Below are 114196 nucleotides of genomic sequence, written 5' to 3'. Positions count from 1 at the left end.
TCATCCCGATCGTCGGAACGATAGGGATGCAACTTCACGTCAGCCCTACCGCTGCCGGGTGGGTGATCACTGCCAATCTCCTGGCCGCCGTCGTCGCGACCCCGGTGATCGGCAGGTTGGCAGACCTGCACGGCAAACGCCCCGTGCTCATCGGAGTTCTGCTGCTCGTGCTCGCTGGTTCCCTCATCGCCGCGAGTACTCACTCCCTTGCACTTCTGATCTTCGGGCGTGTTCTTCAGGGTGTGTCGTACGCGCTGTTTCCAATCGCGCTGGCAATCCTTCGCGACGAAATGCCGCACAGAAAACTGGTCGGCTCGATGGCCATTCTTTCCGGCACTCTCGGCGTCGGCGGCGGGTTCGGGCTCGTTCTGACGGGTTTGCTGACTGCGGACGGCGCCGACTATCACCGTGTCTTCTGGCTGACCTCAGTGTTCGTCCTCGGGGCTCTCGTGATCGCGTGGTTCGCCGTTCCAGCGCGAGCGCGCAGTGGCCGCGGCTCGGTGGACTGGTGGGGCGCAGTCCTTCTCTCCATAGCGCTGGTCCTGCTTTTCCTCGCGTTGACGCAGGGCAGGGAATGGGGCTGGGGCTCGGTCACCACTCTTGCCTGCTCGATCATCGGAGCCATCACGCTCGCACTGTGGTGGATATTCGAGAACAAGACGCCGGCTCCCCTCGTGGCACCGCGTCTGCTCACGCACGGACCGCTGCTGGCGACGAATATCGCAACGCTCTTCGTCGGTATCGGAATGTTCGTCAACTTCCTTGCCAGCTCGTACTTCGTGCAGACACCTCGTGAACTAGCCGGTTACGGCTTCAGCGCAACCGTGCTCGGGGCCAGCGTCGTATACCTGCTGCCCGGTGCTGTCGTCGGCGTCATTGCCGCAACCTGCAGCGGGGCATTCATCCGACGCTTCGGTGCACGACCGGTACTGATCACGAGCGGTGGAATCGGAGTCTTCGGGTTCGTGTTCTTCGTCTTCTTCCACACCGTCACCTGGCAGGTCATTCTCGCGACATCGATCGTCAGCGTCTTTGTCAGCCTCGCATTCGCTGCTATACCGAACCTGCTGATGGCCGAGGTCTCCGCCTCGGACACCGGAGTGGCGAACAGCGTCAACTCGATCGTTCGAACCGTCGGAACATCCATTGCGAGTGCACTTCTCACCACCATGCTGGCCACCTACACCATTGCAGGAACCTCGATTCCACGCGAAACGGTGTACACGTTTGCATTCGTCGCCGGAGCGATCGCGTGCACCATCGTGGCCTTGGCTGCGACCGCAATACGAGTGCAACCCTCTGTCTCCGTAACCGTGACCGAGGTTGCGCGCGACAGCGAAGTCGCGCAGGTGCGCGGAAACCCGTAGTCAGCCGTCGATTTCCGCATACCTGCGCGCCGAAGCCACTTACAGGGTCAGGTTTGCGCCAGACGAATGGTCGAACACGGACACCTTGGCAGGATCGAACCACAACTCGATCTGGCCACCCTCGGCTGCCTTGGATTCGGCTGCCAACCGTGCGACGACTTGCGCACCTCCGAGATTGCCGATGCCCGCATCGGCAGCCAATTCCTGTAGTTCGGCGGACTCGACCTGAGCACCCGCGAGCGTGAAGTACACGTACTTGTCACTGCCCATCGACTCGAGTACGTCGACTTTCGCAGTGAACACCGCGCCGCTGATCTTCTGGTACCCGTCGATGAGTGCAGCATCCTCGAAATGTTCGGGGCGAATGCCGACAACGACTTCACGCCCCGGATTCTTCGACTTGATCGAGTTCATTCGGTCCAGTGGAAGCTCGATGTCGCCGAGGTCGGTGGACACGCCGTTCGCGGTGAGCTGTCCCGGCACGAAGTTCATCGAAGGAGATCCGATGAAGCCGCCCACGAACAGGTTCTTGGGCTTGTCGTAGAGCTCCTGCGGTGAGCCGATCTGCTGCACGCGTCCACCACGCAACACCACGACCCGATCGCCGAGCGTCATGGCCTCGGTCTGATCGTGCGTCACGTACACCGTGGTGGTGCCCAGACGCTTCTGCAGCCTGGAGATCTCCGCACGCGTCTGCACCCGCAGCTTGGCGTCGAGGTTCGACAACGGCTCATCCATGAGAAATGCCTTGGGAGTGCGAACGATGGCGCGCCCCATGGCAACTCGCTGGCGCTGGCCACCGGAGAGATTCGCCGGCCGACGATCGAGGTGCTGGGTCAGATCGAGGATCTTCGCAGCCTCCTCCACCTTCTCGTTGATCTCGTTCTTGCTGAGCTTGGCGAGAGTCAACGGGAACGCGATGTTCTGTCGAACCGTCATATGCGGGTACAACGCGTAGGACTGGAACACCATCGCGATATCGCGATCCTTCGGAGCCTTCTCGTTGACGCGCTCCCCCGCGATGCGCAGCTCACCGGACGAGATGTCCTCGAGGCCCGCGATCATGTTGAGCGTCGTGGACTTTCCACACCCCGACGGCCCGACGAGAATGATGAACTCGCCGTCCGCGATGGTCATGGACACGTCGCTGACGGCAGCGGCACCGTCCGGGAAGAGCTTGGTGATGTTTTCGAGAACAATTTCGGACATGACGGTTATCCCTTCACTGCGCCGGACGTCAAGCCCGCCACGATGCGTCGTTGGAAAAAGAGCACGAAAACGATGATCGGAATGGTGATGACCACTGCTGCTGCTGCGATCGATCCGGTGGGCTCCTCGAACTGCGAGCTTCCGGTGAACTGCGCGATCGCGGCGGGCGCGGTGATGGACCGCTCGGTCGCGGTCAACGAGATGGCCAACAGCAGGTCGTTCCAAGCGAAGATGAACACCAAGATGGCGGCCGTCACGATGCCGGGAGCAGCCAGCGGGGCGATGACCTTACGGAAAGCTTGTGCTGGAGTGGCACCATCCATCTTCGCCGCTTTCTCCAGCTCCCAAGGAATCTCCCGGAAGAACGCGGAGAGAGTGTAGATCGCCAGCGGCAACGCGAACGTGGTGTACGGAATGATCAGACCAAGCCAGGTGTCGAACAGGCCGAGAGCACGCTCGATGTCGAACAGCGGAGTGACGAGCGAGATCTGCGGGAACATCGCGATGAGCAATGCGACACCGACGAGCAACTTCTTGCCGGGAAAGTCCAACCGGGCAACGGCGTATGCCGCCATCGTGCCGATCACGACGGCGATGACCGTGGTGATGAGGCCGATTCCGATCGAGTTGATCAGAGCCGAGGTGAACTGGCTGGTCGAGAAGATTCCCTTGTAGTTGTCGAACGTGAAGGACTTCGGAATGAACGCGCCATCGGTGATCGTGGCCGTCGACTTGAACGACAAGCTGATGATCCAGGCCAACGGAACGAGCGCGTACAGCAGGACGAGGACATTGATGACCGTCCAGCCGACCTTCTTGCGAGGCGTCACTGTCGTCATTATTTACGGCCTCCGTCGTCCGAGCCCGGTGCCGAAGCCCCGAACAGCTTGATGAACACGAACGCGATGATGGCGACGCAGAAAAAGATGAGAACGCTGATCGCCGAGCCGAGTCCGAGGTTGAATGCGCCGAACAGGTTGTCGTACCCGAGAATCGACACCGAACCCGTGCCGTTGCTGCCCTTGGTCAGCACGTAGATGTTGTCGAAGATGCGGAACGCGTCCAGTGTGCGGAAGAGAACTGCGACGAGGATTGCCGGCTTCATGAGCGGAATTGTGATGCGCAGCAATCTCGTCCAGGCTCCGGCGCCATCGACCTCGGCGGCCTTGAGCAGATCGTCCGGTACGAGTGCGAGCCCTGCCAGAAGCAGGAGAGCCATGAACGGCGTGGTCTTCCAGACCTCGGCGAGCACGATGATCGCCAACGACGGGAACTGTTCGGTGAGCGGTGCGCTGCCGTCGGGAAGGAGGTTGGCGAGGTACCCGGTGCCCGGCGTCCACGCGTAGTACCAGCTGTACGCCGCGGCGACTGTCACGATGCCGTAAGGAATCAGGACCACGGTACGCACGAGTCCGCGGCCGAAGATGGTGCGGTGCATGACGAGTGCCACAGCCAACCCGAGGACGAACTCGATGATCACCGACACGATCGTGATTCCCGCCGTGACACCGAACGCCTGCCACCAGTAACTGTCCGAGAGCACTGTGACGTAGTTCGAGAAGCCTACGAACTCCCGGTCGTCGGGGAAAGCCAAGTTGTACTTCTGCAGGCTGAGCCAGAATGCGTAGACGATCGGATACCCGGTGACGGCCACCATGATGATCGCGGCGGGCGCGACCAGCATGAGCCCGAGTCGACGCTCGGCCTTCTTGCCGTCGGATCTGTGCTTCAGCGCATCCTGCCTGGCCGGCGCGACGGGCCCGGATTCGGGCTCGGTTGTCGGTGCGCTCATGGGATCAGCCCTTCCGAGTTGACGGCCTTGGAAACGAGATCGGCGAGCTTGTCCACGTCGGCGACGGGGTCGATGTCCTGCGGTGGATTGAGCGCGTCGGTGAGCAGGATCGAAATGGACTGATATGCCGGGGAAACGGGCCGGACCGCAGAGTTCTCGATCGAGTTGAGGACGCCTTCCCACGCTGGGTAGACCGCCTGGAACTCAGGATCCTGGTACAGATTCCGCAAGACCGGCGGCACGCCGCCGTTGACTGCGTTGTTGCGCTGGTTCTCCTCGTTCGTCAAGCACGCGACGGCTTCCCAGGCAAGGTCCTCGTGCTGGGTCGTGTTCGCGACGCCAATGTTGAATCCGCCGATCGTGACCTTGGCGGGGGTGTTTTCCACGACAGCTGGATACGGAGCGCTTCGGAAGACCTCGGCGATTGCTGCATCTTGTTGATCGGCAGGAACATTCGACAGATCGAGAAATGGAACCGCACCAGCGACCGCGTTCTCTTTCAGACCGGGCAGGACGAATGGGTAGTTGACCTCGAAAGCGGAGCTACCTGCTTCGAGTCCGAGTCGGGCCGTCGCTTCGTCGGTCTGGGAAATGGACGGATCCGCACCGTCTGCGGTTGCCACACGTTTCATGATTTCGAGCGCTTTTTCGGTGGCCGCACGATGCTCAGGAGTGTCGTTGAGGGTGACAGTCGTACCGTCCTCACCGACTACCTGACCGCCCGCGCTGACGAGGAGGCTGTTGAACCACACCATCAGACCCTCGTACTGCTTGGCCTGAACCCCGATGTACGACGGCTTGCCCTCTGCAGCATTCGTTTCGGCGACGTCGATCAGCTGATCCCACGTTTGCGGGGGTACGCCGCCTGGAACCTGGTCCGGCCGGTACCAGAGCAGCTGCGTATTGGAGTTGAGCGGAACCGCGTACAGCTGGTCTTGCCATTCTGCCGTTGCCAGGGGACCTTCGAGGGTCGACCCGTCACGCAGCTTGGCGGACAACTCCTCGGGAACCGGCAGCGCCCAACCTGCTTCGGCGAACTCCGCCGTCCAGACGACGTCGAGCGTCATCAGGTCGAGTGAACTGTCGTTGCCCGCCAACCGTCGAGCCAGCTGAAGCCGCTGATCGTTGGCGCTCTTGGGCAGTGTTCTCTGCTCCACGGTGTAGCGGCCGCCCGACGCCGCCGAACAGGCCTGCGCGGCGGCCGCGTACTGCTCGGCGCCGTCCGCGGCTGTATAAAAACTCAGCACCGGGGTGCTGCTGTCCGACGATCCACATGCCGCCAACAGCGGAGTGACGACCAGAGCAGCTGCGGCCAACACCCCCATCTTGGTTGCGTTTCTCGGCCTCGGACCACGTTGTCTCGGCACTTTCCGCCTCCGTATTTTCGATTACTCGCGCAGCAGTTGCTCTGGTCTACCCTGCGCGTAAAGAAACGTAACCGAACTCACAGTCCTCGAGGCGAAATTGGGACTATTCCGTAATGTCCGACAGATAACTATCGGGTCAGATCGACAGCTTTGCGAGCATGTCCCGGGCCTTTTCGGCACTCTTGGGCTCGCACAAGACGTCGTAGCGACCAGCGACGAGCTGCATGCTCGACGCGAAGTCACGTTGACCGCGCGTTGCTGCGTACGGAATGGCGGTGGAGATGAGACCGAAGATGATGCCACCGACGATGCCAATCGCCAAAGCACCGAAAAGGTTGCCGTTGGTGAAGATTCCGAGTACGAGACCGAGGAATACGCCCAGCCATGCGCCCGAAACGATTCCTCCGCCAATCACTTTGGCCCATGTGAGTCTGCCGAGGACTCGCTCGACCTGCATGAGGTCGACGCCGACGATTGTGACGTCTTGAACGGAGAACTCCTGATCGGAGAGGTAGTCGACAGCCTTCTGGGCCTCGGCATAGGTTGGGTAGGAGCCGATCGGCCACCCTGACGGAGGCGTCGGAAGTCCTTGGCCACTGCGGCCGGACTGCGAGAGTGGATTCGTCATGTATCCATTGTGCCTGGGAACGGGCGCAACAGATACCCGTTGTGGTGTTTCACCATGCCCTGTGCGTTGCCGGGCGTAATTACGTTGCCGGCGGCGTGAACGAGGTCGTCCGTGTCATGCCCGCAGCTCTGCCCTTCGCCGACACGACAAGCGCCATCTTTCGGCTGGCCTCGTCGATCATCTCGTCCCCCAACATGACAGCACCACGGCCTCCGCCTGCGGCCGAGGTGTGGAACTCGTAGGCGTCGAGAATCATCTCGGCCTTGTCGAAGTCCGACGGACGGGGGCTGAATATCTCGTTGGCGGCGTCGATCTGCGTCGGGTGCAGTACCCATTTTCCGTCGAAACCGAGGCCCGCAGTGCGACCCGCGGCCCGCCGGAACGCGTCGAGGTCACGAATCTGGAGGTATGGCCCGTCGATCGCCTGTAGGCCGTGCGTGCGCGCAGCCAACAGGATGGTCATCAGAATGTGGTGGTAGGCGTCTCCGGTGTCGTAGCCCTCCGGTTGTTCGCCGACGACGAGTGTGCGCATGTTGACGCTAGCCATCAGATCTGCAGGCCCGAAGACCAGGGTTCGAACACGAGGACTCGCGGTAGCGATCGCGTCGATGTTGCGCAGGCTTCTCGCACTCTCGATCTGTGGCTCGATGTCGATCGCGCCCACCGGCAGACCCGCGAGCTTCTCGACCTGCGTCAGCAACAAATCGAGCGCCTGGACGTGCGAGGCGGTCTCGACCTTGGGGAGAAGGATCGCATCCAAGTTGGCACCTGCACCGGAGACGACCTCGATCACATCACCGTGCGTCCACGGGGTAGTCCAGTCGTTGACACGGACGACCTTGATCTGTTCGCCCCAGCCGTCGGAATTGAGCGCCTCCACTATCCGTCCACGTGCTTCGACCTTCGCGATCGCGGCGACCGCATCCTCGAGGTCGAGAAAGATCGCGTCCGCGGGAAGCGTCTTGGCTTTCTCGATCATCTTCGCGGAACTACCAGGAACGGCAAGAACCGATCGACGCGGACGGTCTCGCTCCACCGAAGTCACGTTCACGCCGCACCTGTCTGATTCTCTGAAATATCCGTTGACGCTCTAACCTTGACATCATGGCAGCTCTGAGCAAGGTATTTGCGGCCAGGCTGGCGGGCCTGGTGGTTCTCGGTCCCGATGGTGAGTCGATCGGCCGTGTGCGCGACCTGGTCATCACCATGCGCGTCGGACGCGCCCAACCGCGCGTGCTGGGCGTCGTCGTCGAACTTTCCACGCGCCGAAGAATTTTCGTGCCGATGCTTCGGGTCACGAGTATCGAGCCGAACTCCGTGCAACTCAACACCGGCAATGTGAGTCTGCGTCGATTCACTCAGCGCGCGAACGAGATCCTGGTCTTCGCGCAGATTCTCGATTCCAAGGTCCGCGTCGACGACCCAGAACTCGAAGAGATGCACGATGTCGACTCGATCGTGGTGGATCTCGGGATCGAACTGACTCGGACCCGTGATTGGCTCGTCGCTCGTGTCGCAGTGCGTCGCCAGCGTCAACGGCTTGCTCGACGCGGCGCGATCCATGTGGTCGATTGGCAGCACGTGCAGGGGTTGACGCAGAACGAGCTGTCGTTGCCCGGCCAGGGCGTCGCGCAACTTCTGATGCAGTTCGAGGACCTACGTGCCGCCGACGTGGCCCACGCGATGCGCGAACTCCCCGTCAAGAGACGCATGGAAGTGGCGATGGCGCTGAACGACGAGCGCTTGGCCGACATCGTGCAGGAGCTACCCGATGACGATCAGGTGGAGTTGATGCATTACTTGGGCGTCGACCGTGGGGTGGACGTGCTCGAAGCGATGGACCCCGACGACGCCGCCGATCTCCTGGGCGAGCTGCCGAAGACCGAGGCGGAATCACTACTTCGCCTGATGGACCCGGAGGACTCGGCACCGGTTCGCCGTTTGCTCGCACACTCTCCCGATACGGCCGGTGGAATGATGACGCCCCAGCCGGTCATCCTGACGGCGTCGACGACCGTCGCCGAAGCACTCGCACGGGCGCGCAATCCGGATCTGACTCCGGCATTGGCTTCGTTGGTTTTCGTCGTTCGACCGCCGACCGCGACGCCTACGGGGGCGTATCTCGGATGCGTTCACTTACAGCAATTGCTGCGTGAACCGCCCGCAAGCTTGATCGGTGGTGTGCTCGACAGTGCACTCCCGCGTCTCTCCACCGACGACAGTTTGACGACCGTCACGCGGTATTTCGCGACATACAACCTGGTCTGCGGCCCGGTAGTCGACGATGAGGACCATTTGGTAGGCGCGGTAACAGTGGACGACCTTCTCGATCACCTGTTACCGGAGGATTGGCGAGAGCAAGAGGTGGCCGGCCGATGAAGGAAACAGCCCGCCAACGGATGGACACCCCGCGAGGGACCAAGCTGTTCAATTTCCACCTCGACGTCGACGTGGGCAGATCCGGTGAAAAGGCTGCACGATTCCTCGGCACCGGTCGCTACCTCATCATTCAGACGGCCATCGTCATCGTCTGGATCTTCCTCAACGTCGTTGCGGTCAATCTGCGCTGGGATCCATACCCGTTCATCCTGCTCAACCTCGCGTTCTCCACTCAGGCTGCGTATGCGGCGCCGCTGATCCTGCTTGCGCAGAACCGCCAGGACGACCGCGACCGGGTGTCGCTGGAGGAAGATCGAGCACGAGCGCAGCAGACCAAAGCGGACACCGAGTTCCTCGCCCGCGAACTCGCGTCACTGCGCATCGCCGTCGGCGAGGTTGCCACCCGCGACTATCTGCGCCGCGAACTCGACGAGATCAGGGAACTTCTCGAACAGTTGAACGGCGTTTCACCGGCGCCGGTGAAGAAGTCCAGAAAGAAAGCTTCACGTCCGGCGCCGAAAGGTGACACTGAGGCTTGGGGAACAGGCGCGGATCACATCGAATAACGTTTCGGCGGCGGCTTGACCTCGCACGACACGCTCTATAACGGCGCGGTAACGAAATCATCTCGAATCGGGTACCCTCGACTCCGGAATTCAAACGGAAAGCCTCGAAACAACGGGGCGACGAGGAGGTACCAGGCGTGGGACGTCACAGAAGAGCATCGAACTCCACTATGCGGCGGAATTCGGTGATCGCTCTGACCGGCCTTGTCCCCGCAGGTCTCATCACTGCGGCTTCCAGCGCAGGAGCAGCGGAGTACCTCCCGTTCATGGCATCGGAGTCGACGACCGAGCAGTCGGAGCCCGTAATCGAGACTCCACGTCCCCTCGCATCGGAGACCGACGCTCAGCCCGCCGCCGCCGAGGCACCGGTCGCGCTGGCGATAGCCACCGCCCCCCAACCCGCGGTTGCGCCGACGCCCGAGCTACCCACGTCTCTGATGGCCAGCCCGATCGCCATCCCCACGGTCAACGTGTCGGCATACAAGAACGCCGAGCAGATCCTGACCGCCGAGCTCCCGGGCTGCGGTATCAGCTGGACCGTCATAGCCGGTATCGGCCGCGTCGAGTCGACGCATGCGAACAACGGCAAAGCAGATGACGCGGGCGAATTGTTCGAACCGATCCTCGGCCCCCGATTGGACGGCTCGCTCGCCGGAAACAACGTCATCGCCGACACCGACGGGGGCGCTCTCGACGGCGACCCACATTTCGATCGCGCCGTCGGACCTATGCAGTTCCTACCGGAGACCTGGAATCACTACCACGCCGACGGTAACGGCGACGGCATCTCCGACCCCCAGAACCTCTACGACGCAGCTCTCGCCACCGGTAAGTACCTCTGTGACGGCGGACTGGACCTGCGTGATCTCGGCCAGACGACCAAGGCAATTCTGCGGTACAACAATTCGATGGCATACGTCGCCAATGTGCTCGCCTGGTCCACCGGTTACGCAACGGGAATCGTCCCGACCTCGGACGAGCTCCCCCGCATCCACTAGCGGCGGGGCCCCGATAGCATGGGGTCATGGCAGTCCTTACGGAATCCGACGTTCGAACAGCACTTTCGAAGGTCATCGATCCGGAAATTCACAAACCGATCACCGATCTCGGCATGGTCAAGAGCGTCACGATCGGCGACGGCGGTGCAGTCGACGTGGGCATCTACCTCACCACCGCCGGATGCCCGATGAAGGGCGAGATCAGCGAGAGCGTCAAGAAAGCCGTCGCCGACGTCCCAGGAGTCGGCATCATCAACGTCGAACTCGATGTGATGAACGACGAGCAGCGCACCGAACTCCGCAGATCCCTCCGAGGCGATTCCGCAGAACCCCTCATCCCCTTCGCCCAGCCTGGGTCGCTTACTCGTGTGTACGCCGTCGCGTCGGGCAAGGGTGGGGTCGGAAAGTCTTCCGTCACGGTCAACCTCGCCGCATCGTTGGCAGCCCGCGGCCTCTCGGTGGGTGTGCTCGACGCCGACATCTATGGTCACTCGGTTCCTCGGATGTTCGGCAACGATGCCAAGCCGACCCAGGTCGAGAAGATGATCATGCCGCCGCAGGCTTACGGCGTGAAGTTCATTTCCATCGCCCAGTTCACCCAGGGCAACACCCCCGTCGTATGGCGCGGTCCCATGTTGCACCGAGCCTTGCAGCAGTTCCTCGCGGACGTGTTCTGGGGAGATCTCGACGTCCTTCTTCTAGACCTTCCACCCGGCACCGGCGACATCGCGATCTCGGTGGCGCAATTGGTTCCCAGCGCGGAGATCCTCGTCGTCACCACACCGCAGCAGGCAGCAGCGGAGGTAGCCGAGCGCGCAGGAGCCATCGCACTGCAGACCCGCCAACGTATTGCCGGAGTCGTGGAGAACATGTCCTGGCTCGAGCTGCCCGACGGCACTCGCATGGACATCTTCGGATCGGGCGGCGGACAGGACGTGTCCGAACGCTTGACCAAAGCTGTCGGCGCCACTGTTCCTCTGCTGGGCCAGATTCCGCTCGACACCGCGGTACGAGAAGGCGGTGACAACGGGATTCCCATCGTGCTCGGTCACCCCGAGACTCCGGCCGCGAAGGCACTCGAGGTCGTAGCGGCGAAGCTCGCCGTGCGTGAGCGGGGACTGGTCGGCATGTCGCTGAGCATCGATACAACCCGCCGGTAACCGCGAAACACTTGCCACTCGGACACAATCCGGTAGAGAGTGACAAGCATGAAAACGCCGCAATCGAACGGCCGTGGCGCAGTGGCGCTGGCGTTCGTGCTGTTCTCCGTCCTCCTGGGATCAGTCCTCGCACCCGCCGTCGCCGCCGCTCAGCCGGCTCCGCCGCCGGGTCAGAACTACTCCATCGCAACCGATATCACGTTCGCTCCGTTCGAATTCCAGGACGAAAGCGGCAAACTCGTCGGGATCGACATGGATCTGCTCGCGGCGATCGCGAAGGACCAGGGATTCGAGTACAACGTCAGCCCAGTCGGTTTCGACGCCGCACTGCAGGGCGTCACCGGCGGCCAGTTCAACGGCATGATCGCCGGAATGTCGATCACGGACGCCCGCAAGGCTACCTTCGACTTCTCCGAGCCGTACTTCGATTCCGGCGTACAGATGGGTGTCCTCGACTCCAACGAGTCGGTGACGTCGTACGAGGACCTCCGCGGTAAGACCGTCGCGGTCAAGAACGGAACCGAAGGCGCCACCTTCGCCGAATCCATCAAGGAGCAGTACGAATTCAGCACTCGATACTTCGCCGATTCCTCGTCGATGTTCGACGAGGTCCGAACCGGCAACTCCGCCGCGGTATTCGAGGACTATCCGGTGCTGGCATACGGCATCAAGCAGGGCAACGGCTTCAAGACGGTCACCGAAAAAGAGCCTGGCGCCAGCTATGGTTTCGCCGTCGCGAAGGGTCAGAACGCGCAACTGCTGGAAGAATTCAACGCCGGTCTGGCGAACCTGCGCGCCAGCGGCGAATACGACCAGATCCTCGACACATATCTCAATTCCGCTGCCAGCACCGATGACAACTCGATTCTCGGCCTGATCAAGAGCACCTGGAAACTCTTGCTCGAAGGCCTCTGGCTGACGATCCTGCTGACTGCAATATCGATCGCGATCGCCCTGGTACTCGGCGCGATCTTCGGACTCTTCCGCGTATCGACGAACATCGTCCTGCGCGGTATCGGCACGACCTATGTCGATGTCTTCCGCGGCACACCGCTTCTCGTACAGGCATTCTTCATCTACTTCGGTATCCCTGCTGCACTGGACTTCCAGATGTCGGCATTCACCGCAGGCGTCATCACACTCTCACTCAACGCCGGCGCCTACATGGCCGAAATCGTGCGCGGCGGCATCCTCGCTGTCGACAAGGGCCAGATGGAAGCGTCGCGCAGCCTCGGTATCAGCTACCTGAAGTCGATGCGCAAAGTGGTGATGCCGCAGGCAGTTCGAACGATGATCCCGTCGTACATCAATCAGTTCGTGATCACGCTCAAGGACACCTCGATCCTGTCGGTCATCGGCCTCGCCGAACTGACCCAGACCGGCCGCATCATCATTGCGCGCAACTTCCAGTCCTTCAACATGTGGCTGATCATCGGCGTCATGTACTTCATCATCATCATGGCTCTCACCAAGCTGTCGAACCGGATCGAGAAGAGGATCAACAAATGACCGCGGACCTGAGCAAAGCTGTGCCGGTCGAAGGCAAGCCCGGCGTCAAGATCGCCATCAAGGACCTACACAAAGCATTCGGTGACAACGAAGTGCTCAAAGGCATCGACGCCGATATCGCAAACGGTGAAGTGGTGTGCATCATCGGGCCGTCCGGATCCGGCAAGAGCACGCTGCTTCGATGCCTCAACAAGCTCGAGGACATCACCGGAGGCCACGTCGTCGTCGATGGCGTCGACCTCACGGACAAAAAGGTGAACCTCGACGAGGTCCGGCAAAACATCGGTATGGTGTTCCAGCATTTCAATCTCTTCCCGCACATGACCGCCCTCGAGAACGTCATGCTCGCCCCCGTGCAGACCAAGAAAGAAACCAAGGTCGAGGCCAAGAAGTCCGCGCTCGAATTGCTCGAGCAGGTCGGCCTCTCCGATCGAGCGCATTACAAGCCTGCCAGCCTGTCCGGTGGGCAGAAGCAGCGCGTCGCGATCGCCCGAGCCCTGGCGATGAGCCCGTCGATCATGCTGTTCGACGAAGCGACCTCGGCTCTCGATCCCGAAATGGTCGGCGAGGTCCTGCAGGTGCTGCGCGATCTGGCGAAGGGTGGCATGACGATGGTCGTCGTGACCCATGAGATGGGGTTTGCCCGCGAAGTGTCCGACCGCATCATCTTCATGGCAGAAGGAGTCATCGTCGAAGAAGGTACGCCCGACCAACTCTTCGGGAACCCCCAGAACCCGCGGACGCAGGACTTCTTGAACAAGGTGCTTTGACCGGACGTTCGGGCGAGAGCTTAGGTGGCGTCGAACCTAGGTGGCGTCCGAATCGATCGGCGGAGTCTTACCGGCCGGAAGCTTCTTCTCCAGTGACGGCTTGCCGTCCGGCGTGGGCAGAGAGCCATTCGTCGTCGAGCCGTTAATCGATGAGGCGGCGCTCGGCTTCTTGGAATCGAAGTTGCCCGTGAAGATCGAGTCGTCGCCGTCGAGCAAGTGCTTGGTGATGACGGCGCGCGGGGTCATGCCGCGAAGCTGATTGAGGTCGGCGAGCGGCTTGCGGAGATCTTCGAAGTCCGTGCCCAGTTCGTCTTTGAGCTGCTGACTCGCTCCGTTCGCATAATCCTTGACCTGACGGATCGACTTGGTGACCCAACTGATGGCACCGGGGAGCCTGTCAGGACCAAGGATGACGAGCGCTGCTACCAGGAGCACGACGAGCTCTCCCCAGCCAATGTTGCCGAACACGTCGTCAGCCTACTTCCTCAGTCCGAAATTGGGGTGACGGTGACATCGACCAGCCGACCCGACCGGATCAGCTGCACGGGCGTCGACTCACCGATCCGACTCGATTGCACGGCGACTACCAGTTCGTCGGCGCTCGTCACATTGCGATCTCCGACCTTGGTGATCACGTCACCCTCGACGATGCCTGCTTCTTGCGCGGGCCCACCGGCACGCACGTTGGCGACTTCGGCACCAGACGTGGCGTCGTTGATGACCGAGCGCGCGTTGATGCCGATGTCCGGGTGTTGCATCTCCCCGTTGGCGATGAGTGACTGGGCGACCTCGGTGACGTCATCGATGGGGATGGCGAATCCAAGACCCACCGAACCACCACTTTCGCTTCGGATGGCCGAATTGATCCCGATGACACGCCCTTCGGCGTCGATCAGGGGTCCCCCGGAGTTGCCAGGGTTGATCGCGGCATCGGTCTGCACGGCGTCGATGACGGCGTCGGTGTCGGTGCCTTCACCGGACAGGCGAACCGGACGATCGAGCGCGCTCACAATGCCCCGGGTGACTGTCTTGTTCAAGCCGAGAGGCGAGCCGACAGCTACGACGTCTTCGCCGACCTGAACGTCTGCAGAATTTCCCAACTGTGCCACCGTCAGATTTCCGACGTCAGTTTTCAGCACGGCCAGATCCGTTTTGGTGTCGCGGCCCACGATCTTCGCCGGCACCTTGGTGCCGTCGGAGAAGGTCACTTGCAGCGTCGCACGATCCGGGTTGGTGGCCGCCATCGAGATGACGTGGTTGTTGGTCACGATGTATCCGGCTCCGGCGATGACGACACCGGATCCGGTACCTGCGTTCTCGCCGAGGGTCACCTGAATCGAGACGACGGCAGGCAAGACTGCGTCGGCCACCTTGGCGACCTGCCCCTGTGGGAGGTCTTCGCCACTCGATTGAGTCAGGTTGACCTTCTGACTCGTCAATGCGCCTGTCACCTCGGCAGTCTCACGGCCCACCAGCCCGCCGACGAGACCGATTGCCAGGGCGATTGCCCCGAGCACCACGAGAGTCTTGGGTGCGACGCGTTCTCCGAAGAGCACCTCCCGTACACCGAGCTTGGGGCCGTCGGGCGCAACCGCGGGTTCAGGTGTCGGTTCGGCAGCGTTACCCAGGCGCACCGAGGAGTGCGGGTCACGCCACGGATCCTCGGGTACGGGCTCGGATACCGCGTCGGTAGATGTTCGGTCCGGGTCGCGTTGCAAGGACTCGTCCGCGTCCGCCGGACGACCGAACGCCTCTGCGAGAACCGGGTCGGGTGTGCGCACCGCAATTCGGGGAGAAAGCTCTGCCCGTCGACTCTCAGGTGTGAACGACCCCTCGTGGCCCTTGGGGCGTCCGAACGCCGCAGCCGACGCCGGATCCACCTCGGGCCGGTAGAGCGGCCTTGGAGGCAATCTGGGTGCCTCGGGATCTGTATGGGTGCTCACGCGCACAGGCTACCGACGACGCCTGCGGATACCCACAACGGAGGTGACGATCGCGCGTTTGCTGCGGCTGATCGCGTCCTTGGCCTCGGTTGGCTCGCACATCGGAATCTGGCTGAGCAGACCGCGAAGCGAGTGGGGCATGGACAACTCGCCCGAGCCTTGCAACGCACTGCGCGCCTGCTGTTGAGCATCCACCTCGGCCGCGCACTCGTGGCACTCGGCGATGTGGTGAGCGGCTCGTAAGTAGGCAGTCATTCGTAGTTCGCCGTCGACGAAAGCGGCAACTGCTTCACTGGCCAGATGCTCTGTCGAGCTGAACTGCCGTGGCTTGCGGGCCTGCGTCATCCAACCCTCCTGGTAGCTACTGGACACTTGCGTGATCCGAGTCGACCTTCCCGTGTACTCGAAGATACTCGCGAAGCGCCGCGCGTCCACGGTGGATTCGACTTCGGACGGTTCCGAGCTTCACCCCGAGTGTTGCACCGATCTCTTCGTACGACAGCCCTTCGATGTCGCACAGCACGATTGCGGCGCGAAACTCCGGCGCCAACGAGTCCAGCGCGGACTGCAGATCGGGGTCGAGGCGTGCGTCGTGGTAGATCTGTTCCGGGTTCGGGAGCTCGGAAGGGACCCGGTCGTAGTCCTCGGGCAATGCTTCCATTCGAATTCGATTGCGTCGACGGACCATGTCGAGAAACAGATTCGTGGTGATGCGGTGCAGCCAGCCTTCGAACGTGCCGGGCTGGTAGTTCGACAGCGAACGGAACACACGAATGAAAGTGTCCTGTGTGAGATCTTCGGCATCCTGCGCGTTGCCGGACAGCCGATAGGCCAAGCGGTAGACGCGGTCGCCATGCTCGCGAACGAGCTCGTCCCAGGACGGCATCGTGTTCGTTTCGCCGGTAGCGTCGAATGCGGCGGTGCCGCTCAGATCCGCTACCGCAGCAGAATCGGCGGACTCGGGCAATCGAGCTGTGTCTCGATCTCCGTTGATCTTGTAGATAGTTGGATCCTCCTGCTCAGGACCACGTTGGTGTAGCTCCCGTGCCGTGTACAACCTGCGGCTCCGCCGAGATGTTCCCGCGTGTGTCTTCTCGATCAAGCGATCTCCAGTAGCTTGTCGCATCCGCGTGTGTCCACCGTGTGAAAAAGCTGAGGTGCCGCTGAGAAAGTGGCAGGCAGATCGACCGAGTCGCTCCGCAGGCTTCGCTGCAGATCGACCGAGTCGCTCCGCAGGCTTCGCTGCAGATCGACCGAGTCGCTCCGCAGGCTTCGCTCCTGCCAAGATAGCCTCGGCATGTGCTGACAAATGCCGAGAAGTTGCTCACCTACGCCGAGGAGTCCGTGCAGGAAGACGAGATCCTCGTCAATGCACGCGAACGCGCGGACGATCTCGGCGCCGCACCCGTGCCGCCGTCCGTCGGGGCGGTGCTGAGCATCTTCGCCCAGATGCTCGGCGCCAAGACCGTAGTCGAGGTCGGAACGGGCGCCGGAGTGTCCGGCCTGTGGCTGCTCGACGGCATGCGCGAGGACGGCGTGCTCACCACCATCGACACCGAACCCGAGCATCAGCGCGCCGCCAAGGAAGCATTCCGTGCCGGGGGTATCGCGCCGTCTCGAACGCGCCTCATCAACGGTTGGGCGCTCGATGTCCTCCCCCGCCTCGCCGACGACACCTACGACTTGGTGTTCATCGACACCAGTCCAGTGGACCATCTGCATTTCGTACAGGAGAGCGTGCGACTACTTCGACCCGGCGGAGTTCTGATGCTGCACAACGCCCTGCTGGGCGGACGGGTTCCAGACTCCACCCAGCGTGACGCCACTACCGTCGCCGTCCGTGCCGCCGCCCGCGCCATCGCCGAGGACGACCGCCTCACGACAGTCCTTCTCCCCCTCGGCGACGGGCTGATCTGCGCCTCACGGAGCTGAACAAGGGCGGCTAGCTGTAAGGGGCTGCCAGCTGTAAGGGCTGCTAGATCCAGATGCCTTTGCCGACGGTGACGACGCCACCGGCGGAGACGTTGAACCGCTCTTTGTCACGCTCGATGTCGACGCCGACTATTTCGCCGTCACCGACGACGACGTTCTTGTCCAGGATCGCCCGACGAACGACCGCACCCTTGCCGATTTTCACCCCGGGCATCAGGACGCTGCCCTCCACGGTCGCACCACTGTCGATCATGACGTTCGAACTCAGAACCGAGTTGCGTACCGTTGCCGCCGACAGGATGCAGCCTGCGCCTACAACGGATTCCTGTGCGAGACCGCCCTGTACGAATTTTGCGGGCGGAAGGTTTTCGGCGGCACCGCGAATCGGCCAGCGACGGTTGTAGAGATTGAAGATCGGATGCACGGACACCAGATCCATGTGCGCGTCGTAGAACGCGTCGATGGTCCCGACGTCACGCCAGTAGCCCCGATCGCGTTCGGTAGCACCGGGAACGACGTTGTCGTTGAAGTCGTATACAGACGCGACGCCCGCTTCGACGAGAGCCGGGATGATGTCGCCGCCCATGTCGTGGTCGGAGTCGGAGTTCTCGGCGTCGGCTTTGATGGCGTCGATGAGCACCTTGGTGGTGAACACGTAGTTGCCCATCGAGGCGTAGGTGACGTTCGGGTCGTCGGGCGTCCCCGGTGGGTGCGCCGGCTTCTCGAGAAACTGGGTGATGTTGCCGTTCTCGTCGGAGTCGATGCAGCCGAATGCATACGCTTCGCTGCGCGGAACCCTGATGCCCGCCACTGTGACGCCTGCACCCGAATCGATGTGTTGCTGGACCATCTGTTCCGGGTCCATGCGGTACACGTGATCGGCGCCGAAAACGACGATGTACTCGGGGTCCTCGTCGTAGACGAGGTTGAGCGACTGGAAGATCGCGTCGGCGCTGCCGGTGTACCAGCGTGGGCCCAGACGTTGCTGCGCCGGTACCGGCGTGATGTATTCCCCCGCGAAGCCCGACAGTCGCCAGGTCTGCGAGATATGACGGTCCAGCGAATGGGACTTGTACTGAGTCAGCACGCATAACCGGAGGTAACCGGCATTGACGAGATTACTGAGCACGAAGTCGATCAGTCGATATGCGCCACCGAAAGGGACGGCGGGTTTGGCTCGGTCGGCGGTCATCGGGTATAGACGCTTACCCTCACCGCCTGCCAGCACAATGCCTAGTACGTGCGGTTGTGTCCTCACATGCCCAACCTATCCGCACCGGATGAACCTTGCCAGCAGTACACGCGGTTCACATAAGGAATGTAGGTTGACAGATGTGCGCGTGGCGATGATGACAAAGGAATTTCCGCCAGAGGTCTACGGCGGCGCAGGTGTACATGTGACCGAGCTATCGGCACAGTTGAGATCCCTGTGCGAGGTCGACATTCACTGTATGGGGGCGCCGCGCGATACCGCGCAGGTTCACGATCCCGATCCTGCATTGGCAGGGGCCAACGCGGCCCTGACGACGCTGTCCGCCGAACTACGGATGGCCAACGCTGCGGCCGGCGCCGATGTCGTGCACTCGCACACCTGGTACACCGGGCTTGCCGGGCATCTCGCGGCCGAACTGTACGGCGTGCCGCACATTCTCACCGCCCATTCACTCGAGCCCCGCAGGCCGTGGAAGGCCGAGCAACTGGGCGGCGGTTATCGCATCTCCTCCTGGTCCGAACGCAACGCTGTCGAATACGCAGATGCAGTCATCGCGGTCAGCGAGGGCATGGCCAAGGATGTTCTCGACGCCTATCCACGCCTGGATCCCAGCCGAGTCCACGTGGTACGCAACGGCATCGACACCAAGAATTGGCATCCAGGTCCAGCGGCGGACTCCGCGAATTCCGCGCTGGCAGAAATCGGCGTCGACCCGAACAGGCCGATGGCGGCGTTCGTCGGACGCATCACCCGCCAGAAGGGTGTCGGCCACCTCATTGCGGCAGCGCATCATTTCGACCCGTCCATTCAACTGGTCCTGTGCGCGGGCGCGCCGGACACCCCGGAGATTGCCGCAGACACCGAGCGAGCAGTCGCCGAACTCGCCGAGACCCGATCGAATGTGTTCTGGGTTCGCGAGATGCTACCCACCGAAAAGGTCCGCGAAATACTTTCGGCGGCAGACGTATTCGTGTGCCCGTCGGTGTACGAGCCTCTCGGGATCGTCAATCTCGAAGCCATGGCCACCGAAACTGCCGTCGTCGCATCCGACGTCGGGGGCATTCCCGAGGTGATCGACGACGGTGTCACCGGACGCCTCGTTCACTACAACTCCTATGAGCCACAGGTATTCGAACGCTCCTTGGCCGACACCGTCAACGCTGTCGCGCTCGACCCGAAGACTGCGACGGCGATGGGCAAAGCTGGTAGAGCGCGGGCCGTCGCCGAATTCTCGTGGGCTGCCATCGCGCAGCAGACGATCGACGTCTACAACGCAGCGCTGGCCAGGGCGCGGTAAGTTCCGACTGTCACCGAGGCCGTTACCTCGACTGTGTCAGGTAATGCTGCAATTGCAGTGCGGCGCGAGGCATCTGTGGAGTGCCGCGCCGACGGGCCCATCCCCACAAGGCTTGCGATGCTCACGTGACCGAGCGCCATCGTGAACTCGATGCGGGTAGCGTTCAGCTGCTCGAAGCGGCCGGCGAGCGATTCTCCGAGGCGCCGGGCCTTGTCCTCGTCGACACGGAGGAGGCCGAGGGTTTCGATCAGTTCCTGCTGATGATGTTCGGTCGGCGTGACGACGACCAGAACTCCGTTCGGAGCGAGAATGCGTCGTAGCTCAGCGGCGTTCCGCGGCGAAAACACGCAACTGACCGCGTCGATCGATCCAGTACGCACCGGCAGTGGTTGCCATACGTCGGCCACGACGGATCCCAGTCGTGGATGCGCACGAGCCACTTTTCTGGCGGCCGGCTTGGAGACGTCGATTCCGACGCCCCTCATGCGCTCGAACGTCTCGAGTACTGCCGCCAGATAGTGTCCGGTACCCGCGCCCACCTCGAGCACGGTGGCAGGATCGTGTGCCGACATAGCCGCAGCTACGGCCGCGATGATCCGATCGAAGTGTCCACTATCGAGAAACTCCGACCGCGCGTCGATCATCTCGGCGGAATCACCGACGATCTTGCCCGCGTTTCCCGCCAGCAAACTGACGTAGCCCTGACGTGCGACGTCGAAGGTATGCCCACGCCCGCACCGCACGACACGACCATCGCCGATGGCTTCGAGATCCGAGGTGCAGTGCGGACACACCAGTAGATCCATGACTTCGCTCAGCATTTATGTTCTCTCCGTATGGACTGGCATCACCACAAAGCCCCGTTCGCCGACTTCGCGCACGGGGCTATGGGCAGAAAAGAACAACAGCTATCCGGTGACGCCCCTCAATTCCTCACCGAGTGCTGCTGCCTCGTCTGGGGTGAGTTCGACGACCAGGCGCCCACCGCCTTCCAGCGGCACCCTCATCACGATTCCTCGTCCCTCTTTGGTTGCTTCGAGGGGACCGTCTCCGGTCCGGGGCTTCATAGCCGCCATCCTCTGCTCCCTCCAGATCTGCGCCACACTGCACTGCGCCTCGGCCAAAAAAGATTTCTCGCCGCAGGGCGAGAAAGGTTCTTGATCACTATTCTTCCCTATCGAGCCCGATATCGGGAACTGGAGTCGGTATTGAGGGCCGGCACCAGACAGCCAGACAGGTGATCGTCCACCATTCCGGTGGCCTGCATCAGTGCGTAGGCCGTTGTCGGTCCGAAGAACCGCAGGCCACGGCGCTTGAGGTCGGCGGCCATCGCCGTCGACTCCGCGGTGACCGCCGGCACCTCCGAGGCGTCGACGAGCCGGCTCGGTCGCGGCGGGGTCACGAACGACCACAGCAAAGTATCGAGATCGGTTCCAACCAGGTCGAGGACGACCCGCGCGTTGGCTATCGTTGCGGCGATCTTGGCCTTGTTGCGGACGATGGAGGCATCGGCCATCAGTCGGGAAACGTCGTCCTCGCCGAACCGAGCGACTCTCTCCGGGTCGAAACCCGCGAACGCGCGCCGAAAGCTCTCGCGTTTACGCAGGATGGTGATCCAGGACAGTCCGGATTGAAACGATTCGAGGCACAGTCGCTCGTACAGGGCATCCCGGCCGTGCACTTCCCGGCCCCATTCGGTGTCGTGATACTCCCGATAGAGGTCGTCTGCCGTGGCACCCCATGGACAGCGCAGTAGCCCGTCGGGTCCGGGTACCGCCGTCATTCCTCGGACTTCGCTGCCAGAGCAGACCTCAACAGGTCGATCTCGGCACCCAGCCGGTCGAGAGCCCAGTCGACTTCGCTCTGCTTGTAGCCACGCACCGTTTGCTGGAATTTCAGCGTTCGTACATCGTCACCGGTCACACCTTCCGCGGGCAGCACCGTAGCGGTGGTGCCTTCGGGCAGCGGTTCGAATTCTTCACCGCGTCCGAACACCACGCTTGCCACGAAGAAGAGCAGGGCTGCGATCACGGCGATGATGACGACGTAGAGAAGTAGCGTCAGCATGGATCGATAGTCTCACGCAGCCCTGCCCGTCACACGTGCAAGGTGTTGATAGCCGGTCGATCCTCCAACGAGACCTCCGTCGAGAACGGGACGAACGAGTCACCGTCGACGCGGAACTGTGTCAGCCCGGCTCCCGAGTCCGGGATTCCGCATCGACCGAGCATGGTGCCGACAATCTGACGACTCATGGCACCGAGTTCGACGAGCGGACGGTTCCGATGCTTGCGCACACCGAGGTTGACCTGGCCGATGGCGTCTAGGCCGAGCCGATCGTAGGTATCGAGCAGCAGTCCGATCTCGACGCCGTAGCCGGGCGCGAACGGGACGGCAGACAACAACTCGCGGGTTCCCGCGTACTCACCCCCGAGCGGTTGGATCACGCTGGTCAATTCTGGACGCATAGCTGCCAGCAGGGGGCGGGCGACGAGCTCGGTGACCCGTCCTCCACCGTTGGCGTCCTCGCCGCCGCTCACCCGTAACGGACGCCGGTAATACCCCTTCACCAGGTGGATTCCCTCGACCGTCAACAACGGCCCCAGCAGCTTCGGAACGAAGGCCGGGTCGGGGTTGATGAGGTCGGAGTCCACGAAGGCGATGAGATCGCCGGTCGACGCTGCGACTGCGCGCCACAACACTTCACCTTTGCCTGGCACGGGTTCGAGTCCTGGAATTGCTTCCTCTCGACTGATCACCCGTGCACCGGCTGCCCTTGCACGTTCTGCGGTGGCGTCGGTGGATCCGGAGTCCAAGACGATCAGTTCGTCGACCAAGCCTCCCAGCAATGGGTGGATCGTGTCGATGACCGCGGCCACGGTCTGTTCTTCGTCGAGGGCTGGTAGAACCACCGACACGGTCCGGCCCTTCTTCGCTGCTTCCAGCTCCGCCAGAGACCACGACGGTTCATCCCAACTGTGCGTGGCTGCCCACGACTCCCTCACAGCCGTTCGGTCGGCCAACGTCATGCGAGCCCCCTGATGGTTCGTTCGGGAATCCTCGTCCCCAGAATTGCGGCAACCATGTCCACGACTCTTCTGGTCGATGCGACCTCGTGCACTCGGAACATGCGAGCTCCGCCTGCTGCGGCCAATGCTGTCGCTGCCAATGTTCCCTCCAACCGGTCGGCGAGTTCTACACCTAGAGTCTCGCCTATGAAATCCTTGTTGCTGAGCGCCATCAGCACTGGCCATCCGGTGTTTACAAGAACGTCCACTCGCCGCAACAACTCGAGCCCGTGATAGGTGTTTTTTCCGAAATCGTGGGTCGGATCGATCAGAATCGAGTCGCGGCGAACTCCGGCGGCAAGCGCCGCTTCTGCTGCTTTCGTCACTTCGGCGACGACATCGGCGACGACATCGGTATATCGGACGCGGTGCGGACGCGTGCGTGGCGTCGCCCCTCCGGTGTGTGAACACACGATCCCGACGCCCTCTTCCGCCGCGACCGCAACGAGATCGGGATCGGCCCCTGCCCAGGTGTCGTTGATCAGATCTGCACCGACTCCGCACGCGAGCCTTGCTACCGCGCTACGCCAGGTATCGACACTGATCAGCAGATCGGGGTACTCGCCTCGAATGGCTTCGACGAACGGAATCACGCGGCGAATTTCCTCGGCCGCATCGACCACATCACCGGGTCCGGCTTTGACGCCGCCGATATCGACCATGTCCGCGCCCTCTGCGACAGCACGGTGTACCGACGCCATAGCCGCATCGTCGGTGAAATTCGCACCTTTGTCGTAGAACGAATCCGGGGTGCGGTTCACAATCGCCATGACGAGTGCACGGTCGGTGGCGACCGGTTTGCCGCAAAGGGTGCTCATGAATCAATAGTGGCATCCCTTCGCACACCGAATGCTGTGCGGCCGCTGGGCTGGGCGAGAAGACCTATTCGGCCAGTGGCCGGACGTCACACTGGCCGCATCGCTTCTTCCCTACCCTTTGGGGGCCTTGCCTGCCGCTACCTCGTCGACATATCCGTCGTACGCTTTGTCGTACCCACCGGACTTGCCGCGGAGAACGTACAGCTCCGCCTCGGGGTCATCGCCGTAACCGAGTTTCCGAAGCTCGACCTTCTGGCTCTTGAACGTCGAGGTCTGCTCGAGACTGTCCACGACGCGGACGAAAAGCGGCACCGCGTACGAGGGCAGCTTGTCGTAGAGATGGTTCGCGACCGATTTTCCATCGAAGCTCTCACCGTCACGCAACGTCACCGCAGCCATACCGGCCTTGCCGTCGGTTCCTTCGATGTCGACGCCGTAGACGACCACACCGTCCACCGACGGGTGGCCGCCGAGCGCGCCCTCGACCTGCGTCGTCGCGACGTTCTCGCCCTTCCACCGAAAAGTGTCACCGAGTCGGTCGACGAACGCGACGTGCATCCAACCCTGATTCCGGACCAGGTCTCCGGTGTCGAACCAGCAGTCTCCATCTTTGAACCCGTCTCGGACGAGTTTCTTCTCCGTCGCCTGCTCGTCCGAGTATCCGTCGAACGGCGCGCGGTCGGTGACCTTGGACAGCAAAAGACCTACCTCGCCGCTACCGACCTTGCGAAGCCGGCCGTTACTTCCGCGCTTTGCCTCGCCCGACTCCTCGTCGTACTCGACGACGGCATACGGCAGAGGGCAAATGCCGGCGGTCTTCTTCATGTTCAAAGCGTTGATGAACGCGATATTGCATTCGCTCGCGCCGTAGAACTCCGCCACGCGCGAGATTCCGAAACGCTCGGTGAACTCTTCCCAGATCTCGGGGCGTAAGCCGTTGCCTACGACGAGCTCGATCGTGTTGTCTCGGTCGTCCGGCCGCTTCTCCTGAGTCAGCAGGTAGCGGCACAATTCACCGATGTAAGTGAAGGCGGTTGCCTTGTTGACCTTGACGTCTTCCCAGAAATTGCTGACCGAGAACTGTTTACCGATAGCCATCGCCGCACCGCCGGCGAGCACCGATGACAGCGTCACCGTCAGTGCATTGTTGTGATAAAGCGGCAGGCAGCAGTAGATGACGTCGTCTTCGCGCAGCCGCACACCCATGTTGCCCAGCCCGGACATCGACTTGAGCCAGCGGAAATGGCTCATCAAACTTGCCTTCGGGAGGCCGGTGGTGCCAGAGGTGAAGATGTAGAAGGCGTTTTCCTTGGCCTGGATCTCCGCAGTCACCGAAGGATTGTCCGCACCGGCCCCGGCCGCGAGTTCGGCAAGCTCGCCCATCGGCAGCACCACGCCCGCCTCGGGAGCGTCGTCCAACGATTCGAGCGCTTCCTGAGCGTTCTCGTCGAGGACCAGAACGGTCGCCGACAGGATACCGAGACTGTGCTCGAGGACGTCGCCCCGCTGGTTGTAGTTGAGCATTCCTGCGGTAGCGCCGAGCTTGACGGCAGCGAGCGCCGCGAAAAGCGCCTCCGGCCTGTTCTTGCTGAGTACACCGACCACGTCGCCGCGCTTGACGCCCAGGTCGGTGAACACGTGGGCATACCGATTGACCATCGAATTGGCGTCGGCGTACGACACCGATTCACCTTCGAATCGCACGAAGGGGCGGTCTCCGCGCTTGGCAGCAGCATCCTGAAACACCAGGCCGATCGAGGCCTTGTGATGAGGTTTGCGAGTGAATCCCAGGACACCGCGCAGCAGGCTCGGCACCTCCGTCACCATTTTCGGCAACGCGACCGCGAGGTCGGTCAGTCCAATCTTCTGACGGGCGTCGACAGCCATGTACTCCCCTTCGAGCGATGTGATCCCCATTACCTTACTCCAGAGTAACCTTTGGTTTCATCGAGGAGAACAGGCGGCTAGCGCATCGGCCACGGTCGCTGTCCTGATCAGCTTGTCCAGTGCCCGTTGTTGGACGAAGCCCGTCGAGGACAGCCCGTCGAGCCACTGCAACAGACCCGCGTAGTGGTCCGTTGGATCCAGTAGCACGACTGGCTTGTCGTGCATGCCCAAATACCCGGCCGTCCAGGTTTCGAACAGTTCCTCCAGCGTTCCGATGCCACCGGGTAGCGTGATGAACGCGTCGGCCCGGTCTTCCATGATTTTCTTACGCTCACGCATGGTGTCGGTGACGATCAATTCATCGGCGTCGACGTCGGCGACCTCTCGATGAACGAGAGCTTTCGGGATCACACCGACCGTGAAAGCGCCTGCAGCGCGGGCCGATTCGGCTACCGCCCCCATCATCGAGACGTTTCCGCCACCAGAGACCAACTGCCATCCCCGTTGGCCGATCGCGGTACCGAGTTCCCGCGCCAGCTCGAGAAACGACGAATCCACCGGCCCCGACGCACAGTAGACGCACACCCTGTTGATTGCGACAGCTTCGCTCACTCCGGCTCTCCGCAAACACTGTTCACGATCTGCACTGCTTCCTCGACGCTGTCGGTGCAACGAATCAAGTCCAGGTCGGCCGGGGAAACCTTGCCTTGCGCGACCAATGTGTCCTTGATCCAGCTGATAAGACCGGACCAGAATTCTGTGCCGATCAGGACGATCGGAAATCGAGTCACCTTGCCCGTCTGCACCAGCGTGAGAGCCTCGAACAACTCATCGAGAGTGCCGAAACCGCCTGGGAGACAGATGAATGCCTGGGAGTATTTCACGAACATCGTCTTCCGGACGAAAAAGTACCGAAAGTCGATACCCAGATCGACCCAATCGTTGAGGCCCTGCTCGAAAGGCAGCTCGATGCCGAGCCCGATCGAGTAGCCGTCGGCGGTACTCGCGCCGCGGTTTGCAGCTTCCATGATTCCAGGGCCACCGCCGGTGATGACCGCAAATCCCGCTACCGCCAACGCACTTCCGAGCTCGCGGGCAGACTTGTATTCCTCGTGATCACGCGGAGTTCGGGCCGAACCGAACACCGTGACCGCCCTCGGCACCTCGGCGAGAGCACCGAAACCCTCCACGAACTCACTCTGAATTCGCAGCACCCGCCACGGGTCGGTGTGAGTCCAGTTTCCTGTTCCACGCTGATCGAGCAATCGTTGATCGGAGGTCGATGATTCGGTGTTGCGTCCGCGACGCAACGTCACCGACCCCATGTGTTTCGCTGGCGTCTCCATGTTTTACAGGCTATCCGGCCCATCTACCATCGGGACCACAGGTTATCCAGTGGTCAGGTATCCCCGTAGAACAGCCGTGACATTCGTGATCTGATCGGTAGGCACCCGCTCGTCGCGCTTGTGCGCCAAGTTCGGGTCTCCAGGACCGTAGTTGACCGCCGGGATACCGAGCGCTGAGAACCGCGACACGTCAGTCCAGCCGTACTTGGCGCGAAACCCGCCACCCGCCGCCTCGATCAGCGCAGCAGCAGCAGGCGCGGCGAGTCCAGGTAACGCACCAGGTGAAGAATCGGTGACCTCGAACCCGAGATCGAGACCGTCGACGACGTCACGAACATGCTCGATAGCCTGCTCGACACTCCGATCGGGGGCGAAGCGGAAGTTCACATCCAGCTCGGCTGCGTCGGGGACGACATTGCCTGCGACGCCACCGGAAATACGGACAGCCTGCAGACCTTCGCGGTACAAGCAGCCATCGATATCCACCTCTCGCGCACTGTATGCAGCCAACCTGTCGAGAACAGCACCGAACTTGTGAATTGCGTTGTCCCCCAGCCATGATCGCGCACTGTGCGCTCTCGTACCACCCACCGAAAGCCGCACTCGCAGCGTGCCCTGGCAACCCGCCTCGATGAATCCACCGGACGGCTCACCCAGAATCGCCACGTCGGCCGCGAGCCACTCCGGCAACTCACGTTCGATCCGCCCCAATCCATTGAGCGCAGCGTCGATCTCTTCACAGTCGTAGAACACCAGCGTGATGTCGTGCGCAGGCTCTTCGATCGTGGCGGCGAGATGAAGAAACACCGCATCACCCGACTTCATGTCGACCGTGCCACAACCATGCAAGACATCGCCCTCGACACTGTCGCGTTCCCGTCTACTCGGCACATTGTCGGCAATCGGGACGGTATCGAGGTGACCGGCGAGCATCACGCGACTGGGAAGCCCACGATCGGTGCGCGCAAGAACCGCATTACCGCTCCGGATGATCTCGAATCCGACCGTCTGCTCACGCAGCGCGGCCTCCACCGCATCGGCGATCACCGACTCCTCCCGCGAAACACTGGGTATGTCCACCAGCGCCGCTGTCAGATCGATGGGGTCGGAATGCAGATTCAAAGCCGGGTGCGAACTCACCGTACGAGACTACTTCCAGCCATTCCGCAGGCTCCACTCGCGCTACTTCGGCTCATTCCGCAGGCTCCACTCGCGCCACTTCGGCTCATTCCGCAGGCTCCACTCGCGCCTGTCCCGCCTCTAGACTGCGCCACCGGGAATCTCGTACACCGCGCCATCGAATCCTGCCCGGAACAACTTTCCAGCGGAAAACCCCTGTTCACCACGGCCATAGATCAGAACACTCGACAACGGAATGCCACTGCCGAGGACGCAGTACTGCCCGGGTGCATCGATGCGAACTACTTGCCCACGGGCGTTGAGCGGAACGACGGGGCGGCCTGCGGAATCGAGTGTCAGACCGTCTGGTGCGCTCAACGCGTCGAGACCGGACAAGTCGAGAATGCTCTCCGGCCTCGATGGATCGGCGACCGGGATTCGGCTCACCCCCGGGTTCACGAACGTCCGAGACACGTACAGGTATTCGCCTGCAAGATCGAGCACGGCGCCGTTGGCGCTGGGGAACCTGGCCCACTCGGAATTCACCGATCCGTCGGGGCGAACTTGCCCGATGAGACCACCGAAATCGTTCGTCGCGTACACGGTCCCATCCCCGGCGACAGCGAGCCCGTTTGCGGCACTCAAACCCGTCGCGAACGGGCTGAGCTCGAGCGTATCGACGTTCAGCCGAACGATGCCTGCAGCCTTGATGAGATCACCGACGAAGACGCGGGGATCGGCGCCGTACCCGACGAGCAAGGTGCCGTCCGGCATCCAGGTAAGGGCGCCTCCGCCGCCACTGGGTACCGTCGCGATGGGATATGCGGCTTGGCCCGGCGCATCGATCCGGTAGACCCGGCCAGTGACGATGTCGGTCGTGTAGAGCCTGCCCTGCCCGTCGACCGCCAGGCCTTCGAGCGCCGAGCCGTCGATCTGGGCGACCTTCACCGGCGGTGCACTCACCGCCGCACACTCAGGTGCCGCGGACGCCGTCGGCGCCTGCAAGACCGTTGTTCCTCCTGCGATCAATACGGCCGTTACAGCACCCGTGCCCCACCGTCGGAATTGCGCCCCCAAAGTCATGAATCATGTTTAGCACGCACGCCCGTAGCAGTCGCGCTTCTGCCTTCGACGACGCACGCCGTATCCTCGGTACCTGTGAGCGCACAGGGAGCATCAGCAATAGGCATTGCCAACATCACCACCAGTGGAGTCGTCCTCGACACCTGGTACCCCAGCCCCGAGCTGGGCGGAAACGGGCCAGTCGGCACCACGCGACTCGAGGGGTCGGACATCCCCGCCGAGTTCGCCGCCCTCGTCGGACCGGACGAAGCTCGCGGAGTCGACGTCGTCGCCGTCCGAACGACCATAGCCTCGCTGGACGACGCACCGATCGACGCGCATGACGTCTACCTGCGTCTGCATCTGCTCTCGCATCGCCTCGTTCAGCCGCACGGGCTCAGCCTGGACGGCCAGTTCGGCTTTCTTGCCAACGTCGTATGGACCAACTTCGGACCGGCAGCGGTCGACGGTTTCGAGACAGTCCGCACTCGCCTTCGTGCACGCGGCCACGTCACCGTCCTCAGCATCGACAAGTTTCCCCGTCTCGTCGACTACGTCGCGCCGTCGGGCGTCCGGATCGCCGACGCCGATCGCGTCCGTCTGGGCGCGTATCTGGCGAGCGGAACGACGGTCATGCACGAGGGATTCGTCAACTTCAACGCGGGCACGCTCGGTAACTCGATGGTCGAGGGCCGTATCTCGGCCGGAGTCGTCGTCGGTGACGGCTCCGACGTCGGCGGTGGCGCATCGATCATGGGCACACTGTCCGGCGGCGGCAAGAACGTCATCTCCGTCGGCGAGCGTTGCCTGCTCGGCGCCAACTCCGGACTCGGTATTTCCCTCGGCGACGACTGTGTCGTCGAGGCGGGCCTCTACATCACCGCGGGAACCAAAGTCACTGGCCCGGACGGCACCGTCGTGAAGGCTGCGACGCTCAACGGAAACAGCAATCTGTTGTTCCGTCGAAATTCGGTATCCGGTGCCGTTGAGGTCGTGCCGTGGAAGGGCACCGGCGTCGAACTGAACGCCGCACTACACGCCAACGATTAGATGGTGCGAAGGGAGTCGAGAGTCGTGACCACTGCGCGTGCCGCCTCGACTCCCTTGCGCTCCAGATGCGCGGTGAAGAATGCCGAGTGATCGGCGTGCTCGTGGAAGTGATGGGGCGTCAGCACCACGGAGAACACTGGTACGTCGGTGTCCAGCTGGACTCGCATCAGGCCGTCGATGACCGCTGATTCGACGAATTCGTGCCGATAGATTCCGCCGTCCACGACGAGTGCCGCGGCCACGATTGCCGAATATTTACCCGTGCGTGCCAGACGCTGGGCGTGCAGGGGAATCTCGAAGGCGCCTGGTACCGCGAATTGAACGACCGAAGCTTCGGTATAGCCCTGTGCCACCAACTCGGAAACGAATCCCTGGCGCGCACGGTCGACTATCTCGCTGTGCCACGTCGCTTGAATGAAGGCGATGGATCCCAGTTGCTCGTTCGTCATGAAAGATGATGTTAGTCGTCGAGCAGATCGATAGTTCGCTCGTCCGGCTTACCGTCGTAGTACTTCCGTAAAACCTCGCCGAAAATCGGAATACCCGGGTCGACTTCGGCGAACAAGGTCATCGACGACTGCAGCTTCAGATCGTCCGGATAGCCGAAAACGTCTGCGGCGGTCCCGTCGGGGATCTTTGCCACCATCGCGGCGGCCTTCCGCAATCTAGGCCCCAGCACTTCGTGGGAGAGGTACATCTGCGCTTCCACGCGGTCTGCGATACCGAAGTGTTGAGCCGTCGCGCTCCGTCCGAGTCCAGCGAGTTGTGGGAAAACGAACCACATCCAGTGGGTGCTTTTGCGGCCGGCTTTCAGCTCGGCGCGGACGGTGTCCCACACCGGATCCTGCGCGTCGACGAATCGCTGTAGGTCGTAGTCCATCTGGAGCCTTCCGAAGAATTTTTGGTCGAAACAGCTTCGTCGCGGGGCCGACAATAGCAGCTCGGCCTGCGCACTCATCCGGCTCGGAGGCCGATACACTCCGCAGATGGGTAACGACGGGGTCGACACCGCATCTGTGCGCGCGCAATCGGGGAGTACCTCACCGGCCCCGCGCACGCACCGTCGAAAGTTGGCGTGGGTAGCCGGAGTTCTTGCTGCCACCGTGTTGTTGGCAGCGGGCGTGTTGTGGTTGGCGCCGAGTAGATACTTGCCGTGGGATACAACTGCTTTTCCCGATGTCGACGCTTCGGGTCTGTCTTCGGAGCAGGCCGAGGTCGTCGAACTTCTCCGCACCGAACACAGCCGACAGAACCCGGGAACGTTCTACTCCGATGGTGTCGAAGAAGCGTGGTGCGCAAACTTCGTCAGCTGGATCATGCGTGAGGCAGGACAGCCACTGAGCAACCCGAATTCCGGGAGCTGGCGGATCCCCGGTGTGTACACGCTGACCGAGTACTACCAAGGCGAGGACAGATTCGAACCGAAGGGATACATCCCGGCGGTCGGGGACGTCGTGCTCTACGACAACAGCAGTTGGATCGGTCAGCACACCAACATCGTCGTAGCGATCGACGGAAACACAGCCACCACGGTAGGTGGCAACGAACTCGGAAAAATCCGCGTACATACCGTCGACGTATCCAATGATTCGGCCGTCGTAGGCTTCGGTCGCCTCGTCGAATAACCGCTCAGCCGAGATGCTTCTTCTGAACCTTGCCCATCGCGTTGCGTGGCAATGAATCCACGATGCGAATTTCCCTCGGCCGCTTGTGAATCGACAGTTCCCTCGCGACGAGATCGATGAGAGCCGACGGTTCGACGCCGGTGCCGACGACGAATGCGACGATGCGCTGACCGAGGTCATCGTCCGGAAGGCCCACGACGGCGACCTCGTCGACGCTCGGGTCCCCCAGCAGAACGGTCTCGATCTCACCGGCACCGACGCGATAGCCACCGGTCTTGATCAGGTCGGTGGATGCGCGTCCGACGATGCGATGGAATCCGTCCGGGCCGATGACCGCCACGTCGCCGGTGTCGAACCAACCGTCCTCGGTGAAGACCTTCGCCGTCGCCTCCGGGTTGTTCAGGTAGCCGGCGAACATCATCGGACCGCGTACCTGCAGCGCTCCGATCGACTCCCCGTCGTGTGGGAGCGTCTCACCCGCCTCGCTCACGATTCGTGTCTCGACGCCATCGACCGGCACTCCCACGGAGCCGGGCCTACGTTCTCCGTCGGCGCGGGTGCTGATGGTGATCAGTGTTTCGCTCATGCCGTAGCGCTCGATGGGCGCCTGGCCGGTCAGTTCCTTCAGTTTCTCGAACACCGGCACCGGTAGAGGCGCACTGCCGGAGACGAGTAGCCGGGCATGCGCGAGGGCTGTCGCGGACGTCTCGTCGGCGGCGATGCGGGACCATACCGTCGGGACACCGAAATACAGTGTCCCTTTGGCGGCGGCATACAGCTCGGGAGTCGGTTTACCGGTGTGCACGAGCGGACTGCCGACGCGCAGCGGACCCAGTACTCCGAGGAGCAGGCCGTGGACATGGAACAGCGGAAGGCCGTGCACCACAGTGTCCCGGGATGTCCAGTTCCACGCCTGCGCTACCGCGTCGATGCCGGCCGCGATCGCTTCGCGCGACAACAGGACGCCCTTCGGCGGGCCGGTCGTGCCGGAGGTGTAGAGAATGAAAGCGATGGACGACGGGTGTGGATCCGGGTAGCTGTGCCAGGACCTGGCGTGCTGACGAACCGGCAGGACCTCGAGGCCCGCCGTGTCCTCGGGCGCCTCGCCGAGCCAGGCCTGCGCACCGGAGTCTCGCAGCATGTGTTCGCGTTCGGCATGCCCAGCATCGGGCGGAATCGGCACCACCGTCACACCTGCAATCAGCGCACCGACAACGGCAAGCACAGTCTTGACGCTGGGAGTCGCGAGAACTGCCAGGCGTTCTGCCCGCGAGATCCGCTCGGCGACCGACGTCGCGGCGCCGAGAATGTCACCGCGGGACAAGGAGACACCGCCGATCGTCACAGCGTCGGCAATATCGTCTCCGCGAGCGACGGCGAGTGGATTCAATGATCGAAGCAGCACATGGTTACCGTACATACATGGATGCCGACGGAATCGACACCGGCGACTACGCCGAGTACATGACGGTGCCCGCCGGAGACCTGCAGCCCGGGGTCTATTTGATCGGAACCGATGCCGACCAGGAAATCGCTGACGAGGAAGATCTGGGCGACGACCTGGACAACGAAGACGATATCGAGGTCGCGCACATCAGCGACGGTGCTCCTCGGCTGGTCTATTCGGTGCAGTCCGACGATTTCTGGACACGCGTGGAACTCGCAGACTTGCGGGCCGCCCAGATCTACGAGGAAGCGAATGCACGCAATCCGGCGGTCAATGCTGCACCCAAGCGGTTCACCACGGTCGAGGCTTTCGGCAGCAATGAACTGGTCTACATCCTCCGCATCAGGCGGGGTGGTTGGGACATCGCCTGACCCTCGAATCGGGTTCGATCACGGCACCTGTGCCCTACACCGAGGACGCGACTGTGCCGATCCCGAGGGCCGCGAGGATTCCCGCACTGATGCGATCGAGCCAGTCGGTCACCTTCGGTCGCCGCAGCAGGACGACGGCACGCGAGGCGACGACCGAGAAGACGCCCATGACCAGTGCGGCGACCACCACTTCCACGACACCGAGTGTCATGGCTCCGGCGAACGTGACCACGGTCAGGAACTGAGGAACGACAGCGAGATAGAACAGCCCGACTTTGGGATTGAGTGCGCACGAAAGGACACCGGCACCGAAGGCGGACCGAGCCGAGGCCACGACCGGCACCATCGGCTCACCGTCGACGTTAGTCTTCCTGCGCGCCAAAAACGCACGTACCCCGAGGTACAGCAGGTACAGCCCACCGAGGATCTTGATAATTCGGTACACGGTCGCAGACTGCTCGACGATGGCCGCGAGTCCGACGGCAACCAGCACTGCCCAGAACAAACCGCCGAGTGCGACTCCCATGGCCGCTGCAATTCCGGGTCGCTGCCCTCCGATGCTGTATCGAAGCACGAGGAACGAATCCGGCCCAGGAAGAATCGCCAGCAGGAAGCACACACCTGCAAAGCTGAGCAGCACACTGACGGTCATGGACTGAATGGAAACACCCAGGCCAGACAACGCGCAACTGGATACTCGCGAGCCTAGGCCGTCAACCGCTCCGCCGCAGTCTGGATACGCTCGTCGGTGGCAGTCAGCGCGATACGGACGTGCTGGGATCCGCGCGGACCATAGAACTCACCCGGTGCGGCAAGGATGCCGCGTTCGGCGAGCCAGTCGATGGTGTCACGGCAGGGTTCGCCGCGGGTGGCCCAGAGATACAGCCCGGCTTCGGAGTGATCTACTTCGAACCCGGCTGCTCTGACGGCGGAGAGCAGTGTGGTGCGACGGGCACGGTAGCGCTCACGCTGGATGTTCTCGTGCTCGTCGTCGGTCAGTGCCGCGGTCATCGCAGCTTGAATCGGCAACGGCATCATCATTCCTGCGTGTTTGCGGACTTCGAGCAGTTCGGTTACCAATTTCTGGTCGCCGACGACGAAGCCTGCACGATAGCTGGCGAGATTGGACGTCTTGGAAAGTGAGTGCACGGCAAGAAGATTCGTATGGTCGCCATCGCTGACACGGGGGTCGAGGATCGACAGCGCCTCACCTTCCCAGGTCAGGCCGAGGTAGCACTCGTCGGACACGACCACGGCGTCGCGCTCACGGGCCCACCCGACCACTTTGCGGAGGTGCTCCAGGCCCAGTACCTTGCCGCTCGGGTTCGCAGGAGAGTTCACGAATACGAGCGATGCGCGCTCGGGCCCGAGTCGATTCAAGCCGTCGGCACGAATGATGCGCGTACCTGCAAGGAGGGCTCCGACTTCGTAAGTCGGGTAAGCCAGTTCGGGGATGACCACCAGGTCGCCGCTACCGAGACCGAGAAGGCTCGGTAACCAGGCGATCATTTCCTTGGTGCCGATGGCAGGCAGAACGGCATCGACGCCGATCCCCGTTATGCCGTACCGCCGCCCCAGAGCAGCAACTGCTGCTTCACGCAACTCGAGCGTGCCGACGGTCGTCGGGTAACCGGGGATGTCGGATACCGATGCCAGCGCAGCACGAATGATCGGTGCAACCGGGTCGACAGGAGTGCCTACCGACAGATCCACTATTCCGTCCGGGTGCGACTGTGCCTTGTCTTTCGCGGCAGTCAGTGAGTCCCAGGGAAAGTCGGGAAGGCCGGACGCGACGGAAATACGCGCCAATGTCAGCTCTCACCCATGGGAGGCAACGCCTTGATGAACGGTGGGTCGAAATCGGTCTTGCCGAGCTTCGCGGCCCCACCGGGTGAACCCAGATCGTCGAAGAAATCGACGTTCGCGCTCACGTAGCCACTCCACTGCTCCGGTACGTCGTCCTCGTAGAAGATGGCCTCGACGGGGCAAACCGGTTCGCATGCACCACAGTCGACGCATTCGTCGGGGTGGATGTACAGCATGCGGCCACCTTCGTAAATGCAGTCCACCGGGCATTCTTCGATGCATGCCTTGTCGAGTACATCCACGCACGGTTCCGCAATCGTGTACGTCACTGCTGGTCTCCCTCCCTTTCCAGTAATCGGCACCGAAAGCGTTGTTCACTGCTTGCAGTGCCCTGAGAATCCTAGTATCGCGTCGTAGATTTACGACAATCCGCGCAGGGTGTCCTCACTGTGACACTCGGATCATCCGAGAAGCCCCTTCCGAGCCTACGTGGCTCGGACTTTCGGCGTTCGCGTGAACCCAACCGATCCCCTGTTTGGCAGCCCGGGAGAGCGCACCACGTTCCCCGATGTAGCTTGCCACGCCGCCGACCAGAGGAATCGCGGAAAGAACACGGTAGATGCCACGGCTGTGCGGACGCTTGGCCAGCTCGCTCGATACGTCCCTCAGCACGGCCGCGACGTCCCACATCGCATGCAGTAGCGCGAAGGGTCCGCACTCGCGCTTCGGTGTCGGTGTCGATGAGGTATCGGGCTCGGCGCCTTCGCGAACGACCTCACGGCCGCACAGTACGGACGCGAGCATGCTCACGTGAGCCGAACGGTCCGTCACTCCGTTCTCTCTGGCGACGGCAACGAGAACCATCGCCTGGTTCGCGAAGCCGAGCAGATCCTGCAACGGCAGCCGGTTGACCAGTACACCGAAGACGCTGGGGAATGCAACGGCCACGGTGTTGACGGCACCGATCCGCGCGACCCACCACCACGAGCGGGCCTGCGCATCGAGCTCGAGCCATGCTGCGGTCCCTGGGAAGTCGGTGGCGTTCAGGGTCTTCGCCAACGTGTCGAGCACGGTGTCGATGGCGGTGTCTTCGACGGTCGGTCTTCGAAACGTTCTCGCCTTCAGCCCTACCGGATCACGTTCGGCGAGAACGTCGAGAACAGGGTCGATGATGGCCACGGCCCGGTCGAGGGCTGTGACTACTGTGCGATTGTCCATGCTCAGACGAGTCCAACCGCGGGGAACCTGTCGACGAGACCGTAGGTCGTCGTGCGTTCACGAGCAGGACGACCGATCCCGTTCGCAATCTCGTGGAGCTCGGCGACGGTCTTCTCCGATCCGTTCTGGCTTCCCGCCATCCGCGAAATGGTCTCTTCCATCAACGTGCCACCGAGATCGTTCGCGCCCCCGTTGAGCATCGCCTGAGTGCCGGTGATGCCGAGCTTGACCCACGAAGTCTGAATGCTGTCGATACGTCCGTGCAGCATGATCCGCGCCAATGCATGCACTGCGCGGTTGTCACGGTTGGTCGGGCCGGGACGCGACGCTCCGGCTAGATACAGCGGCGAGGACTGGTGCACGAACGGAAGCGGTACGAACTCGGTGAATCCGCCTGTCTTGTCCTGAATTCCCTTGAGCACGTTCATATGACCAACCCAGTGCGACGGATTGTCGACATGGCCGTACATCATCGTCGAGCTCGATCGCAGGCCTACTTCGTGTGCGGTGGTGACAACTTCGATCCACTCTGCAGCAGGCAACTTGCCCTTCGTCAACACCCAGCGGACCTCGTCGTCGAGGATCTCCGCTGCAGTACCGGGAATGGTGTCCAGCCCCGCGGCACGAAGTTCGACAAGCCAATCACGAATCGACTGTCCACCTCGTGAAGCCCCGTTGACGATCTCCATCGGCGAGAACGCATGGACGTGCATCGACGGCACCCGTGCTTTCACTGCGCGAACAAGGTCCGCATAACCGGTGACCGGCAGTTCCGGGTCGATACCGCCCTGCATGCAGACCTCGGTTGCACCGAGAGCGTGCGCCTCCCAGGCGCGGTCCGCCACCTCGGCCGTGGACAGCGTGAACGCATCCGCGTCGCCCTTGCGCTGCGCGAAAGCACAGAACCGGCAGCCGGTGTAGCAGATGTTGGTGAAGTTGATGTTCCGGTTGACGACGTAGGTGACGGTCTCGCCGTTGACCTGCCTGCGTAGGTCGTCCGCGAGGGCCGCGACGGCGTCCATGCCGGTCCCCTCGGCCGTCGCGAGCGCCAGGTACTGCTCGTCGGACAGACCGGCGGGATCCTTTTCGGCCGCTCGGAGCGCGGCCACCAGGTCCCTGTCGACGCGTTCGAGGCCGGCCAGATCGCGTACCTGCTCCCGGATGGACTCCCAATCCCCGAATGCGTTGTCGAGGTCGCTACGTGTTTCGGTGTTACGCCCCTCGGTGTCGATCTCGGTGTTGAGATCCACTCGGCCCGAGGACACCCACTCCTCGTCCGGTTCTTGCCACGGAAGCCCCGTCGGGAGGACGCCGTCACGCGCCATTCCGGTCTTAGGATCTGCCAGTGCATTCACGTGCGCGGAGATACGCGGATCGATCCACGGCGCGCCCGCGAGAACGTATTGCGGTTGCGCTGCTGTGCGCTCGGTCAGCGTGTATCCGGCGGCTTCGGACAGCTCGGCCAAGGTGTCGAGATTCGGCCACGGCCGTTCCGGGTTCACGTGATCGGGAGTCAGCGGAGAGACGCCACCCCAGTCGTCGACGCCGGCGCCGAGCAACGCAGCGGTCTCTTCGACGGCAACGAGGTTCGGTGGTGCTTGAATACGCATCGACGGCCCGAGCACCACCCGCGTGACCGCGATGGTTGCGAGGAATTCCTCCATGCCCGCATCGGGCGTATCTCGCATCACGGTGTCGTTCTTGGCGAGAAAGTTTTGCACGATGATCTCTTGCACATGACCGAAGGCCTTGTGCACCTTACGAATAGCCATAATCGACTCGGCTCGATCGCGGATGGTCTCCCCAATTCCGACGAGGATACCGGTGGTGAACGGGATGTTGAGGCGTCCGGCGTCGGTCAGAGTTCGTAGCCGAACCTCGGGATCCTTGTCCGGGCTGCCGTAGTGAGCCTGACCTTTTTCCTCGAACAGTCGGCGGGAGGTCGTCTCGAGCATCATTCCCATCGACGGCGCGACGGGCTTGAGGCGAGAGAGTTCTTGCCAGCTCATGACGCCAGGATTGAGATGGGGAAGCAATCCGGTTTCTTCGAGAACTCGGATCGACATGGCCCGGACGTAGTCCAGCGTGGAGTCGTAACCCCTGGAATCGAGCCATTCCTTGGCCTCGGGCCAGCGATCTTCCGGCCGGTCCCCGAGGGTGAACAGTGCTTCTTTGCATCCTAGTTCCGCGCCTTTGCGCGCAACCTCGATGATTTCGTCGGGATCCATGAACAGTCCGTGGCCTTCGGCGCGCAGTTTTCCTGGCACCGTCACGAACGTGCAGTAATGGCATTTGTCCCGGCACAGGCGAGTGATCGGAATGAACACCTTGCGCGAGTACGAGACCGTTTTGGGGCGGCCCGCCGACTCGAGACCCGCATCCCGCACCCGCGACGCCGAAGTGCAGAGGTCCACCAGGTCGTCACCGCGTGCGTGCAGCAGCACCGTTGCTTCGTCGACGTTGAGCGATACCCCGTCGCGGGCGCGTCGTAGAACACGACGCATTGCGGAGGGGGCGGGGACCTTTTCTGGTTCGGGAGCAGCGGCGGTTACAGGATCAGGCAGCATGGTCACCCGTCGATCATGCGCCACCGACGGGTCGGCGTGCCACCGGAGGTGGTCGGAGTGGGCAGGAGTGGAGCGTGCGGAACGACCAAGACAGGCAGGAGTGGAGCCTGCGGAACGACCAAGACAGGCAGGAGTGGAGCCCGCGGAACGACCAAGACAGGCAGGAGTGGAGCCTGCGGAACGACCAAGACAGCCAGGAGTGGAGCCTGCGGAACGACCAAGAGAGGCAGGAGTGGAGCTCGCGGAACGACCAGATTAGATTGGGGCATGATCACAATGACCGATCCAGCGTGGCGTCCGAGTCCGCGTGCACGGCAGTTGTGGGCCATCAATGCCTCGCTGATGTGGGTTCCGCTGTTCATCGCCCAGGTCGTGTGGGCCGTGATCGACGGCAAGTGGACGACGTGGCCCCATACGACGGTGTTCGCTGCGTCGATCTTGTTCGCAGCCGTTCATATCGTCGTCGTCCCTGTGTGGCGGTATCGCGTGCATCGTTGGGAGATCAGTGACACGGCGGTGTACACGCTGACCGGCTGGTTCGACCAGGAGCGACGTATCGCACCGATTTCGCGGGTGCAGACGGTCGATACCGAGCGTGGGCCGATCGACCGGATGCTGGGTTTGTCCACGGTCACCGTCACCACTGCGTCCTCGGCGGGCGCGGTCAAGATCACGGCTTTGGACAAAGAAGTGGCCGATCGCACTGTCGCTCAGCTCACCGAGATCGCCGGTAAGACGTTGGGCGATGCGACGTGAGTACCGATACCGAACTGCTGGTCGCCGAGGAGCAGCAACCGTGGCTGCGTCTGGACAAGCGGATGCTGTTGGTTCATCCGGTCAACGAGGCGGTGAAGGTCCTACCGGTGCTGTTCGTGTCTTTCGTGATCGGCAGTCGGAGCGGTAATCATCTATGGGGTTTGGTCATTGTGACCCTGGTGGTGCTGTTCGCATTGCTGCGCTGGTTCACCACCAGCTATCGCATCGGTCCGGTACACGTTCAACTGCGCACCGGGGTCTTCCAAAAGAAGCTGCTGTCGGTGCCGCGCAGCCGAATCCGGTCGGTAGATGTCGAAGCGGGCGTCATGCATCGGCTTCTGGGTCTGTCGATTTTGCGGATCGGCACCGGACAGCAGGCGGGCAAGGGTGAAAAGTTCGAATTGAACGCGCTCGACTCGAAGGTGGTCCCCGCGTTGCGCGAGCAGCTGCTGCAGCGAGCCGAGCGAGGGGCGGCTGCACTCAGGAAAGCGCCGCCCGCGGCAACCGAGATTGCGCATTGGAGGACCGAGTGGGTCCGATATGCACCGTTCTCGTTCACCGGCGTCGTGGCCATCGCGGCGGCGGTCGGGGTGCTCTTTCAATACGGGTTCGGTGAGCGCGTGGCAAATTCTTCCCTCGTCTCCAGCAGTATCGACTCCGCGGAGCGTTTCGGTATCGCCCTGGTGATCGTCGTCGGACTGCTGATTCTGCTGATCGTCGCCAGCCTCTTCGCATGCGCGCGTTACCTGATCGCGTACGGCAATCTGACCGTCACCGACGACGGCGCCCGCCTCCACGTCAACCATGGACTCCTCAAGACTCGCTCGACGACGCTCGACCGGAAACGCCTTCGTGGCACCTCGCTGTCCGAACCTCTGCTGCTGCGAATCGCCAAGGGCGCCAAGCTCGATGCGATCATGACGGGTGTCAGCGCGGAGAAGAAGGAATCGTCACTGCTGTTACCGCAAGCACCCGCACGCGAAGCGCTCCGCATGATGACGGTCGTGCTCGGTGACGCAGGGCTGCACGAGAACGCGCAGAAACCGCTGACGCCGCACGGACCGGCCGCCAAACGTCGCAGATACACCCGTGCAGTGGTCCCCGTACTCGTTGTGGCCGCCGCGCTCGGTATCGCCGAAGCATTCGGCGCTCCGATCCCGACAACCGTGTGGATTGCCGTGGTGATGGTGCTGCTCGGAGCTCTATTCGTCGCAAGGGATCGATACCGGGGCCTCGGCCACGCAGTATTGCCAGGCTGGTTGATCACCCGCCACGGATCCCTCGACCGCACCCGGCACTCACTGGAGGCCGCGGGGATCATCGGATGGACGGTCAGACAGACATTCTTCCAACGGCGAGCCGGTGTGGCGACAATCGTCGCTGCCACACCGGCCGGCGTCGGACACTACGAAGTTCTCGACATTCCCGCAGACCAAGCATGGGCCCTCATCGACGCCGTTACCCCAGGAGCCGGTGACACATGGGCTCACTGAACACACCTGACCCCGAACCTGGTCATTCCGCAGGCTCCACTCCTGACCCCCATAGTCATTCCGCAGGCTCCACTCCTGACCCCCATAGTCATTCCGCAGGCTCCACTCCTGACCCCCATAGTCATTCCGCGGGCTCCACTCCTGCCACCATCGCCGAACTCGACCTGGCTGTCAGTGCCTGCCGAGCTTGCCCCAGGCTTGTCGCCTGGAGGGAAAAGGTCGCGACCGAGAAACGAGCCGCATTTCGGGACGAAACCTACTGGGGCAGAGCGGTTCCGGGGTTCGGCCCCGCGGATGCGTCAGTTCTGATCGTCGGCCTCGCACCCGCCGCACACGGGGGAAACCGCACCGGACGCATGTTCACCGGGGACCGCAGCGGTGACTTTCTCTATGCGGCGCTGCATGCGGTCGGGCTTGCCAATCAACCGACAGCCACTCACATCGGCGACGGTTTGACGCTGCGCGGGGTCAGAATCACTGCGCCGGTTCATTGCGCTCCACCGGACAACAAGCCGACCGTCACCGAGCGTGATCGTTGCCGCACGTGGCTCGACATCGAATTGAGCTTGCTGAAGCCGACACTGAAATCCGTGGTCGTACTCGGCGGATTCGGTTGGCAGGCCCTGCTACCGGTGCTGGCAGCCAACGGCTGGGAGATTCCGCGTCCACGCCCCAAGTTCGGCCATGGCGCCGAGGTCGATCTGGGGTCGATCCGATTGTTCGGTAGCTATCACGTCAGTCAGCAGAACACGTTCACCGGGCGGTTGACTCCGGCGATGATCGAGGATGCGCTGCGGGCGGCCGGCTTCCATGCGGGGCTGATGTGAGCGCTGTCAGCCTCCAGGTGAACAACAGAACTCCAGCCGGGGCGATACCTGCTATCAGCAACAATGCCGTCCGCCAATCGGAAAGCAACAGCACATCGCCGCCGGGGCCACCGAACATGCAGACCAGCACTGCGACACCCCAAGCAATCAGCGGCGACGCGATGGCGAGGGGTCGTTCTGCTACTTTGCGCGCGGCGTAGAGAAGCATCACGTTGGCGATTCCCGCCAGCAGTGCGCTGACTGGAAAGGGCACCGGCCCGAGGTAGGCCGGGAGGAAGAATACGGACAGCACGCCGCAGAGAAAGCCGTCGAAAATAAGTACTGCGAGCGTTGCCCTCGACACGAGGACGACAGCATTGGATGCGGCCTTCGAGATCATGTAGCCAATACTGGCGTACTCCCCGCGGTCAGGAGACCGGCGGGTATCCCAAAGCGGTCAGCAGGTTGCTCAGCGCGGACGCGAGATCGGTGAGGCCGGACTGATACAGCATCTCCTGACGGGGGAAATCCGGTATCAACGAATTGACGAACGCAACGATGGCGTCTTGCACGACCCAGTTGTACATCTTGTGTGTTCCCCTGCTCGGCCGACCGCACTGAAGAAGATCTAGTGATAAAGATCATATTCTACGACGCCGGAAAACAGGTCACTTTCCCTACCCGACGCATCGACTTCTCCGCGATCGCCTCGAACGAGAACGAACTGTTCTTCAGCCAGGATCGGCTGCGCGATGTTGTTCGACAAGGCGTACTCGGTGCCCGAAGGCGCGACAGTCACCTGGGTGGCGTGCGCTTCGAGAGCAGCGCGTTTGCTGTCGAGAACGCTGCTCACGTCGAGCGAGGTGGTGATGGTCGCCTCGGGCACACTGGGCAGTTCACTGGGCTCGGGCATTCGCCAGCCGTCGGGAATGTCCGTGATCGAATCCAATCCACGCACAAGCTGTTTTTCGCCGGTGACGGTCCAGTAGAGCTTCTGCGGTGCCCACGGTGCGCCGACATCCTGGTAGCGGTCACTGTCTGCGATATCGACGGCCTCCGTCACCAGCGAATGCACTTGCTGATGGTCGGGATGTCCGTACCCACCCTCCGGGTCGTAGGCGATGACGACGTGGGGCCGGACCGTGCGGACGACCGAAAGCATTGCCGACAGAGCCTCGTCACGGTCGGCGTTGACGAACGCACGCGGATTCAGCGCCGCCGGGGTACCCGCCATCCCGGAGTCGCGCCACCGTCCGGCGCCACCCAAGAATGTCGGTCTTTGGGCACCGAGAACCGTAAGCGCCGTGTGCAATTCGAGAATTCGGTATCCACCGAGCTGATCGGCCCGGTCTGCGACAAGGCCTGCCCATCGGTCACCGATGACTTCGCCTTCCTCGCCGAGCGAGCACGTGAGGACCGTAACCTCGACTCCGGCTCGCGCGTAGTGCGCGATAGTTCCACCGGTGGTGATGGTTTCGTCGTCCGGATGCGCATGAACGAGCAACAGTCTCACTTGGTCTTGGTCCTCATCCACTGCGCAGCATCACCGAAGATGCCTACCTCGATCGGTCCTGCCAACGACACACCTTCGACACCGCTGCTCACGGCAACGACGGACGAATCCTGCATGATCGGAAGAACTGCGGACAACGCCCACAACTTCGGCTCCGCTTCGGCAACCAGCCGGTCCGCCGGAAGTTCGCCGCGTAGAGCCAGATTCACCGAATTCTGCAACTCCGGCACACATAAACCGGAGAGATTGCTCGGCGGACGCGCCTTGGCATCGTCGGTGACACCCGACTGAGTCGGGGCCGGCGCCGGTGGGCATCCGAATCTCGACGCCATCACGGTCGCCGGATCGTGTCCTACACTTGTCCATCCGACCACTGCGTCGACCCCGCCGTCTACGAGTGCCGTGCTGTACAACTCTTCGGGTGGCAACGGGGTCACCGATGCATTGATGCCCACGCCTGCAAGTTGGTCGGCAACTGTGTTCGCGACGGCGAGCGAGGTGGAATCGTCCTCTACTGCTCCGATGACGAATTCGACTGGCAATCCGTCTTTTTCGAGCGCCCCGTCTGGACCTGGCACGAATCCGGCTCCGGCGAGTAGTGCCAGCGCGCTCTGGCGATCGATCGGAGCAGGAGCAGTTGGGGCATAACCAGGGTCCGACGGACTCGACAGTTGAGCGCGCGCTGGGTGATCGGCCGACCCTGTCCCGGCTGCAACCGTCGACAACAGTGCCGGATCGAGAAGGCCGAGGATCCCCGCTCGCACATTTGGATCCGAAAGCATCGCGGTTCGGCCGTTGAGGGTCAGATCGAGAACGCGTGGCTGAAATCTGACGTCGGTACGAACCCCTGGTATTGCCGCGAGCTGCGCCCTCGTAGCGGTACTTGCCCGAACCTGGGCTACTTGAGCGTCTTTCGACCGAAGCGAGTCCGCAAGCTGGGCAGAGGTCCCACCTCGACGAAGCAGAATTCGGTCAGGCTTCGCCGGTTCGTCCCAGAACCGATCGTTGCGTTCGAGAAGGATTTCGTCTCGTCCTTCGTCGATCGACTTGATACTGAACTGACCGCCGGAGACCGGCACGTTGTCCACGAGACCGGTTTCGAAGCCACCGGGGGAATCTTTGAGGAGATGACTCGGGAGCAAATCGGAGAAGAGCCGTTGCCAATTCTGATATGGCTCAGCGAATGTCACGGCAACGCTCTTGCCCCCACCGGACGAGGCAACGTTGTCGATGAGGCCGTATCCTGCCGGGTCGACGACTCCGGGTTGCGAGATCATCTGTTGCCAGAGATACCGAAAATCCTCGGCGGCTATCGGCGAACTGTCGGACCACTGAGCTTCGTTGCGGAGCTGATAGGTGACCGTGAACGGATTCTGCGACGTCACCTCCGCCGACAACAACAGCGAAGGGTCCTGGACCCACACGGTGACCGCGGGGTTGGACGGATCGGTGGCCGGCCGAAACGGACTCGGTAGGACGAGCGCGCTCACCGCGGAGTTGGCAGGCGACTGGTCCGACAAGAGGTGCGGATTGAATCCGATGCCGACATCGTCGATTGCGACGACGACGGGATCTCCGGTTTCGACGGGAACTTCCGTCGTCGTGATGACGGGTGTCGGTTCGCTCTCGACCGGAGGCGGCGGGTTGGCGGTGCATGCTGCGAGAACCAGAGTGGGCAGAACCAAGGCGATGGTGCCGATGCCCAGGGGGCGCGCTCGCCGCAAATGCATCTCCTTCGTCGTAGCGCGTGTATGCGCAGTCTTCTGTCGAGACCGACTGCGCATACACGCGCGTCCAGCGCAATATACGAAAGCTACCGCTCTTTAGAGAGCAGCCTTGTCACGCGACTTGCTGCGCGAACGCTCACGAGCGCGCTCGTTGGAATCGAGGTGCACCTTACGGACGCGAACGACCTCGGGGGTCACTTCGACGCACTCGTCGACTGCACAGAATTCCATGGCCATTTCCAGGTCCATCTTCTTCGGCTTGGCGAGAGTCTCCATCACGTCTGCCGAAGACTGACGCATGTTCGTCAGCTTCTTCTCGCGTGTGACGTTGATGTCGAGGTCTTCCTGACGCGGGTTGATGCCCACGACCATGCCCTCGTACGTGTCGACGCCCGGCTCGACGAAGAATGTGCCGCGGTCCGCCAGCTGGATCATCGCGAACGGGGTGACGCTGCCTGCGCGGTCGGAGACGAGCGAACCGGTGTGGCGTGCGCGAATCTCCCCTGCCCACGGTCCGTAACCATGGAAGACAGCGTTGGCGATACCGGTGCCACGCGTGTCGGTGAGGAAGTCGGTGCGGAAACCGATGAGGCCACGCGAGGGAACGATGAACTCCATACGAACCCAACCTGCGCCGTGGTTCGTCATCTGCACCATCTTGCCCTTGCGTGCGGCGAGCAACTGAGTGACACCGCCGAGGTATTCCTCCGGGGAGTCGACGGTCAGTTCTTCGAACGGCTCATGCAGCTTGCCGTCGACCTGACGGGTGACCACCTGAGGCTTGCCGACGGTCAGCTCGAAGCCTTCACGACGCATCTGCTCGACGAGGATGGCGAGGGCCAACTCACCACGACCCTGGACCTCCCAGGCATCGGGACGGCCGATGTCGAGAACCTTCAGCGAGACGTTGCCGACGAGTTCCTGATCGAGACGGCTCTTGACCATGCGCGAGGTCAGCTTGTGACCACTGACGCGGCCGACGAGCGGGCTCGTGTTGGTGCCGATGGTGACCGAGATCGCCGGCTGGTCGACGGTGATCCGCGGCAATGCGACAGGGTTCTCGAGGTCGGCGAGGGTGTCACCGATCATGATGTCAGGGAAGCCTGCAACGGCGACGATGTCACCTGCAACACCCTTCTCACCCGGTACGCGCTCGACACCGATGGTGTTGAGCAGCTCGGTGATCTTCGTCTTCTGGACGACGGGCTCGCCGTCGATCTCACGCATCCAGCTCACGGTCTGGCCCTTGCTGAGCTGGCCGTTGTGGATGCGAACCAGAGCGAGGCGACCCAAGAATGCGGAAGCATCGAGGTTGGTGACGTGTGCCTGCAGAGGTGCGTCGACGCTTCCCTTGGGAGCAGGAACGTAGCTCAGCAGGACCTCGAACAGTTCGTCGAGGTTCTCCGCATCGGGAGCGTTGCCATTCTCGGGCTGAACCTTCGATGCCTTGCCCTCACGGCCGGAGGCGTAGAGAACAGGAAGGTCGAGGGCGAGCTCGGCAGCCTCGGAGGCTTCGTCGTCGAGGTCGGAAGCGAGATCGAGAAGCAGGTCGTGACTCTCGGAGACGACCTCTTCGATTCGTGCGTCGGGTCGATCGGTCTTGTTCACGACCAAGATGACGGGCAGCGACGCAGCGAGCGCCTTGCGCAGCACGAAGCGGGTCTGCGGTAGCGGACCCTCTGATGCATCGACGAGAAGGACGACGCCGTCGACCATGGACAGGCCGCGTTCGACCTCGCCACCGAAGTCGGCGTGCCCGGGGGTGTCGATGACGTTGATGACGGTCATGGTGCCGTCGGGGTTACGTCGGTGAACGGCCGTGTTCTTGGCCAGAATCGTGATGCCCTTTTCCCTCTCGAGGTCACCCGAGTCCATCACGCGATCGATCGCTTCGGCGCGTTCCTCGAACGCTCCCGACTGCCGGAGCATGGCGTCGACCAGCGTGGTCTTGCCATGGTCGACGTGTGCAACGATGGCTACGTTGCGAAAGGTGGTGGTGCTGTCGATGTTATCTGCACTGCTTGGGGCGCTCACGCGAAAGGTTCTCCTGGGTTGAATGCGGGCTCTTGTTCGCTAGCGGGCTTATGACGCTAGAGAAGCGCGCTGCACCGCGAGAATCTCGCGACTGAACAAGTTTACCCGCTACCCCAGGGTGACCTGTGACACGCAGTACCCTTTTCCACAAGTTCACCTTGAAATGCGAGATTTTCGGAGACGTTCACATGGGCAAGATCAAGGCCAAGAAGGTGTCGGGCCTCAAGCCCAAGAAAAAATGTTGCCGGAAGAAGACACGCTGCATCAAGTGTCCCGTGGTGATCATGAGGATGAAGAAGCTCGAAGATCAGGGCGTCTCCGGCAAGGACCTGAAGAAGGGTCTGAAGAAGGCCCGCTCTACCTGAGCATCAGCGCAAGTTCGGTTACCCATTCGCGGTCCGCATCGACCAGATCCATCTCTCGCAGGCCTGCGGCGTCGACCCACCGTAGATCTGAATGATCCAGCGGGGCAGGCGATCCCGCGACCAGTTCCACGCGATAGGCCCGCAGAATTCGCCCGGCTCCGAGGGGGACATCGCCGGCCAACTGCACTCCTACAGAAGTGTCGACGCCGAGCTCCTCGTGTAGCTCACGCATCAACGCCCGAGCGTCGCTTTCGCCGGGTTCGACCTTTCCTCCTGGAAGCTCCCACAGACCCGCGAGCTCCGGTGGACGGGCTCGCTGAGCGAGTAGGAGTAGCCCGTCGGCGACGATGGCACCGGCCACCACGACGGCGGGAGCGGTGATGTCGGGAGCGGAACCAGCTGATTTTTCGGCTTCGGTCATGTCAGGATCGTTCCCATGAGTGAACTACTGTCCAACGCCGAGATCGACGACGCACTGAGCAGTCTGCCGGAGTGGAGTCTCGATGACTCCTCGATCACCCGAACGGTCGAGTTGCCGACGTTTCCGGCGGCGATCCAGTTCGTGTCGAGGGTGGCGACCGCTGCCGAGGCTGCGGGGCACCATCCCGACATCGATATCCGATGGCGAAAGTTGACCTTCACGCTGTCCACGCACTCCGAGGGCGGGCTCACGTCGAAGGACGTGGATCTGGCTCGCGAGATCGAGAAGCTGCTGATTCGAGATTGACCCGTCGCCTTCCCAGGTAGATCGCCAGGATGTAGACGAGGAGTGCACCGAGTACGTCGACGGTTCCGAGCCAGGCGAGTATTCCTGGACGGGATACGAGCCAGATCGACTCCTGGAAGAAGCTGAGGATCCAGGGGATGCCGATGACGCTGGTCACCAGCCAATACCCGGCCACGATCCGCGTGAGAAGAGCATCGCGATCCGGCCCGTGTACGAGCCACACGAGCAGCGGCATCACCCATACCCAGTGGTGTGACCACGAGATCGGTGAGATGAGCAGCCCCAACAGTTGAACGACAAGGAGGATGCCGAGTCGATCGTCGCGTCGTAGCGAGCGCCATGCGGCGATTGCGAGAGCGGAGACGATGACGACGCCGCCGATCCACAGCGGCCCGGATCCGATGTCGTGTCCGGCGATCCGGCTCATTGCTCCGCGCAGCGACTGGTTCCACACCGAGCCGACCGGCCCGATTCGATCGGCGTCACCGAGGAGGGTGGTGAAGTAGGTCCCTGCTTGATGGCCGAGAACCAGGTAACTGAGCGCGACCGTGGCAGCGAAGGCGACGGCAGAAAAGATCGCCGCCTTCCAGCGCTTCGTGGCCAGGAAATAGAGCCCGGTTATCGCCGGCGTGAGCTTGATTCCGGCGACGAAACCGATGAGTCCACCTGCCACCCACCAACGCGTACTTCTGATCGCCACGATGGCACCCAGTGCAAGGAAGACGTTGACCTGCCCGTAGTCGAGAGTAGTGCGCACGGGTTCGGTCCACAGGGCCAGCGCTGTCCATGCCATGGCGATGCGGGTCCACCGAAAGGTGCCTGCCACGTCGTCCCCGAGCATCAGTCCGAGGCTGAGCTTGATGAGAAGGAACATCGCTGCCATCGTCGCCAACTGCCAGGCGATCCCGACGACGGTGAACGGCAGATAGTGCAATGGCAAGAAGACCAACGCTGCGAACGGCGGATAGGTGAACGGAAGCGGAAAGTCGGGAGTCTTCACCGAGTAGGTGAAGTTGTAGAGATCGTCTTTCAGCAATGCTGCCGAACCGTCCACGTAGACGTGCAGGTCGACGAGGTTCATCCCGTTGGGCGTTGCGAAGGCCCAGGCGAGTCGGGCCAGGACTGACAGCGCAAGCAGTAAGGGGGCGTATCGAACCAGTCGGTTCACCTGTTGTCTCTCGCTCCCGCTCGGTGCTGTTCGGTCGTCTCGGTTCGAGATCGACAGCCGAGCTTATAAGAAGCCCGATCAAGGTTTTTATAGGGAACCCGATCGGGCTTCGCCCACGCGGTTCACAGAAAATGTGGACGATCGTCATGGATGTTCACAAATAACATTTGCATCACCAATCACACTATTCACTTCTGTAACACGCTAATGTCCGTGGACGGTCAATGCCGAGTCGCGCCCGCACAGAGTCGGACAACGCCCGAAAGTACCGGCTGTACAAGCAAGGGTCGGATACATAGAGTGACCCCTCGAGCCAACAACCGCTTCATGGCCCGTTTTACGATCAGGATGGGGAAAATCAAGTGCTTCGTACCGGGGTAACACGCAAAGTCGTCACTGTTGCGGCGGTGGCATGCGCCGCTGTGCTCGCGCTGCCGACCTTTGCTTCTGCAGAGCCAGCACCGCCTGCAGCCGAGCTGCCTCCCATGTTCCTCCCCGCTCCGGACCAGCCTCTGCCGGACTACGCGCAGATCGAAGCACTTGCATCGTTCGCCCCCGCCATCATGGGTGCCGCCGCAGGTCCGACCGACGTCGCAGCGGGCCCGCAGGGCGATCTCCTCGCCCAGGCACGTCAGCTGCTGGACAATCCCGCCATTCCCGAGACGGTGAAAGCCACTCTTACAAGGGTCATCACGTTCCTCGACGGATCCGGTGGCGGCGGACCAGAACTGCCTCCTTCCGACGGGCCGGTCATCGCGCAGTTCCTCTACCCGACCATCGGTAAAGGCTGCATCTCGGACACGGCAGATTCCATCGGCACCGCGCTGGCCGTACCCGGCCCCGCAACGCTTCCGCCTCCCGGACCTGCAGCAGGCCACGCCGGCTTCGTTTTCACCGCCCTCGGCACAGCACCCCTTGCTGCTCAGCAGGAGTCACCGTTCACCGTGACGTGGCTCAATCTCGACAATCGTCGTACCGGCACCCAGGAGTTGACCGGAGCATCGGCCATCAACCCGGGCGGGCCTGCCACGGTCTCCGGTATTGCTGATACCGGACCGGGACGCGTCCTTGCCGTCGCGTCCGGTTCCATTACCACTCAGTCGGTCGAAGATGCCGCTGCACCGGCGCGGAGCTGCGGATTCCTTCCTACGATCGGGACCTTCTACGTAGCCTGATCATCATGTGAGTAGGGTCTGCTCGTGAGCAGACCCCTCGCATTCGTTGCGATTACCTATGCATTTGCGGTAGCAATGATCGGCACCACGATGCCGACACCGGTCTACTCGCTGTACCAGGTCGAGTTCGGATTCTCCGTTTTCGTCGTCACGATAATCTTTGCCGCCTACGCGCTGGGAGTGCTTACTGCACTCCTGGCGTTCGGTCGTTGGTCGGACTCCCTGGGTCGTCGCCCGATGCTGCTTGCCGGGATCGCATTCGGCATCGTCAGCGCGTTGGTGTTCATTTTCGCCGGATCGCTCACCGCTCTGCTGATCGGACGGGTGCTCTCGGGCTTGTCGGCGGGCATATTCGTCGGAACCGCCACCGTGACATTGGTGGAATTGGTGCCGGACAAGTGGCGCGCACACGCACCGGCGATTGCGACGGCAGCGAATATCGGTGGACTCGGTCTCGGGCCACTTCTTGCCGGTGTGCTGGTTCAGTATCTACCGCACCCGATGCAGCTGACATACATCGTCGATATCGGTTTGCTGGTGCTGGCGGCGGTCGCGGTGTACCTCTCCCCCGAGACGGTGAAAGTTGCACGCGGAGCCAGACCGCACCTGCAGAGACTGTCGATTCCGGCGCCGCTCCGCGGCACGTTTTTGCGTGCTTCCATTGCCGGCTTCGCCGGATTCGCCGTTCTGGGTCTGTTCACCGGCGTCTCTCCGGGCTTCATGACCAGCGTCCTCGGCATCGAGGACCACGCTGTGACAGGCACTGTCGTCTTCGTGTTGTTTGCCTCGTCCGCGGCCGCTCAGATCGGGCTCAGCGCCCTGGATACGTCGTTCGCGCTGCGGGCAGGGTGCGTCGTACTGTTCGCCGGAGTCGTAGCCCTCGCAATTTCCTTGCTGACAGCGTCGTTGCCCCTGCTGATTTTGAGCGCCGTGGTGAGTGGAGTCGGGCAGGGAGTGACGTTCAGCAAGGGAATGTCGACGGTGACCGCAGAACTACCGGCGGATCGACGCGCCGAAGTGACGTCGACATTCTTCGTAGTCCTGTACATCGCCATCTCGGTGCCCGTGATCGGAGCAGGCGCAGCCGCGAATACCTGGGGCCTCGTCACAGCTGGGGTGGTGTTCTCCTGCGCAGTCGCCGCGCTCGCAGCCATCGCTTTTCTGCTATTGGTACTCGAATCCAGTGGACGAGACTCGAATCACGAAGCGAAGGAATCCGACAAGTACTGATAGATATAACCGGCGATCGTATAAATTACATCGATGAGATTCATATCGTCTTTCTTTCGGAATTCAGGCTAGGGACCATTGGCCGTAGTCCGGTTTGAGAATTACATTGATGTCCACGGCGATGCCATCGACCTTTCCTTTGTCGATCTGCACTTGATGTAGATGCGCGGCGGGGTGCCGGAAACCTTTCGGAGTACCCCAATTGTGCTGCCAATACCATTGGCAGAGCCCAGCTATCGACGCCAATTCGATAGTCGGCGAATTGGCGTAGATCCCGGTGTTCTCGCCTCCGACGACAGATTGCCAACCGAGGATGTACGGCGCAATCATCGTGGCGAACTCGACCGCGGTGGGATTGTCGTCGATAGAGGCGTAGATAGGACGGTTCTGGGGTCCACCGGCGGCTCGATGCAGTTCCACGCCCCGGTTCGCATGCTTTACCCCCGCCGCGTATCCGCCTCTCCAGTCGGACGTTGCACCCTTGCCGAACTGATAGTTGGACACAACTTCCAACCCTGCTTCGGTCAGCGCATCGGCCTCGTCACGCTTCATCGGCTTGCCGAGCATCCATTCGGCACCTGGTCTGCGATCGGAAACATAGCGAACGGCGCCGAGGTGGCCTGCCGCTTTGATCGCCTCCGGCGAGGGGACCCCGCCCGAATAGTCGACAAGCGTGCCCAAGCCGTCGGCGTGCGCTGCTGTACGGGCGCCCAATGTCGCCAATCCGACGGCAGTGGCCGAGCCCACCGCCGCGTATTTGAACAACTCGCGTCGTGAAACGTGCACTTCAAGCCCCCACTTCGTTAGACCGATTCGGCGTGTCGCACCGCTGATACATGTCGGCGCTGCTACCTTTTTCGGTTTGCGTATTGCACCACACTCACTTCAGTACCGCTAGTCACTCCATGCTCCACAGCATCATTTGTCTCTCTCTGCACAGACGCGCGAGCACTTACCTTCGCCGTCCCACGCGGGCACGACCTACTGTGGAGTTATCGGTTCAGGACGATCGAAGGAGAGATTTTCATGGGCGTAACGCTTTCCAAGGGCGGAAATGTGTCGCTGACCAAGGAGGCCCCCAACCTCACGGCAGTATCGGTCGGTCTGGGGTGGGACGTCCGCGACACCACGGGCGGCGACTTCGACCTGGACGCAAGCGCAATCGGTCTGGACTCGAACAAGAAGTCTGTCGACGATCTGTTCTTCGTGTTCTACAACAATCTCCGTTCGCCGGACGGTGCCATCGAGCACACCGGCGACAACCGGACGGGCGAGGGCGAGGGTGATGACGAGAGCATCGACATCGATCTCGTGGCACTCTCACCGAAAGTCGAATCGATCGTGTTCCCGGTCTCGATTCACGACGCCGATTCTCTGGGCCAGAATTTCGGCCAGGTCGTCAACGCATTCATCCGGGTGGTCGATCGCGCCGACAATCGCGAGTTGGCTCGCTTCGATCTCAGCGAGGATGCGTCGACCGAAACCGCCATGGTGTTCGGAGAGTTGTACCGACGAGGTCAGGAATGGAAATTCCGGGCAATCGGACAGGGTTATGCGTCCGGTTTGACGGGCATTGTTCGCGACTACGGAATCAATGTCGGTTAGCTGATTCTTGGAAATCATCTGTCTGCTGCGGGTATCGATTGAATAACCGAGGACCTCTGGGCTTGAGAATTCATGCGCGAGTGTGGTCGGATCACCACATTCGTAACATTGGTTTCACCAGTCACAGGAGCAACACATGTCGTCTCGGTTCGGTCGAATAGCTGGAACAGTCGCACTCTCCTGCGCAGCTCTGCTTGCGCTGCCCGCCACTGCGACGGCGGACCCCGCACCAATGGATCCACTGTCGCAGGCAGTGACTGCGCTTGCGCAGCAGGGCACCTCGGCTACCGATCCTGCGCTTGCCGCAGCGACCGCTATCTCGGGAGCACGCACTGCGGTCGCCGACGACGTCGACGCCAACCCTCTCGCGGCTCTCGACACCGCCAACAGGATCCTTACCGACCTCGGTATCACGCCGTTCTTCTATCCGACAGCGGCCATCAATTGTGCTGAGGTTCCCGGCGTACCCTTCGGCATCTCTCCGGCCGTAGCGGGAGCAGCGGGAGGGCCTTGGCCGAACGCGAAGGCACCATTGCTTCCCCCACTCAACGCTGTCGAGAAGGGCGAGACGATGTTTGCCTTCCTCCCGGCGGGCATCGTCGATGACTCGGCGAACAAGGCCGGCATGCAGGTGGCGTGGTTCAACGTCAACACCTTGAAGGGTGGATTCGCCGACATGGGCGGAGCCACTACGACATTCGTCGATTCGATACTCGACAACGCCAAGCTCGACCCCATTACTACCGAGTTGGTACGGGGCGCGTTGACCACGGCGATCGCCAAGTTGCCTGCCGCCGGGGCGCGCCTCGCGCCGGTGGAAACCGGCTCGGGAACCGTTCTCGCAGCTGTGTTCGGCAACGTCGAACACAAGACTGCCGACGGCGTCAACAACTGCTTCTACTTCCCGACCGTGGGCTTGGTAAACGTCGGCTGACGCTTTTTCCACCGATCGGATCGTGAACCGACCAAATGCGGCGCCGCTCTTGCGGCGCCGCATTTGGTCTCGATAAGAGCTTCTACGAATACCCTTGGGGTTGAGCCGAAGTCACGTGGCGATCGGTTACAACCGTCCGACGCTGCGCAGGCCTGCAACCGTGGCATCGAGCGTGTCGAGAGAACCTCTGTAGTGCACGCCCAGATCCTTTTCGCTCGGTGAATCGTCTGAAGGCGGCATCTGTGTGTAGTACTGCATGGCCGCCTCGGAAATCGGTGAACGAGAAACGGGAGTCTCGATCGGCGACACCGAGTCGACGATGTCCGATGCTCGTCCCAGCAGTCGCAACGCGACGTCGGGAACGGGAACCGGGAGCACTGTCGTACCCGTGATCTTGCGGAGCATCTCGGCAATCGATGCGATCGGTATCCGCTTCCCACCCACCATGTAGCGACGCGGCCCACGCCCGGGTTCGAGCAAAGCCGCATGCACCGCCGCCAGATCACGGACGTCGACGACAGTCCAGGCTGCGCTGCGTCCGGGCAGCATGCGCATTTTCAGAGCGGATTCGACGCCGTCTGCGGCTTCACCGAACTGGTCCCCCGCAGGAGGCCCGAGCACCATGCCGGGGTAAGTGATGACGACTGGCGCACCGCCGTCCTGCATGCCGCGTGCATAGAGGTCGACCTGGGACTTGGTGCGTCCGTATGCATCGGTTCCGCCGACGACCGGAAGATCGGCGCGAAGCATCTCCAACTCCGGACGAAAGAGGGCCGTGAAGCTCGACACGTGCACGATCGGATCCAAGCCCAGCGCGGCGGCAGTTCCGAGCACGTTCTCCGCACCCAGCATGTTCGTGGCGATCATCTCTTCGGCACGAGATGGATCGGTAGCGACGACTGCTGCGGCATGAACGACACTGTCGCAGCCATCCATGGCCCGCGAGATCGAATCACCGTCGGTGATATCCCCGAGGCGGAAGTCGCTGACGTCCAGGCCTATTTGGGCTGCGCTGGTCTGCAATCTATCGGGATTTCTGACCAGGAAACGAACTTCGTGGCCGGCGTCGACGGCCGCCTTCGCGGTCCATGCCCCAACGAAACCGGTACCGCCGGTGACGAGCACCCGCATCAGCTCTCCTTTGTTCGTGTTTGTGCTGCCGTCAGAAGCTCTGCGAGAGACTCGCCCATCGCGTCGGCGAGCCGATCCAAGTCCGGTGTTTGTTCACGGTCTGCGATCAGACCGATGTCGAGGCGCCCGTCACCGGACATGACGGTGATGTTGAGACCGGCTCCGTGCAATATCGGCCCTAGAGGAAACATTCCGGTCACCTTGGCCCCGAGGAAATACAGCGGCATCGGTGGACCGGGGACATTCGACATCACCAGGTTGTGCACGACGGGGTGATGCTGGGCGAGATCGAGAGCCGCGTAGGCCCTCATCGCCGCTGCAAATGTTGCTGGAGAGGCAAATTGGGCCCAGTCCTGTAGCAGGGTCGCACCGATTTCCCTGTTGTGATCCTTGCCGACCTCATGGCTCGCGGAGATCGCGAGCAATCGTTCTACCGGGTCGTCTATGTCGGTGGCCAGAGATGCGAACATTGCCGATACCTGATTGGTCCCGGGTCTGCTGCTTTTCTCGTGTACCGACACCGGGACGACGGCGATGAGCGATTCTTCCGGTAGACCATCGGACTTTTCGAGATAGATACGGATTGCACCCGCACACATGGCCAGTACGACGTCGTTCACTTTGGCGTCGAATGCGTTCTTTATTTCCTTGACGTCGGAGAGTTTCAGTTGCTCGAAGGCAACGCTGCGGTGCCGACTGAGCGTGCCGTTGAATTGCGTTCGCGGTGCTGCGAACGGCGCAGGCATAGCGCGTCCGCTCCGGGCCCGCCCGATCCATCCGGTGAGGGTTCGTACCGTGGCAGGCAGAATCGTGAGTGCCTGCAGGGGCCTGCTTGCGAACGAGACTGCGCTTCCCACCGCAAGGTCGAAGTTGTTGACCGATCCGACTCCCGGAGACGGTGGGAGCGGCTCCGCATCCCGATCTATGCTGCACAGTAGCGAAATGATGTTCGCTGCCGAGATTCCGTCGACCGTCGAGTGATGCATCTTCAGAAAAATGGGAGTCTTGCCGTTCTTCGCCCCTTCGAGCACCCACATCTCCCACAGCGGCCGCGAACGCTCCAGGGGTTGCACGGAGAAATGCGCACATGCCTCCGCGACTTCTTCTTTTCCTGCGGGCGCAGGGAGAGTCATGCGGTGGAAATGCTTGTCGATGTCGAAGTTCTCGTCTTCGACCCAGACAGGGTGGTCGAGATTGAAGACGCTGTCGTGGAGCTTCTTACGGAGCGTTGGAATGCCCTCCAGCCGACGCAATAGCTCGACCTTCAGGGCATCGGCGTCGTAGTCGACGTCATCACCCACCGCTTCGAGTTCGATGAGACCGCACACATTCAGTGGCTGCTCAGGAGTTTCGAGGTATAGAAAGCTCGCGTCCAGTCCGCTCAACCGTTCCATTCGATTGACATTAGAACGTGTTTCAGTTTCTCGCTGAGATTTCGACTATTCTGTGCAGATGTCCGGACGTTTACACCCGACCGACGCGCAGGCCTATTGGATGTCTTCGAAAATTCCGAACGACCAATTTCTGCTCTATTGCTTCGACGCGAGTACCGCTGCCGTCGACGTCGTGGATCAACTCGTGTCGAATGCCCGGCGCGTCCCCGAACTCGGTATCCGCTTCTCCGATGCCTTCGGTTATCCGCGGACCGTGCCGATGACCGTCGGACCGCAGCAGGTCATCACGCATACTCTGCCCGAGGGAACATGGACAGGATGCCTGCGAGCCGTCGCCGCGTTGTTCACCCGTCCCGTCGATTCACTCGAAACTCCTTGGCTACTACATCTTTTCGACTCTGTCTCCGCGGCACCACGGTGCACAGGGCCCGCACTCGTTGCAGTGCTACAGGTTTCACATGCCCTCGGTGACGGGCGTGTCGCCTCCGCACTCGCACGACGGCTGTTCGGCGAATCTGATTCGTCCGCCCCGCTGCACAACCCCCGCGGACGCTTCCGTCCCGTCCAGTTCATCACGCAATCGCGCCGCGCTCGAGAGCTCGAAAGGGCACTCGCAGCCGACACCACTGCGGGGTCGATACCCCCGCAGTCGCCCGGCAGGGAGAAGATCCGCGTCAACGTTGCGCCCGCGGGTGAGACAAGCATCCGAACCGTCGTCCGGGACCGTGCCGAGCTGTGCGGTCCTGGGATTACCGTCACAGTCGGCGCCATCACGGCAGTGTCCATCGCGCTGTCGAACTATCTGAGACGCTGCGGCGACCCTGTTCCGGAGTTGCTCGGCGCAGAGGTCACGCTGGGAAAGAGCGGGCCGCGACGAGCCCGCAATCACTTTCGTAATGCAGGTATCGATCTCTATCCGGGTATCGCCGACCCGCTCGAGCGAGCGAAGCACATTTCGGCAGCCCTCCGCGATCGTCGTGCGCGTGCCGATCATCCGGCCATGGCCGCACAGGCTCTCGCGTCCGAGATGGTGCCTGCAGTACTACTGAGATGGGGAATCCGTCAGTTCGACCCCACCGTCATACCCGATACGGTCACCGGCAATACCGTCGTGTCGAGTGTGAATCGCGGATCCGCCGATCTCACCTTGGGCGGCGGGCGCGTCCGATTCACCGCAGGCTTTCCGGCACTGTCCCCAGTCATGAGCCTCACCCACGGCGTTCATGGCATCGGCGACGTGGTGACCATCAGCGTCACCTCGAGCGCCTCGGCGGTGAACGACCCGGATGTCTACGCAGGACTCGTTCACGACGCGGTCGACGAGATGGCCGATCACCTCGGCCGACCTCTTTGACAGACTCTTCTCAGCATTGTGCGGGGGCTGGCCTCAGACTCCTCACGCATGCTGGTGAATATGACGCAGATGACGGTGCTCGCGGTCGGTGGCACCGGTGAGTCTCACCCGGACGACGACCGCACCGAGGTCTCCGGGCTGCTGAGCAGCGTCACCAGAGAATTGGATGAAAGATTCGACAGACGGTGGGTCGGCTACCCCGCGTCGTATGGGCCGGTGGCAGTCGGTGGCCTCAGCTTCTCGCACAGCACCGAGCTCGGTGTCCGACGTCTGATCTCGGCGATCCAGGTCACCACGGGACCGATTGCACTCATCGGCTATTCCCAGGGCTGTTCGGTCATCCGTGAAGTATTGGGCCTTCTTGCACGGGGCGAGGTGCACCTTCCTGGCGTCGCCGCCGCCGGGTTGATCTCCGATCCCCAACAACCTGCGGGCGCCGTGCCCGAATGCTCGGGACGTGGGGTTGCCGGGGACGGACCGACGCTTCCGGACTCGGTCGCGGTGATCTGGATCGGACAACCCGCGGACATGATCTGCAATGCAAGCGACGACAGCTACATTCGCGACATCGCCGACCTCACCCGATCGATGTCGTTTCGCACTCCGAAAGTGTGGCTACAGCAACTGTGGATACTGCTGCGTAGCAATGGCTTTCAAAATGCTGCCAAGACACACCTGTCGCCGAAGCAGTGGCGGAAAGACATACGACGCCTGCGCGTCGCCGCCACCGAACTCAGCGGATATCTGCCCAGGACATTGGTGTGGCGGAGGTGGCGCATATCCAATCCGTCCGGAGATCGCCACATCGCCTACGCGAGTGAGCCCCTCGATGCGAGCGGTCTGACCGGTTGCCAAATCCTGGCGCAGTGGCTGCAAGTGCAGGCAACGATGGGCACGGTGTCGCGAGCAGCGTGACTTTCAGGTCAACGCAGGCACAGACAGAAGAGATGACCGACGGGGTCCCGGAACACGGTGAAACTCGGCTGATCGAGTGGCCCGGTCACTTTCGTGGCGCCGAGCCCCACTACGTACTCCTCGGAGGCGGCCATGTCGTCGACGACCAGATCCAAGTGACTCTTGATCCCCTCCGACGGCCATTTCAGCGGAACGAAGTCTTCGGCCTGTTGAAACGCCAATCGGAGATTGCCCGGGCCTTGGAGAATTGTCCAATCCTTCTCCGACCGGACGATGTCCCACCCGAGCATCTCGCCGTAGAACGCGGCCAGGGCTGCGGTGTCGGGGCAGTCGAGGACGATGTAGTCCAAGTCGATCGCAGGTCGTGTCATAGGTGACAGCGTAATGAAAAGAATGTTTCCAGTGGCCGAAGGGCTGCGGTTCCGGTGATACCCGCAGTCAGATGATCCACCATGCGGCGTAGGGCGGCATCCATACCGAACCGAACTCGTCGGCCACCACATCGTGCTGCGCGAGGACTTCCCGAGGGTGTTCGACACCGAGATCGAGCACATGCGAATACGGAAACGGCCGATGCTCGGCGGTCATGTTGAACAGTGCGAGAAGGGTGCCACTGGGGTGGCGTCGACGGACCACCAAGAGGCCGTCGTCGAAGTCGGTCGGCAGGTCCACCGGCGCCTCTGCGTGCAACATCGGCAGACCTGCGCGGATTCTGGCGATACGTGCGATCCCGTCGAACACTCGCTGCTCGTCGGTGCCGGCTATCAGGCGTCGTGCACGGTCTTCGTCGGTGATGCGGGGACGGTGGACCCAGCGATTGTCGTCGCCGTGCCCGGGTTCGGCGGCCCACTCCGCGTCACCGGGGGATCCCAGCTCATCTCCGCTCCACACGACGGGGATGCCACCCCACACCGAGATGACGGCGTACGCGAGAAAGATGCGGGCGAACGCTCCGTCCGGATCCAGCCGCGACGGGCCGAGTCCACTCAATGCTGCTGCGGTGCCGCTGATTCGGCGGTCATCGGTCTCTTCGTTGTGCTGAAATACGAGTCCTTCGGCCCAGGAGCCATCGAATTCACCGCTGTACCACTCGGCGAGAAAGTGACGGTGCCCTGCGCCCGTCAACCCCAGCGCGGTGGCGTCGCCGTCGTCGATCGCCCAGCCGATGTCGTCGTGGCATCGGACGTACGTCACCCAGGTGCCGCTCGGCGGTGTCGGGGGCAGCGAGGCGAGGGCGTGCCGAGCCAGGGCTGTACTGCCGGTCGCCAGCATCGACCACACCTGCACCATCAGACTGTTGTGGTACGCGATGTCGGAGACCCGACCGGTGTGCGGGCCCAGACCCAGGTAGGGCATCAGATCTCGGGGCCCGACGATCGCTTCGGCCTTGAACAGCACGGACGGCGCAGCGAGCCGTGCCGTTGCCCGCAGGGCCTGGGTGATGGCGTGGACCTCGGGCTGATTCTGACAATTGGTTCCGAGTCGCTTCCACAGGAACGCGATCGCGTCCAACCGAAGAACTTCCACACCGAGGTTCGCAAGGTGCATGACGATGTCTGCAAACTCGAGCAACACATTCGGATTGGCCCAGTTCAAGTCCCATTGCCATTCGTTGAAAGTGGTCCACACCCACTCCCCCATGCGGTCGTCGAAGGTGAAGCTGCCCGGCGCGAAGTCGGGAAACACCTCGGGCAGCGTCCGTTCGAACGAATCCGGTGTACTTCGATCCGGGTAGATCAAGAAGTAGTCACGGAATCTCTGGTCGCCAGAACGCGCCTTCTCAGCCCATTCATGCTCGCGGGCAACATGATTGACGACGAGATCGACGACGAGGCTGATGTCGCGCTCACGTAGCGTTCTCGCGAGTGCGCTCAGGTCCTCGTTGGTTCCCAGGTCGGGGCGGACCAATCGGTAGTCGGTGACCGCATAGCCACCGTCGTTGTCGCCCGGCCGCGTAGCCAGTAGCGGCATCAGGTGCAGATACGTCACTCCCAGGTCGGTGAGATGATCGAGTCGCTGCCCGAGACCCGCCAAGGTGTCGCCGTACCGATCGACATAACAGGCGTAGCCGAACATATTCGGCCGTTGAAACCAGTCGGGCCGTAGAAGCCTGCGCTCGTCCAACCGGTGCAACTCCGCAGGGCGCTGCGCAAAGCCGGCAGCAGCAGCTTCCACCAGGCGCGACACTACGGCGTCGGGGTCCGGATAGATCGCGGTGACGGCGTCGTGCAGATCGGGCCACCACAGTTCGTACCTGAGCTGGAAAGTTTCTCGTCGATGAGCCGGGAGTCCCGCCAGGATCTGGCGCGTAGCTGCGGAGTGGGCCGGCGGGACAACCATGCATGCATCATGGCACGACGGCACTGTCGATGCCCTCCAGATCCGATGCCCTCGAGATCGGAGAGGCACACTGTCGGAGTGAAGATCACCGACGCCCAGCGCCGTGCCCACCTGGCCGCTCGCCACTTCGCGGACTCCCCCACCGCCGAGGACGTCGTCTCCTCACTGCTGGCCTTGCACGCTACCGACCCTGCGACGGTGTATCTGTCGGTGCTCGCCCGCGCCCGATCGCTGTCCATCGAAGATGTCCGCACCGCCATGTACGACCGCCGAAACCTTGTGCGGCTCATGGCAATGCGCCGCAGCCTGTTCGTAGTCGCACACGACGACGTCCCGATCATCCATGCGGCAGCAAGCGTCGGGGTGGCCCGAACGATGCGCGCGAGACTGATCAAAGAGGTATCGACGCTTCCGACCGAGCCCGTCATCGAGGATGTGCCGGGTTGGCTCGATGCCGTCGAGAAACAGGCAGAGGACGCGTTGAGGGCCGCCGGCTCGGCGACGGGTGCGGAGTTGTCGGCTGCGGCGCCGCTACTGAGAACCGCTCTACTTCCCACGACCGACAAGGCGTACGACGTCAAGCGTTATGTGACTTCGCAGGTGTTGTCGATGATGGCCGCCGAAGGACGCATGGTGCGCGTCGAACCCCGCGGCGCATGGACATCACGCAGGCACTCGTGGGCACCGATCGATCAGTGGTGGCCCGAAGGAATTCCCCACCTCGACGAGGCCGAGAGCCGCCGCGAGCTTGCACGACGCTGGCTCGACGTGTTCGCACCAGCAACGCTCGACGATGTTCAGTGGTGGACCGGGTGGAACAAAACTCAGACGCGAGCCGCAGTTGCCGGCCTCGACACCGTCGAAGTAGAACTCGACGCCGGCGACGGGATCATGCTGGCCGACACCGTCATGCAGAAGGGCGGGACCGGTGTGATGCTGCTTCCCGCGCTCGATCCCACACCGATGGGGTGGAAGCACCGCAACTGGTACCTCGGCGAACACAAAGCTCCACTGTTCGACTCGTACGGCAACATCGGTCCGACGATCTGGTCGGATGGCCGCATCGTCGGTGGCTGGGCCGTCACGCCCGCCGGTGAGGTCGTGACCGAACTGTTCGAGGAGGTCGGTTCGGGAGTCGAGGCAATTGCCGCGGAGGCAGGAAGGATCACCGACCTGCTCGACGAGAGCGCGGTTGTCCCGAGTTTCCCGACCCCGCTGGAGAAGCGGCTTCGGGGTAAGAAGTAGCGGTCAGCTCTGAAGTTGTGACGGCAGCACCACAGTTACGTCCGATTTCCTGGAGTCTCACCTCTGATTGCAGTCGTCTTCTGGCGTTCTGAGTGCACTCTTGGGGTCGCGTTGACCGTCCTTGCGATCGGCCAGTCTCGTGCACGTGCCCGCGATCGCAGCCGGCAATAGAGTCACAGGCCGACCGCGCCGAGCAGGGCTTCTCCTGGATCGACGACCGCAACGACGGCCGCGACGAACAGCAGCGCCATCGCAATGGTCATCACAGCACCGAGCGATCCGAGGGCCACGAACATCCGACGGTGGGCACCGTTTGTCGTGTCCGACGATCTGTAGCGTCGGAAGGCGATGACGGTTCCGGTAGCGACTACAGCGATCACCACGGCGGTAGCGACAATCACCGCCCAGTAGTAGTGCTCGACCTGTGTGAGCAGCTCGAGCAGTGGCAGCCTGGAGTTTCCGCTCTGCACACCGTTCTCGATCAGAGACTGCGCTGTCTGCCCGTCCGCGTTGTCAGCGGAGAGCATCGGAAGCAGCGCGACTACGGGTGCGACCGTCGACTGGATGTTGAGCACAGCCAGAAACACCGAAAACAATGACAGCACAGTCGTAGTGGCCGCCGCGACCACGCAACCTTTGCCGGCCGTCAGAGATCGCCGCCACAGAGTCGCCGCGAGCAGACCCAGAACTGCGGTCAGCAGCACCGAGATGACGATCTTGATCGCGTGCCACTCGAACCAGTAGTCCACCATCTCCGCCAAGCCGGGAGGATAGGTGCGGACTCCGCTACCCCAGTAGTCGACCAAGCCGCGGCCGAGCAGTTCACTCATGACGGATTGATCCTGGAACTGCGGATAGCGTCCGCGTAACAACGCGGACGGGCCCAGAACGAACGCGGGCACCAATGCCGCTCCGGCGCATGACAACGCAAAGATCGACCAGCGGCTTCGGTTGATGGACCTACTCATTGACGACTCCCTTCCGGGAGAGAGCCAATCAGCAGGTACTCCACTGCACATCCATCTGCAGTACTACATCTGACGAACGAGGTACTACCTCAGTATTCGATGCTCGATCGCTGGCTGCGCCGGACTCCGGCAGTCGTCGCCGCGGCCCTGGCATACCTCTAGCTTTGCGAGTACCACCAGAGGCTATTTCAGTCCAGGCCCCAACGACGCCAGTGTCACCGCGCGCGCTGATGCCTACACGTTGAAGCGGAACTCCACTACATCCCCGTCGACCATGACGTATTCCTTGCCTTCGATCCGGACTTTGCCTGCAGCTTTGGCTGCGGCCATGGATCCGGCCTCGATGAGGTCGTCGAAGCTGACGACCTCGGCCTTGATGAACCCGCGCTCGAAGTCGGTGTGGATGACTCCTGCAGCCTGAGGCGCGGTGGCACCCTTGTTGATCGTCCACGCGCGGGCCTCTTTCGGCCCTGCGGTCAGGTAGGTCTGCAACCCGAGGGTGTGGAAGCCGGCGCGAGCCAGGGCGTCGAGACCCGGTTCTGTCTGGCCGACGGATTCGAGCAGTTCCGCGGCAGATTCGGCGTCGAGTTCGAGCAGTTCGGACTCGATTTTCGCGTCGAGGAACACGGCGTCTGCGGGTGCGACGAGGCGGGCGAGTTCGCCGACCTTCGCGTCGTCGGTGAGCACACTCTCGTCGGCGTTGAAGACGTAGAGGAACGGCTTGGTGGTGAGGAGCTGGAATTCCTTGAGCAGCTCGAAGTCCAGCTTGTCCTTCTGCGAGAACAATGTCTTGCCCTCGTTGAGCACTGCCTGGGCGGCAATGGCGGCATCGAGCGCAGGCTTGCGATCCTTCTTGATCCGCGCTTCCTTCTCCACGCGCGGGATTGCCTTCTCCAAGGTCTGCAGGTCGGCGATGGCCAGTTCGGTTTCGATGACCTCGATGTCGGCGGACGGATCGACACGGCCGTCGACGTGCACCACGTCGTCGTCAGCGAAGACGCGGACGACCTGGCAGATGGCGTCGGCTTCGCGGATGTTCGCGAGGAATTTGTTACCGAGTCCGGCACCCTCGGAGGCACCCTTGACGATCCCTGCGATGTCGACGAACGACACCAGCGCGGGCACCAGCTTCTCCGAACCGAAGACCTCGGCGAGCTTGCCCAGCCGCGGGTCAGGCAGCGCAACGACGCCGACATTGGGCTCGATGGTCGCGAACGGGTAGTTCGCGGCCAGCACATCGTTGTTGGTCAGCGCATTGAACAGGGTGGACTTGCCGACGTTGGGCAGTCCGACGATTCCGAGGGTGAGGCTCACGGTCTATGGAGTCTACTTTGGATGCATCACCAGCCCCGACAGTGCCCGGCCAGCAGCGACGGCCGGAGAGCCCAACGGGGCCAAGACGACATGGTCGGCCCCCGCCCGCAGGTGTGCATCGACGCGTTCAGCGATGTCCTCGACGGTCCCCCACGCGACCACGGCATCGACCAGCTTGTCGCTGAGCTGATCGACATCGTCGCTGGTGAAGCCCATACGAAGAAAGTTCTGGCGGTAGCCATCCACGGTCGCCAGAAAAGACAACGGCTCCCGGGCGATCGTGCGGGCACGCCCGGGATCCTTCTCCAGCACGACGAATTGGTCGACCACCAACGTTCGATCCGGCCCGAGGAGTGCCCGCGCTGTCTCTGTGTACTCCGAGGTCACCAACAAGGCCACCGCACCGGCCGCTCGACGTCGAGCCATCTCCAGCTTCTTGGGACCGAGCGCTGCGAGAATTACTCGATCTGAGGGGACGTCGAGTTCGTCGAGGTATGCACTCAATCCTGCAAGAGGACGGGCTGCCTGTGGACCACCCAGCCCGAGAACGAATCGCCCCGAGTCCTCGAGTTCGTTGTACAGCTGAGCCGTAGCCGACGCGCTGAAGCGGTCGACCGGGACGATGCCGGGCACGACTTTCACCGACTCGGTCGCGTGCACGAGATCGGCGAGACGGTCGAGCCGGTCGATTTGGCCACCGGGCAACCACAGGGCGCTGTAACCGAGCGACTCCAACTCACGAGCACCTTCGAGATACGAGGGAGAGACCCCGATGGAGAAACCGATCCTGCCGAGTCCGAGTGTGTCCATGCGAGCGATACTAAAACGCTTCGCGCCCAACAAGAGCCGTCAGACCCCTGACAACCGCTAGCTGTTGGCGACGATCAGCGCGATGAACAGGATGTACAGCAGGAAGAAGCCGAAAAAGAGCCCGAGTGACAGCTTGCCGAAGAAACCGGCGCGCTTCGAGGAGTACTCCGCGCCCTGAATGTCCCCGATCAACCACAGGGGATGAACCTTCAATGCATGGTTGAACGCCGAGATCGCCAGCGGCCAGAAGAAGATGACAGCAACCACTGCCCAACCCGCATTGGACGGCGGCATCAGTGGTGGCTGCGCGTAGGGCTGTGAATAGGGCTGCGCGGTCGGATATGGCTGCTGTTGGTACTGGGGCTGCTCGTACGGACCTGACATTGTGAAATCCCCCGATGATCGATGAAGGACAAACAATACGACGAAGTCGGTGCCGGTACCGCTCGGCGCACATTGACGACCTTCGGGCCCATGGCAATCACAGAAATCCCCGACGCGTGCCATCCGCGCACATAGGGTGATCACAGTCACATCCGCGATGCATGGAGTCGTCACATGACACTGAAGCCGCCCGGTAATCCACACGTCGAGTTGTTGAAAACGGATCCAGATCTCCCCCCGGTGGGCGTTGTGGACACTAGTCCGATGACGACGACGAAGCGACTGATGTTCGTCGTGATCGGCCTGCTCGGCGGCCTCGCGTGGGTCGTCGTCGCAATTATTCGCGGCGAGAACATCAACGCCGTGTGGTTCGTGATTGCCGCCGTGTGCACCTACGTCATCGCTTTTCGTTTCTACGCACGCTTGATCGAGAACAAGATCATCCATCCGCGAGACGATCGGGCAACCCCTGCGGAGATTCTCGAAAACGGTAAGGACTACATGCCGACGGACCGTCGGGTGTTGTTCGGTCACCACTTCGCTGCGATTGCAGGTGCGGGACCCCTCGTCGGCCCAGTTCTCGCTGCCCAGATGGGTTATCTACCCGGCACGATGTGGATCATCATCGGAGTCGTGTTCGCTGGAGCCGTCCAGGACTTCCTCGTCCTGTGGATCTCGACGCGTCGTCGCGGACGAAGCCTCGGCCAGATGGCTCGCGACGAGCTCGGTGTCGTCGGCGGAATCGCCGCTCTGATCGGCGTTTTCGTCATCATGATCATCATCATTGCGGTACTTGCGCTCGTCGTTGTCAACGCGTTGGCCGAGAGCCCGTGGGGCGTGTTCTCCATCGCGCTGACCATTCCTATCGCGCTCTTCATGGGCGTCTACCTGCGATTTCTCCGGCCGGGCAAGGTGTCCGAGGTCTCGCTCATCGGCGTCGTACTCCTACTGCTCGCGATCATCTCAGGCGGCTGGGTCGCCGAAACCGGCTGGGGCACCGACTGGTTCACACTCTCCAAGGTCACTGTCGCCTGGCTTCTCATCGGCTACGGTCTCGCCGCATCGATCCTGCCGGTGTGGTTGCTCCTCGCCCCACGTGACTACCTGTCGACCTTCATGAAAGTGGGCACCATCGCCCTACTGGCGATCGGTATCCTCATCGCCCGCCCGGAGATTCAGATGCCGGCCATGACGTCGTTCGCGACCGAAGGCAACGGCCCGGCGTTCTCGGGCTCACTCTTCCCGTTCCTGTTCATCACCATTGCGTGCGGTGCTCTCTCCGGCTTCCACGCACTGATCTGTTCTGGCACGACTCCGAAGCTGCTGGAGAAAGAAAAGCAGATGCGGATGATCGGTTACGGCGGCATGCTCACCGAATCGTTCGTCGCGATCATGGCCCTCGTCACCGCGTGCATCCTCGACCAGCATTTGTACTTCGCCCTCAATGCGCCAGAAGCACTCACCGGCGGAACAGCGGAAAGTGCGGCCACCTATGTGAACGGTCTCGGGCTCGGTGGTGCCGACATCACACCCGATCAATTCACCCAGGCCGCAACAGCCGTCGGCGAGGAATCGATCATCTCGCGCACCGGTGGCGCACCCACCCTCGCGTTTGGAATGTCCGAGGTCCTGCACCAAGTCTTCGGTGGCGAAAGCCTCAAATCGTTCTGGTACCACTTCGCCATCATGTTCGAGGCACTTTTCATCCTCACCACCGTCGATGCCGGAACCCGCGTGGCACGATTCATGCTCTCCGACAGCATCGGCAACCTTCCCGGCGCGTCGGCGAAGAAGTTCAAGGACCCGTCGTGGCGTCCCGGCGCGTGGCTGTGCTCGTTCGTCGTTGTTGCGGCGTGGGGTGCAATCCTGCTCATGGGTGTCACCGATCCACTCGGCGGCATCAATACGCTGTTCCCATTGTTCGGTATCGCCAACCAGCTCCTTGCCGCGATCGCACTCACCGTCGTGATGACCATCGTCGTCAAGCGCGGATACTACAAATGGGCGTGGATTCCGGGCGTTCCGTTGATCTGGGATCTCATCGTCACGATGACCGCGTCGTACCAAAAGATCTTCTCCGACATCCCGGCCATCGGCTACTGGAAGCAACACAGCATCTTCGTAGACGCGAAGGCTCAGGGGCTGACCGAGTTCCAGAGCGCGAAGACGACCGAGGCGATCGACGCCGTCATCCGCAACACCTTCATCCAGGGCACCCTGTCGATCATCTTTGCGGTGTTGGTCCTCATCGTTGCCGTGGCCGGCCTCATGGTGTGTATCAAAGCCGTTCGGGCAGGCGGGCTCCCGAACAACGAGGACCCCGAGGTCCCGTCGAGAATATTTGCGCCCGCTGGTTTCATCCCCACAGCCTCGGAGAAGGCGATCCAAAAGGATTGGGACACACTGATCGCCGAGGGCACCGTCCGAGCGCCCGGCGCCGCACACGCCGGACACCACTGATATGCGCGGCCTGCTGTGGTGGATCACCTCGGTGATGGGAGACAAGGACTACGAGCGCTACCTCGCCCACATGAACCGAGTGCACCCGAACGAGCCGGTCCTGTCCGAGGGCCAGTACTGGCGGGAGCGTTACGCCGAGGCCGATGCACACCCCGGGGCCCGCTGCTGTTGACGCTCCGCACACCGATGGCTGATTTCCGCTAGCGCCGCGCGTCCACCGGTGACACAGTGGATCGCATGGAGTTGGACTTCGAGCGGTGCTATCGGGCCGTATCTGCACGTGATACCCGCTTCGACGGGCAGTTCTTCACGGCAGTCCGCACGACGGGCATCTACTGCCGCCCGTCGTGCCCGGCAGTCACGCCCAAGGCGAAGAATGTCCAGTTCGTTCCGACGGCCGCGGCAGCGCAACAGGCCGGGTTCCGAGCCTGCCGACGCTGCCAACCCGATGCCACCCCTGGTTCACCACAGTGGAATACCAACTCGGACTTGACCTCCCGCGCGATGCGCCTCATTTCCGACGGCGTGGTAGAGCGTGGCGGCGTGGACTCATTGGCTGATTCACTCGGGTACTCCACCCGTCAGCTGACGCGGGTTCTCAGCGCCGAGATCGGAGCCGGACCGTTGGCATTGGCGCGCGCGCATCGAGCGCACACGGCTCGGACGTTGATTCAGACCACTACCATGTCGATGACAGACATCGCCTACGCGGCCGGGTTCTCCAGCGTTCGCCAGTTCAACGACACGGTCCGTGACGTGTTCGCGGTGAACCCCACCACGTTGCGCGCCGAAGCCACCCGAACGAAAACCCTGTCCAGCAACGGGACCGTCACACTTCGACTCCCCTACCGCCAACCCTTGGACCGGACCTGGCTCGAATGGTTCCTTCGGGGCCACGCCGTGCCAGGTGTGGAGTCCTTCGACGATCGAACCTACCGTCGATCCCTTCGCCTCCCACACGGACATGGCGTCGTCGGGCTTCGAATCGAGGACGGTTACGTCGACACGACGTTGAGCCTGCACGATATGCGCGACTTGGCCCCCGCCGTGGCCCGTGTCCGACGCCTGCTCGATCTGGATGCGGACCCGGAGGCCGTGGACGCTGCACTATCCGCGGATCCGGCTCTGGCACCCAATGTTGCGGCGCACCCGGGCATACGCGTCCTCGGAAATGTCGACGGCACAGAGTTGCTGTTACGGACCATGATCGGCCAACAGATTTCCCTCGGTGCAGCTGCCACGCACACCGCACGCCTGGTCGAGGCGCTCGGCAACCGGATCGAGGACCCCACAGGCGGCACCATCACCCGACTGTTCCCCGACGCGTCCGCCGTCGCCGAGCACGGACACGAGGTACTCACCGGCCCCAAGGCGCGAGTCGGCGCGATCATCGGGGTGGCCGACGCGATCGCGTCGGGCAAGATCGAACTGCACGTCGCGCGATCGGCCGAAGACCTCGAACGAGACCTGCTGGCACTCAAAGGTATCGGCCCGTGGACCGCCCGATATGTGGTGATGCGATTGCTGGCCGACCCAGACGTGCTGCTCGACACCGACCTCGTCGTCCGTCAGGGCGCCGAAGCGCTCGGCATCCCCCTCACCGATACGAACCGATGGGCGCCGTGGCGCTCGTACGTCTCGATGCACCTGTGGAACATCGCGCTCGAAAGAAGAGGACTATGACTGCAACTGCCGCCACGACCGACACCCCGATCGGACCGTTCACCGCCATAGTCGACACCGAAGGCTGCGTGCTGGCGTCGGGATGGACTGCAACTACCGAAGACCTCCAACCGCTGATTCATAAGTCGTTGCGGCCCAACGACATCCGGATGGTATCGAACCTCGGCAGCATTACCGTGGCAATCCAGGACTACCACCGCGGCGAGCTCACGGCCATCGACGACATACCCGTCGCACAACAATCCGGCGAGTTTCTGATGCATGCGTGGAAAGTACTTCGGACCGTTCCCGCCGGATCGCCGGTGACGTACTCGGAGTTCGCGGACATGGCCGGCCGTCCGGCCGCCATCCGCGGCGCGGCATCGGCCTGCGCGCGCAACGCAGCGGCATTGTTCGTTCCGTGTCACCGAGTCTTTCGCATCGGTGGCGCACTCGGCGGTTTCAGATGGGGATTGCCTGCGAAGACCTGGCTACTGGCGCACGAGGCAGCCTGAGGATTGAGCGCGTCGACAGTTGGGTAGTACAGGCAATCGAGACGTTAGAGTCACTCGGGTACCCGAGTCCGAAGCCACCGAAAAGGACAACCGACGTGACGGAACAGACAGTGCCCAACGGTAAGCCTGGGCGCGATCGTGGCGACCTCATCGGCGTCGGCGGAATGTGGCTGGCAAAGTGGTCGCTGATCCTCGTATCGGTAGCCGCCGGGGCCTGGGTACTCGGCTGGATCATCTCGGCGCTATGGGTAGTCATCCTGCCTTCGCTGCTAGCGATCATCGTGGCGACAGTCCTGTGGCCGCCGACCAAGTGGCTCATGCGCGTCGGAATACCGCCGGCCCTCTCGGCCGCGACTTCGCTCATCGTGTTCTTCCTCGTCATCGGCGGCGTCATCACATTGATCGTTCCGTCCGTTGTCGACTCGGCTCCCGAACTCGTGGACAAAGCGACCCAGGGCGTGTCCCAGGTCCAGAATTGGCTCAAGGGCCCGCCGATCAATCTGCAGGACGAGCAGATCGACAATGCCGTCTCGGCCATCACCTCCCGTCTGCAGGAAAGCGGAACCGCAATTGCCTCGGGCGTTTTCAGTGGCGTCACGGCCGCGAGCTCGATTCTCATCACCTTGGCGCTTGTCCTCGTACTGACGTTCTTCTTCGTCAAGGACGGGCCCAAATTCACTCCGTGGCTGCACGGCTTCGCCGGTGGTCGTGCAGGAAGACACCTCGCCGAGATCCTGGCACGAATGTGGGCGACGCTCGGCGGGTTCATCCGAACCCAGGCCGTCGTCAGCTTCATCGATGCATTTTTCATCGGACTCGGATTGATCATTCTCAATGTGCCGCTGGCACTCGTCCTGGCCACGATCACTTTTCTCGGCGGATTCATCCCTATCGTCGGCGCGTTCGTTGCGGGCGCCTTGGCCGTATTGGTTGCACTCGTCGCCAACGGACCGACGACCGCGCTGATCGTGTTGGGCATCATCCTCGCTGTTCAGCAGCTCGAAGGAAACGTGCTGCAGCCAGTTCTGCAAAGCCGGAGCATGAATCTGCATCCCGCGATCGTGCTGTTGGCCGTCACCGGCGGTGGATCGGTGTTCGGAATTGTCGGCGCCTTCCTCGCTGTGCCTGCCGCTGCCGTAGCCGCAGTGCTGATTCGCTACGTCTCCGAACAAGCCGACGCACGCTCCAACGAGGCCAGCCAGGCAGAACTCGAAGAGTCGGCGCCGGATCCGGACGAACTACTGACCGACGAGAAAGACGAAGACGAGGACGAAAAGTCAGCTCAGGACGCCGAAAAGAGCTGAAGCCTCGACCCGTCCCGTTCACGAATGACGTGGAGCCGGCTCGGTATTCGTTGACGCATCTCATCGACGTGGGAGACGATTCCCACCACACGCCCGCCGGCCCTGAGTTCGTCCAAAACCCCCATGACCGATTCCAAGGTGTCGGCGTCCAGCGTGCCGAAGCCTTCGTCGATGAACATCGTGTCGAGGACGACTCCGCCGGATTCTGCGGCCACGACGTCCGCCAGCCCGAGAGCAAGCGCCAACGACGCCAGGAACGACTCTCCTCCCGACAGCGTCTTCGCCGAACGGACGACTCCGGTGTAGTCGTCGCGGATGTCGAGGCCCAATCCGCCACGCCTCCCGCGAGATTCAGCCTCGTCGGAATGAACGAACTCGTATCGTCCCGCTGACATACGCTGCAACCTCGCCGACGCCGACTCGGCGACGTCCTCGAGGCGCGAGGCTAATACATACGATCGGAGTGACATCTTTCGAGCATTCTGTCCTCGACCTGCAACGACGTCGGTCAGTGCAGCCAACTGGTCGTGTTTGGCCTGCATCGGTGCCGAGTGGTCGACTGCGGCCCACAACTGTGCGGTCAGTTCTTCCACTTGTTCGAATCGTCGCTTGCATTCGGCCTGGCGCGCTACGGCACCATCGAGTTCGACGGCAGCAGTGTCGGCAGCCTCCTGCCAGGGTGCCGTCTCCACCTGTTCGGTGTCGGTGTCTTCGATGGCTGCGATCGCAGGTTCGGCAAGAACCTGCTCGGCATGAGCGCGAATGTCATGTGCTGCAGCGAGTTGCTTCTCGATGCTCCGGACTCGCTCGGCGGGGATCACCACGGCCGCTGCATCCTCGGCGGACTCGAAGCCGGATTCCGACACCTGCGCTGCCAGTCGCTCGGCGATCGCCCCACTGATGTCGGCCGCGCGAGCGGCAGCGACCCTCTTGTGTTGAAGATCGGTGGCGAGTGCGATCAGCTTCTCGAGGCGCGCCACACGCTGATCGAGTGTCTCCTCACCGTCGACGGTGGCGGCGACACGTGCGCGCATCCCCTCGACGGAACTCCGAACCTGGGCCGCCCGTGCTGCGAGACCCGCTGAAGTGGATCGATGCTCGGCAATGACGGACGCAAGCCGGTGATCCTCCGACCGGAGGCGAGCCAACTCCGCCCGAAGGTTGTCGAGTGAAGCCGCAGCTGTCTTTGCCTCCGTCAACCGAGTAGTGACCTCGTCGAGGGCCACCACCAGTTCATCGATACCGCGGCCACCGGAACGAGCAATGAGTGCATCGAGCACCCGGACCAGCTCGGCCGCTTCCGCAGTCCGAAGATCCTCGGCAGCGGCCGCTCTACGCTCGGCACTGCTCGCCTCGGCTTCGTCTGCCTTCGTGACCGTCGAGTCGGCGGCCGACGCAGGCTCCGGGTGAGACCGTGATCCGCAGACTCCGCACGGGCCGCCGTCGACAAGCTCGGTTGCCAACTCCGCGGCCATTCCGGTGAGACGTCGTTCTCTCAGATCGAGTAGATGTTCCCGAGCATCGTTGTGCACCGTACGTGCCGCTTCGCGAGCCGACTCGGCCGCAGCGAGCGCGGTTCGTGTCTTCGTGAGTTCGATTGCCGCCTTGACTGCATCGGAGACAGCGGCAGATTCGGACTCGAGCGCAGGCACATTCGCAGCAGTGTGCACAGCGTTGGTCACCGCGAGTTCTGCTGCGGCGATCGCCGCAGGCAACTGTTCTCTGAGGACGAGTGCTGCTTCGACAGCCTTCTCGACGGCAAGGCACTCGGAGGTCAGCTCGCGAGCAACGGCCTCCTCCGCATCGGCGCGAATAGCCAACTTCCGCATCTCCTGGAGGCCGACCACCGCCGTCGTCCACTCGCGCACAGCGTTGGCGACGACCGTACGACCGTCGTCCGTATCCGAGGACGACGAGGCAAGGACCATCTCGGATCCATCGACCATCGCCAACAAGCCACGCGCCGACTTTGCGTCACGCACAGCGAGGTCGTAGGTCCGTGTTGTCTTCGCATACTCGGCGGCGAGTGTCGCGATGGGGCCGGCAGCGGAGGACCGTTCGACTTCTCGGCAAATCAGATCACGTTCGGGGGCCGCCCGGTGGAACTCGGCCAACTGTTTCCGCGCGGAGTCTCGGCGTTGCCGCAACACGAGGAGAGTTTTGTGGCGATCGAGTGCCGCGGCAGCGGTGTCGGCCTTGCCTCGTGCAGTTGCGAGTGCTGTCGACGCGGCCGCATGCGCACCGCGAGCACGCCCCAGAACATCGGTGGCCCACTCCATCGGTTCGCGGTCGAGTTCTTCGTCCTCACCCGAGGCCGTGGCGATCCGACCGAGCAACTTGTCGATTGCAATGCGTGACGACTCCAGCAACGCAGCACTGGAACGTCTTTCGTTTGCAAACCACTGTTCCACATCGCCGAACCTGCTGGTGTCGAACAACCTCTCGAGTAGATTGCCGCGCTCTTCACTGTCCGCACGCAGGAACCTAGCGAACTCACCCTGAGGCAAGAGGACGACCTGAAAGAACTGGTCTGCGCTCATCCCGAGTGCGGCGCCTACTGCCTCACCGATCTCGTCGAGTCGGGTCAAGTTCTGCCCGTCACCGTCGAGCCACGTCAGGCTGGCCTTGGCGTTTTCCTTGGTGATGCCGGTCCTCCCGCCCTTCTTGGGCCGCATGTACTCGGGAGAGCGAACGATCCGGACGCGTCTACCACCGAGGGTGGCTTCGAGCACCACCCTGGGCACCGCACCGGGCGCCGCATGGTCGGACAGCAGACGCTTGCCTTCTCTGCGCGCACCCGGAACCGTCCCGTACAGGGCGAAGGCGACGGCGTCGAGAACAGTGGTCTTGCCCGCACCGGTCTGACCGTGGAGCAGAAACAGTCCGTCGGCACCGAGGGCGTCGAAGTCGACGGATTCGGTTCGAGCGAAAGGACCGAATGCAGTGATCTCGAGTCGATGCAGTCTCATACCGGTCGGCTCATGCGCTGCGCCCGGACAACTCGTACTGCTCGACCCGCTCGTCGTCACGGGACACGTCCTCGCGCTGCACCGCGGCCAACGCCCGTTCGAGCAACGAAACCTCTCGCGCTTCGGGAGTACTTCGCATGTCGGTGACGAACGAGGTGGCGATGTCGATATCGGTGCGACCGCGCACGCGATCGCGGTACCGCAGCTCGGAAGTGCCTGCAGGACGCGACCATTCGAGGTGAACAGCGTGCGGGAAGCGGGTACGCAGCGCGCGCATGGCATCGACCGGACGAACCGCATCGGTCAGGACGGCCGACACGTAGTGCTCTTCGGCAACAGCGAATTCGCTTGCCGTGGTCAGCTCTTCGACGGTGCCTTCGATCCTGCTCAAACCTCGAACGACCGGAAGATCTACTTTCTCGACCGTGCCCAGACCGTCCGCATCGAGCTGGAGTATCCACACGGCTTTCCGGTGAGACCGTTCACCGAACGAATACGGCAACGGCGAGCCCGAATAGCGAACACGGTCGGTCAGCGTCTGCGGAGAGTGCAAGTGGCCCAGCGCAACATAGTCGACACCGTCGAATGCAGATGCCGAAACGGTCTCGACCCCACCTACCGAGATGGAACGCTCGGAACCCGTCGCCTCACCACCGACGACGAACGCATGAGCCAGGACTACCGATCGCACGTGACCCGCACCGCTCCGTCGGCCGTCGAGATCTGCGGTGATGCGCTCCATCGCCGCATCCAAGACGTCCGCGTGCGACCGCGCACTGGGAACGTCGAGTTCGAGCCGCGTGGTTTCCGGCTCCAGATAAGGAATTCCGTAAAAGGCGACCGGGCCGAACTCGTCGTCGATCACCACTGGAGTGCCTACCTCACCCACGCGGGTCATCAGATGCAAACCGCCTGCCGAGGCGAAGGCTGCGCCCGCACCGAGCCGCGCAGGCGAATCATGATTGCCCGACGTCGCCACGATGACAGCACCTGCCGCGCGGATGGCTTCCAGTCCCCTGTTGCACACGAGGACCGCATCTGCGCTCGGCACGGCGCGATCATAGATGTCACCCGGCACGACCACCACGTCGATTCTCTGTGCCGCAACCAGATCCGCGATGGACGCCAGCACAGCAGCCTGGTCCGTAAGCAGGTCGACGCCGTGGAACGTGCGGCCGATGTGCCAGTCCGAGGTGTGCAGGATCTTCATGAATACGACGCTAATGGAGGCCACCGACAAACTCGCTCAACCGCTACGGCCAGTCGGCCCCTGCGCCCAGCGAGAGAGACACTCGGGCTGGTCCGAGAAGTCTGTCAGTACCGTCGGGCATCATCTGCGTCATGAACGCACTTACCGCTGTCGGAATGGCATTCGCCTTTGCTCTCGGGGCAGCCATCGGATGGTTGTTGCACTCGAGCAGGTTCGGAGATCGTGCGGTGCGCGCCGAGGCACAGTTGGCGGCACTTCGCGACAACGAGGCGCTCCTGCGACGGTCTCTCGATGCCGTCAACGAGGATTCGGCTCGCAGGCATTCAGGAGCAATCGGCCAACAGGTGTCACATCTGGTGGAACCGCTGCATGACGCCGTGGACGCGCTCACCGAGCAGGTAAGGCAGGTGGAACACAGCCGAATCCGTGCGTACGCCGGTCTGACCGAGCAGGTAACCGGGATGCAACGCGCATCGGTTCATTTGTCCACGCAGACGTCCCAACTGGTCACCGCATTGCGTGCCCCGCAGATTCGTGGACGTTGGGGTGAGTTGCAACTCGAACGGGTCGTCGAGCTCGCCGGCATGGTCAAGCACTGCGATTTCGATACCCAGGTCACCCGGGGAGGGGTTCGCCCGGACATGATCGTCCGGTTGGCGGGTGGTCGGCAGATTGTGGTGGATGCCAAAGTCCCGTTCGCGGCCTATCTCGACGCCGCGCAAGAGGAAGACGCCGACGCTCGAAGCAAGCAGTTGACTCGACATGCTCGGCATCTGCGAACACATGTCGATCAATTGTCGGCCAAGGAATATTGGCGCTCTTTCGAACCGACGCCCGAGTTCGTGATTCTCTTCGTTCCCGGTGATCCGTTTCTCGACGCCGCGCTCACGTCCGATTCGTCACTGCTGGAATATGCATTCACGAGAAATGTGATACTTGCCACCCCCACTACTTTGGTCGCTCTTCTACGCACGGTTGCGTACACGTGGAAGCAGGAGTCGCTCGCCGAGGATGCCGCTCGAATTCAGAAGCTCGGGCGAGAGCTGTATTCCAGACTCGGGGTCGTTGCCACGCACCTGGACAAGCTCGGCGGGCATCTCGGCAAGGCAGTGGACTCGTTCAACTCCACCGTGTCTTCAGTCGATTCCAGGGTCACCGTGACAGCACGCAAACTATCCGAGCTCGAGCTGTTCGATACCGAAGTCGTCAAGGTCCGCCGGGTCGACAGCCGACCGAAAGTGTCCGATTCGTCGCATCCGTTGCACCAGTTCGGTCACGTCAGCGACGCAGTCGGGTGATCAGCCGCTAATCTCGGTGGGTGTCTACATCCCAACGTGCCCGTTCCGGGGTTCCGCTGGATCAACGTTCAGCCCTCGCATCAGTGCCCGGCGTCCCAGCGTGGGGGGCGGTGGCTATCGCAGGTGGCGCCAGTTTTCTCGGATTCGTCATCGACGCTGCCCGCGGCACCGAGCTGACCTCTGCCTTCGCCTGTTTCTACATCATCGGTGTAGTTGCCGCAGTTGTCCTGGTTCGATACCGGGGCCTCTTCACTGCACTGGTCCAGGCTCCGCTGATCCTGTTCGCGGCGGTACCTCTGGCGTATCAGTACTTCACCGAGAATCCAGGAACTGGCGTGAAAGACATTCTGCTGAATGTCGCTATTCCCCTCGTCAATCGTTTTCCGTTGATGCTGCTCGGCACCGTCCTGGCGATCGGGATCGGCGGTGCACGCATCTACCTCAAACGGCAGTCCACTCACGCCCCCACTCGTGCGGTTCGTGACAGGGCCAAGCAACGTGACCGTACGAGAGATTCCAAGCCGAAGACGAAGAGCGCGCCGGCTTCAGCGCGCACTCCAGAGGACCGAATCTCCGGACGGGGAGCCGCGTACGACAGCCAACCGACCGACGGTCGGCGCCGAAGTACCGACGCACGCCGTCCCGGCACCGAGGGCCGCGGGAGCCGTCCGAGCACCGAAGACCGTCCGAGCACCGAGAGGCGTCCGAGCACGGAAGGCCGTCGTGCGCGCCGCGAACGCGTCGAGCCCTCGTACGACCGCCCTGCCGCTGACCGGAATCGCGCCGACCTGAATCGCGCCGACCCGTATCGCCCCGAACCGGTCGACGCAGATCGGGCGCCGCTCCCGCCGAGGCGGGCAGCACCCCGACCGACGCAGCCACGGACGCCCCGCCAACCTGACATCGATCCGTATGCAGCGCCCCGTGCTGCCCCGGCAAGCGCACATGTCCCGCCGCATCCGGTCCCGCAGGTTCGCTACCGGGACCGCACCGAACCCTGACTCGGCTCGACCGAAGGCCGAAAGTCGATCAGGCCTTGGTCGGCCGAAGCTCGCGCGGCAGTGAGAAGACGAGGGTTTCGTTGGCAGTGGTCACGGGCTGCACATCGGCATAGCCGTGCTCGGACAGCAGATCGATGACTCCCTGTACAAGAATCTCCGGTACCGACGCACCCGAAGTGATGCCGACAGTCTGCACTCCGTCCAGCCAGGCCAGATCGATCTCTTTGGCGTAATCGACGAGGTAGCTGGCACGCGCACCAGCGGAGAGTGCCACTTCTACGAGCCGGACCGAGTTGGAGGAGTTCGTCGACCCGACGACGATCACCAGATCGCACTCGGGTGCCATCACCTTCACCGCGACCTGACGGTTCTGTGTCGCGTAGCAAATGTCGTCGCTCGGTGGATCCTGCAATGTCGGGAAGCGCTCACGTAGACGCGCGACCGTGAGCATCGTCTCGTCGACGCTGAGTGTGGTCTGCGACAGCCAGATGACCTTGTTCGGATCACGCACGGTGACGTCGTCGACAGAGTCCGGTCCGTCTACGAGCTGCACATGCTCAGGTGCCTCACCGGCAGTGCCTTCGACTTCCTCATGACCTTCGTGGCCGATCAGCAGGATGTCGTAGTCGTCGCGGGCGAATCGCTTGGCTTCCTGATGAACCTTGGTGACGAGAGGGCAGGTGGCGTCGATGGTGCGGAGCTGACGATCCGCGGCCGAAGCGTGTACTGCGGGCGAAACGCCGTGCGCGGAGAACACCAGCAGGGAGCCTTCAGGCACCTCGTCGGTCTCGTCGACGAAGACGGCGCCGCGATCGGCCAGCGTCTCGACGACATGCCGGTTGTGCACGATCTCCTTACGGACGTACACCGGCGCACCATGCTGCTCCAGCGCCTTCTCCACGGTCTCGACCGCGCGATCGACGCCGGCGCAGTAGCCGCGAGGCTCTGCCAGGAGTACTCGTTTTCCTCCGGTGTAAGGGGCGGAATCAGCGCCCGATGGACGTGCGATACCCAGGTTCAGTGGAACAGCCGAAGACATGACTACAGGATACGTGAGCAGGGCGCCGCGATTCCGACTAGTGGGCGACCCGCCTGTCGGCTACCCAAATGCCTGGACATCAGGCAGGCTGTGAACATGACTCGTGTCCCTTTTGCTGCACGTGTGGCCGCGGGCGTGGTGGTAACCGTCGTCGAAGAGGCGCGCAAGCTCCCCGGTACCGCGGTCACCTTTCCGATGACGGTCGTCAGCGAAATATTGGCCGGCTCGATGCGCCTTCAACAGCAAGTCACCGCTCTCGCAATCAAGGGTGACGAGGCCATCTCGTCGCTACCTCTCGTCGCAACCCCCGCTCAGGAGCAGCCTTCCTGGGCTGTGTTCGACGATGACCATGCCACCCCGCCATCGCTGAACGACGACGAAGAGCTCGACGTCCCGGACCACGAGCCTGTCGCTGCGACCGGTCGTTTTGCGCTGTACTCGACTCCGCCGGCCGATGTCGAGGAAGAAGTGCAGGCCGAGACGTCCACCGCGCGACCGGAGATCGTCGACCTCGTCGATTACGACGCTCTGGCGCTCGCACAGTTGCGTGCTCGTCTACGTACCCTGTCGCTCGATGACTTGGAGACGCTCCTCGACTACGAGGCCGATTCGCGCGCACGCCCTCCGTTTCTGACAATGCTGGAGAACCGAATCACCACAGCGAAAGCCAAGTGAGCGCAACCAATCAGACGTCGGGCCCCGGTCCGAGTAGCGCCGAAGAGCCGTGGCCGGTCCGCACGGTAGCGATGAAGGTCGCAGGGTGGATCGACCGTCTAGGCAGCATCTGGGTCGAAGGCCAGCTGACCCAGATCAATGCCAGGCCCGGTACACGGACCGCATTTCTAGTCCTGCGTGACCCGTCGGCCGACATGTCACTGTCGGTCACTTGCTCGCCGCAACTGCTGGAGCGGTCACCGGTCCCACTGACCGAGGGCGCGCAGGTCATCCTGTACGGCAAACTGTCTTTCTACACCGGCCGAGGCACAGTCTCGTTGCGTGCCACCGATATTCGAGCCGTCGGCGTCGGCGAACTACTCGCCCGCGTCGAACGCCTACGCAGCCTCCTGGCTGCCGAAGGCCTGTTCGATCCGCGCCTCAAACGGCCACTTCCATTTCTCCCCGGCACGATCGGACTGATCACCGCACGCGCAAGTGCCGCCGAGAAGGACGTTCTGACCGTTGCACAAAGGCGTTGGCCGGCAGTGCGATTCGAAGTCAGACACACTCCGGTACAGGGCCCGCAGGCAGTGCCGGCGATCCTCGGCGCTTTGAAGGAACTCAACGACGACAGTGCCGTCGACGTCATCATCCTTGCCCGCGGGGGCGGTAGCGTCGAAGATCTGCTGCCGTTCTCCGACGAGGCGCTGTGCCGCGCGATCTCGGCCGCGACCACACCGATCGTCAGCGCCATCGGACACGAACCGGACAGCCCGCTCAGCGATCACGTCGCCGACCTACGTGCCGCGACTCCGACCGACGCTGCCAAGTTGGTGGTGCCCGACGCTGTCGCCGAGCAGAATCTCGTCACCGACCTGAGGTCCAGAACTGCTGCTGCGCTACGAAACTGGGTGGCCAGAGAAGCGCGCGGGCTCGAGATGATCCGGCATCGTCCGGTCCTTTCCGATCCGATCGCAGGTATCGAGCGACGCGGCGAGGAAGTCACACGGCTGCGTGAGGCAACCCGGCGTGACGTTCTGCGCGAACTAGTGAAACAGCAAACCCTGGTAGAGCACTTACGAAATCGATCGCAGGCCCTAGGGCCGGCAGCGACACTGGCGCGTGGCTACGCCGTCGTGCAACGCATGGTCACCGGCGGCGATCCCGAAGTGTTGCGTTCGGTCGACGACGCACCGCCAGGAACACAGATCCGTGTACGAGTGGCCGACGGCGCAGTGACTGCCGCGGTCATGGGCAAAGTTCGATAGGAGAAAACTCTTGACTGAAACACCGATCGAAGAAATGGGCTACGAGGCTGCCCGGGACGAACTGGTCGACGTGGTGAAGGTTCTCGAACAGGGTGGCCTCGACCTCGACGCATCGCTCGCCTTGTGGGAAAGAGGCGAATCACTCGCGACCCGCTGCGAGGAGCACCTCGCCGGTGCACGCAAGCGCGTCGAGAATGCCCTCGCTCACGTGAAGGACCAGGACTGACCCTCGACAAGGCGTCGACTCAGGGGGTCAGGGGTGTCGCTTCGGTGGTCGCAGCGGCGAGCGTGGTGAATTCTTCGGACGATCCGCTACCGGTGATGAGCAGGCGCACGTCGCCCAGATCGGTCACCCACACCGGCTCTTCGCTCTGCTGCGTGTAGACGACCCACTCCTTGCCGTCGATCGACTGAGTTCCCGAGGCGAATCGCGGCTCACCGACAGCGAACGGCACGAGCACGTCTTCACTTGCGTTCGACTGTGTGAGCCGGTTGTAACGCCCGGCATCGGAGATGTAACCGACCGTGCTGGTGTCTCCACCCTGATCGCCTGCGATCGATCCGCGACTTCCCGAGTTCGGCGTCCAGTCGTCGGGGACCTTGGGGTTGCGGATCGGGAAGTCGAGCTCGGACGCGTCGTACTGCATGGCCGCGTCCACATCGAAGTTCGGGATCGGTCCCTGCGTCGGTCCGCCCGGGCTCAACGAGCACTGACTGGCGATTCCGGCAATCAGCAGACAGGCGATCACGAGCGGAATGAGTGACCAGACCATGTCACGGTTGTTGTTCAGGATCCGGGGTTTACTGTTCGCCACGCCTCCAGTATCCCCGCTGGACGTCGATGCCGGGTCGGCGCATGCCCTCCGCGGCGGACAACGGCGCTGAATGAGATAATCGCGCTGGGTAAGACCCCCACCTACCAGGAGGCTACAAACCGATGACGACCAGCACCGAGTCCACCCGCGCCATGGCGCCAGATCGCAACCTCGCCCTAGAACTCGTACGAGTCACAGAGGCCGGCGCACTCGCCTCGGGCCGCTGGGTGGGACGTGGCGACAAGGAAGGCGGCGACGGAGCAGCGGTGGACGCTATGCGTCAGCTGGTCAGCTCGGTCTCCATGCGCGGTGTCGTCGTGATCGGCGAAGGCGAGAAGGACGAAGCGCCGATGCTGTACAACGGCGAGCAGGTCGGCAACGGCAACGGACCGGAGGTCGACTTCGCTGTCGACCCGGTCGACGGAACCACGCTCATGGCCAAGGGCATGCCGAACGCGATCTCCGTGCTGGCCGTCGCCGAGCGCGGAGCCATGTTCGACCCCTCGGCGGTGTTCTACATGGAGAAGATTGCCGTCGGACCCGACTACGCCGATGTCATCGACATCACAGCTCCGGTAGCCGAGAACATCGCTCGGATCGCCAAGGTCAAGAAGGGATCCGCATCCGACGTCACCGTGTGCATCCTGGACCGCCCCCGTCACGCAGAACTGATTCAGGCCGTTCGTGACGCCGGATCACGCATCCGGCTCATCTCCGACGGTGACGTCGCAGGCGCGATCGCGGCCGCACGTCCCGATTCCGGCACGGATCTGCTGATCGGCATCGGCGGCACCCCTGAGGGCATTATCGCTGCCGCTGCGATGCGTTGCATGGACGGCGCCCTACAGGGCCGCCTCGCCCCGATGGATGACGAAGAGAAGCAGAAAGCGATCGACGCAGGCCACGACCTCGATCGCGTTCTCAACACCATCGACTTGGTCTCGGGTGAAAACGTATTCTTCACCGCTACCGGCGTCACCGACGGCGACCTGCTGCGCGGTGTGCGCTACGCGGGCGGCGGTGCGCACACTCAGTCCATCGTGATGCGCTCCAAGTCCGGCACCGTTCGAATGATCGACGCGTACCACCGCCTCGAGAAGCTGCGCGAGTACTCCTCGGTCGATTTCGACGGCGACACGAGCGGTCAGGCTCCTTCTTTCTGACGGTCCGACCAGTGCGCTGACCCAGCACGACAATTACCCGTACCTAACTGGCAAAGTAAGGCTCATGACGCAGACAGACGAACAGCAATTCCGGATCGAGCACGACACCATGGGAGAGGTTCGCGTACCGATCGATGCACTCTGGCGTGCTCAGACGCAGCGAGCGGTCGAGAACTTCCCCATCTCCGGCCGTCCGCTCGAGCGCACTCAGATCCGCGCGATGGGCCTCCTCAAAGCAGCGTGCGCGCAGGTAAACAGGGACCTCGGACTGCTCGACGGCACGCTTGCCGACGCGATCATCGCGGCCGCGAACGAAATCGCCGAAGGTCTGCACGACGACCAGTTCCCCATCGACGTCTTCCAGACCGGTTCGGGAACCAGCTCCAACATGAATGCCAACGAGGTCATCGCGTCGATCGCCAAGGCGAAGGGAGTGGAGGTGCACCCCAACGACCACGTCAACATGTCGCAGTCTTCGAACGATACTTTCCCGACGGCTACCCACGTCGCCGCGACCGAGGCAGCGGTCACTTCGCTGGTGCCTGCACTGAAGCACCTGCATTCCGCGCTGGCCGCGAAGGCCGTCGAGTGGAAGACAGTGGTCAAGTCCGGACGCACGCACCTGATGGATGCTGTTCCGGTCACTCTCGGCCAGGAGTTCGGCGGGTACGCCCGCCAGATCGAAGCCGGTATCGAGCGCGTCGAGGCAACCCTGCCCCGTTTGGGTGAACTCCCTATCGGCGGCACCGCGGTAGGCACCGGCCTCAATGCTCCCGACGGCTTCGGTCCGAAAGTTGTTGCGGCACTCGTCAAGTCCACCGGAATCGATGCTCTGACCCCTGCCAAGGACGCTTTCGAGGCGCAGGCAGCCCGGGACGGGCTCGTCGAGGCATCCGGCGCACTGCGCACCATCGCGGTGTCGCTGACCAAGATTGCCAACGACATTCGCTGGATGGGTTCGGGGCCACTCACCGGACTCGGTGAGCTGGCACTTCCCGACCTGCAGCCAGGTAGCTCGATCATGCCCGGCAAGGTCAATCCTGTTCTGCCCGAAGCGGTTACACAGGTCGCCGTGCAGGTCGTCGGCAACGATGCGGCCGTCGCGTTCGGTGGCGCCTCTGGTGCATTCGAGCTCAACGTCTACATCCCTGTGATGGCACGTAACGTGCTCGAGTCCTTCACCTTGCTCGCCAATGTCTCGGTACTGTTCGCCGACAAGTGCATCAGCGGGCTGACCGCCAACGTCGAGCACCTCAAGACCCTTGCCGAGTCCTCGCCGTCCATCGTGACGCCGCTGAACTCCGCCATCGGATACGAGGAGGCCGCAGCCGTCGCCAAGCAGGCACTCAAGGAGAAGAAGACGATTCGTCAGACGGTCATCGACCGTGGGCTGATCGGCGACAAGCTCAGCGAGGAAGAACTCGACAAGCGGCTCGACGTCTTGGCCATGGCGAAGGTCAAGGACTGACGTCACCCCAGTTAGACAAGCGCCGCTGGTAGACAAGCGGCGTTGGTAGGCGGTTGTAGCCGCCTCGCCTTAGCATGAGTGGTTCATTCATACGATTGCTTCGTATGAATGAACCACTCATGCGTTCAGGGGTTAGTAGGCTCAGCTCAGGCGAACGCGCTCAGCTCGTCGCGCGCCTTGTTGCCCTCGTCGCCGAGGTCGTTGCGGCCGAAAATGTTCCACTCCGCCAACAATGGCTTGAACACCTTCTCGCTCTGCTGCTCGACCGTGTAGATACCGGCGTCGGCAAGCAATTCGGTGCTGTTGCCCTTACCCGGCAGATCGACCACGGGGATCGAGTACCCGTTGATGCGGTCGGCGATAGCGCGCACGGTCTGGTCGGGGGCGACACCGAGTGCTTCGGAGACCATGTTCGCGTAGAACTTCGACTGCAGTGCATCGTCCTGGGCGATCTTCGACAAGATCTGGGCCAGAACAGGGTCGCCACCGAGTGCGATCGTATTGTTGTTTCGCAGCACGGCCGCGGACTCGTCCACGGCAAAATGCGCGAGGATGTCGAGAACGTGCAGGCTGGGCGCGTCGTAGCCCTTCGTCATCTCTTCCATCCGAACACGTTCGAGAGCGACGGGGTCGACAGCGCGTGTCAAGACCAGGAAGTCGCGAAGCGCTATCGACTGACGATTCTCTTCCGACGTCCACCGGCCGGTCCACTTCCACCATGCGCCCTGGCCGGTCAGTGCACGGGCCAGTTCACGATGGTAGGCGGGCAGATTGTCGGCAACGAGGACGCTGACCGTCGCGGAGAGGATCTCGACCTCGCTGAGATGGGATTGTTCCGCCGACCAGTCCTCGCCACCGAGGAACGCGAAGTTCTTGCCGTCGTCCCACGGTGCGAAATCGTGGGGGTGCCAATCCTCTGCTTCTTCGATGTGTCGGCGCAGATTCTCTTCCACGGCGGGCTCCAATCGGAGCAACAGGTCACCGTCAGTCAAGTTCGTAGGCATCCGAATACCGTAGCGCCTCCCACCGAACGTCAAGCCTCGCGCCCCTGACCTCTGTGAATTCTCCCAAATCCCACGCGAGCAGGGTTTACGCTCTTCCTAATCCATTCGCTCCTGGAGAGGACTCCTGTGATGCGCTCGAAGAAGATGTATCTGGCCCTTGCTCTCGCCACGTCGATGACGGCCCTCATCGGGTGCTCCTCCGAATCCTCCAATTCCTCCAATGACACCGAAACGGTGACCACGACAGCCACCGCCACAGCAGAAGCATCAGCGGAGGAGGACTCCGGACTCTCGCCAGGCCAGGTGCCCGGCGTCGACGTTCCCGACGGGCAGATCGACGATGCGGTCGGCAAACTCGACGGCATCGCCGCCGAACTGATGGAGACCTCGAAAATCCCTGGAATGGCTATCGCCGTCGCCGAAAAGGGAGAAGTCTTGTACTCCAAGGGATTCGGTGTGCGCGAGGTCGGTAAGGACGATGCAGTCGACGGCGACACGGTGTTCCAGCTGGCATCGCTGTCCAAGTCCGTCGGCTCGACGGTGGTCGCTTCGCAGGTCGGTAGCGGAGTCGTCGATTGGACAACTCCCGTGGTCTCGGAGCTACCGTGGTTCGCGCTCGCGGATCCGTACGTGACCCAGAACGTCACGGTCGGCGATTTCTACGCCCACCGCAGCGGGCTACCCGATCACGCAGGCGACAACCTCGAAGAAATCGGCTACGACCGCCGCCAAGTACTCGCGCGACTGAAGGACATTCCCCTGGATCCATTCCGCTCGACGTACAACTACACCAACTTCGGCGTCACCGCTGGTGCCGAAGCGGTAGCGCAGGCGTCGGGCAAGGATTGGGAGACCCTAAGCCAGGACGCAATTTATGGCCCACTCGGTATGGCGTCGACCAGTTCGCGATTCGCGGACTACCTGGCCCGCACCGACCGCGCAGTCCCACACGTACTGCTCGACGGCGAGTACGAGGCAAAGTTTCAGCGAGAACCGGACGCACAGTCGCCTGCAGGTGGGGTTAGTTCCTCGGCGAACGACATGGCGAAGTGGATGACGATGCTCGCTGCCGACGGCACGTTCGACGGCAAACAGGTCGTCGGACCCGATGCCCTGCTGCCCGCAGTGACGGCCGAGATCGTCTCGTCCCCGTCCGGTACCCCGGACACGCGCGCCGGCTACTACGGATACGGTTTCAACGTTTCGAACTCGGGGGCCGGACGCACACAGGTGAGTCATTCGGGAGCGTTCGAGCTCGGCGCGGGCACCAATTTCGTGACGATCCCCTCGCTCGATGTCTCCATCGTCGTGCTGACCAACGCTGCACCTATCGGCATCGCCGAGACGGTATCGGCCGAGTTCGCCGATCTCGTGCAATTCGGCGAGGTTCGACAAGATTGGCGGACGATCTACAAGAATGCGTTCGAGGGAATGGACGAACCAACAGGAGAACTCGTCGGCAAGACACCACCCGCCGATCCTGCTCCCGCACAGCCGCTCACTGCCTACGCCGGGGTTTATCAGAACTCGTTCTGGGGTCCTGCGACGGTCACCGACGCCAACGGAACCATGACTCTGGCCATCGGTCCCAAGGACACTTCCTACGAGCTGAAGCACTGGGACGGTGATACGTTCACCTTCGATGTGCGGAGCGAGAACGCTCCCGACGGCACCGTGTCGCAAGCGACGTTCAACGGAAACACCGTCACGCTCGAGTACTTCGACGGAAACGGACTGGGGAGGTTCACCAAGTGACAGATCTACTGCAGTCGACCAAGACTGTCGAGGACATGCTGCGGGCTCTGGCGGAGCGCGACGTCGATCGCGCGGCGGCACTGCTCGACGATGCGATCATCTGGCACAACGTCGGATTTCCGAAAGTGCGTGGCATAGCCCGAGTCCGCAAAGCGCTCGCGGTCATGGCGAAGCCGAACTACGGATTCGACGTCACCATCCACAACATTGCGGCAGACCCCAGCGGCGCCGTGGTGCTCACCGAACGCACCGACGTACTGATCTGGCGCCGATTGCATATCGAGTTCTGGGTGTGTGGCACTTTCGAGCTGCGTGACGGCAAAATCCTCGTGTGGCGGGACTACTTCGACAATCTCGACTTCGCGAAGGCGTTGGTGCGAGGGCTGTGGCAACTCCGCACATGAGTGGAAATGCATCCCTCGGAACGCATTTCCACTCTATGCGTCTACGCCCCTGAAGGACCGAACTCCTCGAGCATCTCCGTCACCAGGGCTGCGATCGGCGAACGCTCACTTCGGGTGAGGGTGATGTGCGCGAAAAGCGGGTGGCCCTTGAGCTTTTCGATCACCGCTGCGACGCCGTCGTGCCGTCCTACGCGGAGATTGTCGCGCTGCGCCACGTCGTGGGTGAGAACGACGCGGGAGCCACTACCTAGCCTGGACAGAACCGTGAGCAGAACATTGCGTTCGAGTGATTGAGCCTCGTCGACGATGACGAACGAATCATGCAGCGATCGTCCACGAATATGCGTGAGCGGCAAGACTTCCAGCATTCCGCGTGCGATGACCTCTTCCATCACCTCGGGGCTTACGAGCCCTTCCAAGGTGTCGAACACGGCCTGACCCCACGGGCCCATTTTCTCGCTCTCACTGCCGGGTAGATAGCCGAGCTCCTGACCACCGACCGCGTACAGAGGGCGGAAGACGACGACCTTCCGATGTGTACGACGCTCGAGCACGGCCTCCAGACCTGCGGTCAGTGCCAGCGCAGATTTACCCGTACCGGCCTTACCACCTAGCGAGACGATGCCGATACTCTCGTCGAGTAGCAAGTCGAGCGCAACCCGCTGTTCGGCGGAGCGCCCATGCAAGCCGAAGGCTTCACGTTCGCCGCGCACCAGCTGCACCTGCTTGTCCGCTGTGACACGTCCCAATGCACTCGAACGGCCCCCGAGCAAGCGAACTCCGGTGTGACACGGCATGTCTCGTGCACCGCCCAGGTCGATGACACCGTCCGCGAACAACCGATCGATGTCGGCCGGCTGCACTTCCAGTTCGGCCATGCCGGTCCAACCCGAAGGCACCACGTCGTGGGCGTGATACTCGTCGGCGGGCAATCCCACCGCACCGGCTTTCACTCGCAGCGGGATGTCCTTGCTGACGAGCACGACGTCTTTGCCCTCGGCCGCCAGATTCAGTGCGCATGCCAAGATCCGCGAATCGTTGGAGTCGCTACGAAAACCTACCGGCAGAACGGCTGCGTCGGTGTGATTGAGCTCCACCTGAAGTGTGCCGCCCTGCGTTCCGATCGGAACAGGTTGATCGAGCCGACCGTGTTCGACGCGCAGATCGTCGAGCATGCGCAACGACTCCCGCGCGAACCATCCCAGCTCGTGGTGATGGCGCTTACCCTCCAACTCGCTGATGACGACGAGCGGCAGCACCACATTGTGCTCGGCGAAGCGAATAACAGCCCAAGGATCCGACAGCAGAACCGAGGTGTCCAACACGAATGTCCGAAGAGGGGCGGAAACGGAGCGTGAAGTGGTCACGTGGGGCTCCTACTGTTCGCGCGACGCCACACGAACGCTTGTCGCTCGGCCGGTCGGTCCTGACGTGTCAGCTGACACGAGGGCCGGGTGCCGGCCCTCTCGCACTCACTTGCTCAGTCACGTATCAGAACCTCCCGCACAGCCAGCTTCCCCGCTGTCTGTTACTGCCGACGGTACCGCCGATTCCGAGGATTGGCGCGGAGAGCAGGGGGCGTGTCGGTGAACAACGCGTTAACCCGTTGCGCCGTGTCGGGGAGGTCCCCATCGGTCAATCAGCCGATCAGGCCCCAGTCTTCGAGGCCGTCGTAGAGCGGCTTGCTCTGCGCGACCTTGACGACGCGCTCTTTCAGCGAGTCGCTGGCTTCGCCGGTGGCGAGGGCGGTGCCGATGATATCGGCGACCTCGGTGAACTCTGCTTCACCGAAGCCACGCGTCGCGAGTGCCGAGGTGCCGATACGCAGGCCCGAAGTGACCATCGGCGGGCGCGGATCGAACGGCACGGCGTTGCGGTTGACGGTGATGCCGACCTCGTGGAGAAGGTCCTCGGCCTGTTGGCCGTCGAGCTGGCTGTTACGCAGGTCCACCAGGGCGAGGTGCACGTCGGTGCCGCCGGTGAGAACCGAGATTCCCTTGTCTGCGATGTCTTTGCCGTTCAGGCGATCCGCAAGGAGTGAGGCTCCGAGGAGGGTGCGCTCCTGGCGCTCCTTGAACTCCGGCGTCGCAGCGATCTTGAAAGCGACGGCCTTGGCGGCGATCGCATGCATGAGTGGGCCACCCTGCTGGCCGGGGAACACTGCAGAGTTGAGCTTCTTCGCCCATTCTTTCTTCGCGAGGATCAGGCCGGACCGGGGTCCTCCGAGAGTTTTGTGCACCGTAGAGGACACGACGTCGGCGTAGGGAACGGGCGAGGGATGTAGACCTGCTGCGACGAGTCCGGCGAAGTGCGCCATATCGACCCAGAGCAATGCGCCGACCTCGTCTGCGATCGAACGGAAGGCTTCGAAGTCCTGGAATCGCGGGTAGGCGGACCAGCCGGCGATCAGGACCTGCGGCTTGGCCTCGATGGCCTGCTTGCGCACCTGATCCATATCGATTCGGTGGTCTTCTTTGCTGACACCGTAGGACTCGACCTCGTAAAGCTTGCCGGAGAAGTTCAGCTTCATACCGTGCGTGAGGTGGCCACCGTGTGCCAGATCGAGGCCCATGATCTTGTCACCCGGGTTGATCAGTGCCATCAACACTGCCGCGTTGGCCTGCGCACCGGCGTGCGGCTGGACGTTGGCGAACTCGGCGCCGAAGAGTTCCTTGGCGCGATTGCGGGCCAAGTCCTCGATGACGTCGACGTGCTCGCAGCCACCGTAGTAGCGACGACCCGGGTAGCCCTCGGCGTACTTGTTCGTCAGCACGCTTCCCTGTGCCTGCAGAACGGCACGGGGAACGAAGTTCTCCGATGCGATCATCTCGAGCGTGTCACGCTGACGCCCCAGTTCGCCTGCCATGGCCTCGGCGACCTCAGGATCGAGTTCGGCAAGGGACAGGTTGTTGACGTCAGTCATAACAGGGGTCTCCAAATGAGGGCAGCGATGTGGGCGACCTTTAGTTTACGAGATGCGTAATTGCCCCGGTGTCAGCGGCTCGTCGAGGAGGCGCCCGAACAACGCCGATCGCTCGCTGACGGTCTTGCCCTGAGCCAACCAACCGCCGAGAAGTTTGTATCCCTCGACGTAGGTGCTGCTGTAGGCACGCCACAACGGCGAGGACAAGAACTTCAGACTCTGCCGAGCACGCTTGGGCGATGCGAGGCCCCATTTTTCCAGGTACGCCGCGACGTCATCCTGACTCTTGTGTCGATCGTGCAGCAACAATGCCGCGTCCTGCCGCACCCCGAGTAACTGGCCCGACGCCGCCGACAATCGCTCGGCCTTCTCCCCGTCGAACCGCAGGCCGAGGTCGGCGTAGATTTCCTGCGCCCACACTCCCCATCCTGGTCCGACGATCGACTCGAGCGCCAGATCGGCAAGCCCCTCCGCCATCAGGCATTGCGGAGTGTTGACGAGAAACAGGGTCTGCTCCTGCTGCCCGGCCCCGACGAGGCCCATCTCTTTCCGGCAGTGCTCGGTGTGATGTCCGGGATAAGCCTCATGCGCGATGAGGTGCGGGAGGTTCGCCATGTGCTGTTCGAGATCGGAGTTGATGGCCACGGTGGACTTGAAGTCACCGAGGTAATAGTTGAATCCCGACCACGGCTTGTCCCCCACAACCTCGTAACGCACCTGCTCGGTTTCGGGCAGCGAATACTCTGCTCGCACGCGATCACGCAAGGCACTCGAGAAGGCCTCGACGCAGTCCTGGAGCCGATCGGCCGGGATTACGTCTCTGGCGCGGTGAGCGGCCAATCGCTCGGCGAGCGAACCCGGACCCGACAACACCTCGTCCATCTTTCGATGTGCCTGCGCATAGTGGTCCTGATCCCCGGGTTCGATGCGGACATCGAAATATGCGAAGACCTCGTCGACGAAACCGATATCTTCTCCCGCGAACTTGCGGCCCGAGCATTCCAGCGCACGCAAATGGACATCGATGAATTCGGCACGTTGCGCCGAGAGATCGGTATTGGCCAGCTCGGCCCGCAATGCGACGGCCTGCCGCGCGAGGGCAGCCGGATCCGGAGCCGGCGCATTCTCGGTCTGTCGACGCAACTCGGGATCACCGGTGTACGCGTCGACGAAGCCCTCTTCGAGTCGGTCGAATTTCAGACCGAGTTGTAGATACTCACGGACGAGAGAATCGGCATTCATAAGATTCGACGATAGTGGCAGCAATGAGATGAACGAACAGTGAACTACCCCGCCCGTGTGCGTACCAGTGGCACCAAGCACAATCTGAAGCCATGCGACTTCAGTGTCCCTCGTGCGCCTGGTGCGTACTCCCAGGTACGCACCAGGCACACGAGGTGTGTACCTCCGAATGAGCGAACCCAGCCCCTACGTCGAGTTCGATCGCGCTCAGTGGCGCACTCTTCGGCAGTCGACGCCACTGGTGCTCACCGAGGAAGAACTCGTCGGCCTCCGCGGTTTGGGTGAGCAGATCGATCTCGAAGAAGTCGCCGAGGTGTATCTCCCTTTGGCTCGACTCATCCACCTGCAAGTCGCCGCGCGGCAACGGCTGTTCGCGGCCACGGCAACATTTCTCGGCGAGAAGCACCCGGATCGTCAGGTGCCCTTCGTCATCGGAGTCGCCGGCAGTGTCGCGGTAGGAAAGTCGACCACGGCCCGAGTTCTGCAAGCACTCCTCGCGCGATGGGATCACCATCCACGCGTCGACCTGGTCACCACCGACGGCTTCCTGTATTCGACGACAGAGTTGATCCGTCGCGGCATTCTCCATCGCAAGGGATTTCCCGAAAGCTACGATCGCCGCAAGCTGCTCCGCTTCGTCACCGAAGTGAAGTCGGGAGCCGAAGAGGTTGCCGCACCGGTCTATTCACACGTGTCCTACGACATTCTGAAGGGCCAGTTCCACATGGTTCGTCAGCCGGACATTCTCATCGTCGAAGGCCTCAACGTTCTGCAGACCGGTTCACGTTTGATGGTCTCGGATCTGTTCGACTTCTCGATCTACGTCGACGCCAGAATCGAGGACATCGAGCGCTGGTATGTGAAGCGTTTTCTCGCGCTGCGTAAGACATCGTTCGCCGATCCCGACGCGCACTTCCATCACTACGCGAATCTGCCCGACGAGCACGCACGTCTGGCAGCCGAGGATCTCTGGCATTCGATCAACCTGCCGAACCTCGTCGAGAACATTCTGCCGACGCGTCCTCGGGCCACAATGGTGCTGCGCAAAGACAGCGATCACGCCATCAACAGGCTCCGATTGCGCAAGTTGTAGATCGGTATTCAGATTCCGAACCGGCGATGCCTGGCTGCGTAGTCACGCAGAGCCCGAAGGAAGTCGACTCGGCGGAATTCGGGCCAGTACGCCTCGGTGAACCAGATTTCCGAATACGCGCTCTGCCACAGCAGAAATCCGGAGAGCCGTTGTTCACCCGAAGTACGAATCACCAGATCAGGATCGGGCTGGCCGGAGGTGTAGAGGTGAGTATCGATGCCCTTGACGTCGATGGAATCCACCAAGTCGTCCCCGGTGAGCCCCTCGGCAATCTTCTCTCTCACCAATAACTGCACTGCGTCGGCGATTTCCTGACGACCGCCGTAGCCCACTGCGACGTTGACGTGTGTTCCGGTTCGCCCCGCGGTGTGAGCGGCGGCCTCTTCGAGCCTGCGCGCCGTCGAAGGTGGAAGGAGCTCGAGGGTGCCGACGATCTTGACCCCCCAATTCTGCTCGGGTCCGCAGATCTCCTCGACGACGTCGGTGATGATCTCGAGTAGTGAATCGAGCTCGTCGGGGTCGCGGGACAAATTCTCGGTCGAGAGTAGATAGATGGTGGCCATCTCGATTCCCGCGGCGTCGCACCAACCGAGCATCTCGGCGATCTTCAGTGCACCCATGCGATGACCGTGCGCGACGTCGGTGAAGCCGTTCTCACGTGCCCATCGGCGATTTCCATCACACATCACTGCAACGTGACGCGGATGGCGCATGCCGTCGAGCTGCATGAGCAAGCGCCGCTCGTACACGTTGTACAGCACGTTACGTACGTTCGTCGGGAGAATTTTCACCGAGACATCACCACAGTCGGATCACCACGGAGCACAACCTTACGCCGACGCAACGAAGCTACTCGCCGGTAGAGTACGGACCGAACCTACGGTTGCGTAGGTTCGGAGTCGAGAGGAAGTGATCGCATGACGATGTTCGGGATCGACCAACTACCCGCGAAACCTCGGATGCGCGGGTGGATTCATCTCTACGCTTTCGCGGTCTCCGTCGTGGCGGGCATCGTCCTGGTCACGTTGGCCTTCAGCTTGGTCTCCGTCAGTGCCGGAATCGCGACGGCGGTCTACGCGAGCACCGTCTGCGGTGTCTTCGGAGTGAGCGCTACGTACCACCGAATTCACTGGAAGACTCCTGCCACTCGCACGTGGATGAAGCGTGCCGATCACTCGATGATCTTTCTGTTCATCGCCGGCAGCTACACGCCGTTCGCCGTACTCGGACTACCGGCAGCAACCGGCAGAACCCTGCTGATCGTCGTCTGGATCGGTGCACTCAGCGGCGTCGCGCTCAAGATGCTGTGGCCTCTCGCACCCGTCTGGGTGGGCGTACCTCTGTATCTGATTCTCGGCTGGGCCATCGTGCCGGTCGCACCGACACTGATCGAGCAAGTGGGCTTCGCACCGTTCATTCTCTTGCTCGTAGGCGGTGTCCTGTACAGCATCGGAGCCATCCTGTATGCGACGAAATGGCCCAATCCCTGGCCCACCACATTCGGGCATCACGAGTTCTTCCACGCGGCCACTGTGCTTGCCGCGATCTGCCACCTCGTCGCCGTGTGGTTGGTGCTGTTCTAGCGAGGGTCAGCGCTGCAATGCGGCGATGAGCGCGACCTCGGTGGTGACGGGGCGATCACACACGAATCCGCGACACACGTACGCCGCCTCGTTGCCGTCGATCATGGGTCGATCGGCCAGCAGCGCGCTGGAATTCTCCGCTCCGGCCATGATCGTCGTTCCTCCAGGAGCGTTCGCGCGAGCAACGGCGAGCAACCTGCTGTTCCCGACGCTCGATACCGCCACCTGCAGTGGTCCCCGTACCGACGCCTCGGCAACGGCAAGCCAGTGGCCACCCGATCGTGGTGCCCGGTCGAGAATCAAAGCCGCACGGGCAAGCCCAGCCGAGGCGAGTTCCCCGTATCGAGCCGACACTTCGAGCGGCACAAGCGCCTCTGCCGTCAGAAGAGCCTCCGTCACCGTCGATGCTCCCGACGGGGTTGCATTGTCGAGTGGGTCTCGTGGCCTCGTCACCAACGCTTCGGCGTCATCAGCGGTATCGAACCAACTGCCGGGATGCTCCGGGTCGGCGAAGTGTTCGATCGCAGCGTCGAGAATCGCCCGCGCCCGAATCGACCAGATCTCCTCTCCGGTGGCCTGCAGAAGCGCGAGCGAGGCGACGGCGAGGCAGGAGTAGTCCTCGAGCACACCCGTTGCGACGCCGACGTGTGTGCCGAGCGAGGCGCGTCGCAGTCGTCCGTTCTCGAAGTGTGTCGCGAAGATCTGTTCACCGCAGACGACAGCGGCATCGACCCACTCCGGCCGTCCCAGTCCCGCACCCACTTCGGCGAGAGCTGTGATTGCCAGGCCGTTCCAGGCGGTGACCACCTTGTCGTCGCGGCCGGGCTGCGGGCGTTGATCCCGAACCGAAAGCAGCAGTTCGGCCACGCGCCGGTACCGCTCGAGATCGTCCGGATCCTCGGGCAACTGCAAAACCGACATGCCGGCTTCGAATGTCCCTGCGCTGTCGACGACGAACAAGCCTGCAGCCCAGACGCCATCTTCGAATCCCAGAACGTCTACGAGCTGTTCCGGCGTCCACGCGTAGGTCGATCCCTCCACACCGTCTGTATCGGCGTCGAGAGCGGAGGCGAAACACCCATTGTCGGTTCGCAGTTCGCGTAACAGGAAACCCGCGGTCGCCTCGGCTACGCGGAGAGCCAGCGGATCCCCCGTCACCCGGGCGAGGTGCCCGTACAAACGAAGTAGAAGCGCGTTGTCGTAGAGCATCTTCTCGAAATGTGGCACTACCCATTCCGCGTCGACCGAGTAGCGGGCGAACCCGCCACCGATCTGGTCGTAGATTCCGCCGCGAGCCATCGCGGCCGCAGTGCGTTGGACCGTCTCGAGTACCGCTGCCGAGCCGGTGCGCTCGTAATGCCGCAGCAGGCCCTCCAACAGTGCACCTGGCGGAAACTTGGGTGCCCCGCCGAAGCCACCACGATCTACGTCTTCGTCCTCGAGTACCGAGGCCACGGCGTCGGCCATCAGGTCGACGTCGATCGGACGGTCCGATGTCGGAATCTGTCCGGAGTTGTTGCGGAGGGCCGCAACGATCGCAGCGGAGGCGTCGAACACTTCTTCTCGACGCGTATTCCAGGTGTCCGATATCGCGGTCAGCAACTGCTCGAACGAGGGCATACCTCCGCGCGGTCTCGGCGGGAAGTACGTGCCACAGTAAAACGGTTCGGCGTCGGGTGTCAGAAAGCACGTCATCGGCCAGCCGCCCTGACCCGTCATCGCCACCGTCGCGTTCATGTAGACGGCGTCGAGATCGGGCCGTTCCTCGCGATCGACCTTGATGCACACGAAGTTGGCGTTCAACAGCGCCGCAACCGTCTCGTCTTCGAACGATTCGTGCGCCATCACGTGACACCAGTGGCAGGCCGAATATCCGATCGACAGCAAGATCGGAACATCGCGTTCTACGGCCGAGTTCAACGCCTCGAGCGACCACTGCTGCCAATGCACCGGATTGTCCGCATGCTGAAGCAGATAGGGGCTGGTCGATACTTCGAGTGCGTTGGCACCGAGCACGGCTAAGTCTCGTCCTTGCCGGACCGCTTGTCCGTGGTCGACGTCTTGTCCGTGGTCGACGTCTTGGGCGGATCTTTCTTCAGCGCGCCGCGATCGGTCCCCTCGTCGAGTTCCTGATCAGGCCTCGGGTCTGCCTTCTCGAATGTTTCGGGAAGCTTCTTGATCTTTTTGTTCATCGACCAGATCAGCAGAGCCGTACCGACGAGAAGCGCGACGATGATCACCAGCCCGACGGGCGAAGATTTACCGAACTCCGGGCCGGTCGGCTGCTGGGCCAGTAGCGAGGTGATCACTCAGACGTCCTTCGTTTCGATGCCGGCGAACAGATCGGTTTCGGGTAGCGACGTCTTGACCCGCGTCTTCGCCAATTCGAACTCCTCGGTGGGCCAGAGCTTGCGCTGCACATCGACGGGTACGGCGAAAAACACCCCGTTCGGGTCGATCTGCGTGGCATGCGCCCGCAATGCGTCGTCGCGCTGCTCGAAGTATTCGTCGGCAGTGACCTGAGTGGTGATTCTCTCCATGATTTCGTCGCGGTCCGTCGTCCACCGCTTCAACCAGTCGGCGAATGGGCTCTCTTCGCCGCGGTCGACGAACCAGTCGTTGAACAGTTGCATCCTCTTACGGAGGAAACCATGCGAGTAGTAGAGCTTGAGCGGTGTCCACGGTTCCCCGGCGTCGGGGAACTTCGTCGGATCACCTGCGGCTTCGAAGGCCGCAACCGATACCTCGTGACACCGGATGTGGTCCGGGTGCGGGTATCCGCCCTTCTCGTCGTACGTAGTCATAACGTGCGGTTTGAATTCGCGAACAACTTTGACCAGAGCCTCGGTGGACTCTTCGAGTGGAACCAGCGCGAAGCACCCCTCGGGCAGCGGGGGCAACGGATCGCCCTCGGGTAAACCCGAATCGACGAAACCGAGCCAGTGTTGGCGTACACCGAGAATGCGAGCCGCCTCCGCCATCTCTTCCCGCCGCACTTCCTCGATGCGATCGTTCACACCGGGGATGTCCATCGCTGGATTGAGGATGTCTCCCCGTTCACCACCGGTCAACGTCACGACCAGGACATCGTTGTTCTCGGCGGCGTACCGAGCCGTCGTCGCTGCGCCCTTGCTCGATTCGTCGTCGGGATGGGCGTGCACCGCCATGAGCCGTAGTCCGGACACGTTCTTTCCTCACCTCAGCTTCGCCTGCTTCTTCCCTACACATATAGTTCCACTCGGCGCCGACACAGCGCGCACCGGCTGCCGTAGATCCACCAGCGAACACCGAGTTCCCCTGACCTTCACGACGAAAGCATGCATGACTTCCACGCTCCCCGAAGGCCGATATCCCGCGTCGACGTCACGGTCGGTTTCCCGCCGAACCAAGAACCTGCTGCTCGTCATGGTGCTCCTGGCAGGCCTGGGGATCGCCTACATCGGGTACGTGAAGTTTTCGGTGAAAGATATCGAGGGAACAGCGCTCGCGTTCGACCTGCTCGACGATTCCACCATCTCCATTCGTTTCAGCGTCACGCGCGCAGATCCTCAGGACGACGCGGTCTGTATCGTGAGGGCGCGTTCGCGTGACGGGTCGGAAACCGGACGCCGCGAAGTCCTCGTACCCGGCTCGGACGCACGCGAGGTCGAGGTAGTGTCGGTGATACGTACTTCTCAACCGCCCGCTGTCGGCGACATCTATGGATGCAGCCTGAAAGTCCCCGATTATTTGCGCGCAGGCTGACCTAGCGCCTGCTCGTGGTAAGATCGGCCGGTACACGGTTCCGCTTTGGAGCCGTGTATTGCTGCATTGACGGCCAGGGCGGCACTGTGGCCCGCGGCTGATGCTGCACTCCAGTGGCTCGAGAAACGGGCCTACCACGTTGGGGATTTGCACACTGCAATCCCCAGGTTTGCCGCGTGCGCCGTCCGCATAAAACTGGGAGTCCACCGCGACTTCTACTACAAGGGAGTGATCGAGATGACCGAGACCCAGGTGACCTGGCTTACCCAGGAGTCCCACGACAGGCTCAAGAGCGAACTCGACCAACTCATTTCCAATCGCCCGATCATCGCCGCCGAAATCAACGAGCGACGCGAAGAGGGCGATCTGAAAGAGAACGGCGGCTACCACGCTGCACGCGAGGACCAGGGCCAGCAGGAAGCCCGTATTCGCCAGTTGCAGGAACTGTTGAACTCCGCCAAGGTCGGCGAGGCCCCCACCCAGTCCGGTGTAGCACTCCCCGGGTCCGTGGTGAAGGTCTACTACGACGGCGACGAGTCCGACGCCGAGACTTTCCTCATCGCCACCCGTGAAGAGGGTTCCACCGACTCCAAGCTCGAGGTCTACTCCCCTAGCTCTCCGCTGGGTGGTTCACTGATCAATGCCAAGGTCGGCGACACCCGCCAGTACACCTTGCCGAACGGCAAGATCATGAAGGTCACGCTCGTCAGCGCGGAGCCTTACCACTCGTAGACATTGGTCTCGGTTCAGTCGAGTTTCCCCGGTCGGTAGTCATCCGACCGGGGAAACTTGCGTTATATGACCGACACCGAGCGCGGTCACGGCGCACACTTGGGCAATGGATGCAGTGTCCCTGCAGGTCGACCCAGTCGAGGGCCCGATCGACGGCCCCACTACCTTTCGTGTCCTGGGCGTTTCCCCCGGCCTTCCGGTCCATCTCGATGTCGCCACAGTGGATGCGAACAACCACCACTGGGTGTCACATCAGGACTACAACATCGATGCCGAAGGTCGGCTTTTGATCACCGACCCCGACCGACCGTGGTGGAACATGTTCTTCGTCGACGAAGGGGTCGTGCCCGTCGCCTTCGCCGGATCGGACGGCGGACTCGACTACCGAATCTCGGTGCACGCAGTGGAGGGTTCGTCCAGCACCACGGTGCGTCGCACCTGGGGCGAAGATCTGGTTCGCGAGGATCTCGCGGGCGTCGGGTGGCGACTGCGGATCTATCTGCCTGATACCGGTGACGATGTCCTGGCCGGGGTCATCGTTCTCCCCGGCACAACAGGTGCACGAACGGCAGCGCCCACGGCGGCACTGCTCGCTTCACATGGATACGTGGCAGCCGTTCTGTCCTATATGGACGACACCGGTCTCCCCGAGCAGTTCGAGGAGATACCGGTAGAAGCGATAGCCGCAGGAATGGCAGCTTTTGCCGGCCACGAACGGGTCGACACACGCCGCATCGCGGTCTACTCCTGCTCGGTCGGGGTGTCGGTGGCGTTGTCGGCTTTGGCCCGCACTCCGAGCCTTCCGATCCGCGGCGTCATCGCGATGGCGCCATCCCACGTCGTCCTGCAAGCCCGATCCAACGGTGGACCTCCACCCCGAACGTCTTCGCTGACCGTCTGCGGTGAACCGCTGCCGTACATGCCCATGCGAAGCGAACGGCTCATCGGGCAGCTGATCAAGACGGCCGCCCGACGGGTTTTCGCGACCGGCCCCACCTCACAAGCTCTGTCGTTACGACCCGCATACGCTGCCGGACTGAAAAACGACAAAGACGTCTATGACGCGACCATCCCCGTCGAGCGGATCGACGCTCCGCTGCTTGCGATCGCCGGCGATGACGACGCGGCGTACCCGTCCGACCGGATGGCGCGCGCGTTGATTGCCAGACGCAAACGCACTACGGACCGGTTGCTGATCCTGCCGAATGCCGGTCATATTCTGCGTCCCCCCGCAACGCCTACGACCGTCGACCGTAACTACGACACGGTGTCCGGTGGAACGCCGGCAGGCACCGCGAAGGCGCAGCGCCGAATGTGGACCGAGGTTTTGGATTTTCTCGAGACCAGCCTCAAGCAGTGAGAGTGCTCTCGTACTTACGCACCGACAACGGCACGAAGACTACAAGCAGAACGACAACCCAAATGAGCGTATAGAGCACTGGGTTTTGCAGTGACCACACGTCCGGCGGCGGCGCCAAAGGACTTGTGTTGCCGAACAACTCGCGCACCGCCTGGACAGTCGAGGAAATCGGATTCCATTCGGCGATCGTTTTGAGCAGCGGCGGGAAGCCGTCGATGGGCACGAATGTGTTCGCGATGAAGGTGACAGGGAATATGACGATGAACGAGGCATTGTTGAAAATTTCCGGTGACCGTACCGACAGCCCGACGAACGCCATCACCCAGGAGATCGAGTAGGCGAACAACAGCAGCAGGACGTACCCGGCAAGAGCCTCGAAGAACGACGTCGTAATGCGCCAGCCGACGATCAAGCCGGTGATCGACATGATCGTGATGGTCACCAGATTGTTGCCCACGTCGGCGGCAGTTCGTCCGATGACCACAGCCGAGCGTGCCATCGGCAGCGAACGGAACCTGTCCATCACACCCTTTTGCAGATCCTCTGCCAGCGAAGATCCGGTGATCGTGGCACCGAAGATCATCGTCTGAACGAAGATGCCACCCATCAAAAAGCTCTTGTAATCGCCGCCGCCAGGAATGTCGACGGCACTGCCGAACACGTATGCGAACAGAAGCACGAACATGATGGGCGACAGCGTCGCGAAGACCAGCAGATCCGGAACCCGCTTGATCTTGATCAGATTGCGTTTGCCGATGATCAGGGAATCGCGCACGACACTCATTTGGCTACCTCCACTGCAGCGTCCGACTCGGTGGCATGGCCGGTAAGGCTGAGGAACACGTCGTCCAGGTTGGGGCGTCTCAAGCCGACGTCGACCACGGAGATACCTGCTTCCCGCAACTTCACCAGGGCTGTCGTCAGGTCGTCCGCGCCACCGTCGACCGACATGACGATTCGGCGTGCCTGTGCGTCCCATTGCGGTTCATCGACACCGATCGGAGCCAACAACTCCTGGGCGTGTGCCCGATCGTCAGGATCGGTGAGGACGAACTCGAGCCGCTCACCACCGACCTGCGCCTTCAACTGATCCGCGGTGCCCTCGGCGATGATCGCCCCCTTGTCCAAGACGATGATCTTGTCTGCCAACCTGTCGGCTTCCTCCAGATACTGCGTGGTCAGCAGAATGGTCGTGCCGTCCTTGACCAGATCGGAGATGAAGTCCCACATGCCGATTCGGCTGCGCGGATCGAGACCTGTCGTGGGCTCATCGAGAAACAGCACCCGCGGCCTACCGATGAGACTGGCAGCGATGTCGAGCCTGCGACGCATACCGCCCGAATACTGCTTGGCGGTGCGGTCGCGAGCGTCGAGCAGATCGAACCGTTCCAACAGATTGTCCGCTCGCGAGCGCGCCTCGACCTTCTTCAGCCCGAACAGGCGACCGACCATCTCGAGATTCTCGTAGCCGGTGAGGTACTCGTCGACCGCGGCGAACTGGCCGGTCAACCCGATGGTGGAGCGGACCTCGCCTGCCTGCTTTGCGACGTCGAGGCCGAATACCTTCGCGGTTCCCGAGGTCGCCTTCAACAGCGTCGCCAAGATGCGAACCGCCGTCGTCTTGCCTGCGCCGTTCGGTCCGAGAACTCCGAGAACCGTCCCCTCCGGCACCGAGAAGGTGATCCCGTTGAGCGCGACGTTCTTTCCGTACTCCAGTACGAGATTCTCTACTTCGACGGCATTCGCCACGACGTACCTCCCTGTCGTTGTCATCAATACGTACTTCTCATTACGGCAGACACTGAGGTCTCGAACAGTGCAGACTCTTGTCGCGTCGAAAACTGATCGGGCGCGTTCGCCCCACCTGAAGTCACGCTCGGATAGTACGGGCAGTCACCGACAAGTATCCGGGGAACAAGTACCGCTCCTCAGATTTGTACGCGAACCCTTGTGCAGGCCGGTCCTACAGCGTTCCGACGCCGAATGCCGATGCGTCGAGCGCGTCGAGAATCTCCTGACGGTGAATCGGGCCTCGGGTTTCGACGGTGAGCAGGACTTCGACCTCCTCCAAGCCGAGCTGACCACCGGTCCTCGCGTGCACGACGTCTACGACGCTCGCACCGAGTTCCTTGACGACCTCGAGCAGAGACAACAGCCCACCCGGTCGATCCGAAATCGTCACGCGGACAGCCAAGTATCTGCCTGCCGCGCGCAGCCCGTGGGTGATGACATGGGTCAGCAGCAGCGGATCGATGTTGCCGCCGGACAGGATCGCGCAGACCGGCCCCCGGAGCTCGAGGTCGTCGCGGGTCATCAGTGCGGCCACCGCCGCCGCACCCGCAGGCTCGACGATGAGTTTGGCGCGCTCGATGCACAGCAGCAGCGCACGAGAGAGTGCGTCCTCGCTGACGGTGACGACGTCGTCGACCCAGTCGGCTACGTGAGCGAACGGAACGGCCCCCGGCAACCCTACTGCGATGCCGTCGGCCATCGTGGTCATCGATGCCGCTGAGATCGGGTGACCCGCACTCAGCGAAGCGGGCCACGCAGCCGCGCCCTCGGCTTGCACGCCGATGATCCGCACACCTGGTTTGCGGAAATGAAAGGCAGCAGCCACGCCTGCCAGTAGACCGCCGCCCCCGGTCGGAACGAGGACGGTACCGACCTCGGGCATCTGCCCGAGCAGTTCGGTTCCGAGTGTCGCCTGCCCGGCAACGATGTCCGCATGATCGAACGGGTGTATCAGGATGGCGCCTGTCCGCTCCGCGAACTCACGCGCGTGGGTCAGTGCCTCGTCGACGGTATCGCCGACGAGGTTTACCGTGGCACCGTAGGCCTTGGTGGCGACAAGCTTCGGCAGCGAGGCACCCGTCGGCATGAACACCGTCGAGGCGATGTTCAATTCAGTTGCAGCCCAGGCGACTCCCTGTGCATGATTGCCTGCGCTCGCAGCGACGACTCCGTGGGCGCGCTCGGATGCGGTGAGCCGCGAGATCCGGTTGTACGCCCCGCGCGGCTTGAAGGAGCCGGTGCGTTGCAGGTTCTCGCATTTGAGACGCACCTCGTGACCGGTCAGGTCGGAGAGGACCCGCGACGCCACTACCGGCGTTCTTCGCATGACAGGCGCGAGAACGTCCTCCGCGTCGGCGATGTCCCCAGCCGTGAGAAGTTCACTCAAGAGGCAGCCCGATCTTCGCACGCATCTTCATCACTCCCCCAGCTTTTCCGGCACCGACAACAGCGGTAAGAATTCCGTCACGGAAGTAGTAGGCCAAGAATTTTCTGCCGTCGTCATCGACAATCTTGACAGAATCGTCAGCCGAAGGCGTTCCGAGAGCCTGAATCTTCAGATCGTATTGGTCGCTCCAGAAGTACGGCACCTGCGGACGCGCCGGGGCTGCCTCGTGACCGAGAATCGCGGGCACCATGACCCGAACCTGATCGCCGACGTTGCTCCAATGCTCGACCCGCTTCGTCGCGTCGCCGACCGTCCACGCAGCGACATCGCCGACCGTCCACACATGGGGATCGCTCGTGCGTCCGACTGCGTCCGCGGAAATACCGTCGGCGATCTCGATTCCCGAGCCCGCCAGGAAGCCTGTGACGGGCGTCGAACCCACCCCGATCACTACGGTGTCGACCTCGATTTCGGTGTCATCGGTGAGCACGGCGTGGGTGACTCGATCGGATCCGCGCAGGGTCTTGATGCCGGTGCCGGTCCTGAGGTCGACTCCCTCCTCGCGGTGCAATCGAGCGACGAGCTCGCCCACCTCGGCCCCGAGCACCGAACCGAGCGGTGTCTGCTGTGGTTCGACGATCACGACGTCGGCACCCGCGTGCCGGAATCCTGCCGCGAGTTCACATCCGATGAAACCTGCACCGACGACAAGAGCACGGCTGCTGGATTCGACGTCTTTGCGTAGCGCCGCAGCGTCGTCCCGCGAACGCAGCACGTGTACACCTATCAGGTCCGGTAGCGAGGGGAGGCGTCGCGGGTGCAGGCCCGTCGCGAGCACGAGTTCGTCGTAGGCCAGGGTCGATCCGTCTGCCAACTCCACAGTCTGCGCGGCGGTGTCCACGGCAACTGCAGCCGAGCCCAGGCGTAGTTCGATGTTGTGCTCGAGGAAGTACTCGGCAGGTTCGAAGGTGGTGTCCTCACGTTCACCGCGAATGACCTCCTTCGACAGTGGAGGTCTGTCGTACGGCAAATGGTTTTCGTCACCGACGAGCACGATGTCGCCGCCGTACTCGAGTTTGCGTAGTTCCTGGGCGGTCCGCAGACCTGCCAACCCTGCTCCAACGATCACAATTGCCATGACTGATCTTTACCAGACGGCGACTGTTTCGGCGCTGGCCGGCCGCTTCGGCTCTCGCAGACGACCCGCGTATGCCGTGCGTTTTGTGTAGCCGCGCAGGGGCAGCATCACTACGATCAGAGGTATGACCACAGACCCCAGGTTCGCTGCAGCGGGTTCGGCAGCACTGACCACCACGCAGGGGCGAACGATCATCGCCGATGCCGTCGTCGCAAAGATCGCCGGCATCGCCACCCGCGAGATCGACGGCGTCTACGACGTCGGTGGTGGCACAGCCCGAGCGGTCGGAGCTCTCCGCGATCGGATACCGGGCGCCCGGGTCAACCACAGCCAGGGAGTCGCCGTCGAGGTAGGCGAGAAGCAGGCCGCGATCGACATCGGCATCGTTGCCGAGTACGGCGTGGCGCTGCACGAACTGGCCGCAGGTATTCGCCGCAACATCATCACCGCGGTCGAAAGGATGACCGGCCTCGAGGTCACCGAGGTGAACATCACCGTCTACGACGTCATGCTCTTCGACGACACCGAGACCGGACCTGATCCGGACCTCCGCCCGCGTGTGCAGTGAGCGCTCCACGCGAGATCGAACTCGCTGACACGGTAGCGTCGATCACGCTGAGTGTTGCGGGTGTCAGCGCCTTGCATTCGGGCGAGTTCGGTGAGATCGCGACGTATTTGCCCGGCCGTAGGGTCGTCGGTGTCCACATCCACGCCGACGTCTGCGAGATCCACATCAGCGTCGACTATCCCAGCGACGTGCACGCGGTCGCTCGCGCAGTGCGGGATGCCGTCGGGCCACACGTGTCGGTACCGATCGTGGTCACCATCGAAGACGTCACCACACAACCGATCGTCGAAGACGTCGCAATACAACCGGCAGGGAGTCATCGATGACGTACACACTCGCGGGGTTGCTCACGGGCTTGCTGTTGGCGCTTGCCGGAATCATCGGCGGGTTCAGCGGATTCGTACTTGCACTGTTCCTCGGGGCCGTAGGGGTCGCCATCGGTGCTCACTTCGATGGTCGACTCGACCTCACTACATTGCTGCGTAGCCGCGGTCGCGGCCGTGGTTGATACGGATAGCGCCGCATCGGCCGAAACAGGCGGGCGAGGAACCCTCGTCATCAAGGAGCGTGCCATCGAACGCGTGGCCGTCGCAGCGGCACTGGCAGTGCCTGACGTCGTCCGTAGCGTCGGTGGAATATCACGCTTGACGGGCCGGGATCTGCCGCGCGCAGATGCATCGGTCGGCGAGTACTCGGTCTCGATCAACCTGTATGTGAGCCTGACGTGGCCGTGCCGAATCACCGACGTCTCCGAGGCCGTCCACACCGAGGTTGCCCGTACCCTCGACAACATCGTTGGCCTGCCCTTGTATCGGCTCAACGTCATGGTGGCAGCCACATCCGCCGGAGAAGCTGTGGAACAACAGGTCTCGGACGAGACGACTGTTGCGGCACCGAGACCGCGCCCACCGGCGGCGAGTCCGGCTGCACTCCCCGTCGCCGTTGCGCTCGCCTTCGGCCTGCTGGCACTGGCCTTCGTCGCCGGTCGAGAATTCTTGATCGTGCACGACACGATCGGCGGAGCTCCCTGGATTCGAAACACGATCGAGCAGATTGCCGAATTGCACTGGGCGAGATGGATGATCGCCGCATCGGGAGCAGCGATGGTTGCGGGACTGATACTCCTCGTCATCGGCGTGAAACCCCGCACGCAGACACACACCGGGGCAACGTCGCCGACCTCGTCTTTGCCGATGGTATGGATGCGACCAACCGACGTCGCACGGATGTGCAGCGATCATGCAGGGGAGGTACCCGGCGTCGAATCCGCCCGCACGACGGTCACGAAGAAACACATCACGGTCGAGGTGCACCGAACCGAAGCAGGCGAGGACAGGGCGTTGACCGAAGCCGTCCGTGACGCAATAGCGCCGACGCTGTCGGTACTGGCCGACAACAGAGACACCCGTATCCGCCTCGAACAGACACGCGGATGAAGCGCGCGACTGCAGTCGTCGACCGTCTACTCGTCGTTGGACTCGGCGTCGCACTGCTCGGAGCCGGTGCATTCGCTCTCGCCTGGTACTTCGACCTTCCGCTCGCGGTGCGCACACTGTCTCGATTCGATAGGGACACGATCGCTGGACTACCTGCGCAAGATTGGTGGGAGGCAGCACTCGCTGGGACCGCCATCGTCGGCGCGATCGGCGCAATTGCACTGATCATCGGAAACCTCTCGCCGCGGCGCACCGGGACGATGCAGATCTACGCCGAGGAATCCCTTGCGATCCGAGTCGACCTCGGCGCTCTGGCACGTGGGATAGCCGCTGATCTCGCGTCGTTTCCCGAAGTCGAGTCCTCCCGGGGCCGGGCGATCGACGACCGAGGGACCGCGACGCTCGCGATCACCGTTTCTGCATCCCCTGCCATCGACATCGACGCCTTCACACGGACCGTCGAGAAGAAGGCTGCATTCGTTGCCGAGTCCGTCGAAGGCGGAGCAGTCGCTCTGCGGATTCAGATGCATGTGAACGCTGCGGTGCCGTCCAAGTAGCTCGACGCATGAGTGACCCCTTGTAGCTATCTGATCGTATGAGTGGACCATTCAAGCGGGATGTGTAGCGGGTACAGGTACGAGCACACAAAAAAGAGAGGCGCCCACCTCCTTGCGGAGATGGGCGCCTCTCTTCGAGTGATGCTAGATCACTTGAGGATCTTCGTAACGCGACCGGCGCCGACGGTACGACCGCCCTCGCGGATAGCGAAACGCAGGCCCTCGTCCATGGCGACCGGCTGGATCAGCACGACGTTCATCTCGGTGTTGTCACCGGGCATGACCATCTCGGTGCCCTCGGGGAGGGTCACAACGCCCGTTACGTCCGTGGTACGGAAGTAGAACTGCGGGCGGTAGTTGTTGAAGAACGGCGTGTGACGGCCGCCCTCGTCCTTGGACAGGATGTAAGCGTTGCCCTCGAACTCCGTGTGGGGAGTCGTGGTGCCCGGCTTGATGACAACCTGTCCACGCTCGACATCTTCGCGCTTGATGCCACGAACGAGCAGTCCGACGTTGTCGCCGGCCTGGCCCGAGTCGAGCAGCTTGCGGAACATCTCGATACCGGTGACCGTGGTCTTGGTCGAGCCGGGGCGGATGCCGACGATCTCGACCTCTTCGTTGACGTTGACCGAGCCGCGCTCGATACGTCCGGTCACAACCGTGCCACGGCCGGTGATGGTGAAAACGTCCTCGACTGGCATGAGGAACGGCTTGTCCGTCTCGCGGACCGGGTCCGGGACAGAATCGTCGACGGCCTGCATGAGCTCGAGAACGCTCTCGGCCCACTTGGGGTCACCCTCGAGTGCCTTGAGTGCGGACACCTTGATAACTGGTGCATCCTCGTCGAAGTCCTGCGCAGCGAGAAGCTCGCGGACCTCCATCTCGACGAGCTCGATGATCTCTTCGTCGTCGACCATGTCGGACTTGTTCAGGGCGACGAGGATGTACGGAACGCCGACCTGCTTGGCGAGGAGCACATGCTCACGCGTCTGCGGCATCGGGCCGTCGGTTGCCGCGACCACCAGGATTGCGCCGTCCATCTGCGCAGCACCGGTGATCATGTTCTTGATGTAGTCGGCGTGGCCGGGCGCGTCTACGTGTGCGTAGTGGCGCTTTTCGGTCTGGTACTCGACGTGGGAGATGTTGATCGTGATACCACGAGCCTTCTCCTCCGGAGCCTTGTCGATCTCATCGAAGGCCGAGGCCTCGTTGAGGTCCGGGTACTTGTCGTGCAGAACCTTGGTGATTGCTGCCGTCAGCGTCGTTTTGCCGTGGTCAACGTGACCGATGGTTCCGATGTTGACGTGCGGCTTCGTCCGCTCGAACTTCGCCTTCGCCACTATGTCCTCCTGGACTGATTTGTGCTTGCGGTTATGCAGCAATGCGGTTGTCTCGTACAGCTCTTGTGAGCTGCAGGGGTCGTGCGGTGGAACAGATACAGCGTGCCCAGCTGGGAAGAAATTATTCTCCCATTGCCTTCGCGATGATTTCCTTCGCGACGTTCACAGGAACTTCAGCGTAGGAATCGAACACCATGGAGTAGTTAGCGCGGCCCTGAGTCTTCGACCGAAGATCTCCGATGTAGCCGAACATCTCCGACAGCGGAACCTGTGCCTTGACGATACGGGCACCGCTGCGTTCCTCCATGGCCTGAATCTGACCACGGCGGGAGTTCAAGTCGCCGATGACCTCACCCATGTAATCCTCGGGCGTGATGACCTCTACGGCCATGACGGGCTCGAGAATGACGGGGCCGGCCTTGCGAGCGGCTTCCTTGAACGCTTGTGAGCCGGCGACCTTGAAGGCCATTTCCGACGAGTCGACGTCGTGGTACGCACCGTCGAGGAGCGTGAGCTTGACGTTGACCAGGGGGTACCCGGCAAGGACGCCGTACTGCATGGCGTCCTGAGCTCCGGCGTCGACCGAACCGATGTACTCCTTCGGCACACGCCCGCCACTGACCTTGTTCTCGAACTCGTACGTCGCGCCGTCTTCGCCTTCGAAAGGCTCGAGCTTGATGACGACCTTCGCGAACTGGCCGGAGCCACCGGTCTGCTTCTTGTGGGTGTAATCGTGCTTCTCGACCGTCTTGCGGATGGTCTCGCGGTACGCGACCTGCGGCTTACCCACATTGGCCTCGACCTTGAATTCGCGCTTCATGCGGTCGACGAGGATGTCGAGATGCAGCTCACCCATACCGCCGATAACGGTCTGACCGGTGTCCTCGTCCAGTTTGACCGAGAAGGTCGGATCCTCTTCGGCGAGCTTCTGGATAGCCATTCCCAGACGTTCCTGGTCGGACTTGGTCTTCGGCTCGATCGAGACCTGGATGACCGGATCCGGGAAGCTCATGGATTCGAGGATGATCTGGTTCTGCGGATCGCAGAGGGTATCACCCGTCGTTGTATCTTTCAGACCGATCACGGCGTAGATGTGACCGACGCCGGCAGAAGGCACCGGATTTTCCTTGTTGGAGTGCATCTGGAAGATCTTGCCCAGACGCTCCTTCTTGCCCTTGGTCGAGTTGACGACCTGAGCTCCGGATTCGACGTGACCGGAGTAAACCCGGATGTACGTCAGCTTGCCGAAGAACGGGTGCGTCGCGATCTTGAATGCGAGAGCCGCGAACGGTTCATCGGACGAAGGCTTGCGAGTGAGCAACTTTTCTTCATCGTCGACTGCCTGGCCGGTGATGGACTCGACGTCCAGCGGTGACGGCAGGTAGTCGATGACCGCGTCGAGCATGGGCTGGACGCCCTTGTTCTTGAACGCGGATCCACACAGAATCGGATACAGCTCGCTGTTGACCGTCATCTTGCGGATGGCGCCCTTGATCTCGTCGACTGTCAGCTCTTCGCCGCCGAAGTGCTTCTCCAGAAGCGCCTCATCGGACTCGGCCACGGTCTCGAGCAGCAACGTGCGGTACTCGTCTGCACGCTCTTTGAGGTCTTCCGGGATCTCGATGGTCTCGTAGGTCTCGCCCAGCTTGGTTTCGCCGCGCCAGATCTTCGCGCTCATCTCGACAAGGTCGACGATGCCTTCGAATTCACTCTCGGAGCCGATCGGCAGCTGGATGACCAAAGGCGTGGCACCGAGTCGATCCTTGATGGTCTGCACGGTGTAGTAGAAATCTGCACCGAGCTTGTCCATCTTGTTGACGAAGCAGATACGCGGAACGTCGTACTTGTCTGCCTGACGCCACACCTGCTCCGACTGAGGCTCGACGCCCTCTTTGCCGTCGAAAACGGCTACGGCGCCATCCAGCACGCGGAGTGAACGCTCGACCTCGACCGTGAAGTCGACGTGGCCGGGCGTATCGATGATGTTGATCTGGTTTTTGTTCCAGAAGCACGTGACAGCAGCGGACGTGATCGTGATGCCACGCTCCTGCTCCTGCTCCATCCAGTCAGTCGTCGACGCGCCGTCGTGCGTCTCACCGATCTTGTAGTTCACCCCGGTGTAGAACAGGATGCGCTCGGTGGTTGTGGTTTTACCGGCATCGATGTGGGCCATGATGCCGATGTTGCGGACCTTGTTAAGGTCGGTCAGCACTTCCTGTGCCACGGAATTCATCCCGTCTTATAAGTCGAAGAGGTGGGGCTGGTCCAGCGCTGCAGTTCTCGCACGGGGCCAGGTACTAGGTAAAGCGCCGGTGAGGTGCGGGGGCTATGAAGCTCCGCACCCTCCCGACAAGCATCACCAGCGGTAATGCGCGAACGCCTTGTTGGCTTCTGCCATCTTGTGCGTGTCCTCGCGACGCTTCACAGCGGCACCGAGGCCGTTGCTGGCGTCGAGCAACTCGTTGGCGAGACGCTCGACCATCGTCTTCTCACGACGAGCACGCGAGAAGGTGACCAGCCAGCGCAAAGCCAACGTGGTGGAACGGCCGGGCCGAACCTCGACAGGCACCTGGTAGGTGGCGCCACCGACACGACGGCTGCGAACCTCGAGGGCCGGCTTGACGTTGTCGAGTGCACGCTTGAGCGTGACGACGGGGTCGGTGCCGGTCTTCTCGCGCGCCTGCTCGAGTGCCTGGTAGACGATGCGCTCAGCGGTCGACTTCTTGCCGTCGATGAGGATCTTGTTGACGAGCTGCGTGACCAACGGGGAACCGTAAACCGGGTCGTTGATCAGCGGCCGCTTGGGTGCTGGGCCCTTGCGTGGCATTAGCTCTTCTCCTTCTTGGCGCCGTAGCGGCTGCGAGCCTGCTTGCGGTTCTTGACGCCCTGGGTATCGAGCGAGCCGCGGATGATCTTGTAGCGCACACCCGGGAGGTCCTTCACACGACCACCACGAACGAGCACCATGGAGTGCTCCTGCAGGTTGTGGCCTTCACCGGGGATGTAAGCAGTGACCTCGACCGCACTGGTCAAGCGCACGCGCGCGACCTTACGGAGAGCGGAGTTCGGCTTCTTCGGAGTGGTTGTGTACACGCGAGTGCACACGCCACGACGCTGTGGGCTTCCCTTTAGGGCAGCGGTCTTGAGCTTCCGCACCTTATCGGTGCGACCCTTGCGGACCAGCTGGTTGATAGTTGGCATGAACCGGCTTTCTTCGTGTTACGAGTCTCATCTTGATCGAGACTCAGGGATCTAGCAGTTGGAGCAAGAGAACACTGCTCCTCACCCTTACTACCTCCGCGGGTCTCTTGCACCCCGCAGTCGGGTGTGTCGCATACCCCCACACGGCAGCCGTATCGCTTGCTCGAATGCGAACATGAGCACGGCTGTACCTCGCATAGGCACACAGACGGCCCGGGCATGCCGGACACGACGCATTACGATACCCGGCGGCGTTGCCTCGGGTCAAAACGACCCCCGCTGTGCTACCGGCTGGGCTTGGACATCTACTGACTCAGGTCGAGAGTCAGTTCCATCAACTCGGTCGCTGCCGCACAAGGGTCCGGATGGCCCGACCCTGGCAGGTACTGAACCCACCACCCGACGATGCCTGCGTCGGGCCCGCCTGCTGTGACACCGCACGAGTCGGGATCCTGGGGTGGCTGGCTGCGAATTGCGTTGCGTCCCTTCACCGAAATGTCGGTAACGCTGTACATCATCTTCTCGTTGGTTTTGCGTTCGATGGCCAACGATCCGTTCTCGAACCAGTTCGACGTCACCTTCACGAGGCCGTTGGGGCCGATGACATCCCACCGGCAGATCGCTCCGAAGAATCCACGCGCGATGGCGTCGCCGCCGACGGTTGCCGCGATCTGGTCGTCGATAACCCAATCGCATTCGGTCAGCAGGTTGGGCAGATCCCCACCTCCCGAGCCGTCGAAACCTGCCGCCCGCGGAGTCCCCTGCACGGTTGTGCCGCATCCGGCGAGGAGGACGGCGGCGGCCAGAACAAACGCTTTCTTCACTGGGCCCTCTCGACGGTCAGAGACGCGAGTTGCTCGGCGACACCGCACGGATCGGCCGACGGTCGCAGGTCCCCGTACGAAACCGACCAATGTACGAAGTCCTTGCCGAACCGCACGCCCACTTCGCACATGTAACCCTCCGTGGCGGCCGAAAATCCGGGGTTTCCGTCGATCTCGATGTCCTCGGCCGGCCTACCGATCAATTCCGAACCGGAGCGCTCACGGTCGATGGGGCTGCCCCGATACCAGGAGAAGCTGACCGAAGGTCCGGAGAAACCCGCAACCTCCCACTCGCATCCCACCGAGTTACGGGTGATCATCGTGAACGCCGTCACCGCGAACGCTCCACGCACTTCCTCGTCCGCGACCGAACCGCACTGACC

At 62.4% G+C, this 114196-nt stretch carries 116 protein-coding genes (2 of these 116 running past the window's edge); 48 read left to right on the top strand and 68 right to left on the bottom strand.

Annotation, left to right across the window (positions count from 1 at the left end):
* Positions 1-1367 carry the 3' portion of an MFS transporter gene (locus O1W68_RS16295; protein ID WP_269305222.1) on the top strand. 100 nt of this gene lie to the left of the window's left edge, so only the last 1367 of its 1467 coding nucleotides appear in the window; the start codon falls outside the window, past its left edge; its stop codon occupies positions 1365-1367.
* 39 nt (positions 1368-1406) lie between these two features.
* Here O1W68_RS16295 and O1W68_RS16290 read toward each other — a convergent pair whose 3' ends face one another.
* From O1W68_RS16290 to O1W68_RS16265, 6 genes are all read right to left on the bottom strand, one after another.
* On the bottom strand, positions 1407-2576 hold the full coding sequence (locus tag O1W68_RS16290) for an ABC transporter ATP-binding protein (RefSeq protein ID WP_269305221.1): 1170 nt from the start codon (positions 2574-2576) through the stop codon (positions 1407-1409).
* A gap of 5 nt (positions 2577-2581) precedes the next feature.
* Complete coding sequence (locus O1W68_RS16285) at positions 2582-3415, bottom strand: carbohydrate ABC transporter permease (RefSeq protein WP_269305219.1); 834 nt, start codon at positions 3413-3415, stop codon at positions 2582-2584.
* Positions 3415-4368 (bottom strand): carbohydrate ABC transporter permease, encoded by a 954-nt coding sequence (locus tag O1W68_RS16280; protein WP_269305217.1) that lies wholly within the window; start codon positions 4366-4368, stop codon positions 3415-3417. The genes O1W68_RS16285 and O1W68_RS16280 overlap by 1 nt, the downstream gene beginning before the upstream one ends.
* Positions 4365-5693 (bottom strand): ABC transporter substrate-binding protein, encoded by a 1329-nt coding sequence (locus tag O1W68_RS16275; RefSeq protein WP_269305216.1) that lies wholly within the window; start codon positions 5691-5693, stop codon positions 4365-4367. Before O1W68_RS16275 ends, O1W68_RS16280 begins: the two co-directional genes overlap by 4 nt.
* Before the next feature lie 178 nt (positions 5694-5871).
* Complete coding sequence (locus O1W68_RS16270) at positions 5872-6363, bottom strand: general stress protein (protein WP_269305214.1); 492 nt, start codon at positions 6361-6363, stop codon at positions 5872-5874.
* Between the two features lie 79 nt (positions 6364-6442).
* Positions 6443-7408 carry an HpcH/HpaI aldolase/citrate lyase family protein gene (locus tag O1W68_RS16265; protein WP_269305395.1) on the bottom strand — a complete coding sequence of 322 codons (966 nt, stop codon included), beginning with the start codon at positions 7406-7408 and terminating at the stop codon, positions 6443-6445.
* A gap of 59 nt (positions 7409-7467) precedes the next feature.
* On the opposite strand from O1W68_RS16265, the gene O1W68_RS16260 reads away from it, so the two are divergent.
* From O1W68_RS16260 to O1W68_RS16235, 6 genes are all read left to right on the top strand, one after another.
* Positions 7468-8742, top strand: a complete 1275-nt coding sequence (locus O1W68_RS16260) for a magnesium transporter MgtE N-terminal domain-containing protein (RefSeq protein WP_269305213.1) — start codon at positions 7468-7470, stop codon at positions 8740-8742.
* Complete coding sequence (locus tag O1W68_RS16255; protein WP_269305211.1) at positions 8739-9308, top strand: DUF1003 domain-containing protein; 570 nt, start codon at positions 8739-8741, stop codon at positions 9306-9308. The genes O1W68_RS16260 and O1W68_RS16255 overlap by 4 nt, the downstream gene beginning before the upstream one ends.
* Before the next feature lie 137 nt (positions 9309-9445).
* On the top strand, positions 9446-10306 hold the full coding sequence (locus O1W68_RS16250; RefSeq protein ID WP_269305209.1) for a lytic transglycosylase domain-containing protein: 861 nt from the start codon (positions 9446-9448) through the stop codon (positions 10304-10306).
* Positions 10307-10332: 26 nt separating this feature from the next.
* Entirely contained in the window at positions 10333-11466 is a 1134-nt protein-coding gene (locus O1W68_RS16245) for an Mrp/NBP35 family ATP-binding protein (protein ID WP_269305207.1), read from the top strand.
* A 48-nt stretch (positions 11467-11514) separates the two neighbouring features.
* Positions 11515-12975, top strand: a complete 1461-nt coding sequence (locus tag O1W68_RS16240; RefSeq protein ID WP_269305205.1) for an amino acid ABC transporter substrate-binding protein/permease — start codon at positions 11515-11517, stop codon at positions 12973-12975.
* Positions 12972-13745, top strand: a complete 774-nt coding sequence (locus tag O1W68_RS16235) for an amino acid ABC transporter ATP-binding protein (RefSeq protein ID WP_269305204.1) — start codon at positions 12972-12974, stop codon at positions 13743-13745. Before O1W68_RS16240 ends, O1W68_RS16235 begins: the two co-directional genes overlap by 4 nt.
* A 36-nt stretch (positions 13746-13781) precedes the next feature.
* On the opposite strand, the gene tatB is transcribed toward O1W68_RS16235, so the two are convergent.
* The 4 genes from tatB to sigE are packed head-to-tail and all read right to left on the bottom strand — an operon-like array spanning position 13782 to position 16790.
* Positions 13782-14213 (bottom strand): Sec-independent protein translocase protein TatB, encoded by a 432-nt coding sequence (gene tatB / locus O1W68_RS16230; protein ID WP_269305202.1) that lies wholly within the window; start codon positions 14211-14213, stop codon positions 13782-13784.
* Between the two features lie 17 nt (positions 14214-14230).
* On the bottom strand, positions 14231-15688 hold the full coding sequence (locus tag O1W68_RS16225; protein ID WP_269305177.1) for a S1C family serine protease: 1458 nt from the start codon (positions 15686-15688) through the stop codon (positions 14231-14233).
* A 9-nt stretch (positions 15689-15697) separates the two neighbouring features.
* Complete coding sequence (locus O1W68_RS16220; protein WP_269305175.1) at positions 15698-16033, bottom strand: hypothetical protein; 336 nt, start codon at positions 16031-16033, stop codon at positions 15698-15700.
* A gap of 16 nt (positions 16034-16049) precedes the next feature.
* The gene (gene sigE / locus O1W68_RS16215; protein ID WP_442972382.1) at positions 16050-16790 is read right to left on the bottom strand and encodes an RNA polymerase sigma factor SigE; all 741 of its coding nucleotides are present in this window, start codon (positions 16788-16790) and stop codon (positions 16050-16052) included.
* 197 nt (positions 16791-16987) lie between these two features.
* On the opposite strand from sigE, the gene O1W68_RS16210 reads away from it, so the two are divergent.
* Positions 16988-17620, top strand: a complete 633-nt coding sequence (locus tag O1W68_RS16210; protein WP_269305172.1) for an O-methyltransferase — start codon at positions 16988-16990, stop codon at positions 17618-17620.
* A gap of 43 nt (positions 17621-17663) precedes the next feature.
* On the opposite strand, the gene glgC is transcribed toward O1W68_RS16210, so the two are convergent.
* On the bottom strand, positions 17664-18878 hold the full coding sequence (gene glgC, locus O1W68_RS16205) for a glucose-1-phosphate adenylyltransferase (RefSeq protein ID WP_269305170.1): 1215 nt from the start codon (positions 18876-18878) through the stop codon (positions 17664-17666).
* Between the two features lie 76 nt (positions 18879-18954).
* On the opposite strand from glgC, the gene glgA reads away from it, so the two are divergent.
* On the top strand, positions 18955-20130 hold the full coding sequence (glgA, locus tag O1W68_RS16200; protein WP_269305392.1) for a glycogen synthase: 1176 nt from the start codon (positions 18955-18957) through the stop codon (positions 20128-20130).
* On the opposite strand, the gene O1W68_RS16195 is transcribed toward glgA, so the two are convergent.
* From O1W68_RS16195 to O1W68_RS16145, 11 genes are all read right to left on the bottom strand, one after another.
* Complete coding sequence (locus tag O1W68_RS16195) at positions 20100-20951, bottom strand: methyltransferase domain-containing protein (RefSeq protein ID WP_269305168.1); 852 nt, start codon at positions 20949-20951, stop codon at positions 20100-20102. The genes glgA and O1W68_RS16195 overlap by 31 nt on opposite strands.
* 87 nt (positions 20952-21038) lie before the next feature.
* Positions 21039-21206 (bottom strand): DUF3117 domain-containing protein, encoded by a 168-nt coding sequence (locus tag O1W68_RS16190; protein WP_084346353.1) that lies wholly within the window; start codon positions 21204-21206, stop codon positions 21039-21041.
* A 98-nt stretch (positions 21207-21304) separates the two neighbouring features.
* On the bottom strand, positions 21305-21913 hold the full coding sequence (locus O1W68_RS16185; RefSeq protein ID WP_269305167.1) for a DNA-3-methyladenine glycosylase I: 609 nt from the start codon (positions 21911-21913) through the stop codon (positions 21305-21307).
* A complete protein-coding gene (locus O1W68_RS16180; protein ID WP_269305165.1) occupies positions 21910-22197 on the bottom strand; it encodes a DivIVA domain-containing protein in 288 nt (95 codons plus the stop codon). Before O1W68_RS16180 ends, O1W68_RS16185 begins: the two co-directional genes overlap by 4 nt.
* Positions 22198-22226: 29 nt before the next feature.
* Complete coding sequence (locus O1W68_RS16175) at positions 22227-23159, bottom strand: glucosyl-3-phosphoglycerate synthase (protein ID WP_269305163.1); 933 nt, start codon at positions 23157-23159, stop codon at positions 22227-22229.
* A complete protein-coding gene (gene folP, locus O1W68_RS16170; protein WP_269305162.1) occupies positions 23156-24016 on the bottom strand; it encodes a dihydropteroate synthase in 861 nt (286 codons plus the stop codon). The genes O1W68_RS16175 and folP overlap by 4 nt, the downstream gene beginning before the upstream one ends.
* A 111-nt stretch (positions 24017-24127) precedes the next feature.
* Positions 24128-25903, bottom strand: a complete 1776-nt coding sequence (locus tag O1W68_RS16165; RefSeq protein ID WP_269305389.1) for a long-chain-acyl-CoA synthetase — start codon at positions 25901-25903, stop codon at positions 24128-24130.
* Between the two features lie 57 nt (positions 25904-25960).
* A complete protein-coding gene (locus O1W68_RS16160) occupies positions 25961-26515 on the bottom strand; it encodes a TIGR00730 family Rossman fold protein (RefSeq protein WP_269305160.1) in 555 nt (184 codons plus the stop codon).
* A complete protein-coding gene (locus O1W68_RS16155; protein WP_269305158.1) occupies positions 26512-27249 on the bottom strand; it encodes a TIGR00730 family Rossman fold protein in 738 nt (245 codons plus the stop codon). The genes O1W68_RS16160 and O1W68_RS16155 overlap by 4 nt, the downstream gene beginning before the upstream one ends.
* A gap of 42 nt (positions 27250-27291) precedes the next feature.
* Positions 27292-28389: a succinyl-diaminopimelate desuccinylase gene (dapE, locus tag O1W68_RS16150; protein ID WP_269305156.1), complete on the bottom strand. Its 1098-nt coding sequence runs from the start codon at positions 28387-28389 to the stop codon at positions 27292-27294.
* Between the two features lie 120 nt (positions 28390-28509).
* Complete coding sequence (locus O1W68_RS16145; RefSeq protein WP_442972381.1) at positions 28510-29331, bottom strand: SMP-30/gluconolactonase/LRE family protein; 822 nt, start codon at positions 29329-29331, stop codon at positions 28510-28512.
* A gap of 195 nt (positions 29332-29526) precedes the next feature.
* Here O1W68_RS16145 and dapD point away from each other — a divergent pair, with 195 nt between their 5' ends.
* On the top strand, positions 29527-30480 hold the full coding sequence (gene dapD / locus O1W68_RS16140) for a 2,3,4,5-tetrahydropyridine-2,6-dicarboxylate N-succinyltransferase (protein ID WP_088943400.1): 954 nt from the start codon (positions 29527-29529) through the stop codon (positions 30478-30480).
* Here dapD and O1W68_RS16135 read toward each other — a convergent pair.
* Positions 30477-30929, bottom strand: coding sequence for a 6,7-dimethyl-8-ribityllumazine synthase (locus O1W68_RS16135; protein ID WP_269305152.1), 453 nt, complete (start codon positions 30927-30929; stop codon positions 30477-30479). The two genes, dapD and O1W68_RS16135, sit on opposite strands and share 4 nt — an antisense overlap.
* A gap of 11 nt (positions 30930-30940) precedes the next feature.
* Entirely contained in the window at positions 30941-31360 is a 420-nt protein-coding gene (locus O1W68_RS16130; RefSeq protein WP_269305150.1) for a DUF1810 domain-containing protein, read from the bottom strand.
* Between the two features lie 106 nt (positions 31361-31466).
* On the opposite strand from O1W68_RS16130, the gene O1W68_RS16125 reads away from it, so the two are divergent.
* Positions 31467-32105, top strand: coding sequence for a CHAP domain-containing protein (locus O1W68_RS16125; RefSeq protein WP_269305148.1), 639 nt, complete (start codon positions 31467-31469; stop codon positions 32103-32105).
* A gap of 4 nt (positions 32106-32109) precedes the next feature.
* On the opposite strand, the gene O1W68_RS16120 is transcribed toward O1W68_RS16125, so the two are convergent.
* Positions 32110-33525, bottom strand: a complete 1416-nt coding sequence (locus tag O1W68_RS16120; protein WP_269305146.1) for an acyl-CoA synthetase — start codon at positions 33523-33525, stop codon at positions 32110-32112.
* Positions 33526-33527: 2 nt separating this feature from the next.
* On the opposite strand from O1W68_RS16120, the gene O1W68_RS16115 reads away from it, so the two are divergent.
* The gene (locus O1W68_RS16115; protein ID WP_269305145.1) at positions 33528-33923 is read left to right on the top strand and encodes a hypothetical protein; all 396 of its coding nucleotides are present in this window, start codon (positions 33528-33530) and stop codon (positions 33921-33923) included.
* Positions 33924-33957: 34 nt separating this feature from the next.
* On the opposite strand, the gene O1W68_RS16110 is transcribed toward O1W68_RS16115, so the two are convergent.
* From O1W68_RS16110 to O1W68_RS16090, 5 genes are all read right to left on the bottom strand, one after another.
* Positions 33958-34575 carry a LysE family translocator gene (locus O1W68_RS16110; protein ID WP_269305143.1) on the bottom strand — a complete coding sequence of 206 codons (618 nt, stop codon included), beginning with the start codon at positions 34573-34575 and terminating at the stop codon, positions 33958-33960.
* A 53-nt stretch (positions 34576-34628) separates the two neighbouring features.
* Complete coding sequence (gene dapC / locus O1W68_RS16105; RefSeq protein WP_269305141.1) at positions 34629-35732, bottom strand: succinyldiaminopimelate transaminase; 1104 nt, start codon at positions 35730-35732, stop codon at positions 34629-34631.
* A gap of 2 nt (positions 35733-35734) precedes the next feature.
* Positions 35735-36058, bottom strand: coding sequence for a ferredoxin (gene fdxA / locus O1W68_RS16100; RefSeq protein ID WP_084346039.1), 324 nt, complete (start codon positions 36056-36058; stop codon positions 35735-35737).
* A 115-nt stretch (positions 36059-36173) separates the two neighbouring features.
* Positions 36174-36947: a hypothetical protein gene (locus tag O1W68_RS16095; RefSeq protein WP_269305138.1), complete on the bottom strand. Its 774-nt coding sequence runs from the start codon at positions 36945-36947 to the stop codon at positions 36174-36176.
* Positions 36948-36949: 2 nt separating this feature from the next.
* The gene (locus O1W68_RS16090; RefSeq protein WP_269305387.1) at positions 36950-39514 is read right to left on the bottom strand and encodes a bifunctional FO biosynthesis protein CofGH; all 2565 of its coding nucleotides are present in this window, start codon (positions 39512-39514) and stop codon (positions 36950-36952) included.
* Between the two features lie 267 nt (positions 39515-39781).
* Between O1W68_RS16090 and O1W68_RS16085 the strand changes: the two genes are divergently transcribed.
* The 3 genes from O1W68_RS16085 to O1W68_RS16075 all read left to right on the top strand — a co-directional run bounded on the left by O1W68_RS16085 (position 39782) and on the right by O1W68_RS16075 (position 42590).
* Positions 39782-40270 carry a PH domain-containing protein gene (locus O1W68_RS16085; RefSeq protein WP_269305137.1) on the top strand — a complete coding sequence of 163 codons (489 nt, stop codon included), beginning with the start codon at positions 39782-39784 and terminating at the stop codon, positions 40268-40270.
* 62 nt (positions 40271-40332) lie between these two features.
* Positions 40333-41763, top strand: a complete 1431-nt coding sequence (locus O1W68_RS16080) for a PH domain-containing protein (RefSeq protein ID WP_269305385.1) — start codon at positions 40333-40335, stop codon at positions 41761-41763.
* Positions 41751-42590, top strand: coding sequence for a uracil-DNA glycosylase (locus O1W68_RS16075; RefSeq protein ID WP_269305135.1), 840 nt, complete (start codon positions 41751-41753; stop codon positions 42588-42590). Before O1W68_RS16080 ends, O1W68_RS16075 begins: the two co-directional genes overlap by 13 nt.
* On the opposite strand, the gene O1W68_RS16070 is transcribed toward O1W68_RS16075, so the two are convergent.
* From O1W68_RS16070 to typA, 5 genes are all read right to left on the bottom strand, one after another.
* Positions 42517-42969 (bottom strand): hypothetical protein, encoded by a 453-nt coding sequence (locus tag O1W68_RS16070; protein ID WP_269305133.1) that lies wholly within the window; start codon positions 42967-42969, stop codon positions 42517-42519. The genes O1W68_RS16075 and O1W68_RS16070 overlap by 74 nt on opposite strands.
* 28 nt (positions 42970-42997) lie before the next feature.
* Positions 42998-43156 (bottom strand): hypothetical protein, encoded by a 159-nt coding sequence (locus O1W68_RS16065; RefSeq protein WP_176224757.1) that lies wholly within the window; start codon positions 43154-43156, stop codon positions 42998-43000.
* A 41-nt stretch (positions 43157-43197) separates the two neighbouring features.
* A complete protein-coding gene (gene mshB / locus O1W68_RS16060) occupies positions 43198-44103 on the bottom strand; it encodes an N-acetyl-1-D-myo-inositol-2-amino-2-deoxy-alpha-D-glucopyranoside deacetylase (protein WP_269305131.1) in 906 nt (301 codons plus the stop codon).
* Complete coding sequence (locus O1W68_RS16055) at positions 44079-45812, bottom strand: ABC transporter family substrate-binding protein (RefSeq protein WP_442972380.1); 1734 nt, start codon at positions 45810-45812, stop codon at positions 44079-44081. The genes mshB and O1W68_RS16055 overlap by 25 nt, the downstream gene beginning before the upstream one ends.
* Positions 45813-45905: 93 nt before the next feature.
* On the bottom strand, positions 45906-47843 hold the full coding sequence (typA, locus tag O1W68_RS16050) for a translational GTPase TypA (protein WP_269305127.1): 1938 nt from the start codon (positions 47841-47843) through the stop codon (positions 45906-45908).
* Between the two features lie 125 nt (positions 47844-47968).
* Between typA and O1W68_RS16045 the strand changes: the two genes are divergently transcribed.
* Entirely contained in the window at positions 47969-48208 is a 240-nt protein-coding gene (locus O1W68_RS16045) for a hypothetical protein (protein ID WP_269305410.1), read from the top strand.
* Here O1W68_RS16045 and O1W68_RS16040 read toward each other — a convergent pair.
* Positions 48201-48629 (bottom strand): (deoxy)nucleoside triphosphate pyrophosphohydrolase, encoded by a 429-nt coding sequence (locus O1W68_RS16040; RefSeq protein ID WP_269305124.1) that lies wholly within the window; start codon positions 48627-48629, stop codon positions 48201-48203. The genes O1W68_RS16045 and O1W68_RS16040 overlap by 8 nt on opposite strands.
* Positions 48630-48644: 15 nt before the next feature.
* Here O1W68_RS16040 and O1W68_RS16035 point away from each other — a divergent pair, with 15 nt between their 5' ends.
* Positions 48645-48935: a 4a-hydroxytetrahydrobiopterin dehydratase gene (locus O1W68_RS16035; protein ID WP_269305122.1), complete on the top strand. Its 291-nt coding sequence runs from the start codon at positions 48645-48647 to the stop codon at positions 48933-48935.
* Here O1W68_RS16035 and O1W68_RS16030 read toward each other — a convergent pair.
* Positions 48877-50103, bottom strand: a complete 1227-nt coding sequence (locus O1W68_RS16030) for a mannosyltransferase (RefSeq protein WP_269305121.1) — start codon at positions 50101-50103, stop codon at positions 48877-48879. The two genes, O1W68_RS16035 and O1W68_RS16030, sit on opposite strands and share 59 nt — an antisense overlap.
* 362 nt (positions 50104-50465) lie before the next feature.
* On the opposite strand from O1W68_RS16030, the gene O1W68_RS16025 reads away from it, so the two are divergent.
* Positions 50466-51278 (top strand): Rv1157c family protein, encoded by an 813-nt coding sequence (locus O1W68_RS16025; protein ID WP_269305119.1) that lies wholly within the window; start codon positions 50466-50468, stop codon positions 51276-51278.
* Positions 51279-51302: 24 nt separating this feature from the next.
* A complete protein-coding gene (locus O1W68_RS16020; RefSeq protein ID WP_269305118.1) occupies positions 51303-52508 on the top strand; it encodes an MFS transporter in 1206 nt (401 codons plus the stop codon).
* A 63-nt stretch (positions 52509-52571) separates the two neighbouring features.
* Here the strand turns inward: O1W68_RS16020 and O1W68_RS16015 are convergent, their stop codons facing one another.
* On the bottom strand, positions 52572-53294 hold the full coding sequence (locus O1W68_RS16015; RefSeq protein WP_269305116.1) for a DUF1906 domain-containing protein: 723 nt from the start codon (positions 53292-53294) through the stop codon (positions 52572-52574).
* Between the two features lie 240 nt (positions 53295-53534).
* On the opposite strand from O1W68_RS16015, the gene O1W68_RS16010 reads away from it, so the two are divergent.
* Together O1W68_RS16010 and O1W68_RS16005 are read left to right on the top strand one after the other, a co-directional pair.
* Positions 53535-54113, top strand: coding sequence for a TerD family protein (locus tag O1W68_RS16010; RefSeq protein ID WP_269305114.1), 579 nt, complete (start codon positions 53535-53537; stop codon positions 54111-54113).
* A gap of 136 nt (positions 54114-54249) precedes the next feature.
* Positions 54250-55047 carry a hypothetical protein gene (locus tag O1W68_RS16005; protein ID WP_269305113.1) on the top strand — a complete coding sequence of 266 codons (798 nt, stop codon included), beginning with the start codon at positions 54250-54252 and terminating at the stop codon, positions 55045-55047.
* Positions 55048-55173: 126 nt separating this feature from the next.
* Here the strand turns inward: O1W68_RS16005 and O1W68_RS16000 are convergent, their stop codons facing one another.
* The gene (locus O1W68_RS16000; RefSeq protein WP_269305111.1) at positions 55174-56178 is read right to left on the bottom strand and encodes an NAD-dependent epimerase/dehydratase family protein; all 1005 of its coding nucleotides are present in this window, start codon (positions 56176-56178) and stop codon (positions 55174-55176) included.
* On the bottom strand, positions 56178-57572 hold the full coding sequence (locus tag O1W68_RS15995; RefSeq protein ID WP_269305109.1) for a WS/DGAT/MGAT family O-acyltransferase: 1395 nt from the start codon (positions 57570-57572) through the stop codon (positions 56178-56180). Before O1W68_RS15995 ends, O1W68_RS16000 begins: the two co-directional genes overlap by 1 nt.
* Positions 57573-57630: 58 nt before the next feature.
* Here O1W68_RS15995 and O1W68_RS15990 point away from each other — a divergent pair, with 58 nt between their 5' ends.
* Together O1W68_RS15990 and O1W68_RS15985 are read left to right on the top strand one after the other, a co-directional pair.
* A complete protein-coding gene (locus O1W68_RS15990; RefSeq protein ID WP_269305107.1) occupies positions 57631-58926 on the top strand; it encodes a WS/DGAT domain-containing protein in 1296 nt (431 codons plus the stop codon).
* Between the two features lie 60 nt (positions 58927-58986).
* On the top strand, positions 58987-59841 hold the full coding sequence (locus tag O1W68_RS15985) for a PE-PPE domain-containing protein (RefSeq protein WP_269305105.1): 855 nt from the start codon (positions 58987-58989) through the stop codon (positions 59839-59841).
* An 8-nt stretch (positions 59842-59849) separates the two neighbouring features.
* On the opposite strand, the gene O1W68_RS15980 is transcribed toward O1W68_RS15985, so the two are convergent.
* Together O1W68_RS15980 and O1W68_RS15975 are read right to left on the bottom strand one after the other, a co-directional pair.
* Positions 59850-60212: a VOC family protein gene (locus tag O1W68_RS15980; RefSeq protein ID WP_269305103.1), complete on the bottom strand. Its 363-nt coding sequence runs from the start codon at positions 60210-60212 to the stop codon at positions 59850-59852.
* Positions 60213-60279: 67 nt separating this feature from the next.
* Entirely contained in the window at positions 60280-62181 is a 1902-nt protein-coding gene (locus tag O1W68_RS15975; protein WP_269305102.1) for an alpha-amylase family protein, read from the bottom strand.
* A 78-nt stretch (positions 62182-62259) separates the two neighbouring features.
* Between O1W68_RS15975 and O1W68_RS15970 the strand changes: the two genes are divergently transcribed.
* A complete protein-coding gene (locus tag O1W68_RS15970; RefSeq protein WP_269305101.1) occupies positions 62260-63426 on the top strand; it encodes a winged helix DNA-binding domain-containing protein in 1167 nt (388 codons plus the stop codon).
* Between the two features lie 173 nt (positions 63427-63599).
* Here O1W68_RS15970 and O1W68_RS15965 read toward each other — a convergent pair whose 3' ends face one another.
* From O1W68_RS15965 to O1W68_RS15950, 4 genes are all read right to left on the bottom strand, one after another.
* The gene (locus O1W68_RS15965) at positions 63600-64394 is read right to left on the bottom strand and encodes a hypothetical protein (RefSeq protein WP_269305099.1); all 795 of its coding nucleotides are present in this window, start codon (positions 64392-64394) and stop codon (positions 63600-63602) included.
* Between the two features lie 234 nt (positions 64395-64628).
* On the bottom strand, positions 64629-65708 hold the full coding sequence (ychF, locus tag O1W68_RS15960) for a redox-regulated ATPase YchF (RefSeq protein ID WP_084346062.1): 1080 nt from the start codon (positions 65706-65708) through the stop codon (positions 64629-64631).
* Between the two features lie 12 nt (positions 65709-65720).
* Positions 65721-66518 carry a TIGR03620 family F420-dependent LLM class oxidoreductase gene (locus O1W68_RS15955; protein ID WP_269305097.1) on the bottom strand — a complete coding sequence of 266 codons (798 nt, stop codon included), beginning with the start codon at positions 66516-66518 and terminating at the stop codon, positions 65721-65723.
* A 57-nt stretch (positions 66519-66575) separates the two neighbouring features.
* A complete protein-coding gene (locus O1W68_RS15950; protein ID WP_269305095.1) occupies positions 66576-66902 on the bottom strand; it encodes a CD225/dispanin family protein in 327 nt (108 codons plus the stop codon).
* Positions 66903-67076: 174 nt separating this feature from the next.
* Here O1W68_RS15950 and O1W68_RS15945 point away from each other — a divergent pair, with 174 nt between their 5' ends.
* The 5 genes from O1W68_RS15945 to O1W68_RS15925 all read left to right on the top strand — a co-directional run bounded on the left by O1W68_RS15945 (position 67077) and on the right by O1W68_RS15925 (position 72843).
* Entirely contained in the window at positions 67077-69362 is a 2286-nt protein-coding gene (locus O1W68_RS15945; RefSeq protein ID WP_269305093.1) for a carbon starvation CstA family protein, read from the top strand.
* Position 69363: 1 nt separating this feature from the next.
* On the top strand, positions 69364-69534 hold the full coding sequence (locus tag O1W68_RS15940; protein ID WP_269305090.1) for a YbdD/YjiX family protein: 171 nt from the start codon (positions 69364-69366) through the stop codon (positions 69532-69534).
* 65 nt (positions 69535-69599) lie between these two features.
* A complete protein-coding gene (locus O1W68_RS15935; protein ID WP_269305089.1) occupies positions 69600-71045 on the top strand; it encodes an AlkA N-terminal domain-containing protein in 1446 nt (481 codons plus the stop codon).
* Positions 71042-71539: a methylated-DNA--[protein]-cysteine S-methyltransferase gene (locus tag O1W68_RS15930; protein ID WP_269305087.1), complete on the top strand. Its 498-nt coding sequence runs from the start codon at positions 71042-71044 to the stop codon at positions 71537-71539. The genes O1W68_RS15935 and O1W68_RS15930 overlap by 4 nt, the downstream gene beginning before the upstream one ends.
* 164 nt (positions 71540-71703) lie before the next feature.
* On the top strand, positions 71704-72843 hold the full coding sequence (locus O1W68_RS15925; protein WP_269305383.1) for an AI-2E family transporter: 1140 nt from the start codon (positions 71704-71706) through the stop codon (positions 72841-72843).
* On the opposite strand, the gene O1W68_RS15920 is transcribed toward O1W68_RS15925, so the two are convergent.
* Positions 72822-75812 (bottom strand): AAA family ATPase, encoded by a 2991-nt coding sequence (locus O1W68_RS15920; protein WP_269305086.1) that lies wholly within the window; start codon positions 75810-75812, stop codon positions 72822-72824. The genes O1W68_RS15925 and O1W68_RS15920 overlap by 22 nt on opposite strands.
* Before the next feature lie 10 nt (positions 75813-75822).
* A complete protein-coding gene (locus O1W68_RS15915) occupies positions 75823-77022 on the bottom strand; it encodes an exonuclease SbcCD subunit D (protein ID WP_269305084.1) in 1200 nt (399 codons plus the stop codon).
* Positions 77023-77153: 131 nt separating this feature from the next.
* Here O1W68_RS15915 and O1W68_RS15910 point away from each other — a divergent pair, with 131 nt between their 5' ends.
* Positions 77154-78320 (top strand): DNA recombination protein RmuC, encoded by a 1167-nt coding sequence (locus O1W68_RS15910; RefSeq protein ID WP_269305082.1) that lies wholly within the window; start codon positions 77154-77156, stop codon positions 78318-78320.
* 20 nt (positions 78321-78340) lie between these two features.
* Positions 78341-79321, top strand: coding sequence for a DUF6542 domain-containing protein (locus O1W68_RS15905; protein ID WP_331283588.1), 981 nt, complete (start codon positions 78341-78343; stop codon positions 79319-79321).
* A gap of 28 nt (positions 79322-79349) precedes the next feature.
* On the opposite strand, the gene O1W68_RS15900 is transcribed toward O1W68_RS15905, so the two are convergent.
* Entirely contained in the window at positions 79350-80360 is a 1011-nt protein-coding gene (locus O1W68_RS15900; RefSeq protein ID WP_269305079.1) for a 4-hydroxy-3-methylbut-2-enyl diphosphate reductase, read from the bottom strand.
* Between the two features lie 96 nt (positions 80361-80456).
* Between O1W68_RS15900 and O1W68_RS15895 the strand changes: the two genes are divergently transcribed.
* Genes O1W68_RS15895 through O1W68_RS15885 form a run of 3 tightly spaced genes read left to right on the top strand, consistent with a single transcriptional unit; the run spans position 80457 to position 82511 of the window.
* Positions 80457-81035: a lipid droplet-associated protein gene (locus O1W68_RS15895; RefSeq protein WP_269305077.1), complete on the top strand. Its 579-nt coding sequence runs from the start codon at positions 80457-80459 to the stop codon at positions 81033-81035.
* The gene (xseA, locus tag O1W68_RS15890) at positions 81032-82285 is read left to right on the top strand and encodes an exodeoxyribonuclease VII large subunit (protein WP_269305075.1); all 1254 of its coding nucleotides are present in this window, start codon (positions 81032-81034) and stop codon (positions 82283-82285) included. The genes O1W68_RS15895 and xseA overlap by 4 nt, the downstream gene beginning before the upstream one ends.
* A gap of 10 nt (positions 82286-82295) precedes the next feature.
* On the top strand, positions 82296-82511 hold the full coding sequence (locus tag O1W68_RS15885; protein WP_269305074.1) for an exodeoxyribonuclease VII small subunit: 216 nt from the start codon (positions 82296-82298) through the stop codon (positions 82509-82511).
* 19 nt (positions 82512-82530) lie between these two features.
* On the opposite strand, the gene O1W68_RS15880 is transcribed toward O1W68_RS15885, so the two are convergent.
* Positions 82531-83100: a DUF4245 domain-containing protein gene (locus O1W68_RS15880; RefSeq protein ID WP_269305073.1), complete on the bottom strand. Its 570-nt coding sequence runs from the start codon at positions 83098-83100 to the stop codon at positions 82531-82533.
* A 122-nt stretch (positions 83101-83222) separates the two neighbouring features.
* Here O1W68_RS15880 and glpX point away from each other — a divergent pair, with 122 nt between their 5' ends.
* Positions 83223-84263: a class II fructose-bisphosphatase gene (glpX, locus tag O1W68_RS15875; RefSeq protein WP_136171247.1), complete on the top strand. Its 1041-nt coding sequence runs from the start codon at positions 83223-83225 to the stop codon at positions 84261-84263.
* 64 nt (positions 84264-84327) lie between these two features.
* Positions 84328-85731: a class II fumarate hydratase gene (locus O1W68_RS15870; protein ID WP_269305072.1), complete on the top strand. Its 1404-nt coding sequence runs from the start codon at positions 84328-84330 to the stop codon at positions 85729-85731.
* 146 nt (positions 85732-85877) lie between these two features.
* On the opposite strand, the gene O1W68_RS15865 is transcribed toward O1W68_RS15870, so the two are convergent.
* Positions 85878-86735, bottom strand: coding sequence for an acyl-ACP desaturase (locus O1W68_RS15865; RefSeq protein ID WP_269305070.1), 858 nt, complete (start codon positions 86733-86735; stop codon positions 85878-85880).
* 129 nt (positions 86736-86864) lie between these two features.
* Here O1W68_RS15865 and O1W68_RS15860 point away from each other — a divergent pair, with 129 nt between their 5' ends.
* Both O1W68_RS15860 and O1W68_RS15855 read left to right on the top strand, forming a co-directional pair.
* Positions 86865-88490 (top strand): serine hydrolase, encoded by a 1626-nt coding sequence (locus O1W68_RS15860; protein ID WP_269305068.1) that lies wholly within the window; start codon positions 86865-86867, stop codon positions 88488-88490.
* On the top strand, positions 88487-88894 hold the full coding sequence (locus O1W68_RS15855; RefSeq protein ID WP_269305066.1) for a limonene-1,2-epoxide hydrolase family protein: 408 nt from the start codon (positions 88487-88489) through the stop codon (positions 88892-88894). Before O1W68_RS15860 ends, O1W68_RS15855 begins: the two co-directional genes overlap by 4 nt.
* A gap of 41 nt (positions 88895-88935) precedes the next feature.
* Here O1W68_RS15855 and O1W68_RS15850 read toward each other — a convergent pair whose 3' ends face one another.
* The 3 genes from O1W68_RS15850 to O1W68_RS15840 all read right to left on the bottom strand — a co-directional run bounded on the left by O1W68_RS15850 (position 88936) and on the right by O1W68_RS15840 (position 93059).
* Positions 88936-90261, bottom strand: coding sequence for a PhoH family protein (locus O1W68_RS15850; RefSeq protein ID WP_269305064.1), 1326 nt, complete (start codon positions 90259-90261; stop codon positions 88936-88938).
* A 272-nt stretch (positions 90262-90533) separates the two neighbouring features.
* On the bottom strand, positions 90534-91817 hold the full coding sequence (glyA, locus tag O1W68_RS15845; RefSeq protein ID WP_084346083.1) for a serine hydroxymethyltransferase: 1284 nt from the start codon (positions 91815-91817) through the stop codon (positions 90534-90536).
* 45 nt (positions 91818-91862) lie between these two features.
* A complete protein-coding gene (locus O1W68_RS15840; RefSeq protein ID WP_269305061.1) occupies positions 91863-93059 on the bottom strand; it encodes a DUF885 domain-containing protein in 1197 nt (398 codons plus the stop codon).
* Positions 93060-93228: 169 nt separating this feature from the next.
* On the opposite strand from O1W68_RS15840, the gene coaA reads away from it, so the two are divergent.
* A complete protein-coding gene (gene coaA / locus O1W68_RS15835) occupies positions 93229-94152 on the top strand; it encodes a type I pantothenate kinase (protein WP_269305059.1) in 924 nt (307 codons plus the stop codon).
* A gap of 8 nt (positions 94153-94160) precedes the next feature.
* On the opposite strand, the gene O1W68_RS15830 is transcribed toward coaA, so the two are convergent.
* Complete coding sequence (locus O1W68_RS15830; RefSeq protein ID WP_269305057.1) at positions 94161-94943, bottom strand: isoprenyl transferase; 783 nt, start codon at positions 94941-94943, stop codon at positions 94161-94163.
* 126 nt (positions 94944-95069) lie between these two features.
* On the opposite strand from O1W68_RS15830, the gene trhA reads away from it, so the two are divergent.
* The gene (trhA, locus tag O1W68_RS15825; protein ID WP_269305055.1) at positions 95070-95735 is read left to right on the top strand and encodes a PAQR family membrane homeostasis protein TrhA; all 666 of its coding nucleotides are present in this window, start codon (positions 95070-95072) and stop codon (positions 95733-95735) included.
* Positions 95736-95741: 6 nt separating this feature from the next.
* On the opposite strand, the gene O1W68_RS15820 is transcribed toward trhA, so the two are convergent.
* From O1W68_RS15820 to mca, 3 genes are read right to left on the bottom strand one after another with little or no spacing between them, the layout of a single operon-like run.
* Positions 95742-97751, bottom strand: coding sequence for a thioredoxin domain-containing protein (locus O1W68_RS15820; RefSeq protein WP_269305053.1), 2010 nt, complete (start codon positions 97749-97751; stop codon positions 95742-95744).
* A gap of 2 nt (positions 97752-97753) precedes the next feature.
* Entirely contained in the window at positions 97754-98044 is a 291-nt protein-coding gene (locus O1W68_RS15815) for a hypothetical protein (protein WP_269305050.1), read from the bottom strand.
* Complete coding sequence (mca, locus tag O1W68_RS15810) at positions 98045-98920, bottom strand: mycothiol conjugate amidase Mca (protein WP_269305049.1); 876 nt, start codon at positions 98918-98920, stop codon at positions 98045-98047. It abuts the gene before it with no gap.
* Positions 98921-99056: 136 nt separating this feature from the next.
* Between mca and O1W68_RS15805 the strand changes: the two genes are divergently transcribed.
* The 3 genes from O1W68_RS15805 (at position 99057) to O1W68_RS15795 (ending at position 101571) form a co-directional block, all read left to right on the top strand.
* Positions 99057-99479 carry a DUF4307 domain-containing protein gene (locus tag O1W68_RS15805; protein WP_269305047.1) on the top strand — a complete coding sequence of 141 codons (423 nt, stop codon included), beginning with the start codon at positions 99057-99059 and terminating at the stop codon, positions 99477-99479.
* 237 nt (positions 99480-99716) lie between these two features.
* Positions 99717-100211: a transcription elongation factor GreA gene (gene greA / locus O1W68_RS15800; protein ID WP_084346091.1), complete on the top strand. Its 495-nt coding sequence runs from the start codon at positions 99717-99719 to the stop codon at positions 100209-100211.
* Between the two features lie 106 nt (positions 100212-100317).
* Positions 100318-101571, top strand: coding sequence for an acyl-CoA thioester hydrolase/BAAT C-terminal domain-containing protein (locus tag O1W68_RS15795; RefSeq protein WP_269305045.1), 1254 nt, complete (start codon positions 100318-100320; stop codon positions 101569-101571).
* Here the strand turns inward: O1W68_RS15795 and O1W68_RS15790 are convergent.
* The 4 genes from O1W68_RS15790 to O1W68_RS15775 form a co-directional block, all read right to left on the bottom strand.
* On the bottom strand, positions 101561-102355 hold the full coding sequence (locus O1W68_RS15790; RefSeq protein WP_269305043.1) for an ABC transporter permease: 795 nt from the start codon (positions 102353-102355) through the stop codon (positions 101561-101563). The two genes, O1W68_RS15795 and O1W68_RS15790, sit on opposite strands and share 11 nt — an antisense overlap.
* Positions 102352-103320: an ATP-binding cassette domain-containing protein gene (locus O1W68_RS15785; RefSeq protein ID WP_269305380.1), complete on the bottom strand. Its 969-nt coding sequence runs from the start codon at positions 103318-103320 to the stop codon at positions 102352-102354. The genes O1W68_RS15790 and O1W68_RS15785 overlap by 4 nt, the downstream gene beginning before the upstream one ends.
* Before the next feature lie 214 nt (positions 103321-103534).
* Positions 103535-104689, bottom strand: a complete 1155-nt coding sequence (gene ilvA, locus O1W68_RS15780; protein ID WP_269305379.1) for a threonine ammonia-lyase — start codon at positions 104687-104689, stop codon at positions 103535-103537.
* Between the two features lie 52 nt (positions 104690-104741).
* Entirely contained in the window at positions 104742-105887 is a 1146-nt protein-coding gene (locus tag O1W68_RS15775) for an NAD(P)/FAD-dependent oxidoreductase (protein WP_269305042.1), read from the bottom strand.
* Positions 105888-106011: 124 nt separating this feature from the next.
* Between O1W68_RS15775 and O1W68_RS15770 the strand changes: the two genes are divergently transcribed.
* Genes O1W68_RS15770 through O1W68_RS15750 form a run of 5 tightly spaced genes read left to right on the top strand, consistent with a single transcriptional unit; the run spans position 106012 to position 108448 of the window.
* Positions 106012-106455, top strand: a complete 444-nt coding sequence (locus O1W68_RS15770) for an Asp23/Gls24 family envelope stress response protein (RefSeq protein WP_269305040.1) — start codon at positions 106012-106014, stop codon at positions 106453-106455.
* Positions 106452-106781 carry a hypothetical protein gene (locus O1W68_RS15765; RefSeq protein WP_269305038.1) on the top strand — a complete coding sequence of 110 codons (330 nt, stop codon included), beginning with the start codon at positions 106452-106454 and terminating at the stop codon, positions 106779-106781. The genes O1W68_RS15770 and O1W68_RS15765 overlap by 4 nt, the downstream gene beginning before the upstream one ends.
* The gene (locus tag O1W68_RS15760) at positions 106778-106963 is read left to right on the top strand and encodes a DUF2273 domain-containing protein (RefSeq protein WP_136171231.1); all 186 of its coding nucleotides are present in this window, start codon (positions 106778-106780) and stop codon (positions 106961-106963) included. The genes O1W68_RS15765 and O1W68_RS15760 overlap by 4 nt, the downstream gene beginning before the upstream one ends.
* Positions 106956-107891, top strand: a complete 936-nt coding sequence (locus O1W68_RS15755) for a DUF6286 domain-containing Asp23/Gls24 family envelope stress response protein (RefSeq protein ID WP_269305036.1) — start codon at positions 106956-106958, stop codon at positions 107889-107891. The genes O1W68_RS15760 and O1W68_RS15755 overlap by 8 nt, the downstream gene beginning before the upstream one ends.
* Entirely contained in the window at positions 107888-108448 is a 561-nt protein-coding gene (locus O1W68_RS15750) for a hypothetical protein (protein ID WP_269305035.1), read from the top strand. Before O1W68_RS15755 ends, O1W68_RS15750 begins: the two co-directional genes overlap by 4 nt.
* 149 nt (positions 108449-108597) lie before the next feature.
* Here O1W68_RS15750 and tuf read toward each other — a convergent pair whose 3' ends face one another.
* The 6 genes from tuf to O1W68_RS15720 form a co-directional block, all read right to left on the bottom strand.
* Positions 108598-109788: an elongation factor Tu gene (gene tuf, locus O1W68_RS15745; protein WP_269305034.1), complete on the bottom strand. Its 1191-nt coding sequence runs from the start codon at positions 109786-109788 to the stop codon at positions 108598-108600.
* Positions 109789-109909: 121 nt separating this feature from the next.
* Positions 109910-112012: an elongation factor G gene (gene fusA, locus O1W68_RS15740; protein WP_269305033.1), complete on the bottom strand. Its 2103-nt coding sequence runs from the start codon at positions 112010-112012 to the stop codon at positions 109910-109912.
* A gap of 132 nt (positions 112013-112144) precedes the next feature.
* Positions 112145-112615: a 30S ribosomal protein S7 gene (gene rpsG, locus O1W68_RS15735; protein ID WP_072805598.1), complete on the bottom strand. Its 471-nt coding sequence runs from the start codon at positions 112613-112615 to the stop codon at positions 112145-112147.
* A complete protein-coding gene (rpsL, locus tag O1W68_RS15730) occupies positions 112615-112989 on the bottom strand; it encodes a 30S ribosomal protein S12 (protein WP_072805599.1) in 375 nt (124 codons plus the stop codon). The genes rpsG and rpsL overlap by 1 nt, the downstream gene beginning before the upstream one ends.
* A 305-nt stretch (positions 112990-113294) precedes the next feature.
* Positions 113295-113813, bottom strand: coding sequence for a DUF3558 domain-containing protein (locus O1W68_RS15725; protein WP_269305028.1), 519 nt, complete (start codon positions 113811-113813; stop codon positions 113295-113297).
* Positions 113810-114196 carry the 3' portion of a DUF3558 domain-containing protein gene (locus O1W68_RS15720; protein ID WP_269305026.1) on the bottom strand. 132 nt of this gene lie beyond the right edge of the window, so only the last 387 of its 519 coding nucleotides appear in the window; its start codon lies off the right edge, out of view; the stop codon is at positions 113810-113812. Before O1W68_RS15720 ends, O1W68_RS15725 begins: the two co-directional genes overlap by 4 nt.

The sequence above is a fragment of the Rhodococcus sp. H36-A4 genome, assembly GCF_027158005.1.
Taxonomy (GTDB): domain Bacteria; phylum Actinomycetota; class Actinomycetes; order Mycobacteriales; family Mycobacteriaceae; genus Rhodococcoides.
Note: the sequence above shows the minus strand (reverse complement) of the source record. Positions and strands in the feature narration are given on the sequence as shown.

Excerpts from the sequence above, each read along its gene's own strand:
- O1W68_RS16280 (WP_269305217.1), bottom strand. The coding sequence starts at position 4,368 with ATGAGCGCACCGACAACCGAGCCCGAATCCGGGCCCGTCGCGCCGGCC.
- trhA (WP_269305055.1), top strand. The coding sequence starts at position 95,070 with ATGACGATGTTCGGGATCGACCAACTACCCGCGAAACCTCGGATGCGC.
- O1W68_RS15750 (WP_269305035.1), top strand. The coding sequence starts at position 107,888 with ATGAAGCGCGCGACTGCAGTCGTCGACCGTCTACTCGTCGTTGGACTC.
- O1W68_RS16095 (WP_269305138.1), bottom strand. The coding sequence starts at position 36,947 with ATGGACAATCGCACAGTAGTCACAGCCCTCGACCGGGCCGTGGCCATC.
- O1W68_RS15920 (WP_269305086.1), bottom strand. The coding sequence starts at position 75,812 with ATGAGACTGCATCGACTCGAGATCACTGCATTCGGTCCTTTCGCTCGA.
- O1W68_RS16110 (WP_269305143.1), bottom strand. The coding sequence starts at position 34,575 with ATGACCGTCAGTGTGCTGCTCAGCTTTGCAGGTGTGTGCTTCCTGCTG.
- O1W68_RS16005 (WP_269305113.1), top strand. The coding sequence starts at position 54,250 with ATGTCGTCTCGGTTCGGTCGAATAGCTGGAACAGTCGCACTCTCCTGC.
- folP (WP_269305162.1), bottom strand. The coding sequence starts at position 24,016 with ATGAGCACCCTTTGCGGCAAACCGGTCGCCACCGACCGTGCACTCGTC.
- O1W68_RS16010 (WP_269305114.1), top strand. The coding sequence starts at position 53,535 with ATGGGCGTAACGCTTTCCAAGGGCGGAAATGTGTCGCTGACCAAGGAG.
- O1W68_RS16130 (WP_269305150.1), bottom strand. The coding sequence starts at position 31,360 with ATGGACTACGACCTACAGCGATTCGTCGACGCGCAGGATCCGGTGTGG.
- O1W68_RS16260 (WP_269305213.1), top strand. The coding sequence starts at position 7,468 with ATGGCAGCTCTGAGCAAGGTATTTGCGGCCAGGCTGGCGGGCCTGGTG.
- greA (WP_084346091.1), top strand. The coding sequence starts at position 99,717 with ATGACCGAGACCCAGGTGACCTGGCTTACCCAGGAGTCCCACGACAGG.
- O1W68_RS16075 (WP_269305135.1), top strand. The coding sequence starts at position 41,751 with ATGGGCTCACTGAACACACCTGACCCCGAACCTGGTCATTCCGCAGGC.
- O1W68_RS15995 (WP_269305109.1), bottom strand. The coding sequence starts at position 57,572 with ATGGAACGGTTGAGCGGACTGGACGCGAGCTTTCTATACCTCGAAACT.
- O1W68_RS16000 (WP_269305111.1), bottom strand. The coding sequence starts at position 56,178 with ATGCGGGTGCTCGTCACCGGCGGTACCGGTTTCGTTGGGGCATGGACC.
- O1W68_RS16270 (WP_269305214.1), bottom strand. The coding sequence starts at position 6,363 with ATGACGAATCCACTCTCGCAGTCCGGCCGCAGTGGCCAAGGACTTCCG.
- O1W68_RS16255 (WP_269305211.1), top strand. The coding sequence starts at position 8,739 with ATGAAGGAAACAGCCCGCCAACGGATGGACACCCCGCGAGGGACCAAG.
- O1W68_RS16185 (WP_269305167.1), bottom strand. The coding sequence starts at position 21,913 with ATGACGGCGGTACCCGGACCCGACGGGCTACTGCGCTGTCCATGGGGT.
- glyA (WP_084346083.1), bottom strand. The coding sequence starts at position 91,817 with ATGACTGACGTCAACAACCTGTCCCTTGCCGAACTCGATCCTGAGGTC.
- O1W68_RS15775 (WP_269305042.1), bottom strand. The coding sequence starts at position 105,887 with ATGGCAATTGTGATCGTTGGAGCAGGGTTGGCAGGTCTGCGGACCGCC.
- O1W68_RS15795 (WP_269305045.1), top strand. The coding sequence starts at position 100,318 with ATGGATGCAGTGTCCCTGCAGGTCGACCCAGTCGAGGGCCCGATCGAC.
- O1W68_RS16155 (WP_269305158.1), bottom strand. The coding sequence starts at position 27,249 with ATGGAGACGCCAGCGAAACACATGGGGTCGGTGACGTTGCGTCGCGGA.
- O1W68_RS15770 (WP_269305040.1), top strand. The coding sequence starts at position 106,012 with ATGACCACAGACCCCAGGTTCGCTGCAGCGGGTTCGGCAGCACTGACC.
- O1W68_RS16040 (WP_269305124.1), bottom strand. The coding sequence starts at position 48,629 with ATGACCGAAGCCGAAAAATCAGCTGGTTCCGCTCCCGACATCACCGCT.
- O1W68_RS15840 (WP_269305061.1), bottom strand. The coding sequence starts at position 93,059 with ATGAATGCCGATTCTCTCGTCCGTGAGTATCTACAACTCGGTCTGAAA.
- O1W68_RS15790 (WP_269305043.1), bottom strand. The coding sequence starts at position 102,355 with ATGAGTGTCGTGCGCGATTCCCTGATCATCGGCAAACGCAATCTGATC.
- O1W68_RS16285 (WP_269305219.1), bottom strand. The coding sequence starts at position 3,415 with ATGACGACAGTGACGCCTCGCAAGAAGGTCGGCTGGACGGTCATCAAT.
- ilvA (WP_269305379.1), bottom strand. The coding sequence starts at position 104,689 with ATGCGAAGAACGCCGGTAGTGGCGTCGCGGGTCCTCTCCGACCTGACC.
- O1W68_RS16065 (WP_176224757.1), bottom strand. The coding sequence starts at position 43,156 with ATGTACAACTGGGTCGTGCAAGACGCCATCGTTGCGTTCGTCAATTCG.
- O1W68_RS15930 (WP_269305087.1), top strand. The coding sequence starts at position 71,042 with ATGACTGCAACTGCCGCCACGACCGACACCCCGATCGGACCGTTCACC.
- O1W68_RS16190 (WP_084346353.1), bottom strand. The coding sequence starts at position 21,206 with ATGGCGGCTATGAAGCCCCGGACCGGAGACGGTCCCCTCGAAGCAACC.
- O1W68_RS15990 (WP_269305107.1), top strand. The coding sequence starts at position 57,631 with ATGTCCGGACGTTTACACCCGACCGACGCGCAGGCCTATTGGATGTCT.
- O1W68_RS16290 (WP_269305221.1), bottom strand. The coding sequence starts at position 2,576 with ATGTCCGAAATTGTTCTCGAAAACATCACCAAGCTCTTCCCGGACGGT.
- O1W68_RS15870 (WP_269305072.1), top strand. The coding sequence starts at position 84,328 with ATGACGCAGACAGACGAACAGCAATTCCGGATCGAGCACGACACCATG.
- O1W68_RS15965 (WP_269305099.1), bottom strand. The coding sequence starts at position 64,394 with ATGAGTAGGTCCATCAACCGAAGCCGCTGGTCGATCTTTGCGTTGTCA.
- O1W68_RS16115 (WP_269305145.1), top strand. The coding sequence starts at position 33,528 with ATGGATGCCGACGGAATCGACACCGGCGACTACGCCGAGTACATGACG.
- O1W68_RS16120 (WP_269305146.1), bottom strand. The coding sequence starts at position 33,525 with ATGTACGGTAACCATGTGCTGCTTCGATCATTGAATCCACTCGCCGTC.
- O1W68_RS16175 (WP_269305163.1), bottom strand. The coding sequence starts at position 23,159 with ATGACGTTGGCCGACCGAACGGCTGTGAGGGAGTCGTGGGCAGCCACG.
- O1W68_RS15935 (WP_269305089.1), top strand. The coding sequence starts at position 69,600 with ATGGAGTTGGACTTCGAGCGGTGCTATCGGGCCGTATCTGCACGTGAT.
- O1W68_RS15980 (WP_269305103.1), bottom strand. The coding sequence starts at position 60,212 with ATGACACGACCTGCGATCGACTTGGACTACATCGTCCTCGACTGCCCC.
- O1W68_RS16085 (WP_269305137.1), top strand. The coding sequence starts at position 39,782 with ATGATCACAATGACCGATCCAGCGTGGCGTCCGAGTCCGCGTGCACGG.
- O1W68_RS16165 (WP_269305389.1), bottom strand. The coding sequence starts at position 25,903 with ATGGCTGTCGACGCCCGTCAGAAGATTGGACTGACCGACCTCGCGGTC.
- O1W68_RS16125 (WP_269305148.1), top strand. The coding sequence starts at position 31,467 with ATGGGTAACGACGGGGTCGACACCGCATCTGTGCGCGCGCAATCGGGG.
- rpsL (WP_072805599.1), bottom strand. The coding sequence starts at position 112,989 with ATGCCAACTATCAACCAGCTGGTCCGCAAGGGTCGCACCGATAAGGTG.
- O1W68_RS15895 (WP_269305077.1), top strand. The coding sequence starts at position 80,457 with ATGACTCGTGTCCCTTTTGCTGCACGTGTGGCCGCGGGCGTGGTGGTA.
- O1W68_RS15860 (WP_269305068.1), top strand. The coding sequence starts at position 86,865 with ATGCGCTCGAAGAAGATGTATCTGGCCCTTGCTCTCGCCACGTCGATG.
- O1W68_RS16090 (WP_269305387.1), bottom strand. The coding sequence starts at position 39,514 with ATGCTGCCTGATCCTGTAACCGCCGCTGCTCCCGAACCAGAAAAGGTC.
- O1W68_RS16070 (WP_269305133.1), bottom strand. The coding sequence starts at position 42,969 with ATGATCTCGAAGGCCGCATCCAATGCTGTCGTCCTCGTGTCGAGGGCA.
- O1W68_RS15975 (WP_269305102.1), bottom strand. The coding sequence starts at position 62,181 with ATGGTTGTCCCGCCGGCCCACTCCGCAGCTACGCGCCAGATCCTGGCG.
- rpsG (WP_072805598.1), bottom strand. The coding sequence starts at position 112,615 with ATGCCACGCAAGGGCCCAGCACCCAAGCGGCCGCTGATCAACGACCCG.
- glpX (WP_136171247.1), top strand. The coding sequence starts at position 83,223 with ATGACGACCAGCACCGAGTCCACCCGCGCCATGGCGCCAGATCGCAAC.
- O1W68_RS15955 (WP_269305097.1), bottom strand. The coding sequence starts at position 66,518 with ATGGACACACTCGGACTCGGCAGGATCGGTTTCTCCATCGGGGTCTCT.
- O1W68_RS15925 (WP_269305383.1), top strand. The coding sequence starts at position 71,704 with ATGTGGCTGGCAAAGTGGTCGCTGATCCTCGTATCGGTAGCCGCCGGG.
- O1W68_RS15760 (WP_136171231.1), top strand. The coding sequence starts at position 106,778 with ATGACGTACACACTCGCGGGGTTGCTCACGGGCTTGCTGTTGGCGCTT.
- O1W68_RS16180 (WP_269305165.1), bottom strand. The coding sequence starts at position 22,197 with ATGCTGACGCTACTTCTCTACGTCGTCATCATCGCCGTGATCGCAGCC.
- O1W68_RS16240 (WP_269305205.1), top strand. The coding sequence starts at position 11,515 with ATGAAAACGCCGCAATCGAACGGCCGTGGCGCAGTGGCGCTGGCGTTC.
- O1W68_RS15915 (WP_269305084.1), bottom strand. The coding sequence starts at position 77,022 with ATGAAGATCCTGCACACCTCGGACTGGCACATCGGCCGCACGTTCCAC.
- O1W68_RS16220 (WP_269305175.1), bottom strand. The coding sequence starts at position 16,033 with ATGACGCAGGCCCGCAAGCCACGGCAGTTCAGCTCGACAGAGCATCTG.
- O1W68_RS16055 (WP_442972380.1), bottom strand. The coding sequence starts at position 45,812 with ATGCATTTGCGGCGAGCGCGCCCCCTGGGCATCGGCACCATCGCCTTG.
- O1W68_RS15985 (WP_269305105.1), top strand. The coding sequence starts at position 58,987 with ATGACGCAGATGACGGTGCTCGCGGTCGGTGGCACCGGTGAGTCTCAC.
- O1W68_RS16235 (WP_269305204.1), top strand. The coding sequence starts at position 12,972 with ATGACCGCGGACCTGAGCAAAGCTGTGCCGGTCGAAGGCAAGCCCGGC.
- O1W68_RS15945 (WP_269305093.1), top strand. The coding sequence starts at position 67,077 with ATGACACTGAAGCCGCCCGGTAATCCACACGTCGAGTTGTTGAAAACG.
- coaA (WP_269305059.1), top strand. The coding sequence starts at position 93,229 with ATGAGCGAACCCAGCCCCTACGTCGAGTTCGATCGCGCTCAGTGGCGC.
- O1W68_RS15865 (WP_269305070.1), bottom strand. The coding sequence starts at position 86,735 with ATGCCTACGAACTTGACTGACGGTGACCTGTTGCTCCGATTGGAGCCC.
- O1W68_RS15940 (WP_269305090.1), top strand. The coding sequence starts at position 69,364 with ATGCGCGGCCTGCTGTGGTGGATCACCTCGGTGATGGGAGACAAGGAC.
- O1W68_RS16245 (WP_269305207.1), top strand. The coding sequence starts at position 10,333 with ATGGCAGTCCTTACGGAATCCGACGTTCGAACAGCACTTTCGAAGGTC.
- O1W68_RS16035 (WP_269305122.1), top strand. The coding sequence starts at position 48,645 with ATGAGTGAACTACTGTCCAACGCCGAGATCGACGACGCACTGAGCAGT.
- O1W68_RS16275 (WP_269305216.1), bottom strand. The coding sequence starts at position 5,693 with ATGGGGGTGTTGGCCGCAGCTGCTCTGGTCGTCACTCCGCTGTTGGCG.
- O1W68_RS15805 (WP_269305047.1), top strand. The coding sequence starts at position 99,057 with ATGACTTCCACGCTCCCCGAAGGCCGATATCCCGCGTCGACGTCACGG.
- O1W68_RS16195 (WP_269305168.1), bottom strand. The coding sequence starts at position 20,951 with ATGCTGAGCGAAGTCATGGATCTACTGGTGTGTCCGCACTGCACCTCG.
- O1W68_RS16135 (WP_269305152.1), bottom strand. The coding sequence starts at position 30,929 with ATGACGAACGAGCAACTGGGATCCATCGCCTTCATTCAAGCGACGTGG.
- O1W68_RS15950 (WP_269305095.1), bottom strand. The coding sequence starts at position 66,902 with ATGTCAGGTCCGTACGAGCAGCCCCAGTACCAACAGCAGCCATATCCG.
- O1W68_RS15900 (WP_269305079.1), bottom strand. The coding sequence starts at position 80,360 with ATGTCTTCGGCTGTTCCACTGAACCTGGGTATCGCACGTCCATCGGGC.
- O1W68_RS16080 (WP_269305385.1), top strand. The coding sequence starts at position 40,333 with ATGCTGTTGGTTCATCCGGTCAACGAGGCGGTGAAGGTCCTACCGGTG.
- O1W68_RS15910 (WP_269305082.1), top strand. The coding sequence starts at position 77,154 with ATGAACGCACTTACCGCTGTCGGAATGGCATTCGCCTTTGCTCTCGGG.